Below are 115,343 nucleotides of genomic sequence, written 5' to 3' on the forward strand. Positions count from 1 at the left end.
ACGTCTCATCCAGCGAGAAGTCATTTATAAAGAACGGGGGATGAACATATGTCGTAATGTTTCTGCACTCAGCTTCAATCGGAGCGTCTTTCACCACTACATCAATACCGGTTGGACCCAATAACTGCTTCACCTTTTCCAGCCCGGTCCCGGTCCTGTTGGATGCTGCATATATCCTTTTCTTGACGGCTTTTGTAAAAGCGATGAATGAATTCTCTTTAAACTTTGTTGCAGCATAGTAGTTTGACAGACTGATGACTTCCACCTGCTGATGCCGAATGATGCTCTCCGCCGCCCGGTTTGCCCCCATTCCAGGTGACAGCAGCATGACCGTTTGCACCCGTGATCGCTTATGGATTTCAAGCGACTCGAGGATGTCACCATACGCGTCATCCGGTGTGCAAAGAATAATTGTAGAATACCGGTCAGGGACTTTCGTAAATCCATCGTAATAACGTGAGACGCTCACTTCTCCTGACATGGCTGGTCTGTCCTTCGCCTCTGCTTTCAGGACGCAATTCTCCTTCAGTTTCCTGAACCGGCTGCCGGGGCGGCTTGCGACCGACACGTCCCCCTTCCAGGCACGTCCTGCAAGTACCGCCGTCTGGACAGCTGCAGGACCGGCCCCGATAATTAATGTATGTTCCACTCTCTCACGCCCTTTCTTCTGTCCATTCATTTGTTCTGACCAATAAGAGCGTGTCGTAAATGGCATCACCCTCTTGCAGGCTTTGACTCCATCCGTTCAAACACGTCTCCTCAAGGGGGTAGTTGAATACGGATTTCAAACCGTTCCCGTAGCGGACGACCACTTTCGCCCCTTCTTCCACCTTTTCCTTCAGTTCTTCAATCACTTCGAGTTTGTTTTTGACGAGTGAAGCGATAAATACGTGTGTAATCCCATTCAAATCAGGATATTGATGAATTTCCCCGTGCAGGAAAGACAGCTGGGATTCAAGCCCTGTCAGCCTTGCCACTTCCTTCGACAACGTGATCGCCTCTTGATCGAAATCAAGGCAGATGACGCTTGCACCGGTTTCCTGCGCCATCGTGAGTGCGCTTGTCGGAAATGCCCCGGAGCCGATGAACAGCACCTTTGAGTCACTATGTATATGATATTGGCGGTACTCTTCCCTGACCGATTCTGAAAGGGAAGACAAATAACGTCCAAGACTCCGTTGCCCTGCAGAGAGAGACTGATATTTCTCCATGTCACACAACGCACTCACTGACGTTTCTCTCAACTTCTCAGACAGCTCCTTGATTTCATGCAGCGAGCCCCACTCTTTCCACCTCCCGTCATTTTCTTCACTTTTAATGAACCCACACAGCTCATCAAGTTTTTGCCTCAACAATTCGTAACACTCATCACATTCCCTTGAGTAATCTGCGAGCAGTGAAATCTCGAACTCAATGACCTGCAGCGCGCACAGAAGTTCATATTTCGTTTTCATCACGCTTCACCTCAATCTGTTGTAGTTCCCCTTCTAAGTAATAAAACGAAATCATTACGATTTTTAAAATATAAATTATGAATCGTTCTATCCTTTTCAGTTATGTATAGCCTCCAGCGTGTAACACTCACCTCCCTACCTTTGTCATTGTACAAGCCGGTTGTGAAGATAAATTGAAATTTTTAGGAAATAGATCTTTTTTCCTGAGGTCACCTCAATAAAACGAAATCATTACGATTTAAAAGATAAATAAAATCCTTTCCCTATTCTTGTTGAAGCATTAAGTCGTCCACCGCCCATAATCGTAATCGTTACGTTTTACAAAAGGCTAACGATATTAAACCACATATCCTCCCTGTTGACAACTCCGACCAAACTCCCATTTACAGTAATATGAGTGGCGGTTCAGGTAAAAAAAGCACGGCACCCGCTCTCATGGCAAGAACGGATACCGCACTGATAGATTCTATTTTCTATTATACGTACTGAACCCGGAAATATTTCTTCTTTCCGCGGCGGATGATCGTGAATTGTCCTTCGATCTTGTCGGCTTCACCCATTACATGCTGAAGATCAGTCACACGTTCTCCGTTGATGTAAATCGCACCGTTTCCTACGTCTTCACGGGCCTGACGCTTGGAAGGAGAAATCTTGGCGTTGACGAGAAGGTCGATCAAACCGATTTCTTCTCCTTTTGCCTGTTCAAATGAAGGGACATCCTTGAATCCTTCGAGGATCTCAGAAGCAGATAATGACTTGATGTCACCGCTGAACAGCGCCTGGGTGATGCGGATCGCCTGATCAAGGGCTTCTTCACCGTGGATCAGCTTCGTCATTTCTTCTGCGAGCGCTTTTTGCGCCTTGCGAAGATGAGGCTCGGTTTCAACAGACTGTGCAAGGGCGTCGATTTCTTCATGAGACAGGAACGTGAAGTATTTCAAGTATTTCACCACGTCCGCATCTGCAGCATTGATCCAGAACTGGTAGAACTCGTAAGGAGACGTTTTCTTCGGATCAAGCCACACCGCTCCGCTTTCCGTTTTACCGAATTTCGTCCCGTCTGCTTTCGTCACAAGCGGAATCGTGAATCCGAATGCCTTCGTTTCTTCTTCATGTGTACGTCTGATCAGTTCAAGACCAGTCGTGATATTGCCCCACTGATCGCTTCCCCCGATCTGAAGCTTACAGTTGTAGTTGTCATACAAGTGGTTGAAGTCAAGCGCCTGCAGGATCGTGTACGTGAACTCGGTGAAAGAGATCCCAGACTCAAGGCGGGATGAAATCGTATCTTTCGCGAGCATGTAGTTCACCCCGACATGCTTACCGTAATCACGCAGGAACGTGACGACGTCCATCGCGCCGATCCAGTCGTAGTTGTTCACCATGACCGCACCGTTGTCACCTTCGAAATCAAAGATGCTCTCAAGCTGATTCTTGATGGCTGCCACATTCCCCTGGATCGCTTCAATCGTCTGCAGTTTACGCTCTTCATTCTTCCCGCTCGGATCACCGATCAAGCCTGTTGCGCCCCCGACCAACACAAGAGGACGATGCCCTTGATTTTGGAAACGGCGGAGCGTCAGGAATGGAAGCAGATGACCGATGTGCATGCTGTCTGCCGTCGGATCGATCCCGCAGTAAATCGAAATGCTCTCTTTATTCAATACGTCCTTCAGTCCTTCAGCATCTGTTTGCTGATACGTGATTCCACGCCATTCCAAATCTTTTAGTAAATCCATCCTATTTTCCTCCTTTTTGGTAAAATGTGCAGCAATACCCTTTTTAGACAATAAAAAAGTCCCTGCATATATGCAGGGACGCTGTCGCGCGGTACCACCCAAATTAAGGAATACATCCTTCACTCATCGAAGATAACGGCTTCCACCGTTTGCTGCTACTTATAGGTTCACAGCAAAAGCTCCAGGATGTAATTCATCTGCCATTTGTGTCAGTTTCCAGCAACCACTGACTCTCTATGTAACAGGGAAGGCAGACTACTCGTTCCTCTCATTGCGATCACACATTTATGGTTGAAATCCACCTTTTCAGCGGACTTTCATTCTTATCACTATATAAGGTTTTTACCATATCCACACATAATAGTCAACTTCACTTGCTGTAAAACTTCCATATCATTTGACTTTTTACCACAGCCTTCCTGTAAATATGCTATAATGGGAATGTTCTGGGGGGAATGATATATGAAGGAAAAATGGAACTTATTACTCGAAAAATTAGACCCTGCAATCAGGTTCTTTTCAAATACCAGATTTCAGAAACGAGCAAGAATTACATACGGCGTATTTTGGAACCTGTCCCTGATCCTTGTTGTCACACTCATTTTAGGATTTGCGTTTGCAGGAGGCGTCGGAGCGGGTTATTTCGCTTCCCTCGTCAAGGAAGAACCGATCCGTCCTTATGACCAGATGAAAAAGGACATCTACAACTATGAAGAAACATCACGCCTTTACTTCTCCGACGATGTATATCTCGGAAAGCTCCGGACAGACCTCGAACGTGAAGAAGTGAAGCTCGAAGATATCTCAGAAGATCTGCGGAATGCGGTCATTGCAACGGAAGATGAATATTTCAAGGAACATAACGGAGTCGTGCCGAAAGCGATCATGCGTGCCGTCCTCCAGGAGTTCACGAATTCATCTACCCAATCGGGTGGAAGTACCCTCACCCAACAACTGATCAAGAACCAGATCCTGACGAATGAAGTATCGTTCGAACGGAAAGCAAAGGAAATCCTCCTTGCCCTTCGCCTGGAGCGATTCTTCGATAAAGACGAAATACTGGAAGCCTATCTGAACGTGGCGACACTTGGCCGTAATTCATCAGGTCAAAACATCGCCGGCGTCCAGTCAGCTGCCAAAGGGATCTTCGGCGTGGAAGCAAAGGATTTAACCCTGCCACAGGCTGCTTTCATCGCGGGACTTCCACAGGCACCGTTCTCGTACACACCATTCAAGAACAACGGTGAAGTCAAAGAAAATCTCGAAGCCGGGATGAGCCGTAAAAACACGGTCCTCTACCGGATGCACCGGGAAGGCTACATCACCCAAAAGCAATACGACGATGCCGTCGCCTATGACATCACGAAAGACTTCGTCGAACCAAAGCCATCACCACAGGAGCAGTATCCATGGCTGACTGCCGAGCTTGAAAGCCGTGCAGTCGATATCATGATGAACGTCCTTGCTGAAAAAGACGGCTACTCAAAAGAAGATCTTAAGAACAATGATGAGCTCGAAGACAAATACCGGACGCTTGCCGACCGGAACGTACGCCAAAGCGGCTACGAGATCCACTCGACCATCAATAAAAAGATTTATGATCAAATGCAGAAAACAAAAGACGCCTACGAAATGTACGGACCAACCAAGACGATCACTAAAACGGATCCAGAAACCGGAGAAGAAGTAGAAGTGGAGCAGCCGGTCCAGGTCGGCGCAATGATGATCGAAAATAAAACAGGACGCATCATCAGCTTCATCGGCGGCCGTGATTTCAAACTGGAGCAGATCAACCATGCCACCCAGTCACACAGATCGAACGGTTCGACGATGAAACCGCTGCTTGCGTACGCACCGGCACTCGAATACGGCTACATCTCACCGGGATCACCGATTCCTGATGTGGCGGTCAACATCAACGGCTGGACACCTGAGAACTATTCATTCCGGGAGCGGGGACTGTTCCCTGCAAGATATGCCCTTGCAGAATCACTTAACCTCCCTGCCGTCAGAACGTATGCGAACATTTACAACCGAAATCCTTTCAAGGAATTCCTGCTGAAGATGGGCTTTTCTTCCCTTTCCAGCAGATATGACAATAACCTGTCCCTCACACTCGGTGCCACAACGACCGGTGTGACAGTCGAAGAAAACGTCAATGCCTACACAACATTCGCCAACGGCGGTAAGTTCCTCGACGCCTATATGATCGACAAGATCGTCGACAAAGACGGCAATGTCGTGTATGAGCACAAAGTTGATCCTGTGGATGTATTCAGTCCGCAAACGGCCTATCTCGCAATCGATATGATGAGGGATACGCTGAACCATTCACTAGGAACAGGACGCTATGCAAAAACCTTCCTGAATTTCGGATCAGACTGGGCCGGAAAATCAGGGACGAGTCAGGACTACAAGGACCACTGGTTCGTCGCATCCAATCCGAGCATCACATTCGGTACATGGTTCGGATATGACACACCTTCTTCCTTGAACACAGCCGGCTCACGTGCACAGTACGGACATTACGGACTGCGGAACATCCGCTTATGGTCATACCTGCTGAATGACACAAGAGCGCTCGCACCGGAACTGATTGATCCGGATGCACGATTCCAGCAGCCTGAAGGGGTTGTCAGAAGATCCTTCTGTTCGATCTCAGGATTGCTTCCATCAGAAGCGTGCAGTCAGGCAGGACTCGTGAAGAGTGACCTGTTCAACGCCAAATACGTCCCGACCAAGACAGACGACAGCCTGCTCATGAGCCGTTACGTCATGGTCAACGGAAAGAAATATCTGGCACTTCCTAACACACCGGCAGAATTCTCACAGCCTGGCGTCATCCTAAACCCGGACTTTGTGAAAAACATCTTCGGTGCTGTACCTGGAAATCCAGACAAACTGATTCCAGAAGGCGATGAACGTTTCAAAAACGTCCTCATCGCAGAAAATAAAATTTCAGACGACGGTGCCGCACCGGGAACCGTCAAAGCAAGCGGAAATGGAAACAAGATCACGTGGACCCCGTCCGCAAGCGGTGACGTCGTCGGATACCGGGTCTACAAAAAATCAGGCGGCAAAGTCGGCAGCGTCAAATCAGGCGCAAGCTATGCCGTATCAGTCGGAAACGGTGAATACTATGTGGTTGCAGTCGATGTAGCCGGCAAAGAATCCGCCCATTCCAACACGGTACAGATCGGAAAGCCTGAACCGAAGCCAGCGCCTAAACCTGAAAAGCCGGATCCGAAACCACCTGGTGACAAACCGGCCGATCCTCCACCAAAACCGGACAAACCGGAGCCGCCACCACCGGCAGATGACGGAGGCGGAGATGGCGGAGGCGACGGCGGGACACAGCCGCCTGCCGAACCGGATCCACCTGCTGAACAGAACTGAATACTTTTATGAGACGAGGGAAAGCTTTGGCTTTCTCTCGTTTTTTTTGTGTGGCTGGTTGTCGGCTGGTCGGTGGGGGGAACCGGACATTTGGAATGTCAATGATGTCGCTTGAAGCCGGCAGCCCTCACGATTTTTCGACAAAGAGATCATATATCGGGAGAGCCTGCTCATATATCAGAAAAGCCGCTCATATATTTTGAATCGGGCTCATATATCTGGAAACCAGCTCATAAATCCCAAATCCGGCTCATATATCAGGACACGCCTTGCGTCCCGACGTATGAACCCTCCAAAAAACCAATTATAGTTTGATTTTTTAAAGGACTATACTTAAATTCACGAGATTCCAAGCATGAACTCTACTAATTCACACCCTTTTCGGACAAAATCGTTCAATTTACCGCTTTTCCCCATCAATCAATCTTCCACACGGACACTTCCAATCCTCCCCCTTCCCAAATCAATCAGCCATCCACCCGGCAGCCCCCCTTCTTCCCAACTCCCACAAAAAAAAGACCCCCGCAATCCGGAGGCCTTCATTCTATCAATCTTCCATTGTACTTAAATCACCTGTCGGCAGATCCAATTCCCATGCCTTCAATACGCGGCGCATGATTTTACCGCTGCGGGTTTTAGGCAGTTTGTCGCGGAATTCGATTTCCCTCGGGGCTGCGTGGGCAGCGAGCCCTTTTTTGACGAATTGGCGGATTTCTTCTTTTAATTCGTCCGTCACTTCGTATCCATCGCGGAGGGCGATGAATGCTTTGATGATTTCACCTCGGACAGGGTCAGGCTTTCCGATCACGCCTGCTTCTGCGACAGCAGGATGCTCGACCAGCTTGCTTTCGACTTCGAAAGGTCCTACCCGTTCTCCTGACGTCATGATGACATCATCGATGCGGCCCTGGAACCAGAAGTATCCGTCTTCATCCATATAGGCAGAATCCCCGGATACATACCAGTCACCCGGCATGAAGTAGGATTCATACTTTTGCGGGTTATTCCAGATCTGGTTCATCATCGAAGGCCAGCCTTTTTTGATGGCGAGGTTCCCCATCCGGTACGGCGGCACTTCATTCCCTTGGTCATCGACGATTGCGGCCTTCACGCCCGGGAATGGTTTCCCCATCGAGCCTGGCTTGATTTCCATGCTTGGGTAGTTACAGATCAGCTGTCCGCCGGTTTCCGTCATCCACCATGTGTCATGGATGCGGAGGTTGAATACCTTCATTCCCCAGCGGACGACTTCCGGATTAAGCGGCTCTCCGACACTCAGGATATGGCGGAGTGAGCTCAGGTCGAACTTCTTCACGACTTCGTCCCCTGCACCCATCAGCATCCTGAAGGCGGTCGGTGCGCTGTACCAGACGGTCACACCGTAGTCTTCGATCGTTTTGTACCAGTTTTCCGGCTTGAAGCGGCCGCCGACGATGACATTCGATGCACCGGTCAGCCACGGGCCGAAGATACCGTAGGAAGTCCCCGTCACCCAGCCCGGGTCGGCTGTGCACCAGTACACGTCTTCTTCCTGGAGGTCAAGCACCCATTTGGACGTTTGATAATGCTGGATCATCGCATTGTGGACGTGGAGCACCCCTTTAGGTTTGCCGGTCGATCCTGACGTATAGTGAAGGATCAGGCCGTCATTCCTGTCTACCCATTCCACTTGAAGCTTATCGCTTGCTTCTGCGAATTTAGCCATGAAGTCGACATGCACGTCGTCTTCCTCGATGTCTTCCCCTACAAGGAACACATGCTTCAGGTTCGGCAGTTCGCTGACCGGTACCCGCTTCAGCAGTTCAGGCGTCGTAATCAGCACCTTCGCTTCACTGTCTTCAAGACGGTCCCTTACCGCTCCTTCCATGAATGCTTCAAAGAGCGGGCCGACGATGGCGCCGAGCTTGATCGCACCCAATACGGAGAAATACAATTCCGGTGATCTTGGCATGAAGATGAAGACCCGGTCCCCTTTTTCAACATCCCCGAAACGCTTTAATACGTTCCCTGCTTTGTTGGACAATTTCTTCATATCCGCGTAAGTATATTTTTCATCACGGTCTGCATCCCGGTAATAAAGCGCGACTTTATTTTTCCTGAAAGAAGCCGCGTGGCGGTCGATGGCTTCGTGTGCCAGGTTGACACGCCCTGTTTCCGCCCATGAAAATTCTTTCTCCGCATCCTTCCAATCGAATGATGCATAGGTCTTTTCATAGCTTTCAAGATTGTAGCTTCCCTTTGTCACTGGTAACGCTTCCACTTTCATATACCGCATCCCCTTTATGTAAGAAATTACAATCTTATTATAGTATAAAAATAATATTTTCTCAATTTTTTAAAAAATCTGCCAGTGGCATTTACAGGTCTCACCCTCTGTTCAACGGGCCTCCACGCTTCCATAAATCTTTTCTAAACGTCTGAAAATTTTGTGAAAGCGCTCTATATATGCCAATTTCATGTATAATGGACATGAGGAATATCTTTAGGTGGTGTCCAGATGAAATTGAAAAAAACCTATAATGCAACAGAGTTAAAAACAGCAAAAGGCAACATCGTGATTGAAGGTCCGATTTCGGCTGAGGAGCTGTCCCGCCTCGATTTCCATGAGGACCTGGTCGCTTTCAGGCCCCCTCATCAGCAGCATAAGGCGCTGGTTGAGATCGCCGGTTTACCGGAAGGACGCATCCTGATCGCACGGGACAATCACACGATCGTCGGGTACGTTACATATTTATATCCTGACCCGCTCGAACGCTGGTCACAGGGAAAAATGGAAAACCTCATCGAGCTCGGTGCCATCGAGGTGATCCCGAAATTCCGCGGGGCGGCAGTCGGGAAGAATCTATTAAAAGTATCGATGATGGATGACAATATGGAAGATTTCATCGTCATCACGACCGAATATTATTGGCACTGGGATCTGAAAGGGACCGGACTCAACGTCTGGGAATACCGGAAAGTGATGGAGAAGATGATGAACGCCGGCGGTTTGGAATACTATGCAACCGACGACCCTGAAATCAGTTCACATCCAGCCAACTGCCTGATGGCAAGGATCGGCAAACGGGTGGACCCGGATTCCATTCAACGCTTCGATCAGCTTCGATTTATGAATCGCTTCATGTATTAAGGATTTCTGACAGTTTTCTAAAGGGGTGGAGAACGTGATTGTAGAAGAAATAATGAAAACGAAAATCGCTACACTGAAGGCTGACGACACGATTGAATCAGCCATTGGATTAATGCGGGAAAAAAAGATCAAGCACATCCCGATCGTCAATGATGAGATGGAAGTCGTCGGGATTGTGAGTGACCGTGATGTGAAGGACGGGACCCCTTCGATTTTCCATAAAGGTGCGGATCCGGTCGAACTTCAGAACCCTTTGAAGTTCATCATGAAGACAGAAGTCATCACCGGCCATCCACTGGATTTTGTCGAAGAGGTCGCAGCCCTTTTTTATGAACACCGCATCAGCTGCCTTCCGATTCTGAAGGAGAAGAAGCTCGTCGGAATCATTACCGAAACCGACCTCTTGTATACGCTCATCCAGCTGACAGGCGCCCATCAGCCCGGCTCCCAAATAGAAGTGAAGGTCCCCCACAAAGCAGGCATCCTCTATGAGGTGGCCGGGATCATCCGACGGAACAATTCGAATATCCAAAGCGTCCTCGTTTATCCGGATAAAAAAGATGAACAATATAAAATCCTCGTTTTCCGGGTGCGGACGATGAATCCGATGAACGTGATCAATGACTTGAAGAAAGAAGGATATGACGTGTTATGGCCAAACATGCCAGGAATCTCATCATGACCAGGGAAGCAGTCTTCATTTATTCAGATGCGCTTCTCGGATACCGCTTCTCTGATCAGCATCCCTTCAATCAGACCCGTCTGACGCTTACAATGGATTTGTTAAAAGAAATCAATGCCCTTCAGCCATCCGAGATCGTCCCTCCCCGGGTGGCGACCGATGAAGAGCTGTTTCTTAATCACGATCCCAATTATGTAAACGCTGTCAAACAGGCGAGTGTCGGCCAGCTCCCTCAAGACCGGGCAGAAGGATTCGGGATCGGGACCGAGGATACCCCCATGTTCAAGGGCATGCATGAAGCGAGTGCCTATCTTGTAGGCGGTGCCCTGACGGCAGTGGACTGGGTCATGACCGGAAAAGCCCGGCACGCCCTCCATCTTGGTGGCGGTCTTCATCACGGATTCAAAGGAAAGGCCTCTGGCTTTTGCATCTACAATGACAGCTCCGTCGCCATCCGCTATTTGCAGGAAAAGTACGGGGCACGGGTCCTGTACGTGGATACCGATGCCCATCATGGGGACGGGGTCCAGTGGTCCTTCTATGATGATCCGACCGTCTGCACGCTTTCGATCCATGAGACCGGCCGCTACCTCTTCCCAGGTACAGGCAATATCAATGAGCGGGGGCACGGAAAAGGATACGGCTATTCATTCAATATCCCCCTTGACGCCTTCACTGAGGATGAATCATGGCTCGAAGCGTATGAAACATCGTTCAGGGAAATCATTGAATTTTTCAAGCCCGATGTCATCCTGACCCAAAACGGCGCCGACGCCCATTATTATGATCCGCTCACCCATTTGTCTGCGACGATGAACATCTACCGGGAAATCCCCCGGATCGCACATGAGCTCGCCCATGAATACTGCGACGGGAAATGGATCGCGGTCGGGGGCGGCGGTTATGACATTTGGCGGGTCGTCCCCCGGGCCTGGAGCATGATCTGGCTTGAAATGGCCGGCAGGACCGACCTCGCCGATTCCTTTCCGGCAACGTGGACGGAGAAGTGGCAGAGCAAGGCAGGTGTCCCCCTGCCGACTGCATGGATGGATGAACCAGGCATCTACAAGCCGATTCCGAGGAAAGAGGAAATCACGGAAAAGAACAAGCAAACCGTAGAGAAGGCCCTGTATGCGATCCGGCAGCAGCTCAGGCAGAAGCCGTCGAGCTAAATCATAGAATGATAGACAAAAGCCCGCACTGTTCCCTGCGGGCTTTTCACTTACTATTGGGTTACAATTCCCTATCAATTCTTTTACATAGCTTTCTTATGGAGGAAAATGTGTTAAACTCCTCCATATTCTTCTAAGAAAAAGGATGTGTGAGGCAATGAAGAAATATTTGCCGGTGGTATTAACCATACCGCTTTTACTCGGGGCATGTGCCGCCCCTACTTCGACAAAAGAAACGCCACAGGAAGAGCCAAAGAAAGAATCGAAGCAGAAACCCCCTGAAAAGGAACAGCAGAACCCGTATCAACCGTTGGAAGCAGCTGAAGAAGCCGTGGCATTGGAGGATACACTTAAAGAAGAAGGTGAAGACGCACCTAAAAGGTCCGTCCCTCTCGGCGAGACGCTGAAAGACGGCATGGAAGACCCATCAGACGGACCGTTGAAGGACCACCGCCTCGTCACCTATTACGGGACGCCCGCGTCTGAACATATGGGGATCCTCGGACAGCTGGAACCTGAAGCATACATAACAAAACTGAAAGAACAAACACAGGTGTATTCGGACCTGGACCCTGACCGGCCGGCGGTCCCGACGATCGAACTGATCACCACGATGGCCCAGAACGAACCGGGTCCTGACGGTGATTATGTGCGGATGACATCCGAAGAGAATATCGAAACGTATGTTGAGCTTGCCAAGAAGCACGACGCCCTTGTTCTCCTCGACATCCAGCTCGGCAAGGATACCGTCATGGAGCAGGTGAAAATGGTAGAGAAATGGCTTAAACTCCCCCATGTCCACCTGGCGATCGATACGGAATTCCATGTGGCTGACGGGGAGAAACCAGGTGAAGATCTCGGCCAGGTTGACGGCAGAAAGATCCAGGAGGCCGTCAACTATCTGTCAGCGCTCACGGAAAAGAACAACCTGCCGGATAAACTCGTCCTCGTCCACCAATTCACCGGTCCCGTCCTTACCCATAAAGACGCGATACAGCCGACAGACAATGTCGAAGTCGCCATCAATTTTGACGGCTGGGGCGCAGCTGCCGACAAACTGGCACTCTACCGGAAATACATACGGGATGAACCGGGTCAGTACGGGGCTTTCAAGATTTTCTACGAGAAAGATCTCCCGGTCCTGACACCTGAAGAAGTGCTGAAAATGGACCCGAGTCCCGCGGTCATCAATTATCAATAGAATCGCAAAGCCGAACGGTCATCCAATGTGATCGTTCGGCTTTTTTATATAGCAATCTGTCTCCACTCCCTCCTTCCGACAATTTTTTGGTTTAATTTTCATTTTCATGTTTTCTTTTCCTATTTAATAGGGAAAACAAAATATGATGAATTTATTTTTTCTTTCCAGGTGGCTATGCCCGGCACACGGCACTTGATGCAGTCCTACATATTCCGGCATCCACTTATCGAAGTAAAGAGGGGGAGTTTTTCAAATGGAAGATAAGGTATCAGTCTATATCAACGGCACTCAATATGAGGCTCCGGCCGGGTTGAGTGTGCTTGAATTTCTTAACGCCCAGAAGGTCGAGATCCCACAGGTGTGTTATCAGGAAAGTCTCGGTCCCATCGAAACCTGCGATACGTGCATTGTATCCATTAACGGCGACCTGAAAAGGGCGTGCGGGACACCGCTTAAGGAAGCAATGGACATTCAAACGGAACTTTCCCACGTAAAAGACGCCCGCTTTAAAGCGATGGATAACATCCTAGAAAACCATGAATTGTATTGTACGGTCTGTGAGAAAAACAACGGAGACTGCACCCTTCATAATACGGTGGCGATGATGGGGCTTGAGCACCAGATCAAACCGTTCGAGGCGAAGCCCTATGAGAAAGATTTCTCTGGCCAGTTCTACCGGTATGACCCGGATCAATGCATCCTCTGCGGAAAATGCGTGGAGGCGTGCCAGGATATCCAGGTGAATGAAACGCTGTCCATCGACTGGGAGCGCAAGGAACCCCGGGTCATTTGGGATCAGGACGTGCCGATCGACCAGTCCTCCTGCGTCAGCTGCGGTCAGTGCGTGACGGTGTGCCCGTGCAACGCCCTCATGGAAAATGACATGCTCGGAAAAGCAGGATTTATGACAGGCTATAACACGAGCCTGCTCCGTTCGATGATTGACATTACAAAAAATGTAGAGACAGGCTACGGTCCTCTTTTCGCCGTGTCTGATTCTGAAGCCCAGATGCGGGAAGACCAAATCAAGAAAACCAAAACCGTCTGCACGTACTGCGGGGTCGGCTGCAGCTTCAATGTATGGACGAAAGGACGGGACATATTGAAGATGGCCCCGACCGAAGAAGCACCTGCCAACGGGATCGCATCCTGCGTGAAGGGGAAATTCGGCTATGGACATGTGAACAGCGAGAAGCGTCTCACCCGTCCCCTCATCCGTGAAGGAGATCATTTCAAAGAAGTCGAGTGGGAAGAAGCACTCAGTTATGTGGCGGCGAAATTCAAGGAAATCAAAGACAAGAACGGCCCTGACGCCCTTGGCTTCATTGCATCTTCCAAAGCGACGAACGAAGAAGCTTATCTTCTGCAGAAACTGGCAAGACAGGCGATCGGGACGAATAATGTAGATAACTGCTCCCGATATTGCCAGACACCGGCTACGGTAGGCTTATTCAGAACCGTCGGTTACGGAGGCGATGCCGGTTCGATGGAGGATATCGCACGGGCTGACCTGGTCATGCTGATCGGGACCAACACGGCCGATGCCCATCCTGTCCTTGCATCGAAAGTGAAACGTGCACACAAGCTGTTCGGCCAAAAATTGATTGTTGCCGATTTACGTGAACATGAAATGGCCCGGAGAGCAGATCTCTTTATCCATCCGAAGCCAGGGAGCGACCTTGTCTGGTTATCTGCCATCACCAAATACATCATCGACCAGGGATGGCATGACAAGGACTTCATCGCGAACCGGGTGAATGACTTCGATGCGTATTATGAAAGCCTCTCTCCTTTTACGATGACATATGCGGAAGAAAGAACAGGGATTTCACAAGAACATCTGAAAACCGTCGCAAAGCAGATCCATCAGGCCGGTTCAACAGCGATCTGCTGGGCAATGGGCGTTACACAGCATCAAATGGGGTCCGATACATCCACAGCTATCTCCAACCTGCTGCTCGTAACCGGAAACTACGGCAAACCAGGTGCCGGCGCCTATCCGCTGCGCGGCCATAACAATGTGCAGGGAGCAAGTGATTTTGGCAGCATGCCGAATGCATTACCAGGCTACCAAAGCGTGGAGGACCCTGAAGTCCGGAGTAAATTCGAACAGGCATGGGGAACGGATCTCCCGAAAGAGACCGGCATGGATAACCACGAAATGGTGGAGGAAATCCATGAAGGCAATCTGAAGGGCTTATACGTCACCGGAGAAGATATGGGCATCGTCGATTCCAACATCAACTATGTGACAGACGCCTTCGAAAAGCTTGAATTCTTTGTCGTCCAGGATCTCTTCCTGACAAAAACGGCAGAATATGCCGATGTGGTGCTCCCGGCAGTGCCAAGCGTGGAGAAAGAAGGAACGTTCACGAATACAGAGCGCCGCATCCAGCGCATCTATCAAGCACTCGATCCCCTCGGGGAGGCAAGACCCGACTGGCAGATCTATTCAGGCATTGCCGAAAAGCTCGGTTTCGACTGGGGCTATGATTCTCCTGAAGAAATCATGAAGGAAGCCGCTTCCCTCACACCACTGATCGCAGGCGTTTCCTACGATAAGCTCGATGGCTTCAACAGTCTTCAATGGCCGGTCCAGGAAGACGGAACCGATACCCCGCTGCTGTATACGGATGAATTCCATTTTGATGACGGAAAAGCAAGGCTCTTCCCGCTTCAATATGAATACAATTATCCGGCGGAAAAAGGGTTCGATTACCATGTGAACAACGGACGTGTCCTCGAGCACTTCCATGAAGGAAATATGACGGCCCATACGAGAGGGATTCAAAACAAAATCCCTGAACCGTTCTTTGAAGTATCAGAAACGATGGCGAAAGACCTTGAAATTGAAGAAGGCGCCCTCATCAAGCTTTCAAACCATAACGGTGAAAGCACCGGCAGGGTTCATGTGACGAAGGAAGTGTCAGGCAAGGAATTGTTTATCACCTTGAATAGTGACGGAAAGAATGCCGTCAACTATCTGACCAGCAACAATGTGGATAAAGACACGAACACGCCTGCCTACAAAGAGGTGCCAGCCAAAGTAGAGGTACTCGAGAAAAAAGGCCAATCACCGATTCCCCATAACAATCACCGCTGGGCCACACGCAATCCGCAAATGGGCCCAGAGGTAGAAAGAAAGTGGAAGCGGGACGATTACGTCTTCCCAGGAAACGAGGTTGATACGAATGGCTAAATCCATCGACAAAGTGATTCGCCTTGAAACACCGAAAGAAAAGATCAAGGAGCAGAACCTGAATGAACTGCTCGACGCGCTGTCTGAGAATAAAGATTCGATCTTGAAGGTCATCGGCATCATCAAGCATATGGATGACAATCGCAATCTCGATACACTGAGCGCAATGGTCAATCACCAGGAAGATATCCTGGCAAACTTCTCTAAGGAAGCAAATAAAAAGCAGAACGCTGCGATCCTGAACAATCTTGCCCGCATGTCTGAGCTGCTCGGCAGTCTCAATCTGGAGGGTATCGAAACACTGAGCGTCCGGAACACACGAAATCTGAATATCGGAAAAGAAACACCGCCGACGAAAAGGACCGGATTCTTCGGACTGCTCCGTGCCCTCAGGGACCCTGCTGTCCAACGCACAATCACGATCATCCTCTATATCATCAGGGGCATCGGAAAAAGCAGGGAAGAACATGATAAGAAATAAACCAAAAAACAGGCTGCCAACTACGGCAGCCTGTTTCTCTATATTCTATCGTTCTTACGAAGGTTCTTCATAATCAGGATCGGTGATGATCACTTCCACCCTCCTGTTTTTCTGGAGATTTGCGGCCGTATCATTCGGGGCAATGGGACGGGTGTCTCCATACCCGACGGCAATGAAACGCTTCGGATCGATTCTCTCGTTGCTGATCAAATAGCGGATGACGCTGCTCGCCCTCGCTGAGGAGAGCTCCCAGTTCGAAGGATATTGATAAGTAGAGATCGGACGATTATCGGTATGTCCCTCCACCTTCACAAAGTTCGGGATCCTCTCTAACAAATCCCCGACTTTATTCAGGAACGGATACGCATCCGGCAGGACGGTTGCTTCCCCAGAATCGAACAGTGCCTGTTCCTGAAGAACCAGGACGACACCCCGTTCCGTTCTTGTCGCCACAATCACATCATTCAATTGATTTTCCTTCAAATAGCTTTGAATATCCGCCAGCAGCTGACTTAGATCATGCTCTTTCCCTTTATCCCCGTCTTTTGCCACCTGAGCATCCGAAGGATTCTCATTTGGAATCACGGAAGGATAAAATTCAAGGATCTGCCGCTGCTGAAAGGAATCAGCGATTGTCCTGAACTTCACGATATCGATTTGAGACATCGAGAATAATAGAATAAAAAATACAAGAATGAGTGTGATCAAATCAGAAAACGTGACCATCCATTTCGGCGCACCTGGAGGCGGAGACGGTTGCTTTCGCCTACGCATCATCTAAAGCCGCCTCCTGCTCCCTCGCTGCATACATCTCCAGTTCCTCATTCGACAGGAATACCCGGAGCTTTTCTTCAAGGATCCTCGGATTTTGACCCGATTGCACCCCGATGACCCCTTCGATCACGATTTGCTTCATGAACACTTCTTTTTCAGTTTTCATAGAAAGTTTGGATGCCATCGGCAGGAATACGAGATTCGCAAGCAGCACCCCGTACAGTGTCGTTAACAACGCAATCGCCATATTCGGCCCCAATGAGGAAGGATCATTCAGATTCTTCAGCATGAGGACAAGTCCGATCAACGTGCCGATCATCCCCCAGGCAGGTGCATACTCCCCGGCTTTTTCCAATAAGCTCTTATTTTTACGGTGCCTCTCTTCCAAAGCGATGATTTCAGCATTCATGATATCAACGATCACGTCCTGCTCAATCCCGTCAACGGCCAGGAGGACCCCTTTGCGGATAAACGGATCCTCGACTGCCTCCACTTCAGCTTCGAGAGAAAGAAGACCTTCCCTTCTTGCCTTGTCAGCCAAAGTGACAAACGTCCGGATCAGCATCTGAAGATCATATTCATCATGACGAAACGATTCCCTCATCACTTTCCCGAGCTGCTTCAGTTCCCTGACCGAGAAACTGACCAGCATGGCGCCGAATAATCCGCCGATCACGACGAAAATCGACGGCAGATCGATAAACGAACGGAAGCCCGAGACGCCGGCATTCGTAATGATGGCGATGGATACGAACAAAAATCCCACTAAAACCCCGATTGGTGTAAGAACATCAAGCTTTTTCATACTGACTCTCCCTGCAAAGTTCTGTCTGTCTCTTTATCGTTTATATCGACAAACTACTTACTTTGTTGAGTTGCGGTGTTCCAGGCGGTGAGGAAGGACGACTGTCGATTCCTCGACCGTTTCTTTATTCATATATTTCGTCAGCAATCTCATAGCGACGGCGCCGATATCATATAAAGGCTGCACGACGGAAGTCAATTGAGGTCTGACCATCATGGCTAATCTTGTGTTATCAAAGCTGATGATTTCCACATCTTCAGGGATGGACACGCCTTGGTCCTGGGCGCCATGAACGACACCAAGGGCCGTTTCATCGTTCCCGACGAATACAGCTGTCGGCTTGTCCACAAGTTCAGAGAACTTCTGCCATGCTTCAAGTCCTGAATCATATGTGTAGTCGCCTTCAATGACAAGGTCATCGCTGTATTCAACACCTGCTTTCGCAAGTGCCTCTCGATATCCTTCAAGCTTGAATTTCATGTTGATCGTATCGTGGAAAGGACCGCTTACGAATCCGATGCGTTTATGCCCTTTCTCAAGCAGGTCGGATACCGCATCATATGCAGCCGCCTTGTAATCGATATTGACGGAAGGAATTTTATTCGTCTCTTCCACCGCACCTGCAAGTACGATCGGCACAGGTGAACGTTCAAACTCCTGAACGTGCTCTTCAGAAATGTGACCGCCAAGGAACAGGATCCCGTCCACCTGCTTACCAAGCATCGTGTTCAGAAGGTGAAGCTCTTTCTCGGCATTTTGATCCGAGTTGCTCAGGATGATATTGTATTTATACATCGTGGCGATATCCTCAATCCCACGGGCCAGCTCTGCATAGAAAATGTTCGAAATATCCGGGATGATGACCCCTACTGTCGTCGTCTTCTTGCTCGCAAGACCTCGAGCCACGGCGTTCGGACGGTAACCAAGTCGGTCAATGACCTCAAGTACCTTCTTTCTTGTTGCCGGTTTTACGTTCGGATTGCCATTCACGACACGGGAAACCGTCGCCATCGACACATTCGCTTCTCTCGCTACATCATATATTGTAATGTTCATTGCTTACACTCCTTTACTCTTCTACTCATTTACCTTATTTTACACCAAATAAACCTAAAGAAAAAAGCGATTACAATAGTTTGTTAAAAAATGCACATATTTATATCTCACTCAGTGTTTTTTCAATGTATATAGGTTATTTATCTGCAATTATGTAGATAATCATACGACAGTCTTTATATTCGTGCAATGACCTTGTCTTCATATCAGCAAAAAGATTATTATAGCACATTTCCCCCGGTGTGCAGGGGATTTTTTATCGCCGGCATATTTTCCGGTACGCCGGTGCATGATCATAAGGATCACCATAAAAAAAGCTGAACCCCGAAGGATTCAGCTTCTTTCTTCTATTATTTACACGTTGATCGTTCTGCCTTTTAATACTTCCTGGTAGAAATGATCGAATTGATTAAGATCCATCTGCTGTGCAGAGTCGGACAGTGCAACGGCCGGGTCCGGATGAACTTCTGCCATTACCCCGTCTGCGCCGATGGCAAGTGCCGCTTTAGCCGTTGGAAGCAGCAGATCCCTGCGTCCGGTAGAGTGGGTCACATCTACGAATACAGGCAGATGCGTTTCTTGTTTAAGGATCGGCACAGCTGAGATGTCCAGCGTGTTTCGTGTCGCTTTTTCGTACGTACGGATTCCACGCTCACACAGGATGATGTCGCCATTACCTTGTGAGATGATGTATTCTGCTGCGTTGATGAATTCATCAATCGTTGCGGCAAGGCCACGCTTCAGCAGGACAGGCTTTTTCACTGCGCCGGCTGCTTTCAGCAACTCGAAGTTCTGCATGTTACGGGCACCGATCTGGATAACATCGATGTATTCAAGTGCATGTTCGATGTCTGCCGGGTTGACGATTTCACTGACTACAGCCAAATCGTATTCATCTGCCACTTTCTTAAGTATCTTCAATCCTTCGATTCCAAGTCCTTGGAAGTCATAAGGTGACGTTCTCGGTTTGAACGCGCCGCCCCGGAGAAGCTTAAGCCCTTTCGCTTTCACGGCTTTTGCCACTTCCGCTACCTGCTCATATGACTCTACGGCACATGGACCGAAGATGAAGTGAGGATTTCCGTCCCCGATGGCATCTCCGTTAATGTTCACAATTGTATCTTCCGGTTTCTTTTTACGGGAGACAAGCAATGCTTTTCGATGATCGTCTTTTTGCAACTCGAGACCTGCTTTGAAGATTTCTTTGAAAATATGTTCAATGGTCGAATGTTCAAACGGACCGTCATTATGTTCTTTAATCAGATCGAGCATTCCTCTTTCTCGAACAGGATCATAGCGGTATACCCCTTGAGTTTCCTTGACACGCCCGATTTCCTGAACCAGCTTAGCACGTTCATTGATGGTGTCTAGTAGTTTTAAGTTCATTTCGTCTACTTGTTTACGTAATTGATCGAGCTCTTGATTACTCACGATACAGCACCCTTTCTTTTTTTCCTGTTCATACGTAAAAACTGTTATAGTTTTAAGAAAGTATGATACATTTTTGATATTGAAACTCATTATAATGGAACATATCTAAAATGTCACGAAAAATTTCTTTATTAATTAAACGCTTTTAAGCACTAAAGTATTTTTTATATTATGAGAATAGGCTAAAGTGGGTGTACATGAATTGAAAAATAATCAAAAAATCTTTGCACTGGACATCGGTACCCGGTCAGTCGTCGGCATCATTTTGGAAGAAATAGACGGAACATTCCAAGTTTCAGATATATTGATAGAAGAACATAAAAAGCGGGCGATGCTCGATGGCCAGATCCATGACGTACCTGCCGTATCCGAGGTGATCTCTTCCATCAAAGAGCAGTTGGAAAGAAGCCACGGCCCCCTTCGCAAAGTGTGCGTGGCAGCGGCAGGAAGGGCCCTTAAAACCGAAACGGCCCTTTCCACGGTCAATATAAAAGGAAAGCCCCTTCTGCAGAAGAATGATATCCTCCATTTAGAATTGAGCGCAGTCCAGCAGGCCCAGGCCCTAGCTGCTGAACAGGAAAGCGATGCGAAGAGCTATCACTATTATTGTGTCGGATATTCCGTCCTTTATTACCGCCTGGACGGGGAAGAAATCGGGAGCCTGATCGATCAGCAGGGGGATGAGGCGAGCGTCGAAATCATCGCCACCTTCCTCCCCCGTGTCGTCGTGGAATCCCTGATCGCCGCCCTGAACCGGTCCCATCTGGAAATGGAAGCACTGACGCTTGAACCGATTGCTGCCATCAATGTACTCATCCCCGAGTCCATGAGACGGCTCAACGTGGCACTCGTCGATATCGGCGCAGGTACGTCCGATATTGCGATCACGAACAGTGGTACGGTCACAGCCTACGGAATGGTACCGACCGCTGGGGATGAAATCACGGAAGCAATCAGCAACGAGCTGCTTCTGGATTTCCCCCTTGCGGAAAAAGCGAAACGGGAGCTGGGGAAAGACAGCGAGATTACCGTCACCGATATCCTTGGATTCGAGACGATCATGCTGTCAACAGAAGTCATTGAGAAAATCACGCCGGCGATCACAAAACTCTCAGGTGAAATTTCAAAAGAAATTCTCCGCTTGAACAACGGTAAGCCTCCACAGGCCGTCATGCTTGTCGGAGGGGGAAGCTTGACGCCTGAACTGCCTGGAGAGCTGGCGACAGCACTCCAGCTTCCAGCTAACCGGGTCGCTGTGAGGGGCGTCGAGGCAATTCAGAACATTAGCATCTCCGACGACGTGACAAAAGGACCGGAGCTTGTGACCCCGATCGGAATTGCGATTGCCGCCAAGCAGGCACCCGTTCAATACGTCACTGCCCACGTCAACGGGCAGCCGGTAAGGTTGTTCGAGGTCAAGGATCTGACCGTCGGCGACTGTATCCTGGCAGCCGGATTAAAGGTAAGCAAGTGGCACGGCATGCCGGGAAGCGGGATATTTGTTTCCGTCAATGGCCAGGACATCACCATCCCTGGGGGACACGGACAGCCGCCGATCGTCGAGAAAAACGGGGTGCCGAGTGATCTCGACGAAGTGATAAAAAATAACGACGTCATCACGGTGATAAAAGGCGTGGACGGTGCTTCCCCAATTGTCACAATCGGGGATTTAGTGGACGATTCCTCTGTCAAAACGATCGAGGTGGATGGCCATCCCCACCAGCTGACGCCGCTTGTTTACCGGAGCGACCGTCCTGCGTCAATAGATGATCCAATCCAGGACCGGGATGCGATCCGGATCAAACTCATCGACACATTAGAAGATGCATTAACACATGCCGGCTTCAGCTCTTGGATTGAAGATACAAAGCCTTTCCGCCTTTCCCTGAACGGCAAGGATACATTCTTTCCGGCATTCGCAGGTAAACTTCTCTTAAACGGAGTGGGAGCGAAACCTTCTTCGAAAATTCAACATGGGGACACTGTGTCATTCCAGAAACCCCATACGCCGAAACTAAGAGACATCCTGTCCAAAAAGCAGCTCGTCCCGAATACGAGCATCAGAATCACATATAATGGCCAGGAAGTCGAATTGACGAAGAACAGCAGCCGGATCCTGCGGAACGGAATCGCCCTTTCCATGGACGACAAAGTCTTTTCCGGTGATAGAATTGAAATGGCTGAACAGTACACGAGTCCCTTCATCTTTCAGGATCTGTTCACTGCCGTGGAAATCACCATGCCCACCCATTCAACAGGCAACTTCGAGCTGTTGAAAAACGGGAACCCGACAACATTCTATGAAGAAATCCAGGAAGGGGATGCCCTGGAAATCTTCTGGCCGCAGCCGGCACGTTGACATACTAAACTTAAAAAGCGAACGGTCCATCCATGGATGACCGTTCGCTTTTTTGGTTTTTATGATCCAACCTGCCCTGGAATGCTGCTGTCACGATTCACAGGGTGGATATGCTTTTCATCTGTTGACGTTGAGCTTGCCTGCGACCCGGCATCACTTGCCCCGCTGGTCACTTCCTCACCGGCTTCACGGACCTTGCCGCTGATGTCCTTTAATTCCTCTGCTGCTTCCTTCGTGGTGGCAATCATCTCAGAGGAATCTTCCTTCACCTGATTCACCTGCTCCATGACGTCCTCATTCACCTTTTCGTAAAGGCTCTGGGCATCGTTGATCGCTTCCTTTAACACGTTAGAGGCTGTCTTCATGCGATCCTGCAGGTCACTCGCCACACCCGACGGATCCTCCTTTACCTTCGCAACCATATCCATCGTAGAATCCTTCATTTCTGCCGTTTTCGACGTCACATTTGATCTGGTCGTCTTATCGAGCATGGCAAGTGCTCCGCCAACCACTGCCCCTACGACCATTCCTTTTAACAGCTTTCCATTCTTTCCTTCATTCATAGAATTCCTTGTTTGCGTTTCATATGCTACTGGCTGTGTCATTCAAATTTCCTCCTACAATTTTTATTCTTATAGAATAACTTCCCGGTAGAGAGGAAAATAAACATCGGGGAGTTAATTACCATTTATTTCAATATCATTTAAACCTTACTATTACCAAAAAAGAGGTAGTTGATTGCAGCGAGAATCAACTGTCCAGAATAAGTGATTTACATAAAATAATGAGTCTAGGAATTACTTTATCACTCATTCATTTTCTTGGATGCAGTAATGAATGGAATATATCCATCCTTTTACTTTGCATCTTTACTGATTGCTTTGACCGTTCCCAAAGAACCAAGTCACCGATCAAGTTCAAATGATAGTAAATAAAAAACAGCCATTCCTATGTTAAAACGACTGTACCTCTTATTCCGTCACAAGGAAAGTTCTTAATGCCTTTCAATGCTTATAACCTCATTGGATGGAGTAAGGTGTCCCTTCCCCCCTATTGAAAAGTCAGACCCTTGGCGTTCCATTTCAACATATTGAACTACTTTATTTCCCTCTAGGAAAACCAATAGGTATATATCATCTCTCATACTGATATTACTTGGGTCTTTAAAGTCAGTACCTAGTTCATCTTCTATGGCTTCTTGTGTACTATAAGGCGTGAAAAGGAATGCTTTATCCCAATCGAAAGTAGTCAATGTTTTTATACCTATCTCACTTTTATTTTTATCCTCTACCATAGAATAAATAGAATTCTCTAAGTCTTTATTATGCTTAACATTACTTGGGCTACATCCTACTAACAAAAACAAAAGAAGAATAAAAAATGCTACTTTCTTCAAGTTAATACTCCTTTCTCTAAAAAAATTTAATAACCTGTGGTTCAATAACCTGCCGTTAGCTGAGTAAGTCTCTTTTTATATAATACCAAATAGTTAAAATTAATCCTTGTTCTAATTAAGCTAACGATCTTTACGAAAAAATCCATAAAAAAAGAACCCTGCCGCAACAGAGTTCTTTCCTTCTTACAATTTTTGCAGAGCACCCTCGGTGATATTCCAATGAGAAGCATTCCAGCCAGGCTTGCCGTCGATGAATAAGAACGCCTGCGGAGATTCATGCTTGATGCCGTATTTTTCGGCAATATGATTCGATAGCTCCCTTGACTCCTGCACGGCCAGGTAAAAGCCTTCTTCCCCTTCATGCTTGTTCAGGAATGATTGATACTCATTGAATGCAGTGGAGCTGACAGGGCATGTCAGGCTGTGCTTCATCAAGAAGAATCGTGGATTGGTTTCAGACAGCTGTTCAAACTGCTGAACGGATTCGATTTTTTGCATGGTCATTCTACTTCCTTTCATTCGGTGAAATGTATAAGCTTGCGAAGAATCGCTGATTTTTTCCAATAAAAAAACGGTGAAGTCATCATATCACTTCACCGCCCTTGGAATCAATTATTATTGATTGTATGTTTTTTCAGTTTCATCAAAAGCTTTTTTCGTATCTTCAAGCTTTTGATTCAAGTCAGCTGTTTCCGCCACTGGCGATGCTTCTTCCTCTGAAACAGCCTGGAGCTCTTCATTCACTTCTTCAAGCTCAGAATTGTTGGAGCGGTATGTTTTAATCTTTCCTACCACATTGTTGGACTGCTCTTGCACCGTTTTCGACAACGCAGAAGATTTCTCCTTCGCAACCGCTGCAAGCTCATTCCCCTTCTCAACTGCCGTATCTTTCCACTGTCCCGTCTTCTCCTTGATCACGACAGCCTGCTCGTTGATATCATTGCGTAAATCCTTGCCTGATTTCGGAGCCAAAAGAAGCGCCGTCGCAGCCCCTACGATTCCACCGATCAATGTCCCGATAATGAAATCCTTTGAATTGATGTTGTTGCTGTCAGTCGCCTGGTTCTGATTTTGATTGTACTGTTGTGTCATGTTTAACATTCCCCTCTCTAATTGTTATAAGATCTTGCTCTTTTAACTAATTTTTCTCGAGATCGAACTTCTTTGGGTGTATGGTTTTGAACAGCTTCATCAGGTACATCAGGTTGTGTTGGCTGTTTTTCCTGTTTTTGTTTCCATTTGTCCTTCAACTCAATAAAGGCATTCCCCCACTGAACCACTTGTGAGATCTTCCCCTGGTTGCGCTCAAGCTCAGTCGAGATTGAAGTGCTCACCTTTTTCACCGAGTTGTTAAGGTTTTGAATGGAATGGCCCACATCTTTTACTGCATAAACAACGGTGTTCAGATCCTCAGACTTCTTCTGGATATCCTCGGCTAATAAGTTTGTTTTATGTAGTAATTCTGTAGATTCCTTCGTTACGCCCTGCAATTGGCTCTCAAGGCCCGTCAATGTTGTTGAAACGCTGTCTAACGTTGTGCCCAGGGACTTCAATGTTTTCATCACACTTAGTACTAGAATAAAAAATGCAACTGCTATCACAGCTACGCTTAGATAAAGAATGATTTCCATATGCCACACCTCCATGTTATAGGAACTCTTTACCCCACAGATAAACAAATAAACATTATAGTAGTATTTCTTCTTTTTAAAACCATATTCCTGCCTGTGAAACAAATTTTTTTATTGTATTATCATTTCTCATGTTGAATCTCTCATCCAACAATATTTTAGGGTACAATAAGATTGATTATATAAAAGGGGGAAATAGACATGAAAGATCCACGCATTGAAAAACTGGCTAAAAATTTAATTCAATATTCCGTACAATTGCAGCCGGGAGAAAAAGTATTGATTGAAAACTTCGGACTTCAGCGTGAGCTAGTGACATCACTCGTCAAGGAAGCGTATGCTGCAGGGGGGTACCCTTTCGTATCCATCAAAGACCACGCCGTTGACCGCGCACTGTTGATGGGAGCACAGGAAGAGCAGTATCACATGATGGCTGGCTTCGAAGCGAACGTCATGGACCAGATGGATGCCTACATCGGTTTGCGTGCAGGTGACAATATCAATGAACAATCCGATGTGCCGGATGAAAACATGAAAATCCACGGCAACACGATTGGCAAAAAAGTACATAGAGAAATCCGCGTACCAAAGAAAAAGTGGGTCGTGCTCCGCTACCCAACTTCATCCATGGCACAGCTTGCCAACATGAGCACAGAAGGCTTCGAAGACTTCTACTTCGACGTCTGCAACCTCGACTACAGCAAAATGGACAAAGCTATGGACAACCTGGTCGAACTCATGAACAACACCGATAAAGTCCGACTTGTCGGAGAAGGGACGGACCTTACATTCTCGATCAAGGACATCCCTGCGGTGAAATGTGCCGGCCGCCTGAACATCCCTGACGGAGAAGTATACAGCGCACCGGTCAAAGATTCGGTCAACGGCGTCATCTCATACAACACGCCCTCCCCTTACAACGGATTCACCTTTGAAAATGTCAAATTGACGTTCAAAGACGGAAAAATCGTTGAAGCGACAGCCAATGACACTGACCGCATCAACAAAATCTTCGACACCGACGAAGGAGCAAGATACATCGGCGAATTCGCCATCGGCGTGAACCCGTTCATCCAGCACCCGATGCAGGACATCCTGTTTGACGAAAAAATCGACGGCAGCTTCCACTTCACACCAGGTGAATGCTACGAAGAAGCCTACAACGGCAACCACTCCAACATCCACTGGGATATGGTGATGATTCAGCGTCCTGAATACGGCGGCGGGGAAATCTACTTCGATGATGTCCTCATCCGTAAAGACGGACGGTTCGTGGTCGAAGCACTAGAAGTGTTGAATCCGGAGAATTTGAAATAAGGAATGAAGTTGGTCACCGTCTCGGTTGAGGCGGTGGCTTTTTTTGGGGGGTGGGAGGTGGTTTGACTGTTGAATTTGGCAGGGATTTTGTCTGTTGAAATGGATGCTATTTTTGACTGTTGAATTTGGCAGGGATTTTGTCTGTTGAAATGGATGCTATTTTTGACTGTTGAATTTGGCAGAGAATTTACCTGTTGAAATGGATGCTTATTTTGACTGTTGAATCTAATCGTTTTTTTAACAGGCAAACCTCTTCTCTATTTTGACAGTCAACATATCCGCTTTATTCAACTGACAAATCCCCCACTACATTTCCCTGTCAAAATCCCCTCAAACTTTAACAGACAAATCCCCGGCAATTTTCTCCTGACAAAATCTCCCCAACATTCAACAGTCAAACACCCAAGAAGCAGCCCCCCAAAAAAACCAACAAAAAAACCGGCTCTCCCAAAAGAACCGGTTTCCAAATATTACTTCTCAGACACCCGCTCCGCCAGCGTATCCTCATACGCCTGCTGGAACTTCTGCACGTCTCCTGCTCCCATGAAGATGAGTACGGCGTCTTCATGATCGAGGAGGGCTGATGTGTCTTGTTCATCTATGATTTCGCATCCTTCGATCTTGCTTTGCAGATCCTGGATGGAAAGTTTTCCGTGGTTTTCCCTTGCTGATCCGAAGATTTCGCACAGGTACACTTTGTCGGCGAGACTCAGTGTTTCCGCAAATTCGGACAGGAATGTCTGTGTTCGCGTGAATGTGTGCGGCTGGAAGACAGCGATGATCTCTTTTTCAGGATATTTCTGTCTTGCCGAATCGACGGTTGCCCTGATTTCAGTCGGATGATGGGCGTAGTCGTCGATCAGGATCTGTGAGCCGGCCACTTTTTCAGAGAAGCGGCGCTTGACGCCCTTGAATGAGCTCAGACGCTCCTGGACGACTGCTGTATCCAGTTCTTCATAGTGACAGATGGCAATGACGGACAGGGCATTCATGATGTTGTGATCGCCGAATGTCGGGATTTTGAATGTGGCATAGAATTCATTGCGCACAAACACATCGAATGAAGTTCCGCTTGGATCACGTGATACGTTGCGGGCCTGGAAGTCATTTTCTTCGGCGAATCCGTAGAATACGACCGGTACCTGCGCCTGGATTTTCTGGAGCTGTTCGTCGTCTCCGCATGCGATGATGCCTTTTTTGACTTGCATCGCCATCTCCTGGAAGGCCGAGAAGACGTCATCCACATTGGCGAAGTAATCAGGATGGTCGAAGTCGATGTTCGTCATGATGGCATAGTCCGGAAAATATGAAAGGAAGTGGCGGCGATATTCGCACGCTTCGAATACAAAGTATTGGGCATCCTTTTCACCTTTTCCCGTTCCGTCACCGATGAGGAAGCTCGTCGGTTTGGCACCGCTGATGACGTGGGCGAGTAATCCTGTTGTCGATGTTTTCCCGTGTGCACCTGTAACGGCGACACTTGTGAACTTCTCCATGAAGTCCCCAAGGAATTTATGATATCTCGTGAGGGGCAGTCCCTGCTCGACAGCAGCCTGGATTTCTTCATGTGTATCAGGGAATGCATTTCCTGCGATCACATGCATATCCCCACTAATATTTTCTTTTTGGAAAGGAAGAATGTTAATATTTGATTCGTCCAGTGCCTTCTGTGTAAAGAAGTATTTCTCTACGTCAGATCCTTGGACTTCGTAGCCCATATCGTGGAGTATTTGGGCTAATGCACTCATGCCCGACCCCTTAATTCCTACGAAATGATATATAGTCATAATAGAACCTCCAACAATCGTCTATCTAAAAGCATTATATGAAATGTATATTAATTTGCCATTGGTCTTAAGCTTTCGATATCGAGAATAGAAAAAAGCGAACTTTCTTCAACTTGAAACATTATATCATTTTTTAAAATCCCTGACCATGCACAAGCTACGAAAGACTGTGGAGAATGAAATGGGGTGCTTCTTCTTTCAGAAACGTTCTCCATAATACTCCAGTTTCCTGATTCATTTGACCATATTGATTTTTCACATCTGTTAATACATACGTTGATTTCACGGGGAAAACGGGACCGAGGATCCATTGATGGGAGACGAGCGGGACTTTTCTCACGAAATAGGACTCGCCTTCGGTCATTTCCTTTTGTTTACAATCAAGGGTGGTTTTAACAAGCACTTCTTTGTCATGAAGGACATGCTGGCAGGTCAGGATCATCCCCTTTTCCGTCCGTTCTGTCCTTTTGATCATGACAGGTTCCCACGCTGCCGTCAGGGTGACGGCTCCGAGGAGCTTGGTTGATTCGTGAAGGGGGTAGCTTTGAAGAAATTGAAAGAATAACGTTTGTCCTTTGACCGTTTTATAATCAAAGAGAAACCATTCTTGAAACAATTTCTCGATTGCATCGCCCTTTACCTCCCCATTTTGAAGAAAACGCTTGGAAAAAATCATCTTGGCCCGGACTTTTTCCCGGATGTTCGTTTCCTTCAGGGCATACTGTGCCGCTCTTTCGTAGAGGTCTTGTATGTTCCCTTCTGCGATCCTTTGCTTCTTATGTTTGTATTGCTCTAGGTTTAACAGGCTTTCTGATTGTTGCATCTTCTCACCTATTCGAATTCTACTTTTTCCAGGCGGGGATTCGGCCGGAGCTTTCTTCCTGCCTTTGCTTCAGGGGAACCGTCGATGACGACATTGTCGCCGGTGAAGCCGACATGGATCTTTAAGAGGCTGCTTCCGACTCCATACATATCGACCGGCACTTCATTCTCCTCAAACTGCCGGATTCGGTCCTCATTGAAGCCGCCTGATACCACAATCTTCACGTGCCGGTACCCTTCCTGATCAAGGGCTTGCCTTAACGCTTTGATCAGCTGCATATTGACGCCCCGCGGATCGAATGTTCCGAGCACGTGCTGATTGCGGAGGAAATATTTGTCGATCATCATTCTGGATGTATCTACCCTTACCCCTTTTAATTCGGGACCAAACTCCCGGGCGACTTTCAATGAGTCTGTGATGACGTCATTGTTGTAATCGACGAGTGCAATGAGCTCATCTTCCGGGAATGTTTCCTGGTAGGCCTTCGTTGCCTCGACGATATCGCCGTTAAACAATTGGATGAGGGCATGTGGCATCGTGCCCATCCCCTTTTTTCCCCACCATTCGTTCATGGCGTGTGTCGCCTGGGCGGTGGATCCGCCGATGAAGGCTGCGTATCCGTCCCCGGCCTGCTGGGTGAAATGATCATCCCGGTCCCCCATGAAGACGACCGGTTTCTGTTCACCTGAAATCGAGGCTGCTTTCATGACATTGTATACGCTCGTCGCCACCGACGTCCTTCTTGCCAGGATCCCGTCGATGATGCCTTCGAGATAGCCAAAGTCCTCATACCTTCCCTTGATCGTCAGCACGGTTTCAAACGGGGCGATTTGATCCCCGTCCTTCAGTGAATGAATCTCAAGATCCTGCGGATTGTCGGCAAAGGTATGAAGTAAGGCAATCACTTCGTCGGTGCCACATATGACCGCATGGCTTTTTTGAAAGAACTGCATCGTCACCTCTGCACCGGGCTTATGCTTCTTCGCAATTTCCTTCGTTTTCAAAAAATAGACAGCCGAAAACCAGCCATCCTTGATTCTTTCGTCAAACTTGAATGTATGATTGGTCAACCTGTTGAGTTTCCCTTGAAGTTTCAACTCTATTTCTTTCATCATTAAAGCTCCTTGTAGCTTTTCCTACATAAAAAACAATAGGTATTCTGCTTATTCGCCCCGTAAGGACAGTCATAAACAGAATACCATGTATTAAATATTTGTACTAGTCTACGCCAGGGTTTCCAATTCACTTTCGGAAATCAGGACGTCCCGCGGTTTGCTGCCCCGTGACTCAGAAATGATGCCGTTACTCTCCATCATTTCCATCAGTCTCGCCGCCCGGTTGTAACCGATCCGGAACCGGCGCTGCAGGCTCGATGCCGATGCACCGCCCTGATCGACGACAAACTCACAGGCTTCGAGGAATAATTCATCCTCTTCTTCGGTCACTTGGGCTTTCTTGATCAATTCATCCTGTTGGAAAATATAATCCGGTTCCCTTTGTTCCCTGACATGATTGATGATCTCATCGATCTCATCGTCGGAAACGAACGTCCCCTGCAAACGGACTGGCTTCGATGAACCGTTCTCCAGGAACAGCATATCCCCTTTACCGAGCAGTCTTTCCGCTCCGCTGCCATCGATGATCGTCCTTGAATCGACGCTTGAAGATACCGAGAATGCGACCCTTGTCGGAACATTCGCCTTGATCAATCCAGTGATGACGTCGACTGATGGACGCTGAGTCGCAATGATCAGATGAATCCCGCAGGCACGTGCCTTCTGGGCGATCCGGCAAATCGCTTCCTCAACATCTGCAGGTGACATCATCATCAGATCAGCAAGCTCATCGATGACGATCACCAGGTATGGAAGCATATCGCTGTACTGCCCATTCCGTTTCGCCAGTTCATTGAATCGTTTAATATCCCTTACCCCGGTGTGGGCAAATAATTCATAGCGCCGTTCCATTTCCTCCACTGCCCATTTAAGCGCGGCGGTCGCTGCTTTCACATCGGTGATCACAGGACTGACGAGGTGAGGGATCCGGTTATACGGTGCGAGCTCAACCATCTTCGGATCAATAAGAAGTAGCTTCAATTCATCCGGAGAAGCTTTATAGAGCAGGCTGACAAGAATCGAGTTGATGCACACACTCTTACCTGAACCGGTCGCACCGGCGATAAGTCCGTGAGGCATCTTGCTCAGATCCGTCACGATCGGCTGACCGGAAATATCAAGACCAAGGGCTGCCGTCAACGGTGAGGACGTGTCCTGGAAAGCAGGACTCGCAATCACTTCACTGATGCAAACCGGTCTGCTCTCACGGTTCGGCACCTCAATCCCGATCGTATGCTTACCGGGGATCGGCGCCTCCATCCGGATATCCTTCGCAGCAAGGCTCAACTTGATATCATCTGATAGATTTGTAATCTTATTCACCTTCACCCCGGGCTCAGGTTGAACCTCAAACCGGGTAACGGACGGCCCCTGCGTCACATTCACCACTTTCGCACGGACGTTGAAATTATGAAGCGTCTCATTCAGCAATGCCCTCTGTGAATCCAGCCATTCCTCGCTCATTTCCTTCGACACCGGCGGCATCAAATAATCCACTTCCGGGAACACATAATTCCTCGTCCGCTTCGTCTCTGAACTCAACTCATCATAACTCTTCGCCGCCTCTTCCCCCTGCACGGGACCTTGAGAGGTCGGCTGCTCTTCAAATGACTGAACCGGCGGCTGTTCTTCTTCCACCTTTTCCGGAGATTTCTCCTGGATCGATGGTACAGCTTTCTCTTCAACCGCCTCCGCCTGCTTAGGACGGACAGGAGGCTTTGCAGCATTCATCTGCCGCTTATCCTGCTTCAGCATCAGCACATTGAAAGGAAGATGAGACCTTTTTCTTCTTGGTGGTTCTTCTTTCGGTGCTTCTCGTCCCTCATCATGAACCCCAGGGGATTCAGTAACGCTTGATTGTTCCTGATTCACGACTTGGGTTTCGTCAGTATGCGTTGACGCCATTTCGTTTGATTCTGGAGTTTGATCTGCTTCCATTCTCTCTGTTTCTTCAATAATTGAAGTTTCCTGCTCAGCCGTTGACATTTCGTTTACGGTCGATGTCTCTGCTTCTGCAACAGATGGGGTTTCATCCATTGTTTCAGCTTCTTCAGCGGGTTGAGTCTCTGTATCTATTAATTCTGCTTTTTCAGCGACGGGAGTTTCTTCTGTATCGAGTGAAACTGTATCTGCAGTTTCCTCTACGTTTGACCCGGCTTCTTCATCAACAAACGTTTCGACTGTGCTCATAGGCTGAGGTTCCTCTACCATTAACGCTTCGTCGTTGTTCGAAGAGTCTTCATCTCCGGAAGTTTCCTGTTCCTCCTCTGCCACCACTTCTTCAACAATGGCACTCACTGACTCCGATTCTTCAAAACTGTATGCTTCAACTGTCGGCGTTTCCTCTATCTCTTCTTCAGGAGCTTCTAGCCTGTCCTCCTGGGCATTGTCATCAATGGAAGATTCTTCGGAAACAGCTGACTCCGCATCTTCACTGTCTGGCATCTGGCCCGTGATCGGCATATCCACATTTTCTTCAACGGCCGACGCTTCCAGCTCCGCGTTTTCTAAAGGAGCGTTCACCGGTAAGTCTTCTTTTAATTCCGGCTCCTTCGGTGTCAGCACTGCTTCTTCAATTTCGGTGATCAGTGAAATCCGCTCGGATGGTCTCGGTGCACTTTCACGGTTTTCTGGTTGGTGCATTTGAGGCGCTTCTCTAATCTCCTCATCCTGAGTTTGGGCGTTTTCTTCTCCACTGCTGTTGGACGGGCGGACAGAAGCAGGATCGAAAGCTGATTTACTCTCCGTAAATGGGCGCTCTTCACTTGCCTGATTGTTGACTTCTTCATTATGTAAAAATTTCTTCAGCTCGTATTCGACGCTTTCATCTTTTTTGACCGGCCGGCTTCTGAATCCGTATATTGGAGACGGAATTTCGGTCGGGGTAAAAGGCCTGCTGTTTCCTTTTTCAACCTTGGACGATTTCTTCGGCTGAGGTGCAGGCGTTTGCTTCTCATTTTCCCATTTCCGATTGGCTGAGGGCCGGTTCCTGTTCTTCACTTCTTGCTCCTTGACCGGTTCTGCCGTCTCTTCCCTGCTCCGGTTTCGGTTATCCCTTGGACGCTCTCTTTTTTCATTGTCCGATATGATGGGAAAGCGGAAGTTTCCTTTCGGATATTGATAGGTCATCCTCGCTTCTACATCCCTGGAACGATCGGACCCTGCTATATTTTTACGCTCAGGCCGTTTCGTTTCGATCGACTGAACGTCCATTTCATCATCATGCATGTCAAATTGGTCATCATCATCTGATAATTTTCCAAATAATTTTTTTATCCAGCTCACAAACATCACTCTTTCTTTCATACTTACTATATATTCTATCAGCTACAACAAATATTTCGAGTCATTTCGATAGAATCAGAGAATTGTTAAAGACTTGTGTCGAAACATACATAGGCGTAAAGAGATTGTAACACGAAAAGTGCTGTTTCAAGCGTTTTTTGCAGGATTACAGGCTTTTCACTCAATTTTTCACTGCATTTCGTTAAAAATAAGGAAGAATAGCTGATTTCATTCATTCGATGGTCGTTTCAGAAGCCATCCCATGTACCGTCACAGGTTATATGAGCCGCTTTCACACATTTATGAGCTGCTTTTTTCATTTATGAGCCTCATTAAAAATTTATGGTCTGCTTTCGCCCATTTATGATCCGGTATCGTAACATATGATCCACCTGCAATCATTTATGATCTTTTTGTCGAAAAATCGACGACCTAATAGAATCCCGCTCCCCAAACAAAAAACCTGAGTCCACACTCCGGACCCAGGTACAGCGATTTATGCTTTGAATGGTTGACCTACTTCGTACGTGTCTTCAAGAACGAGGATCCCTTTTTCCTGAGGAGCATCCGGCAGCGCAAGTTCTTTGGCAGAGCAGATCATACCTGATGACGCGACTCCGCGGAGTTCTGCATCCTTGATGACCATCCCGCTTGGCATGACGGCGCCGACTTTTGCGACAACGACTTTTTGTCCTTTGTCTACATTCGGGGCACCGCAGACGATTTGCAATGTTTCTTCGCCTACGTCCACTGTGCAGATGTTCAGCTTGTCTGCATTCGGGTGTTTTTCTTTTTCTGAAACGAAGCCGACGACGAACTTCGGTGAGAAGTCTGCTTCCAATACTTCATCGAAGCCGTTTTTGCTGATTGCTTCATTGATCACCTTGAGCTTGTCATCGTTCATTTCGACAGGGCCCGCTTCGTTTAGTTCCATATAGGTTGACGCATTGAAAAGATTGTATCCGAGTGTTTTCCCATTTTCATCAAACAGGCGCACTGCATCTTCTTTTCGTTCGTGCAGCACTTCCCCTTCAAATCCTGGTGCAAGGGTCACAATCAGTGTATCTCCAATGCCTTCTAAGTTATAAAATACGTTCATTATTTCTTCTCCCTTTCCTTTTTGCGATTTTTTGCGAGAATGAAGACAGGTTCGAGTTCTCCTTCTTCGTATACGAAGGATAGTGCCGTGATCGGGACATTCCCTGTCGTAAAGAAGCTCATCGTTAATTGAGCAAGGACATCATAGCCCGTTTCATTGCGGATATCCCCGATGACCAGTACATCCTGATGGGGAACAGATACGGTCATTTCCCCCTGGATATCATTGCTCACCTGCTTGAGGAATGCCTCATTCAAAATGCGGCTTGCGTCATATCCGTCATTATTATTCAGGAAGTAGAAGATGTTTCCTGCCACTTCATCCTTTTTCATGTTTGTCGGCAGGCTTCTGACGTTGAATAACGCCGTCTCTTTCATCTGCTCGTGGGTCCAGCCTTCAGATTTCAGCATGTTTTCGTCGAGCAGACGATACGTCTTTCCTAAATCCAATGCATAATAAATCCGGGTTTCCGCTGTATGTTCGTCGGTGACGAGTGTAACCCCTTCATTTGATTCGGTTGCAAAAGAGGTGGAGCGGATGACCGGGAACACCTTTTTCTCTTTGTTCTCAAGGTCGGCTTTTGTCCCCATGACATTTAACGCCTCTTCCACATAATAAACCACTTCATCAATGATGGATTTGTTGTTTTCCTTCCATTTTGACACAATCGGCGGAAGTGCGACGGTGATGCCTTTATTCGTTTCCTTATTCTCAATCCTCAGTGAATCTTTGTCTCGATCATATGTAAACGTACGATTCGGTTTTTCTAATCGTTCCTGGAGTATGCCTTTCAGCTTTTTAATATCCAAATCTGATCCTCCTTTGACGGTACTATTATAATAGAAAGTACTGATACGTCCTTCCTTGATGTTGAATTATTCACTTATAACATTTTACATTAAAACTGTGAGAATACAAAAGGAAGCTCTTAAAAATTGGCTGTTTTCGTAAATGAATTTGCTTTTACAGGTATGAGATGGTTGTAGACCCTAACGTTCCCCCTTATACACTGCTAACATGACAAAAAAATCCGAACGCATTCGATTTTAGAATGATCGTTCGGATTTTCTTATTTCACACCCTCATTACGCCAATGAATTCATAAAGCGCTCGATTTCTTCTTTCGTCTTCCGGTCCTTGCTGACGAAGCGGCCTGTTTCGCGGCCATTTTCGTATGCCAGGAAGCTTGGGATTCCGAAGATGTCATGCTCGATGCAGACATCGATGAATTGATCACGATCTACATAAAGGAATGTGTAGTCTGGAAATTGACTTTCAACCTCTGGCAGGATCGGTTCGATGACCCGGCAATCGGGGCACCAGTCGGCGGAGAACATGAATACATGTTTGCCGTTTTCTTTCAGTTGTTGAAATTCTTCTATTGATTCAAGTTTACGCATATTATTTGCCTCCAGTTTCTATCGTCATCTGGCCGGGTTTGATCCAGCCCAGTTTCCGCATATATTCAGATAGTAACAGGCTGATGAATGCAGGTCCAACAATATGCAACAGAAGGATTTTCATCGTCACTTCCCAGCTGAATCCCATGGTTTTGAACGTCATGATTTGACCGACAAATCCACTTGTCCCCATGCCGGCACCTGCAGCATTGTTTTCCATCAGCCAGACGGTCGTCCCGATGGGGGCAAGGATCATGCCTGCCACGGTAGGCGGGATGAGGATGCGGGGGTTTCTGACTATATTCGGTACCTGCAGCATGGACGTCCCGATGCCTTGGGCGAATAATCCGCCGATTTTATTTTCCCGGTAGCTGATGACGGCGAACCCGACCATCTGGGCGGCGCAGCCAATTGTCGCGGCACCTGCAGCGACACCGCTCAAATCAAGCATGAGGGCAATAGCGGCACTGGAGATCGGCGCGGTCAGGGCAAGCCCCATGAGCGCGGCCACGAGGATCCCCATGATGATCGGCCGTTGTTCAGTCGCCCAGCTGATCCAGCTGCCGAACATCGTCATAAAATCTGCAATCCCAGGTCCGATGAAGTAGGCGGTCGTAAATCCTGCGAGAATCGTGACAAACGGCGTCACGATGATATCCACCTTGGTTGACTTGCTCACGAGCTTTCCAATTTCAGTTGACAGCACCGCGGCGACATACGCACCCGCCGGCCCACCAAGGCTTCCCCCGGCTGCACCGGTCACAACGGCAGCGAACAGGACAAGCGGAGGGGCGCCGAGGCCATAGGCAATGGCCGCACCGATCGCCGGCCCCATCAGGGTGATTGCAAGGCTGCCCATTTCAATGAAGAATTCACTGACCCCCGCAGGTAAAGGAAGCTGCTCCCCGACCGTTTTGATGATCAATCCGATGATCAATGAACTGAACAATCCCAGCGCCATATAACTTAATGCATCTATGAAATACGTCTTTGCTGATAACGTAATGCCTTTTCGCTGTAAATATTCTTTCATCCTTTTCTCTCCCTTACAGTAAACAGTTTACTTTTACTAGTGTAAAGACACATGTTGGATTTGTCTATGCTTTTTCTTTACCGGAGAAACTTTTCTATTAGTATCTTTTGTGCACAAGCTTCTATTCCCTTTTGGGGAACAGCACAAAAAAAGACCGATTCCCCTCATTCGGAGTACCGGTCTGTCTAATCCATTTACTTGTGCTTGACGGACGCTGCCATTTTCATCATCATTTCGGCGTGATCGGCAAGATCGCCTACTTCTGATTGAGTCGTTACCTTCGTTCCGCCCATCCCTACCATAAGTTCGTATTCTTCCGTATCAGGCAATTTCTTGATGACATAGTATCCTAAGCGGTCATCTTCCTTGAAAGTCCCGTGCTTCACAAGACTCTCTTTTTCATTCAGCGCCATTTTATATAGAAGTTCACTGTCCTTATCCTCTTGGGGATTTGTGAAAAGAATAAACGTATCAGAGCTTTTGGAAATAATGATATTATTGGGTGATTCCTTTTCGATCTTTGCCCCGAATGGGAGATAAAACTCGATGTTCCCTGCCTTTTCATCAGGCTTTTCGTTGGAGCTCAAGGCATTTTTCACCGCATCGGCCGTCTGGTCTTTCTCTTTATCTATGGTAGTATTGCACCCAGTTAAAATAAGCATAAGAATGAAGATAAAGAATGATACCTTGGTTTTCATCTTCTTGTTATCCTCCCTTCATGCCTAGGACCTACGCTTATGATACCCTCACAAAGACCCATTGACAACCCTTCCAAACATAATTTGTGCCTTTTCGTTGGGAATGTTGGTTATTTTTAACTGAGAAGGGGTAAATATGATAAGATGACTAAAAAAAGAAAAGGGTGGAGATACAATGGAATTCACAGTATATCTGGCTGGAGAAATACATAGCTCATGGCGAAATGAGTTAAAGGAGAAAGCAAAGGCGCTTCGCCTTCCCATCACGTTCGTGGGCCCGATGGAAAACCATGACCGCTCAGATTCGATCGGTGAAGAGATACTCGGCGAACAGCCCAATAAGATTTTCCGTGATGAAGCTGCTTCAAGCATCAACAACTTCAGGACGGAATTGCTGATGGCAAAGTCCGATGCCGTCATCGCCCTTTTCGGTGAAGAATACAAGCAGTGGAACACCGCCATGGATGCAAGCACCGCTTTATCCCTTCAAAAGCCGCTCATCCTCATTCGGCCGGAAAAGCTCCATCACCCATTAAAAGAGCTGTCCAATAAGGCAAACGTCACCGTGACATCGATCGATCAGGCACTTAAAACCTTGTCTTATGTATTTGAAACAGAGTAACAACGTTTAATGAATCCGAACGAACCCTCTTTCTATCATGGAGGGGAGACGTTCGGATTTTTTGTGTTATACATTTGTTAAGGCTCTTTTCGTATAGATTATTGCTTTTATTAGACGTTAATGGGAGCATCTTCGGTAATTTGAGACTGTGGAATAAAGAAATTCCCATAGAAAGAATTAAGGGTAATGTACTTGAATTACGTTGATCACTACCAATTTCAGGGGATTTTTGGTTTTTATCTTCGATGGTTGATTGGAGCGGAAGATGCTCGACTCCTGCGGGAACTGATGGACAGTCCGAAAAGCGGAGGCGGCTCGTTTAGCCCCGACAAGCATAAGATGAATGGGCTGTGAAGGCGGTCTTTGCCTTCATGGACCATTTAGCTTATGACCTCGAGGGGCTAGCCGCCGTAGCTAGACAGGTGAGACCCCGCAGGACAAAGTCCGAGGAGGCTCACCGCCATCCCCGCGGAACGCGAGCATCCCTCGTTGCAATCAACCGCATCTCGCTTGTTTAAATGCCACAATGTTGACGAAAACAGCTTTTTTAAAAAGGTCGGCAGAAATATGGTATGTAAGCGTTACCGACTATATACCCAAAGATTTTTATTATTTAAAAATAACTTAATATTAGCAATCTACAGATACTTTATGTTATTATTAACCATTTGCAAACTTTTTTTGACTTTATGAAAATATTAAAATATTATAGTAAAGGAATAAAGGAGGTAGTAACATGTCATCAATGAATAAACAGAAAATTGTGGATAGTGTCCCTCAAAAAGGTTTCTTTGGACATCCGAAGGGATTATTCACTTTATTCTTCACAGAGTTCTGGGAGCGTTTTTCCTACTATGGAATGCGTGCCATCCTCGTATTTTACATGTATTACGAGGTTTCTGAAGGCGGACTCGGCCTTGAGCAAAATACTGCTTTAGCAATCATGTCTATTTATGGTTCACTCGTATATATGTCGGGGGTAATTGGAGGCTGGTTGGCCGATCGGGTATTCGGTACTTCGAAAGCTGTCTTCTACGGTGGGATTTTCATCATGTTCGGTCACATCGCATTATCGTTCCCTGGGAGCTTATCACTGTTCTTCGTTTCCATGGTACTGATCGTAGTCGGAACCGGTTTATTGAAGCCGAATGTGTCTACAGTAGTAGGTGAAATGTACAGTGAAAAGGATACGCGCCGTGATGCTGCATTCAGTATCTTCTACATGGGTATCAACTTAGGTGCTTTCATCGCTCCATTGATCGTAGGTAGCTTGATGGAATCGAAAGGTTTCCACTGGGGCTTCGCAGTAGCCGCAATTGGGATGTTCTTAGGTCTAGTTGTGTTCATGGCGACGAAAAAGAAGAATCTTGGCCTTGCGGGTACATACGTGCCAAATCCGCTTACTCAAGCTGAGAAGAAAAAGTATGGCCTGATCGTCGGTGTGGTCGTCGTTGCCCTTGCAATTATCTTGGGAACAACGATTCCAGCGGGTCTGTTCACACTTGATCTTTTCATCAATTTAGTCGGGATCTTTGGTATCCTCGTTCCAACCATTTACTTTGCTGTCATGTATTACAGTCCTAAGACGACAGCAACGGAACGTTCAAGAGTCATTGCATACATTCCGTTATTTATTTCAGCAGTTATGTTCTGGTCGATTCAAGAACAGGGATCTACAATTCTTGCTGCCTATGCAGACAAGCGTACCCAGCTTGAATTCATGGGGATTTCGATTTCTCCTGCATGGTTCCAATCATTGAATCCGTTATTCATCATCCTGTTAGCACCGGTATTCGCCTGGATGTGGGTGAAGCTTGGTGACCGTCAACCGTCCATTCCGAAGAAATTCTCATTCGGTCTATTGTTTGCCGGGTTATCATTCTTAGTTATCTTGTTACCTGCCCAATTAGGCGGGGAAGGTTCATTAGTGAATCCTTTATGGCTTGTACTAAGCTATTTCATCGTTGTGCTTGGTGAGCTATGCTTGTCTCCAGTCGGACTTTCGGCTACAACGAAGCTTGCTCCGGATGCATTCTCTGCTCAAACGATGAGCCTTTGGTTCTTGGCTTCAGCAGGTGCTCAGGCGCTTAACGCACAGCTCGTACGCTTCTACTCACCGGAAACTGAAACGCTTTACTTCGGTTCGATCGGTGGTATGGCAATCGTCCTGGCGATTATCTTATTCTTGATTTCTCCAATCATCCAAAGAGCGATGAAAGGCGTAAAATAATTGAGGAAACCTCTCCCTTACTGATTAGGGAGAGGTTTTTTTCATAAAAAAAGACCCCGTCTGCACGGAGTCTTATTGAATATTACCAGAATAGATTACAGAAACAGTTTCTATGTTTTCTTTTGCATCTGCATCTTCTGCGGTTATCTTCCGCGCCCATTACGTTGTCGCCTCTTCTGCCGCGGCATCCTCTGCGATTGTCTTCGGCTCCAAGGACTTCATCACGGTTACGGCGGCATCTTCTGCGATTGTCTTCTGCACCTTGAACACGATGTCTTCTTCTGTCGCCAAAAAGGAGTCTATCCCAGTCACAGCAATGTTTGTGGTGGCGTCTGCCGCCCCGGTCGTTACAATAATTGCATCCCATAAATTCTTACCTCCTTCGAAAGAATTTACCAGATAAAATAAAGTCTGATATACTCCATCGTATGAAGGACTAGTAGGATTGGTATGGGCCAAGTACCCCCAGTTTATGACTTTTGAGCGCCGGTCCTGCATTGCCACTGACCGATCAGCAGCAGAACGACGTGCATGAACATCGCTTCCCTGGTGATGAGGTCATTGGTAAATACCCCGATGGCCCCTTCTTTCTTGCTGATGCCGGTCCTTTTGGTGTAGTCGTCCATCAAGGGACCGAGCTCGTACCCTTCTTGTATCTTTGCGCTTATTTCCTCCGGCAGTGGAATCCGTGCACCACCGGCGATGATTTCATTCCCATTTGAATCGACCAGCGCACCCCAGTTACAGAGGATCATACCGTCAGTGGAATCAGATACCCCTCCTTCAAGACCGATCCCTATCTCACTGCCTGTGCTTTCAAGGACGCCCCTCGCACGGTTCAGTGCCCCCTCGATCGTCTCTTCGTCTGACAGGGGTTGTTCACTCACATGGGACTCGGCTTGAAGCGCCTCGAATTCCGCCTGTTCATATAACTGTGAAAAGGCTTTTTGGATCGCTTGTACCTTTGCAGGATTTTGTGTTCCGATTGCTATTTTCATATGACATTGCCCTCTTTCTCTTTGGCGCTCTCTGCCCCATTTTTTATCATAAAAAAGCTGCCCCAATATATTGAGACAGCTAAGGTTCCTTTACGATCAGCCATTGGAGAGAATGGTATCGATCGTAGAGCGGTCACATTGCTTGACCAGCTTGACGATCAGTTCTTTGGCTGCCGCATAATCGTCCACATGAATCATGGATGCGTGTGTATGGATGTATCTTGAACAGATTCCGACTACGGCACTCGGCACTCCTTCATTGGACATATGCACCCTTCCTGCATCAGTGCCGCCCTGGGAGACGAAGTACTGATAAGGAATATCGTTTGTTTCAGCTGTATCGAGGATGAATTCCCTCATTCCACGATGCGTCACCATGGAGCGGTCAAGGATGCGGAGGAGTGCTCCTTTGCCAAGTTGACCAAATTCATTTTTATCACCTGACATATCATTTGCAGGACTCGCGTCAAGTGCGAAGAAGATATCAGGATTGATCATATTCGCTGCGGTCTGTGCCCCGCGCAGTCCGACCTCTTCCTGGACCGTAGCCCCTGAGTAGAGGGTGTTTGGAAGGGTGTGACCTTGTAATTCCTTTAACAATTCAATGGATAATCCACAGCCGTAGCGGTTATCCCATGCTTTGGCCAGGATTTTCTTTTCGTTTGCCATCGGCGTGAACGGACAGATCGGCACGATTTGCTGACCGGGCTTGATCCCGATTTCACGTGCATTTTCCTTATCATCTGCACCGATATCGATCAGCATGTTCTTCATATCCATCGGCTTTCTACGCTGCTCTTCTCCAAGCAAGTGCGGCGGTATGCTTCCGATCACACCGGTAACCGGACCATTGTCGGTGATGATCTGCACACGCTGCGCAAGAAGGACCTGGCTCCACCATCCTCCGAGGGTTTGGAAGCGGATCATTCCATTGTCGGTGATTGATGTGACCATGAAGCCCACTTCATCCATATGACCTGCGACCATGACCACGGGCTCCTTTTCGCTGCCGTTTCTGACACCGAACACACCTCCCAGGCGGTCCTGTACGATTTCATCCGAGTACTTTGAAAGCTCTTCCTTCATGTATGCACGCACCGCATGCTCATTCCCCGGTGCCCCCGGTAATTCTGTCAGTGTTTTAAACATATCAAGTGTATCTCGTTTCATATATCAACTGCCCCTTTTGTTTAATCTCTTCACTATGTATAGTTTCATTTTACAGAACTTTCTCACCTCTTACCACCGATTGAGATGAAAAGCAGTTCTCTTTTTGTCAATTTCTTTGTTAGAATGTACCTATGGCATACAAATTATCAATCGGCTCCGGGAAGGAATCAACATTCCCGGTCAGTACACGTAAAAAAACTCAAGGTCTGTGGAGGGAAAAAGGATGAATTGGAAATCTTTCGTAGTTGGAATCGGAATCGGCGCAGTTGGCGGATACTTACTCAAAGAAAGGCTCGACGATTCAAGCTTCATTTCTGCTGAAAAAGTTTTAAAAGACGTTAAGCTCTCATTTAAGAAAGAAGGCAATATCGACGGCTCCTGGATCGGTATGAAGCCTGAAGACTACCACAAGCACTCCGTTTCCACTAAAATCTACAAAGGCGGCGTCTCCAGACGTAAAAACGGAGAATTGGAGCAGTACGAATTTTTAGCTGATGCCTATACGGGCACAGTGATCGATGTGTATCCGATATCTTAAAAAAGAAACATAAAAAGGGATGAACCGCCACGCGCGGATCATCCCTTTGTTTTATTCCCTTTCCCTCAACACGCTGTCGACGACTTCTCCGTCACGGTTCCATTTGATGCCTCTATACTTCGCATCATGATAAAACAGGAACCAGGCTTCCTGATCGATCGCCTGCGTGATCCATTTTTCTTTCGCTCCGATCGATGTCATGGGATAGTCATCATACGCCAGGACCCAGAGGGGATTTTTGTGGGCATGGGTCGGCATCAGGTCTGCCATATGGATGAAATTCTCCCCGTTACATTCAAAATGGATGATCGAATGGCCATCGCTGTGGCCGCCGGTATGGACCATGGTGATACCAGGGAGCACTTCCTTTTCCCCTTCGAACGTTTCCACCTGAGACTGAATGCCTTCCCAGTTTTCTTTCCAGTATGTATTCCGTGATCGGACATTCGGATTTCTCATCTCATCCCATTCGATCCTGGAAGTATGGATGACGGCATTAGGGAACACGGATACAGCCTTTCCGTCTTCAAATTTCGTCAAGCCGCAAGCGTGATCGAAGTGCATATGCGTCATCAGGATCACGTCAATGTCATCCGTCGTCAAACCGAGTGCCGCAAGGGAGGCTTCAATATCAGACTCTTCCTTTACCCCATAATTGCGCTTTTGTTTGTCATTCAGCTTGCCCTTTCCCATTCCTGATTCAATCAGGACATTCTTCCCTTCCCATTTGAAAAAGAGGGGATCGGTGCGCAGTTCGATTTGATTCAGGTCATTGACTGCATATTTTTTTGACCAGAGGGGCTTTGGGACCACCCCGAACATGGCGCCGCCGTCCATATGGGTCACCCCGCCGTTCAGCCAGTGTATCGTTAGATCTCCAACCTTCAATGTTTCCATCTTTACTCCTCCTTTGTTCGTCCTCTTTTATTTTATCAGAATGTGCTGACAACTTATAGGAGGTTGCTTTCAGCCCTCAGATTTCATTTAGTTGACGCCAAGAAGTGCCCATCCTCCTGATGATAGGGTCAGCTGCAAAAAAAGTCCGAACGCTTTCGAATCTCTGTTAAGATCATCGAAAGCGTTCGGACTCGTTTGTAATGTAAAGAAGCAGTTAAATCAAGACTTTACAGAATCAATTCTGAAACTGTGCTTCAACACGATAAATTCTCTGGCCCTTGGCTGAGAATTTTTCTTCGTATTCCGTCATGATGTTGCCTTCGAAATCGCTGTTGTGCAGGTCAAGACTTAAGAAATTCAGGTGAAGTCCGTACCATGAGAAGCTTTTGAGCGAGTATTCGAACAGACCCTGGTTGTCTGTTTTAAAGTGGATTTCTCCGGATTTAATCAGGATTTGTTCATACATCGTCAAGAAATCCTTGTATGTCAGGCGGCGCTTCTCGTGACGGTTTTTCGGCCATGGATCAGAGAAGTTCAGGTAAACCCTGCTCACTTCACCACTTTCAAAGTACTCAGTCAGGTTTCGCGCGTCAACATTCAATAGCTTCACATTTGGAAGCGCTGCTTCGATCAGGCGATCCAGCGCGGTGACGATCACGCTTTCGTACAGCTCGATTCCGATATAATTAACATCCGGATTGGCTTTTGCCATTTCCGTGACGAATTGGCCTTTCCCAGTTCCGACCTCGATATGGACCGGATTGTCGTTCCCAAATACTTCATTCCATCGACCTTTTTTATCCTGGGGTTCTGCCACCACATATTGCGGGTGGTCACTGATTTTCTCAGAAGCCCAAGGTTTATGACGTAAACGCATGTAGACACCTCTTTTTTTATTATCGAAAAAAACATACCATGACTCTCCCCCGTGCGCAAGGGCTAATATAGGACAGACAGGCAATCGCGCCCCCGAAAATATTGGGCGAATAATTGAAAAAGGAATTCACACACTAGTAGTGAATTCCTTTTTCGAGTCTGATCATTTGAAAGGCTTGAGAAAGTACGATGATTAATGAAAGGGTGTATCGTATGCCTTTAAATTCACAGAATCAGATGCAGTTGTTATCAGATATTTTAAGCAATCATTCGACCGATTGCTGCGGTTCGGTTTCTGAATGCGAGCAGGTTGAGCGTTTGGTGAAGTCGTTGATGGTCAATGCTGATATTCATGAAAACGTGAAACCCGTTTTACAGGAAATTTATCAGTACAGCCATGACGGGATTTCTTCGTCAGACTTAGAGAACCATATTACGACGAACAAACAGAACCTGTCCCAATGGGTAACGGATATGAACAGTTACTCTTGATTCAGATGACTTTATGCAGGTACTGGATCCAGTGATTCATTTCATGGAAGCGGGCCTTGCCTTTGTGCCACTGAATCGAAAGGATCGTCTGTGCCACCACATACCATTTCATGCGCAGCTTCAAGTTATCGGTGAGTTCCACACCGTATTGAGTCAACCAGCTTTCCCACTCATCTTCCGGGATATACCAGTATAACAGCAAGCCAACATCAAATGCAGGATCCGCGATCATCGCTCCGTCCCAATCGATCAAATACAACTGGTTGTAATCAGAAAGCAGCCAGTTGTTATGATTTACATCACCGTGACAGACTACATATTCTTCCTGTTGAACCTCTAACAGTTCTTTTTGAAGGAAAGCCAGCGCCTCCCTGATGATCGGCAATGAAAGAAGATCGAATTCAAGGCCTGTTTCCACTTCCGTCAGCATGTGCTCCGGCTGGAACGGCTCTTTTCCCAGTCGCTCAAGCATTGTCGAGAGCGGCTTTGAGGAATGAATTTTGTTCAGGAGCCTTGCCACCCGTTCATCCTTCATTTCTTCCGGTTTTAATTCTCTCCCATTTAACCAGTGTTGCGCTGTTATGACATCCCCGTTTTCAAGTCTTTTTGTCCAAACGAGTTTGGGTACGATCCCTTCAGCTGACAGAACAGCCACAAAGGGGGAAGAATTGCGCTTGAGGAATAACCTCTGCTCCTGATACTGAGCAAAGAACGCTTCTCCGGTCGCACCGCCTGCGGGGACGATTTCCCAATCTTGGTCAAATAAGTGTTCCAATATATTCACCTTCTATTGGTCCTTTGTCATGTTTATATCTTCATATAGATGATTATTTTAAAATTGATTGAAATGACATTTTACGAAAAAAAGTTCTTATAAAATAAAAAAGACAGCTATTGGGCAATACAAATCAATAGCCATCTCTTTTGATTTTATCGTCATCTTGTTTATTCGTCAAGCACTGGAATGAACTGTCATCTCACAAACACATAGGAAGATACCGGTTCAAGGGTGATCACTGACTCCTTCAGCTCGTATAGCCCCCCGACGTCTGCAGCGTTTCCGTCTGATAAACAGATCCAGCCTCCCCCTTCCGGAAGGGCATATTCACAACCCTTTGCATCCGCATGAAAGACCATGAAGATGTCATTCCAGGGTCCGTATGGATGCACATTCCTGTAAGAGACGACAACGAGATTCTCAATCTCGTGGGAAACCGACACATGCTGCCTGATGAGTTCACTGCTGTGAAAACGGAAGGCACCGTGGCTTTTACGGATTTGAATCAGCGCTTTCACATACTGAACCACATCGTCATATCTTTCCCTTCTGAGCCAATCAAGCTGATTGATCTCGACCGGGGAATTATAGCTGTTCTCAACCCCTTTTTTCGTCCGGAAGAATTCCTGTCCGGCATGAAGGAAAGGGATGCCTTGTGACAGCAGGACCATGGTCGTCGCCAGTTTATGGCGCAGTCTCAGCGTTTCTTCATCTTCGTTCATGCACGCCTGCATTTTATCCCACAGCGTGTGATTATCATGTGATTCCACATAATTGACAGATTGGGTCGGATCCTTGAACAGTCCCCGCTCCCCTTCTTTCATTCCTACGCTCCCGGTCAGGACGAGTTCGACCTTTTGTTCGAGGTGGCCCTGGCCGAGGGCGAATCCCTTATCGTATAAATTGAATGTGCTTCCCTTGATCGTGTCCCTGAACCAATCATTAAATTGACCGATTCCCGGGAGCTGTTGGGCATTTCGCAAGTTTGCTTTGTGGTGGGGAGGCAGCGGTGTATTCAAATCCCAGCCCTCTCCTATGATGATCGCTCCGGGGAGGCGGGCGTCCACCTCTTTGCGGATCATGTTCATCGTCTCCACATCAAGGATGCCCATCAAATCAAAGCGGAAGCCGTCCACGCCGTATTCGGTCATCCAGTACAGAATCGAATCGACGATGAATTTCCTCGCCATCAGCCGCTCTGAGGCAAAATCGTTCCCTACCCCGGTCCCGTTTGAAGGGAGGCCGTTTTCATCATGGCGGAAATAATATCCCGGAACAAGCTTCTCAAAGGAGGATTCCTCCCTGATGTACACATGGTTATAAACGACGTCCATGATCACCCGGATGTTCTCTTCGTGCAGGCTTTCAATGACCGCCTTTAATTCCTTAATCCGCTCAGCCGGATTTTCAGGATTTAAGCTGTAGCTCCCTTCAGGTGCATTGAAGAACAGCGGGTTGTAACCCCAGTTATAGCTTGTGTCGGACGGGCTGTCGGTCACTCCGCCGAAATCATTCACAGGCAGTAACTCTACATGCGTCACCCCGAGTTCTTTTAAGTAATCAACCCCGGAGCTGTAACCATTCGGTGTCGAAGTCCCCCGTTCTGTGAAGGCACGGTATTTCCCTTTGAACGTCATCCCGCTCTCTTTCTGTGCTGAGAAATCACGGATATTCAATTCGTAGATGACCGCATCTGCCGGGGAATGAAGAGGGGGTAAAGGCTTGTTCTGCTGACCCGGATCCACGATGCACCCCCATTCACTGTCGACTGAGACAGACTTCGCATAGGGATCGACAACTTCCTCCCAAACCAGGTTGATGCAGGGAAGGATCGTATAGGAATATCCCGTGACATCGGTATTCACCTGACATGCCCAGACACCGTTTTCAGTCCGTTCATACGGGTACTGAATCTCTTCTCCGTCCGGGGACCGCAGCTTAAGGCGGACCTCTGTCGCAGTCGGTGCCCACACTTTGAAGATGGTGCGTCCCTCTTGGTATGTAACACCAAGGTCGTTTCCATCGTAGAAATAGCGCTGATCGAATTCTTCTGTACGGATGACGGCACCGATCTGCAGGTCTGTTGTTGTCTGGTGTTCATCTATGATTTCGTAGTGTTCCCCCAATATGACCTTCTCTCCCTGCAGCGTCGTGACATATTTCATCGCGTCATTCAGGGGCGTCTTTTCTTCGATGTGCAGGGCAATCATTTCATCCCCTTTGATCAGGGAGAAATGACTTGATTCTCCCCCATGGTAATCGTAGGGAAGGATCATGGTGATCGTCTGAAAGGTATCCAAGAATGCATCGTACTGCCTGCTTATGACTAACACTTCTGTCACCCACTTCTGTTTAACATTTTCCAACTCAATGGAAGAACATGCACATCCAGTTCCTTTCCTTTCTTCAAAGCCTCCACCGTTTCTCCATCTGCATGGATGGGTACATCCTGATCGGACCGGATCGTGATCCTCTCACCCGTTCCCGAATATACCTCCTTGAAAGCTGTATGTTTCCCTAAGAACACGGAGAGAAAGACAAGGAGTAATTTCCACCGTGACAGTCCATGGACAATGGTGAAGTCCAGCTCACCGTCGGCCGGGGAGGCAAGAGGGGCGATTTTCATCCCTCCGCCGAAATAAGGCTGATTCGAGATCGTCACGAACCATACTTTGTGAAACACTTGTGTCTTTCCGTCTATCGTGCCCGTCACTGTAAAGGGCCGAAAGGTGAGCGCTTCTTTACAGACGAGGATTGGATAAATCAACTGACCGAGTGACCATCTGTTGAGCCATTTCTTGAATGAAGAGAGATTGGCTTTCCGGGCAATTTCCGCATCGAATCCTATTCCTATATTATTCACAAAATGCCCATTTGCTCCGTCATTCAATGAGAAGGCACCCGAATCCAGGTTGACGGTTTCTTTTTCCATGAATCGTTGTTTTATTAAGGTATATGCTTCAGATTTTTTGTTAGGCCAATTATAGCCCCTTGCAAAATCATTGCCACTTCCTGATGGAATATACCCTATCACCACCTGATCAAAACCGATCGCACCCCTGATCAGAGAGTTCATCGTCCCGTCCCCGCCGACTCCGACGACCAGGATCTGCTCATCAGGTGAGCGGGCGACCAGGCGGGAAATAATCGTTTTCACGTCACTTGGATGTTCGGTGATAAACACTTCGTGGGGGATATCGATCTGCTTCCGGAACGCTTCCCAGGAAGACAATGAATGCTGATTCTTCGCTGATGGATTCACAATGAAGATCGTTCTCATGTCAGATTCTCATCTGATGCAGGTGCAGCATTCTCCCACTGAAGCCTTTTGAAGGAAGTGGTCTGACAGTACTCGAGCACCGCTTGAGCAGCCTTCAGCTGCACGCTTTTGATAGGGGATGTGCTGGAACGCTGCTTCTGGAACCACGCTGGATGCTGGCGCTTGTCAAGGAACTGAATCCCTGCAGGTGCCTGTGGATAGTCGATATAACCGTTTCTGCTGATGACAGCCTGATGGATCGGAAGCTCCACGCCTGCATGTCGCATAATCTGATGGATGATCCGCTCCATCCTTTTCAAACCGATGAGCGGGTTCAACACCTTCTTCTCCATGTCTCCCCACTTTTTCAGCCAGAATCTATCCCCTGAACCAAGATAAGCCGTCCCGTCTTCAAACTCCAGGAATGTCAGGCACCAAATCCCTGTCGGCGTGATCAGGATCGTCTCGAGTTCCACTGGCGCGTTTTTGATTTTCAGGATCGGGTTGTAGAGAACGAAGATATTATCCGGGAACCGCTGCAGTAAATAATGAAGCCGCTCGTCATAGTGGTAGCTGTTATCCACGTAGGATTTTTCCATAATCGTCGAACTTGCCCAACGCAATTGGAACTCATATACCATATCGAGAAAAGACAGCTTCAGTTCTTCCTCTGACTGGATGCCATGATTGGTGTCCATCTCGAATTCAATGTCTTCGTCATCAGGTTCTGCAGCCTGAACGTCTGCCTCCTCCTCTTCTTCTTTCTTTTTGAAAAAGGAGAAAAGCTTTTCTTTCATTGTGTTTCTCTCTTCCTCTGACTCTTCGACAGGAAGAGGTTCGGGGAGCTCCCCGGTTTCCCAATGTTGTTTCATTTTTTCCCACTGCTGCTTTTTTAATCGGACAAATTGGGAAGGATATCTATATAAATCGGTTTCATATCGTGAAACATAATCTTGAAGTTTAATCAGCTGTGCCATATGGATCGTTCCTTTCATGACGGTCAATTTGCTGTAACGGGAATGTATATAGCGCTTCGTATTTCGGAAGCCGGTCTAGGTGTGTTTGATATAAAACAATGCTTTGCGGCATAAATGAATGCGATGTTTCAGGAAGGAACGGCTCAAGCCATTCATGGGTGAAAGGCTTGAGCCCGGCCCATTTTCTTCCTACAGTGATATGTGGTGAAAATGGACGCTTGTCAAGCACATACCCCTCTTCCTCACAGGAGTCATACACCCGGTCCCTGAGATGCTGCAACTGCGCCGAGTCCTCTGCCCCCATCCAGAAGATTCTGGGCTGATCACTTTTCCCGAAGGTCCCGAAGCCGTTCAGTGTCAATCGGAAAGCGGGACGGTACACATCCCCCACCTTTTCGACGACCGGACCCAGATCCCCTGCACTTCCAAGGAAGGCGAGTGTGAGATGATAATCTTCGGGATGCACCCATTTCTTGAGGGCTCCTGCAGCCTGCAGCGGCTGCACCTGTTCATTTATCCAGCGTTTCGTTTCTTTCGGCAAAGAAAGCGCAAAGAAGTAGTGGGGGTTCGACATATCATCCGTCCTTTCGATTGTTATTACCATTTTAGCAAAATGTGTCATAAGAGAGAATCACAACCGTGAAATGCAATAAAATTGAAATACAAAGCTAATTTATTTGATAAGCTTTATCTGAATTAGTACAGTAGAAGTAGAAACATTTTCTGAAAGGAAGTTGACGATGAAAGTAGTACAAAATATAGCCGAACTGATCGGGGACACACCCCTTGTTAAATTGAACCGTCTGAATCCAGAAGGCGGAGCCGATGTATATGTGAAATTGGAATTCTACAATCCGAGTAAAAGCGTGAAGGACCGGGCTGCCTACCAGATGATCGTGGAAGCGGAAAAAGCCGGCCACCTGAAGGAAGGATCGACCATCATCGAGCCGACGAGCGGGAATACAGGAATCGGCCTTGCCATGAACGCAGCAGCGAGGGGCTATCGGTCCATCCTCGTGATGCCTGACACGATGACCCAGGAGCGCATCAATCTCCTTAAAGCCTATGGAGCGGAAGTCGTATTGACACCAGGGGATGAAAAAATGCCAGGTGCCATCGAAAAAGCGAAAGAATTGACGAAAGAAATCCCGAACAGCTTCATGCCGATGCAGTTCGAGAATGATGCCAATCCGAATGCACACCGAAAGACGACGGCACTTGAAATCGTGGAAGCGATGAAAGAAATCGGCAAACCGCTGTCAGCCTTTGTCGCGACGGCAGGAACCGGCGGGACGATCACCGGTACTGGCGAAGTGTTGCGGGAGCATTATCCGGACCTTTCCGTACACGTCGTCGAGCCGGCAGGATCCCCGGTCCTTTCTGGAGGGAAGCCAGGAAAGCATAAGCTTGTCGGCACAAGCCCAGGGTTTGTACCTGAGATCCTGAATACAGATGTGTACGATAAAATCCATAAAATCGAAGACGAACAGGCCTATGATATCGCCCGCAGAATGGCGAGCGAAGAAGGGATACTGGTCGGACCGTCTTCAGGTGCTGCCTGCTATGCAGCCATTGAAGTCGCCAAGACGCTGTCACCTGACGATGTGGTCGTCTGCATTGCATGCGATACAGGCGAAAGATACCTGTCGAGCGATCTGTTCCGATTCTGATCGATTTCTCCAAAGAAAAGAGGCTGTGCCATTGTCGGCACAGCCTCTTTTCTTATTTTACATTGTGATAGTGGGTGATGAATTGTTCGGGAGAAGATCTCACGACAAATGTCCAAACCCCTTCAATCGTATGGAGATACAAAAATGTATAGTAAGCGGACAATGCCCTGCTCGTCACATCCATCACGTCTTTGATGACGAATGTCCTTTTAGGCGTGACGATCCGGTCGCTGTATAAATAAAGATACTCCTCTGTCTCCACCGTGATCTGCCGGTTGTCTTCTATCCTTCGCTCAGTCTTCATAAATGGTTGTGAACAAATCAACATCTACTGCCTCCAACTGATTTAACGATTCTTCCTGTTCCTGAACAGGGATTGAAGCTTCTTCGTGACGGTACCCGGTTTCCCGTCACCGACCGCCTGCCCGCCGATCTTGACGACAGGCATCACTTCTGAAGTGGTACTTGCAATAAAGATTTCTTCGGCTCCTAACAATTCAGACACCGTAAACGCCTCTTCCCGGAATGGGATGTCATGTGCCTCACAAAGGTCTTTGATGACTCTCCTTGTAATGCCGTTTAGGATCAGATTCGTAGCAGGATGGGTAAAAATGCTGCCATCCCTGACGATGAACGCATTCGATGACGACCCTTCCGTCACCGTATCCCCCCGGTGGAGGATTGCTTCAAAATGACCTTCTGAAGCCGCTTCTTCCTTTGCAAGGAGATTCCCCAACAGATTCAGGCTCTTAATGTCACAACGCAGCCATCTGATATCTTCTGCAAGCTTCGCAGTGACACCCTGCTCCATCATAGCTGACGGGACAGGGAAGTCTTTCGTATAAGCAACGACACTTCCCGGCACTTTCCCTGAAGGGAAGTGATGCTGGCGGGGAGCAACCCCCCGTGTCACCTGGACATACACAATCCCGTCTTTCACCCCATTCGTCTCGATCAATCGAAGAAGAAGCGAAGTGAACTCCTCCTGGGTATATGGGATGACAAGCTTCATCTTTTCTCCACTTTCATACAGCCGATCCATATGTTCCTTCATGGTGAACGTGTTTCCGCCGTATACCCTGATCACTTCATAGATACCGTCCCCGAATTGGTAGCCACGGTCCTCAATATCGATTTTCGCATCGTCACGTTGTATCAGTTCCCCGTTGACAAAAACTGTGCTCATTCTCTTCTCCCCCTCATGCCTCTTATGCCTGACAAGCTAATTCGTAAATCGCCTGGGCATAAATTGCCGTTGCTTTTAATAGGTCCTCTATAAACATATACTCATCCTTCTGATGGGCAATGTCTTCACGTCCCGGGAACAGGGCACCGAAAGCCACACCTGATTCCAGGCTGCGGGCATACGTCCCTCCGCCGATGCTTAATAATTCACCACGTTCACCGGTTTGTTCCTCATACACCTTTTTCAGCGTTTGGACGAGTTCATCATCCTTTGACACATGGTGAGGCTTGCTGTCAGTGAAGTTCTCGATGGCATATCCATCGATGTTTTCGACGATGCTTTTTCCTTTTTCCATATCAAAAGTTACCGGATAGCGCATGTTCAAGCCAAGGCGTCCGCCTTCAGCTTCTGAATAGCGCAGTTTGCCGACATTGATCGTCAAGTCGCCGGTGATGTCATCGGTATAGCTGACGCCGAGTTCAATCCCCCTTGAATCTTTAAAGAAATGCTTGGCCGTGAAACTGAAGAACTCCTTCCCTTGGGAAGTCAGCGGCAGCTGTGTTAAGAAAGCAGCCAGGAACAGGCCGGCATTCTTCCCGTTGTCAGGCTCCATCCCATGTGAAGATACACCTTCCACTTCAAAAATCAGTTCTCCATTTTCGATATAATAGCTTCCCTTGATCTCTTCTTCCTTCATGAAAATCTCGAAATTCTGCACCCATTTCGTATGATCTTCATCGACGAAAAGAACAGCCTTTGCATAATCAGGCACCATATTGTAGCGTCGGCCCGACTCAAAGGAAAGAACCTTGATGCCGGCATCTGCGTCTTCTGCCGTCTTTTTCTGTACCAGATCATAATCAGCGATCCCTTTTTCCGCATGGATGATCGGGAAATCGGCATCCGGGGCAAAGCCGATCGTCGGCATTTCCTCTTTGCTGAAATAGTGATCCACACATCTCCAGTCGCTTTCTTCATCGGTCCCGATGATCATCCGGACACGCTTAGAAAAGTCAGGGTCAAGATCCTTCACGATTTTCATCGCATAATAAGCAGCCATCGTCGGTCCCTTGTCATCGATCGCCCCACGTGCGTAAATCTTCCCGTCCTTCACTTCACCGCCATACGGATCAACACTCCAACCGTCTCCTTCAGGAACAACATCCACGTGACAAAGGATCCCGAGGAGATCCTTTCCTTCTCCAAACTCAAGATGACCTGCAAGATGGTCCACATTTTTAGGAGTAAAGCCGTCTTTTCCACCTAATGTCAAAAGATAATCAAGCGCTTCTTTCACGCCTTTGCCGAGTGGTGCATCATCGGTGGCATTTTCTTCATCCAGCACGCTTTTGATCTGAAGGAACTTCTGTAAGTCCTTTATCAAATCATCTTTCCGCTTCTCCACTTCGTTCATCCAATTTATACTCATTCGGTTACACCTGCTTCATATGTATTTATTTCACTTATCATTTTATACTGTTTGCCGGTGAAATCCAAACGGAAGAAGCCTGCTGCCCGACAGCCCTCAACCTCAGGAAAAATAAAAAATACATATTTTTAGCATTTTCTTCATATTATAGGAATATAGACACGGATTTACCAACGTTAATTGTTTGTAAATTTGGACAATATTCTAGAATTTTTGTCGGATTAGCGTTACAATATACTTGTCTGACATCTAGAGGATAAACTTTTATGAAGAAAAGGGGTTGTCTAAAGCGCATAGTACATATGGTAGCACGTGAGGTGCACAAACGACGATGTAGTCTTTTGCCTTTGGAAAAATGATGAGGGAGTGGTTTTTTGAAACCTTCAACCAATCGTATGCTAACTAGAATCAAAGCTGTATACATGTACATCAACAAGAAAGGTACTGTAACAACCCAAGATCTTGTAGACGAATTTGGCATTACTCCTCGCACCATACAAAGAGATCTCAACGTGTTAGCGTATAACGACCTCGTAGAAAGCCCAAGCCGTGGTCAATGGACAACGACAGAAAAGAAAGTAAAGATGACATCATAAATGAGAAAAGAGCTCAGTACACCCGCAGCTGAAATAGGGATCTGCTTTTTCGGCTGGTTGGCTGATCCGTCTGCGGAGACTGCTCTGACAAATACAAAGACGAAGGCACCCAATCGGGTGCCTTCGTCTTATTCATTATTCAGGCTTAAATTCCTTCAACAGCGTGACTTCCTCTTCCGTCAATTCCCGGTACTCGCCGAGTGCAAGGTCTTCATCAAGCGCAAGCGGTCCCATCGTCATGCGTTTCAGATAGGTGACACGCTTCCCTACACTTTCGAACATCCTTTTCACCTGATGGAATTTACCCTCGGTGATCGTCAATTCGATTTCTGACGTCAAACCGGATTTTAAAATGGTCAGCTCCCCTGGTTTCGTTTCGTAACCGTCGTCGAGTGTCACCCCGTTCTTGAAGGCTTTCACGTCCGCTTTCGTCACCATTCCGTCAATCACCGCAAAATACGTCTTCGGCACATGCCGTTTCGGTGAAAGCAGCTGATGGGATAACTGACCGTCGTTCGTGATCAGCAGGAATCCTTCTGTATCTTTATCAAGTCTCCCGACCGGGAAAGGGTTGAAAATTTGATCTTCCAATTGAAGTAAATCTATCACCGTTTCCTCCCGGCCATCCTCGGTTGCCGAGATGACCCCTGGCGGCTTATTCATCAGGAGGTAGACGTATTCCCGGTACTCGACCGTTTCACCGTAAAGCATGACCGTATCTTTTTCAGTATCAATGTGGATCTTTCCGTCCTTGACGACGTCTCCATTCACCTGAAGACCGCCGTCCTTTAATAATTTCTTCACTTCTTTTCTGCTGCCGTATCCCATATTGGCAAGCATTTTGTCGATTCTCATATATTAAACCTCCATTATTTATTTTGCAGTTTTTAAAGATTCACTATGACCGCTCTATCAACTATTTCTTATTTAAAACGACAGACTCGAGTGATAGAGCAAGTGCACAGTAAAAAGTAACCCCTTGGAAAAGAAAAAGGGATGATCGGCATCCATCATCCCTTTTTTCATTTATCCGATCCGCAGTTTGCTCCGTATCTTCGTCACCCGGTCCCCGAACAATCTGTCGGCCAGTTTGCTCCGAAGGCTGAGGTAGAAATACACGAGCGCCCCCACTCCGCCGCAGATGGCGACAAGCAGGATGGCCTGGAAACCTGATTCCGGATTGAGGAAGTTGACGAGCACGGCGTACAGCGCCAACACAATGACCGCCATCACCCCGTTCAGGGCGCCGATGAACATCGTCCTCCTGAGGATCAAACCGAATTTGTAATTCGCATATTTCTTGATAACGTACAGGTTAATCAGGATTGCGACTGTATAGCCGATCGTTGTCGCAAGCACCGCCCCTTGAGTTTCTAGGAGGCGGATGAGCGGAATGTTCAGGACAAGCTTGAGAAGCAAGCCGACGAGCAGGCTGAAAATCGTGAACTTCTGCTCATCAATTCCTTGAAGGATCGCTGCGGTGACCGCGAATAGCGCGAAAAGGATCGCAACAGGAGCATATGAACGCAAGATGGACGTTCCAAGCATGTCGCTGTGATAAAACAACGTATACATCGGTTCAGCCAGCAGGGCAAGTCCCAACGCAGCCGGCACAGTCAGAAACAACAGGATCTGAAATGTTTGATCGATATTCCGGCGCATCGTTTTCCGGTCACCGCTCGTATATGATGTCGTGATCAGCGGAATCAGCGTCATGGAAAACGCTGTCGCCAATGACACGGGAATAATTACGAGTTTATGGGTGTAAAAATTCAATACGGCAAAGGCGTGATCCGATATTCTCGCGTTCCCGATATCATCCATCGCTGTATTGAAAGTGATTTGATCGACGAGCTGAAACAAAGGATTCGCAAGTCCCACGAAAATGAACGGAATCGAATAGGCGATGATTTCTTTGTACATCGATTTCAGCGATACTTCTTCATTTCCCCGGTCCTCTTCCAGCAGTTCATCGAGATGGGGCTTCCGTTTATACCAATACCAGATCAGCGCCCCGAGACTTGCAAGTCCGCCGACAAACGCTGCAAATGTCGCGACAGAGATAGCTGTCGTGACCGTACCGTCCAAAATGTTCAGTACCACATAAATTCCGCCGAGCAGGAAGACGATGCGGACGATCTGTTCAATCACCTGAGAAACCGCCGTCGGTCCCATAGACTGATGACCCTGGAAGAATCCCCGGATCAAACTCATGAACGGAATGATGATAAGCGCGAAGCTGACGGCCCTGATGACGGTCGTTACCTGGGCAACGGAAATGACCTGCTCATCACTTTTGATTGTCATTTCGGCAAAAATCGGTGCGAAGGCATACATAATGAGGAATGACACAACCCCTGTCAGCGTCATCAGCAAGAGGCCCGATTTAAACAATCTCCTGCCGACCGCATATTCCCCTATGGCATTATATTTTGATACAAATTTCGAAACAGCCAGCGGCACACCCGCAGTGGCCACAGTCAAAAAGATGGTATAGGGTACATATCCATATTGATAAAGAGACGCCCCTTCTTCATGACCTTTAAGCAAATCATCAAACGGTATAACATAAAAAAGACCTAAAAACTTCGAAATAAAGGTCCCTAACGTTAAAATAAACGTTCCTCTTATTAATTTAGACGACATAGTATCCCTCTCTATCTATCCCGCTTCCCTTTTAGACAAACAAGATAGTAACATGCTTAAAAATTTACACACTATCAGTAGTGTACTACTGTACGATTCGAATGACAATTTTTTTCGAATTGTTGTTTTTAATTCCCAACGCATTTAAAATAAGGAGAAACTTCTATTGAACAAGCGAAGTAGCAAAACTAAAAGTTGGTGGAAAAATGGTAAAGAAATATGATGTCATAGTCATAGGCGGAGGACCGTCAGGCTTGATGGCAAGTATCGCAGCCGGAGAGCAGGGCGCAAAGGTCCTTCTTGTAGATAAAGGAACAAAACTTGGCAGAAAGCTCGCCATTTCAGGAGGCGGACGCTGCAACGTGACGAACCGGCTTCCGGTTGAAGAAATCATTAAGCACATCCCTGGGAACGGACGGTTTTTATACAGTGCGTTTTCAGAGTTCAATAACGAAGATATCATCGCTTTCTTCGAGAACCTCGGCATCCGCTTGAAAGAGGAAGATCACGGACGGATGTTCCCTGTTTCAAACAGGGCGATGGATGTCGTGGAAGCACTGCTGAACCGGATGAAGGAATTGAACGTGGACACACGCCTCTCCACAACCGTGGAAGAAGTATTGTACGAAAATGGCCAAACGGCCGGCATCCTCCTGAAAGACGGAGGAACCATCGCCGCGGACGCAGTCGTGATCGCGGTTGGCGGTAAATCTGTCCCCCACACAGGATCAACGGGAGACGGATACCCATGGGCGACAAAAGCCGGGCATACGATCACCAATCTATTCCCGACCGAGGTTCCCCTCACATCGGACGAGCACTTCATCAAGAAAAAAGAGCTCCAGGGTCTCTCATTGCGGAGCATTGATCTCAGCGTTCTGAATCCGAAAGGGAAAAAGATCATCACCCACAAGATGGATATGATTTTCACCCACCTTGGCATTTCAGGTCCTGCAGTGCTTCGCTGCAGCCAATACGTCGTAAAGGCCATGAAGAAATGGAACCTGACCCACGTGGACATGCAGATCGACGCCATGCCAGAGCACAATGAAGAACAACTTTTCCAATCGCTTCACAAACAGGTGAAAGAAGACGGAAAGAAAGCAGCGAAGAATCTGTTCAAAGGACTGGTGCCAGAAAGATACCTGTTATTCCTGCTGGACCGGGCCGACATCGATCAGGATGAAAAAGGAGATCACATCTCCTCTGAAAAAATCCGTCATTTCACTAAGCTTCTAAAACAATTCACGTTCAAAGTGAACGGCACGTTATCGATCGATAAAGCATTCGTGACCGGAGGCGGCGTGTCGGTCAAAGAAATCGAGCCGAAAACGATGGCATCCAAGAAAATGAACGGCCTCTTCTTCTGCGGAGAAGTGCTCGACATCCACGGATACACCGGCGGATACAACATCACATCCGCCCTCGTCACCGGCCGCCTTGCCGGCTTCAATGCCGCTCAAGTGTAAACAAAAAAGGTTGATCCTCATCCCATGAGCGATCAACCTTTTTTATTTCCGATACACGACCATCGCAGAAAAACAATAGATCTGATCCTCCACTTCCTCCGATATGGCCGCAACATGATATTTAATATCCACGATTTTTTTATCATCAAGCTTACTGAGAAAATGGTTCATATCTTTCTCCAAATCTTTCTCATGCTCGTAGTCAAACACCTTTACCTGGATCATGGGGAGACCTCCTTGAATGGTTTTGATACTAGTATTGTCAGAATATTCGTTTTTGAAACAGTGGGAATCGTGGTTTTTTTTGGGGGGGTGGTGATGTGTTGGGGTTCGTTGATGTTTTGGGATTCGCCGATAAATGTTGGATTTCGCCGTTAAAATTGAGAGATCGCCGTTATATTGAATATTTCGCCGATAAAGTCACCTCACGATCAAAATCAGTAGCTCCCTCTCCAGTCACACAGGCGCTTTCATCTGAAAAGATCATTTTACATAAAAAAACACACCCCTTTTTCACCAAAAGAAGTGTGTTTCACAAACTCATTCAACATTATTTCTTTGCAGCTGTTTCACCGGACCAGTTCATCATGCCGCCTTCCATGTTCACCACTTTATAGCCTTGATCCTGCATATAGTGGGCAACGTTTCCGCTGCGGTTACCTGAACGGCAGATAAAGATATATTCTTTCTCTTTATCAAATTGATCCAATGACTCAGGGATTTCACCCATCTTGATATGCTTCGCGCCCGGGATCATGCCCTCTTCTACTTCTTCATCTTCACGAACATCCACCAACAGCAGGTCTTCTCCCTGCTTCAACTTCTGCTCCAACTCATCCGTTGTAATTGTCTTAATATCCATCATCATCTTCCTTTCCACATTCATTCACCATGATTATACCAAAGCCCGTCCCCAGAACAAAAAATTCAGACCAAAAAAGGACAAGAAGAGGGACGGACCTCAACGAAATCCTGTTCTAAAGCGATTTCCGCTTCAAAACAGGCCGTTTTGGAGGTCCGTCCCCAATCATCAGTTTGCGACGATGTTAACTAGTTTGCCTGGTACAGCGATGACTTTGCGGATGGTTTTGCCTTCGATTTGTGTTTTGATTTCTTCGTTTTCCATCGCTGTTTTTTCCAGGTCTTCTTTGTTCATGTCCCGTGGGATCATGACTTTGGCTTTTACTTTACCGTTCACTTGAAGGACGATTTCGACTTCGTTGTCGACTAGCTTCGATTCATCGAATGTCGGCCATGCTTCGTAGGAGATCGTTCCTTCGTGACCAAGCTTGCTCCAAAGTTCCTCTGTCATATGAGGCGCGATCGGAGACAGTAGCTTGATGAAGCCTTCTACATATTCTTTCGGAAGGGTGTCAGCTTTGTATGCATCATTGATGAATACCATCAGCTGTGAAATCCCTGTATTGAAACGAAGTCCTTCGTAGTCTTCAGTCACTTTTTTGACGGTTTGGTTATACGTTTTGTCAAGGGCGCTGTTCGGTACATCCTTCACTTTAGAAGACAGTGATCCGTCCTCTTCCACAAGGAGGCGCCATACACGGTCAAGGAAGCGGCGCGCTCCGTCAAGGCCGTTCGTGCTCCATGCGATGGACGCTTCAAGTGGCCCCATGAACATTTCGTATAAACGAAGGGTGTCTGCACCGTGTGATTCCACGACTTCATCCGGATTGACGACGTTCCCTTTTGATTTACTCATTTTTTCATTGTTTTCACCGAGGATCATCCCTTGGTTGAACAGCTTCTGGAACGGCTCCTTCGTCGGTACTACGCCGATATCGTAAAGGAACTTATGCCAGAAACGTGCGTACAGCAAGTGAAGGACGGCGTGCTCGGCTCCACCGATATACGTATCGACCGGAAGCCAGTCGTCCATTTTCTTCGCATCGGCAAGGGCTTCTTCGTTATGTGGATCAATATAACGAAGATAGTACCAGCAGCTTCCCGCCCATTGCGGCATCGTATTGGTTTCACGACGGCCTTTTTTGCCTGTTTCAGGATCTTCGACGTTCACCCATTCACTGATGTTCGCCAGTGGTGATTCCCCTGTACCGGACGGTTTGATTTCCGTCGTCTTCGGAAGGACAAGTGGAAGCTCACTTTCAGGAACGGTCGATGTCGTACCATCTTCCCAGTGAATGACTGGAATCGGCTCACCCCAGTATCGTTGACGGCTGAATAACCAGTCACGCAGGCGGTATGTCACTTTCTTCGTACCGATGTTTTTCTCTTCTAACCAGGAGATGGCTTTTTCAATCGCTTCTTCCTTCCCTAACCCGTCAAGGAAGCCGGAGTTCACATGATCACCGTCACCTGTGTATGCTTCCTTCTCGATGTCGCCGCCAGCTACGACTTCAACGATTGGAAGATCGAATTCTTTTGCGAACTCATAGTCTCTTTCGTCATGGGCAGGAACGGCCATGATCGCTCCGGAACCGTAGCTCATCAGAACGTAATCAGCGATCCAGATTGGCATTTTCTCTCCATTTGCAGGATTGATTGCATATGCGCCCGTGAATACACCGGTTTTTTCTTTCGCAAGATCTGTACGCTCAAGGTCGCTCTTAGACTTGATTTTGTCGATGTACTCATCCACTTTCGTGCGCTGTTCGTCTGTTGTGATGTCTGCGACAAACGGATGCTCAGGGGCAAGTACCGCGTACGTCGCACCGAAGATTGTATCAGGGCGAGTCGTGAACACGTCGAATGATTTGTCATGTCCGTCGATGGCAAATTTCACTTCTGCCCCTTCAGAACGGCCAATCCAGTTACGCTGCATATCTTTGATGCTTTCAGGCCAGTCGACATCTTCCAGATCTTCTACAAGACGATCTGCATATGCCGTGATCTTCAGCATCCACTGCTTCATCGGACGTCGCTCTACCGGATGTCCGCCGCGCTCACTTTTTCCGTCGATGACTTCTTCGTTCGCAAGTACCGTACCAAGTGCCGGACACCAGTTCACGGCAACTTCGTCCACATAAGCCAAGCCTTTTTTATAAAGCTGGATGAAGATCCACTGTGTCCATTTGTAGTAGCCCGGATCTGTCGTATTCACTTCACGGTCCCAATCATAAGAGAAACCAAGTGATTTAATTTGACGGCGGAACGTATTGATATTTTTCTCTGTGAATTCTGCCGGATCATTCCCTGTATCAAGGGCATATTGCTCTGCAGGCAATCCGAATGCATCCCATCCCATCGGGTGAAGGACATTGTATCCCTGCATACGCTTCATGCGGGAAAGGATGTCTGTTGCCGTAAACCCTTCCGGATGTCCTACGTGCAGACCTGCACCTGATGGATACGGGAACATATCCAGTGCATAGAAATTGGATTTTCCTTCGTCTTCCGTCGCTTTGAACGTTTTGTTTTCTTCCCAATATTGCTGCCATTTCGTCTCAACACTTTTATGATTAAAACTCATATTGAGATCCTCCTTTGATAGTTGAAAGGCCTGGACCTTTCTTTTTGAAAAAAATAAAAAAACTCTCATCCCAAATAAATATTTGGGACGAGAGTTTGTATAGACATTCTCCCGCGGTACCACCCACATTAGTGTACACGCACTCAGCTTCATTCATCCTTAACGCGGAAAACGGCAAGTCTTACTGATTGTTTCACACTTGCAACTCAGCAGGCGAGTTCATGATGTTCCTGGTTGACTTTCACCATCCGTCAACTCTCTAAGGCAGAAAACCGTCATTACTACTCCTGATCAACGTTTCAATATAGATAAACATTATATGTATTCACTATTTTAGTGAAATTTATTCAGAAGCGCAAGCCCATTGTTGTTTTTTTGTGAAACAGGGAGGATGGTGTTGTAGAATAAGACTGTTTTTGTAAACTTTGTACTTTTAAACAAGCGAGATGCGGTTGATTGCAGCGAGAATCAACTGTTCAAGATAAATTGTTACACAATTACAATAAAACCAATTGTTCTCCATGAATACAATGACCACAGCAAAACTACTACTTTGTACCTTTTCTAAATACTCTGTCCCCATCAGCAAAAATTTCTTCAAACCATAGTTTTGACAGACCGATTAGGGTGCACCTTATAGTCTGATAATAACAACAATCTTTACGAAAAGTGCCAGTAAAAAAAAGCAGCCCCCTAAAGAGGCTGCCTCATTCCAAATCTTCTATTGAACCGTGTAACCGCCGTCTAACACGACGGCCTGGCCGGTGATGCCCCTTGCCTGGTCGCTGCAGAGGAACATGGTGTAGTCGGCAATTTCTTTCACGTCCAGCAGCCTTTTTTGCGGGACGAGTGGGTAAATGACTTCTTCGATCACCCGCTCAAGGGGGATATTGCGTGTAGCCGCAAGGTCCCCGAGCTGATTCCGGACAAGCGGGGTGTCGACGTATCCTGGACAGACCGCATTTACCGTGATGCCGTGGGCCGCCGTTTCCAACGCGGCCACTTTCGTCAGTCCGATAACGCCGTGTTTGGCAGAATTATAGGCGGCTTTTCCAGAGAATCCGACAAGGCCGTTAATGGATGCCATATTGATGATCCTTCCCGTTCCCTGCTTCTTCATATGAGGAAGCGCATGTTTGATTGCGACAAACGGCGCTGTAAGCATGACCTTCAGCAGAAGCTCGAATCTTTCAGTCGGAAATTCTTCGATATGGGACACATGCTGCAATCCAGCGTTATTGATGAGGACATCAAGCCTTCCGAAATGTTCTACCGTTTTGTCCAGCGCCTCCTTCAGTTCCTCTTCAGAGGTCACGTCGCACTGCATTCCTATTGCTTCATATCCTTGGGCTTTCAGACTGTCTGCAGCTTTCTCCGCTCCTTCAGCCTGAAGGTCTGTGAGGACGACTCTCGCACCGGAGGCCGCAAATTCCTTTCCGATTTCAAAGCCGATTCCTTGAGCGGCACCTGTGATGAATATTACTTTATCTTTAACCATGAGAACTCCTTTCTTAAATCCCTACTCCAAATGAGAATAATAAAATGGCAAGTGCCAATCCAAGCAGCGGCACGATGACCGTCAAGGCCCCTACAGCGCCGTATGCCTCTCCATGTGTTTCATTACAGATCGATCTGATCGTTGTAACGACATAGCCGTTATGCGGCAGGGAATCCAGCGCACCTGAAGAAATCGCGACAACCCGGTGAAGGGCTTCCGGATTGACGCCCATGTCCACATAGTGGGGTGCAAGAATCGGAAGTGCAATCGCCTGACCGCCCGATGCTGAACCGGTCATACCGGCAATCACACTGACCGCGATTGCTCCGCCGATGAGCGGGGATCCAGGTATATTCGTCATCACCTCGACCGCTGTAGCGAAAGCCGGCACCGCTTTTGCCACCCCTCCGAAACCGACGACGGCCGCCGTGTTCCCGATTGCGATGAGTGCACCGATCGTTCCTTCAGAAACTGCTGACCAGAATCCTTTGAAGTATGCGCGATTCAGCACATACGCAGAAATCACCCCGCCGAGGAGGGCAATGATCAGAGCAGATTGCTTTAATGAATCATGGAAGGAGAACGCCAGAACAAGCACAACCAATAGGGGGATCAATCCCATGAACGGGTTTGGCAGCGCCCTTCCTTCATCAATGACCGGATCCTCTTCCCTCGCCGAGAACCGCTCGCCCTTGTTGACCGCTTTCGTGATCATACGCTTTAACCACCAGTAACCGAATACAGCCATGAAGACGGCCACAATCAAGCTGACCTCCCAACCTGCATAGGGCGTTGTCCCCAAGTGTTCAATCGGGATCCAGTTCTGGATTTCCGGTGAACCGGCCGACGTCATCGTGAAAGTGACCGAACCGAAAGCCAGGGCAGCCGGTATGAAACGTCTCGGCAGATCAGCCTGCTTGAACAAGCTGACAGCCATCGGGTAAACCGAGAAGGCCACAACGAACAAGCTCACCCCACCATACGTCAACACAGCACACGCAAGGACGATGGCAAATACGGCATATTTCATCCCGAGCTTCTCTACGACAAAGCGGGATACACTATCCGCAGCCCCGCTGTCTTCCATCACTTTCCCGAATACAGCACCGAGTAAGAACATCAAATACCAGGCTGCGACAAAGCTTGTGAAACCGGACATATAGTTCGTGACAAGATCCGCTTCCCCTTCCCCCGCCAGCTGCGGGAACAGAGGCATTCCGCTCAGGACCGCGACGAATAAAGCAGATATCGGCCCCACCACGAGGATATTCATCCCCCTCATTGTTAAAAAGATCAATAATAACAGTCCGCCAATCAAACCAATCATACTTAACATGATATTTCCCCCTTTACGTTCAAAAAGTCTTTTTGTAATCGGTTACATTTTTAAACTCTGTACTCCTTTCAAAAAATAGCTCACTCTTATTCATGCAACAATTGTGCCAACTTTCAGATTAATGAACAAACAAGAGAGCGTTGTCACCGAATTCCAGATTTCCGGACTCACAGCTTCAATCAGACACAATATCGCCATTCATTCAGCCAACATAAAAAAGTCCGGAAATTTGGACTACATTCCAGATTTCCGGACTTCTATTTCTTCAAAGAAGTTCATATTTGTGCAATTTTTCATACATACTTGATTTGCTTATGCCCAAGCTCTCCGCCATCTTCCGCTTATCCTGCTGATACGTTTGCAGGCTTTGCTTCAATACGGACCTTTCCGTGTCTTCAATGATTTCTTTCAATGTCTTCGACCCCACGTCAAACCTATTTTCTGTTTTCATATAGGATGGGAGCGATGAAAGGGATACTTCATTGCCGTTGGAAAGATAAATGGAAGCGTTGATGACATTTTCAAGTTCCCTGAGATTACCTGGCCAGCTGTAGGAAAGAAAAGTTTCCATCACCTCTCTTGTAAAGCCATGGATTCTCTTTCCGGAAGTTTTGGTGAATTTCCCCAGGAAGAAAGCGGCCAGTTTCTCGATATCGTCCTTCCGCTCACGGAGAGGCGGGATATGAAAAGGGACGACGTTGATCCGGTAATAGAGATCGCTTCGAAACCTCTTTTCTTCCATCATCTTCTCCAGCGGACGGTTGGTCGCGGCCACAATCCGCACATCTACATGCAGGACCTTAGTCGACCCGACGGCCTCTATCTCCCCGTCCTGCAACACCCTTAGAAGCTTCGCCTGCATGTTCAGGGGCATATCCCCAATTTCATCGAGAAACAACGTCCCTTTATGAGCAAGCTGGAATTTCCCTTTCTTTCCGCCCTTCTTCGCTCCTGTGAATGCGCCCTCCTCATACCCGAATAATTCTGATTCGAGCAGTTGTTCCGGGATCGCAGCACAATTCACTTTTATGAAAGGCTGTCCGCTTCTTTCACTCAGCTGGTGAATGCTGTGGGCAAAAAGCTCTTTTCCCGTCCCGCTTTCCCCTCTGATCAAAACCGATATATCGCTCGGGGCGATCATTTGGGCTTTATCCTTCAATTCAATCATCCCTGGGGATTCACCGATGATGTCATTCAATGAATATTTCACCCCGGTGTTGATGTCTTGTATGTAGCTTTGAATTTTTGACATCATATTTTTCACATGTGTACTCATCTGCATCCATTCACTCGTGTCCCTGAAGATGACCGACCCGAATGCCCCGATCACGGTGCCATCCACCACAATCGGGATGCGGTTGGCGATCATATAGTTCCCTTTAATGTACTGAAGATCGGCCACTTCTTCTTTTCCAGTACGGGCGACAAGGTGCATCCTTGTATTTTCGATCACATTCGTCACATGAGTGCCTATCGCCTTCTCTCTTTCGACCTCGAGGAATTTGCAGTAATTATCATTGATATAGATGATATCTCCTTCGCTGTCCACAACCACCAGCCATTCGAAAGCGTTCTCAAGAATGATTTCAATCATTTCGACCGATACCTTTTTCAGTAAGCTGCTCATTTCCATCCGCCCCCTTCATCTCAAAAAGGAATACCTCATCCTATAGTAGCACATACACTTCCGACAAAAACGGATCTCTTCTGCCATTTTTTTCAATTACTGATGAAGAATGAGTTTATTTAGCGGAGGAAAGGGGAATCTTCTTAACAATGAATGGAGGAATGAAAGGATGAAAATCGCAGAGCTGAAAATTTTTTATTTCGAAGACGATGGAATCATCCCTAATAACCCTGATCTGCCCGTGCTAATTTACCGAAATGCCCTTGATCCTTCTCCTGACGCCGAAAAGATATTCAACCGAAATCATTGGCTCAACAGTTGGACAAATGGAATATATGATTACCACCATTATCATAGCAATGCCCATGAAGTACTGGGCGTCATAAGAGGACAGGCAACGGTCCTCCTCGGTGGTGAAATGGGGGAAGAAGTAACCATCGAACAAGGGGATGTGATCATCCTTCCGGCAGGCACAGGCCATAAATGTTTGTCTGCAAGCGGGGACTTCACAGTGGCAGGCGCCTATCCGGACGGCGTCGAGTCCAATCTTAAAAAAGGGGCTTTGCGGGAACGGCCGAGCGTGTTGATCGACATTAAAAACGTTCCACTCCCTCACCTTGACCCTGTGTTTGGAAACACCGGACCGTTGATAAAATATTGGCTCAAAAAATGATGGTCCAACGTTCCTTCTGATTTTTGATGAAAATAGTCTTGCGTTCTCATAGACCCTGTGCTATTCTAATATAGCGATGAGCTGAATTGTGTAAGTCGAGGATCACGTCCTTGTGACAACAAACGATGTGGCGTTTGCTGATCTCTCGCCTCAATTTTTTGCAAGTGGGCTTCCGTAGGAAACGGGAGCCCTTTTTATATGGTAAAAAACAAACCCCCGGTGGAATCCGGGGGTTTTTCGTTATCTTCAATGATGCAGGGAAGCAGATACGTGCCCCTTCTTTTTTAAAGGCCGGTCGTATTGGCTGCTGATCCATAAGGAAACAGCGAAGAAGGCAATCAGTGTCATAAACAGGATTTGCATGCTGAAGGCATCGACGAGCACCCCGCCGATAAACGGTCCGATCATCCTGCCTCCTGTTGCCGTACTGTTGACGATCCCCTGATAAAAACCTTCTCTCCCCTTTGGTGCAAGGGAGCTTGCAATCGTCGGGACCGCCGGCCAGATGAGCATTTCGCCTATCGTCAGGATGACCATGGCAAGGGCAAAGCCCTGGAATGCATCAGCCACCGATGCAACGCCGAATGATATCATGAAAATCAACGTACCGATCATAATTTGCAGCTTTAAATTGTGTTCGAACTTCTTGATTACTTTTGATAGAAGCGGTTGAGCAAGCACGATCAAGGCACCGTTGATCGTCCATAATAAACTGTATTGCTTCAGGGTGATATTGATTTCCTGCGTGTACGTCGCAATGGTCGACTGCCATTGCACATAACCGACCCAGCACAGTAAATACGCTGCACAAATGAAGAGCAGTGCCTTCAGCTTCGCTTTGTCCCTGATTACTTTGGATTCATTCAAGACAGAGGTGTGACCGTGAACGGAGATGCCCCTGTATCCGAAAAAGGCGATGAAGAAAAAGACGATATACATACTAAGATTGGCAATAAATATATAATGAAATGAAAAGGAAGCGATGAATCCCCCAAGGGCAGCGCCTACTGCCACACCGATATTCTGTGCGACATAGACAGAATTGAAGGCTTTCCGACCGCCTTCCGGCCAAACCGAACCTGCCATGGCGTACATGGATGGAAAAACGATCCCGGAACCAAATCCGACAATCGTCAAGAAGATGACGTAATAAGGCCACCCCTGCCACACATTCATGCCGATCAAGGCCATCAGGGTGATAGTGATGCCCGTTAAAATCGAACGATATCCCCCGACTTTATCAAAAAGGGTACCCCCGATCAGATTACCGATGACACTTGCCCCGGCATTCAGCATCAGGACAAATCCTGCGACAGAAAGAGATTTCCCTAAATTTTCATGAAGGTAAATCGTATTCAGCGGCCATAAAAAAGAAGCCCCTGTCACATTGACCATCATCCCAATCACAAGCAGCCACAATGATTTTGGCATAACCATGCCCCCTCCCCATTTATTTCGAGTCCCAAAAGAATTTTACTCCTTTTGAAAGAAGGGAGCAACCATTATTTATTACCCATATCCATCAAAAATCCAGGGGTCCCGTGAAGGCCCCCTGGATCAATCGGCAATTATTTTCCGTTATGATGATCTGACCTGACCGGTTGCCCCTGTTTCTCATAACGCTGTTTCGCTTCCTTCACAGGATTCCGTTCGGCACCGAATTCCGTATCCAGCTTCCGGAAATCACTGCGGGTCTTTTGTTCAGGGTTGTTTTGATTCGATCTTGTCGTCAATGTAATTTACCTCCTACTACATTCGGGTCATGATCCAGCAGTATCATGTCATTTTGCAGTGACTGAAGCTGAAGCCTCATCCGGTGCAATTGGTCCCGCTGCTGGGCATTTGCGCTGTTGGCAAGGTGTGCCACGTCATTGACCGCCGCCTCAAGTTGCTGCAGTGCCTGGGTATACTCGGCATCATGATAGTGCTCCTGCTGTGATCCTGACTTATATTGTTCCTGGGCGTAACGAATGGCATCTTCACACTTTTGCATGCATTCATCAATCGAATTCCTTGTTGCCATTTCGACTACCTCCTTGACTGTACATATTGAAGAGTCAGGGGACATCCTTCCTCTCCTACATCTTAGTTTGGGCTCTATCCGTGCATTCAGAAGTGGTAATCTTCGCCTATTTCTCTCCACAGGATACATTTGTACCCTTGTTCGTGATAAAATCTTTTTTGAACGTATCCAATACATACGCTTTAACACATTGAAAGCAGGAGGTGTTTGTCATCGGCACAAACCCATTTCCATATGCCACAGATTCCAAGCGATATCATACGTGGAACTATCATTTACGGAACCATTTTGGACATAAAGTATTTAAGGTTGCCCTGGACGGAGGCTTCGACTGCCCGAACAGGGACGGCACCGTCGCACACGGCGGCTGCACTTTCTGCAGTGCGGCAGGGTCAGGGGACTTTGCAGGAAGCAGGGTTGATCCCTTGGAGAAACAGTTCAATGACATCAAAGACAGAATGCACAATAAGTGGAAAGACGGAAAATATATGGCTTATTTCCAGGCGTTCACCAATACCCATGCACCGGTTGCAGAACTCAGGGAAAAGTACGAATCGGTCCTGAAGCAAGACGGGGTGGTAGGGATTTCAATCGCCACACGGCCAGACTGCCTGCCCGACGACGTGGTTGAGTATCTGGCTGAACTGAATGAACGGACCTATTTATGGGTCGAGCTCGGCCTTCAGACCGTTCACGAAAAAACGGCAGACCTGATCAACCGGGCCCATGATTATGAGTGTTACAAGGAAGGCGTCGCCAAATTGCGCAAGCACGGGATACGCGTCTGCTCCCATATCATTAACGGACTTCCACAGGAAGACGAAGACATGATGATGGAAACCGCACGTGAAGTGGCAAAACTCGACGTACAGGGAATCAAGATTCACCTCCTTCACCTCCTGAAAGGAACACCGATGGTCAAGCAATATGAAAAAGGACTCCTCGATTTCATGGATTTCGACGCCTACGTCCGATTGGTCTGCGACCAGCTTGAAATCATCCCTCCCGACATGATCGTCCACCGCATCACCGGGGACGGACCTATCGACCTCATGATCGGACCGATGTGGAGTGTGAACAAGTGGAGCGTGTTGAATGCGATCGACGACGAACTCAAACGCCGGGACAGCTGGCAGGGAAAATATTATAAAGTGGATGTGAAAGCATGAAATTAGATCGAATCTTACCTTTTGCACGACTGCTCCTGGAACGGGCGGTCAAACCCGGTGACATCACCATCGATGCCACCCTCGGAAACGGACATGACACATTGTTCCTTGCACGATTGGTAGGGGAAAATGGCCGTGTATACGGCTTTGATATACAGGAAGATGCCATTGAACATACGAAGGAGCAGCTGATCACCCATGAGCTGGCCGATCGGGTGACGCTCTTTCACCAGGGCCATGAAACGGTCATGAATGTCATCCCTCCTGTCCATCACGGGAAAGTGACCGGCGCGATTTTCAATCTCGGTTACTTGCCTGGAGGCGACAAGGAAATCGTCACCCGTCCGAAAACGACGATCCTCGCCCTGAATCAAATTTTGGAAATGATGGCACCAGAAGGGATCCTCGTCCTGGTCATCTACCACGGACACCCAGAGGGGGCAGTCGAGCGGGACTACCTCCTCCGCTATGTCGAAAAACTGGACCAGAACTACGTTCACGTCCTCCGCTACCAATTCATGAACCAGCTCAACAACCCACCATTCATCGTGGCGTTGGAGAAAAGATAAACAATAGGGACGGACCTCATGCGTGAGGTCCGTCCCTATTTCTATAACAGTTCCTTCGCGATCAGCTCGAAGGATTTTAATTTATCTTGGAAGTCGTAGGTGATGCTGACGAGCATGATTTCATCGGTTTGGTAGTGCTCACTGAGACGGAGCAGCTCTTCTTTCACCTTCTTAGGGTTGCCCACCACCATACGCTTGCGGTTTTCCCGCACCCTCATTTCTTCGAATGGGGAGTATTGGTATGCGGCTGCTTTTTCAGGGCTCGGCGTTCCGTTTGAGCGCATGCCCTGCTCGATCATCAGAATCGCCAGGTCGATGCTCGATGCCACTCTTTCCGCTTCTTCATCGGTTTCTGCGCAAACGGCGAACACCGCCACGATGTTTTTCGGTTCCTTTGCATATTCAGAAGGAACAAAGTTATTTCTGTACATCTCTGTATATTGAGGGCCGCCCTCACCGTTAATGAACTGGGCAAACGTATACGGAAGCCCCTTTTGGGCCGCGAGCATCGCGCTTGACGGACTGGACCCGAGCATCCACACTTCAGGCATCCCGCTGATCCTTGGAGCGGCGGTCAATCCTTGATACGGATGGGTATCAGGCAGGGAGTCGGTCAAATAGCCGAGAAGATCGTCGATTTGTTCCGGATATCTGTTCACGTCCCGTGGTTTTCCATCATGGAGGGCCATCGTCGCCATCGGCATGCCCCCTGGTGCCCTTCCAAGCCCTAAATCGATCCGATCCGGATTCAACGCTTCAAGCAGCCGGAAGTTTTCCGCTACTTTGTAAGAAGAATAGTGGGGGAGCATCACGCCTCCTGAACCGACACGGATCCTTGAGGTATGCTGGGCCAGGTGGGCGATCAATACTTCAGGTGAAGAACCTGCAAGTCCTGTGGAGTCATGGTGCTCGGATACCCAGAACCGTTCGAATCCTAATTTCTCTGTATGCTTTGCCAATTGAACTGTATGTTGTAAAGCCTCTTGGGGGCTCATTCCTTCTGAAATCGGTGACTGATCTAATACACTTAACTTGATAGTCAAAATGGACATCTCCTTTGATTGATGTGACTATTATTATCAATTTCCTGGAATACAATGTCCAATTTCGTGCTTAAGGGATCGGGACTTATACCAGACCGTGTTGTACCACCGCTGGATTTTTTCGTGACAGGCACCGCTTTCAGGTGGTTTTGCCCGTCAAACAAATGCTCGATCTTGCCTGTTGTCATGTTCGTCTCATCTATACACAAAAAAACCGAACGCATTCGATTTTCAATAAAGAATTTCGAATGATCGTTCGGTTTTTCCTATTCGTTTGAAGGCTCGGGTTTCAATCTTCTACTATTACCTTCTGCTGATTTCAATTCTTCCGACTGAACGGTCTTTACTTTGACCTGTCACTTTGATTTTCAGGCCATATTTAGGAACGTTACGACCGGCGTCTGGCATCTTCTCATTCAGGTAGCTTCTCTTATCGTAGAATTCAGGGTTTCTGCGGGTATCCCTGTCAACAAGCGTCAGACCCAATAACTCGCGGTAATCTAGGAACATTTTCTTAGAGTTATCAAGACTGAATGCTGCATCATGGATTTGATAGCGTGTTGAAGCCATCGTATTGTCGCTCCACTTCAGCTCATGCTGATCGGCATCCACGACTCCGAGGAATCCTTCACCAGGATGGGCTCCCGTCCAGTTATCCCCGTATTTTTCATCTGCATACCAGATGATCAGACCCGGATCATAGGTCATCAGGCTGTCTCCACGGCGGATGTTGGCCAATCCTTCATCCACTCCCTGATGGTTTCTCCATTCCAACAGGTAGTAGTGCTTGGAAGTATTGATTCCATCATTTTTAGTGAAGCCTTCGAGCGTCAGTTTCGGTTCACCTTCTGCACCATCCGTGAACACTGCTGCACCGTCTGCCGTGACGGTGATCTCGTCTACATAAAGACCCGGATTAACAGCAGCCCCGTCTGTCCAATAATTGATTTTCACTTGAACATTATTACCAGCGTACGCACTTAAATCAAACGACGCATCCACCCATCCATCCGATTTACCGGTAATTCCGTGACCAGGATTTTGATCGTATGGGTTGGAATCTGTTGTCAGGTTCCCTTGGATACTTGTCCAATGTTCACCGTCTTCGCTCACTTGAACAGAACCATAATCCCAGTCCAGTTCAATGTCGTACCATGCTTTGAATGTCAGTTCTGCAGTATCGACAGCAGTCAAATCTACGTTCATGACTGCTGAATTGTCCAGATCATTTCCGCTTCCACTGAAGTACTCATATTTGCCGCTAAACGGTGTGTTCACCTGCGTTTCTTTATCAGGAAGATTGATCTTCAGGGCATCCGCATTTGTCCCTTTCGTGTTTGCTTGATCGAGATAAACGTCAATACCTCTTCTATTAATATCCTCTAGATTAACTTCCGCATAATCCAGCCAATTCCCGCCATGCGCAGCCTGCAGGAATTCCTTAGACCATGCACTGAAACCGGTCGGCTCCGTGCCAGGCACTTTACCTGCCCAGCTTCCACTTGCCATGATCGACCAATAGGCGACTGCTTCTCCTTGGCCTGTATACTGTGTATCATATTCATCAGGCAACCCTAAATCATGACCGTATTCATGGGAGAACACGCCGGCTGCACCGTCAGCAGGCTGGACTGTATAATCGTAAGCAGCCATTTGACCGCCCCAATACGGTACGTCGGTTTCTGTACCCTCAACAGGGAAGACGCCACCAAGATTCCAACGGTGTGACCAGATTGCATCTTCACCGAGATTACCTCCCCCGGCTTCTTCCCCAACTGCTGAATGCACGACCATTAAGTGGTCGACCAGGCCATCCGGTTCACGGGTATTTCCGTCCCCGTCAAGATCATAGCGGTCTTCCTGATCATAATCAGACAAGTCTACATCAGGGTCATTTGCCGCTGCCTCAAGGGCTTCTTTAATAAGACCGCGTGCGTCCATATCATTGTCCCCTCTTGCAGGATCATTTCCTCCGTATGCTGCTGCAGGTTTGGAAGCCTCATACCAGCCGGCTACCTCTCCTTCGACAGAATATGCACCGTTTGTCTGCTGCTCATAAAATTGTTTCATCGAAATGAGGTTTTCACCGTTTGGACCGGTATATCCGTTCTCTCCGAATACCATGTCCTGATAATGCTCTTTCGTATAATCCTTGTAGTACATATCCGACTCTTCCTCAGTAATGGAATTATGAGGATAATCCGGGAACTCCATGAGCAATACGAGGACTTTATCGGTTCTTACTTCTCCGTTGTACTCCTCTTCCTCAACAGGATCTAGGTTCCTTCTCTTTCCTTTGAACTTATGACCCCTCTTATGTTTTTGGATATCTTTTCTGATTTTCTCTTTTTCTTCCTTTAGTTCGCCGTCATCTTCCAGCTCTTTCAAGCCTTCTGATTTCTCCTTCAAAAACTTTTGTACTGCTTTTTCAGCTTGTCCTGCGGAAGCATTTTTGGATAACTTACCACTCTTCTGTAACATTTCGATCAGCTTTTCTTCATTCGCGATCGCTAAGTCGAAAGGACCCTCTCCATGTGAATGAGTATTTTTCACCGTCGGCTTCGCTAACACATTTTCCGGTACTGTGGTCGAAGCCGCTGCAGGTACGGTGAACGCTCCCACGCTCAAAGCGGCTGCCATCGCCATCGATAACACTTTGCGAGATTTCAAACCTATTCCCCCTTAAATATGTACTAATTTTCAACATTAGTTACAATATACTCCGGTATTCAGAAAAGTAAATATATTCAGATATCAATTGAATATAAAGACTTACAAATTTCTCTGAAATTAGATATTTAGGAGGGTTTTTCGATGAATTCCGACTGGGTCTTTCATCACTAACTTCCTGATTTCGTGGTTGAAAAATGTATAAAAATGGTACTTACTCTGTTTATAAATGCTACAAAAAGAGGGACGGACCTCGAAAATTATTTCGAAGGTCCGTCCCTCTTTTGTACGTTTATTTAGGATGTTTTTTTGCGGTTTCTCCATTTTCGGTATATTTTCCCGTTCAGGAAGAAGAATCTGGTGATCCAGCCGGCTTCTCCGATGAATTGTTTGGAGAAGGATTGTACTTTGGGCTGGGTGGTGGCTTTATTGTCGGACAGGTAGACGCCTATGAGCCCTTTGTTGATGAGGCGGTGAAAGTGGGCATGGGGAAGCTGATGGGTATGCTCGTCCGCTTTATGAAGAAAATGAAGGAGCCGTTCTTTCAGGTGCTCATCATTTTCATAGTAAAAGCAGAAGTTCAAATCCCCTTCCTCATGATCCTCATCCTGATCGATGAAATAATCAAGCAGGATATGAAGTCCTTGAATATACGGGAAATAGCCCTGTTTGATCTTCTCCGTATACGAAGGCTGAAAGTCGTTCCTTGATGCATAAGACACTAAGCAGAAGATGCCGAGTGTGGAACCTGAACAGGCGGAGAACTCGTACCAGTCCATGTCGGGAAGGTTCTTCCGGTGGGTTTCAAACCAGCTTTTCAGCCTTCCCACCCTTTCTTCTTTGATCACATGCTTATGTATCTGCAAGTCGCAGTAGTATTCGCATAGCTGAAGCAGGTCGGGCCGTATGCTGTCGTAGTGCTCCAATGATCCCAGGACGGATTGACAGGTGAGCACCAGGTCTTTCAGGTAACCTCCGTCATCCTGGTCTGTCCTTAATGCATAGTAATTGACCGGCACAGCGCCTACTGTCAGGGCGTCTTTCATCGATTGATGAAGGAGGGCGAAATCATCCGGATCGAGTGATACACTGCGATCGCATAAATTATCAAGATAATCACTGATTGTCTGATAAGCGACGATGAAACGGATCGTGTCTGCTTTTTTACCGAGTGAAAGCAGAGAAAGGATCGACCCTCCTTCACAATGGAACGTCTTATGCTCGATACTCGCAAGTGCCTGATGTCTCAGCTCTTCATTCGGAATGGCTTCCGCTTTTTGCTTCCAGGCATCTAGCTCCCTGTGCACAATCGGAAAAACCGTACGGTATATCTTTGTCATCAAGGAAAAGGGATCATTCGGAATCGCCAATACGTCCACCTCTTTTACAAAATATAACCCAGCGCCTTCAGCCGGCTTTCTATGAATGTTTTAGAGTACTCAAAGATTTCTTCTCTTTCCGGTTCATTATAAATTTCATGATAGCATTTTGGCCATTCTTTGTAATGCATTTCGGATAAAGAAAGTTCATTGAACCATTTCTTCACCGCTTTTTTATCAACGATCTTATCATCCCCGGCCTGTAGGACAAGAAGGGGTACGTCGGGCATTTTTTCAAGGTTCATAAACGCCAGTTTTATCGCTTGGGAGAGTTCCCTGTACCAGCGGACTGACACCTTGGTGATGTAGAGCGAATCATTGCTGTCGATTTCACGTACGTCAGCGTTTCTTGTCGCCATATCAATCGTAAGTCCCGATGGAAATTTCACCATGGGTGCGATTTTATTAAGTCCGTGGGACAAAAGCTCAATTGGTTTGCTCGGTTTCGTGACAAGTCCGAGACACGGGGAAGACAGGACAACACCTGCCAGGTTCACATGGGATTCCTGCAGCATCCTGACGGCGATGAGCCCCCCCATGCTGTGACCGATCATAAACACTGGCAGATCGAATTGATAGGCTGCCTGCACCCAGTCCTTCACTTCTATAATATAGTCATCAAAGGCATCGATATGTCCCCTCTGACTGCGGGATGTCATCCCCTGACCGGGAAGATCCCCCATGATGACGTGAAATCCTGCTGAACGCCACATTTCAATGAGCCAGCCGTACCGGCCATGATGTTCCATTGCTCCATGAATGATGACGATGACTGCCTTTGCCTCTTGATCTGATTCCCATTTCCACATGGCAAATCCTCCTTTGTAGTTCTCTATATGATTGAATTCTGCTACCATTATTATAATAAATAATATTGAAAGGGGTAGTGAAAAATGCTTTATCCATACTATGATAAAAAACCGGTCATCGCTGAGTCTGCCTATATCGCCGATCACGTGACCATTACCGGTGATGTGGAAATCGGTGAAGAGTCCAGTATTTGGTTCAACACTGTGATCAGGGGGGATGTCGCTCCGACTAAAATCGGCAATAAGGTGAATATCCAGGATAACTCGGTCCTTCATCAGAGCCCAAACAACCCTCTCATCCTTGAAGATCAAGTGACGGTTGGCCATGGCGTGATCCTACATAGCTGCAAGATCCGGAAAAAGGCTTTGATCGGTATGGGATCGATCATTCTCGATAACGCCGAAATCGGTGAAGGAGCTTTCATCGGGGCCGGAAGCCTTGTCCCTCAAGGGAAAGTCATCCCGCCCAACACGCTCGCCTTCGGTCGCCCGGCCAAAGTCGTAAGGGAGCTGAATGAGCATGATATAAGTGAAATGACGCGCATTTCACGGGAGTATGCGGAAAAAGGGCAATATTATAAGAACATCGAACCGATTTAACTTCCTATACTTGGGATACCCTTTCCTTCATGGAATTACTCATGGAATATTTACAAAGAAGAAGGTTCCTTTTTTCATCCCAACATCAAAAAGACCAACACCAGAAAAGTGTTGGTCTTTTTTGTCTTCTCTATTCGCCTAACGCTGCTGCTTTTAACGCTTCAGCTTTGTTTGTACGCTCCCAAGGAAGATCGATGTCGTTACGGCCAAAGTGTCCGTAAGCAGCTGTCTGCTTGTAGATCGGACGACGAAGGTCTAACATTCTGATGATTCCTGCAGGACGAAGGTCAAAGTTGTTGCTGACAACGTCGATCAGGACGTCTTCAGATACTTTTCCTGTTCCAAACGTATCAACTGAAATCGATACTGGTTTAGCAACACCGATTGCATACGCAAGTTGAACTTCACATTTGTCGGCAAGTCCCGCTGCTACGATGTTCTTTGCAACATAACGTGCTGCATACGCTGCTGAACGGTCAACTTTCGTAGCATCCTTACCGGAGAATGCACCGCCACCGTGACGGGCATATCCGCCGTAAGTGTCAACGATGATCTTACGGCCAGTCAATCCTGCATCACCTTGTGGTCCACCGATAACGAAGCGGCCAGTCGGGTTGATGAAGTATTTTGTATTTTCGTCGATCAATTCGCCAGGTACAACCGGATCGATAACATATTCTTTCAGGTTACGCTGAATTTGCTCAAGCGTCACTTCCGGGTGATGCTGAGTAGAGATAACGATCGTGTCGATGCGGACCGGTTTATCGTTTTCATCATATTCAACTGTTACTTGTGTTTTTCCATCTGGACGAAGGTAAGGAAGGATTTCTTCTTTACGCACTTCTGTCAGACGACGGGAAATTTTGTGTGCAAGGGAAATCGGAAGAGGCATAAGCTCTTTCGTTTCGTTACAAGCGAATCCAAACATCAATCCTTGGTCACCTGCACCGATTGCATCGATTTCTTCTTCAGACATTTGACCTTCACGTGCTTCAAGTGCCTGGTCAACACCTTGAGCGATATCTGCAGATTGCTCATCGATTGATGTCAGCACTGCACATGTTTCAGCATCAAAGCCATATTTCGCACGTGTATAGCCGATTTCACGGATTGTTTCACGAACGATTTTTGGAATATCGACATACGTGTTAGTAGTGATTTCACCAGCAACAAGCACAAGACCCGTTGTAACGGATGTTTCACATGCCACACGGGCATTCGGATCATTTGTAAGAATTGCATCAAGAATTGAATCAGAAATTTGGTCACAAATTTTATCTGGATGTCCTTCGGTTACGGACTCAGATGTAAACAGACGACGTTTAGTTGACATCAAGGTTCCTCCTTAAGCGTAGTTGTCAGATATCCATCCGACAAAACATTAAACAGATACGGTACTCATTCCCTAAGTAGTATGAAGTAAACACGTTTTTTTTATAAAAAAATCGTGGTTTATGTGCGTTTGGTCCACTATAAACAGAAAAAAACCTTCCCCATTCAGCATCAGAGGAAAGGTTTCAGATCATAGCCGCGCCTTTTCTCTCTTATCGTTCAAGGTTCTTTAACCTTGCCTCAGTTTAGCACCTTCGCTTAATCAGATCTGTTTCAAACAGAAAAGATCCATTTACTATTTAGCAGGTTGCTGGGTTTCATAGGGTCTGCTCCCTCCACCAGCTCAGGATAAGAGTATCCGTTCAAGGAACAATGATAACGGTTAGGACAAAGGGTGTCAACTTTTTTTCCGCTGACAGGTTTAACCAAGCTTCAGCCTATTTTGCATCGCTTCAAATACGAGTGAAACACCCTATTTCCACCTTGAGGCTAAACATTCGGACGAACTCTACATATATATAAGAAGAAACCCCGTTTGCCCGTATGAAAAATGTGACAAATTGGAAACACCATATAAAATTACTCAAATAGTATAGACTAATGATCCAATTGTGTTATACTATTTTTGTGAAGAAAGCGAGATCATTAAATTTATATAAAGGAAGGGTTCGAATGAATTCAGTGAGCATGTCTAATGAATTAATGGAATTACTTAACGGTCAAAATATTCAGGAACAATTATCTGTTTCTCAACTAGTTGAAAAAGTCCTTCAGCGAAATGAAGGCGTTTTAACATCATCAGGGGCAGTCAGAGCAGAAACTGGTAAATACACAGGACGCTCTCCTAAGGATAAATTCATTGTAGAAGAACCATCCACCAAGGATAAGATTGAGTGGGGTTCAGTCAATCAACCGATCTCCCCGGAATCCTTCGATAAATTATATACGAAAGTCATTGAATACTTAAAGGAAAAAGAAGAAGTCTTCTCTTTCAAAGGGTTTGCAGGAGCAGATCCGAAACATAGATTACCAATCCAGGTGATCAACGAACTCGCCTGGCATAACCTTTTTGCCCACCAACTCTTCATCCGCCCGACTGAAGACGAGCTGAAGGATCACCTCTCTGAATTCACTGTCGTGTCGGCACCGAATTTCAAAGCAGATCCTGCTGTGGACGGTACACATTCGGAAACTTTCATCATTGTATCATTTGAAAGAAGAATCGTGTTGATCGGTGGAACGGAATATGCTGGAGAGATGAAGAAATCGATCTTCTCTGTCATGAACTATGTGCTTCCTGAATCCGACATCCTTTCCATGCACTGCTCATCGAACGTTGGCCGCGAAGGTGATGTGGCTCTGTTCTTCGGCCTGTCAGGCACAGGAAAAACGACCCTTTCTGCTGATTCAAACCGCCGTTTAATCGGGGACGATGAACACGGCTGGTCACCGAATGGCGTCTTCAACATTGAAGGCGGTTGCTACGCAAAATGCATCGGGCTCACCCGTGAAAAAGAGCCGCAGATCTTTGATGCGATCCGTTTCGGTTCGGTGCTTGAAAACGTCGTGCTTGACGACCATTCACGCATAGCTGATTACGAAGATAATTCCCTGACTGAAAACACACGTGCTGCGTACCCCCTTCAAGCGATGGAAAATATCGTGGAACCAAGTATCGCAGGACACCCTAATACAATCGTCTTCCTGACTGCGGATGCTTTCGGCGTACTGCCTCCGATCAGCAAGCTGACGAAAGAACAGGCGATGTACCACTTCCTGAGCGGATATACATCAAAGCTGGCAGGTACGGAACGTGGCATCACTTCGCCGCAAGCAACGTTCTCGACATGCTTCGGATCTCCATTCCTGCCGCTTCCGGCAACGCGCTATGCAGAGATGCTCGGCAAAAAGATCGATGAGCATAATGCCCAGGTCTTCCTTGTGAACACAGGATGGACCGGCGGTGAGTACGGAGTCGGTAACCGTATGAAATTACCATACACCCGTGCCATGATCCAAGCTGCCCTTGAAGGAGAATTGACAAATGTAGAAACGGTGAAAGATGACATCTTCGGCTTAAATATCCCTGTCCACGTCCCTGGGGTTCCTGATGAAGTCCTTCAACCGAAGAAAACATGGTCAAATGAAACCGCCTATGAAACAAAAGCGAGAGAACTTGCTCACAAATTCAACGAGAATTTTAAAAAATTCTCCAACGTCCCTTCAGACATCCAGCAACAAGGCGGACCATCCGTAAAATAATGAACAAACTGAAAGGTCCGTCCCTCATTCACGAGGGACGGACCTTCTTCATGTACCGCTACAAACCTTTCTTTCGGCCGGTGATGCGGTTAAATAAAAATACGACAACGGCGATGATCAGTAAGATATGGATGATAGCTCCGCCGATTTTGAATATTAATCCAAGTAACCATAGAACCAGTAAAATACCAATGATGGTCCAAAGCATGTCTTTTCCTCCTTACAACTGTTATTGCTCCTAAGATTCCCTATTTTGCTGATTTTAAAACTTGGCTGTGATTGGTTTTAAGAAAAAGGCTGTTTTTGCAAAGATGGTTGCTATTATTAGACGTTAATGTGAGCATTTTCGGAAATCTGAGACTTTGGAGTAATAAAATTGCCATAACGATGAATCAAGAGTAGTGTACCTGAATGACGTTTATCACTACTATTCAGATGATGAATAAGCAGTTTATTTATCCAATGAATTTTTTGTTTTTATCTTCGATGGTTGATCCTCGCTGCAGATGCGACTTCCTCAATCTCCTACTAAAATACTTCTTTACTAAATATTACTAATTTTGTTATAATATTGATTAAAATTCACAGGGGGAATAAAGATGATCAGACAGCTGACAGAGAAGGATCATGAGCTATGCCAACGTCTCATTCATCAGCAGCCGGCGGAGAATTTGTTCATCATCGGTGACATCGAGGCATTCGGTTATGAGCAGGACTTCCAAAAAATCTGGGGAGACTTCGACGACGAAGAAAATTTGAGGGGCGTACTGCTTAAGTACCGGGAAAATTTCATCCCTTTCGCTGTTGGGGAATTCGATGCGGAAGGCTTCGCTTCCATCATTAACGGAACCGAAGACTATGGCATCATGTCTGGACTAAAACGGGTTGTATCAGAGGTGGAACCGTTCTTGACACGGTCGATAAAATCAAAGCGGCATATGCACTATGCCAAATGTGACAGTACTTCGATGATGTCCCATTCTCCACTGCCTCATGTGAAGGAAGCGGACCTCACGGATATTCCCAGGCTCGTGGCACTCCTCAATAGCATCCCTGAATTCAGCGGCGGCGATTTCACCGTTGAAAAAAGAAAGCACAGCATGGAAGCCGGCGTGTCCAGAAGCTATTATGTGGAGAAAGACGGAATGTTTGTATCTTCTGCTTCCACTACTGCTGAAAACAGCCTGTCTGCCATGATCGTCGCCGTGTGCACCCATCCCGAATACAAGAAACAGGGCTATGCGACTGACTGTATGACGAAGCTTTGCCGTGACGTGTTAGAAGAAGGAAAAGAGCTCTGTTTGTTTTATGATAATCCTGAAGCAGGGAAGATCTATAAGCGGATCGGCTTTAAGGATATCGGTTATTGGTCCCTATATAAATTTCATCAATAGAAAAAAGTTGACCCTACTCAGGGCCAACTTTTTTCTTTATACGGCCACTTTGCGGGCTGGAATCAATTTGGCCTGCACGAGGCGCTTTCTTACGGTGATCCCGATCCAGCTTGCAAGGAACGCTTTGATTAGGCCGACGACGATAAACGGATACACGCCTGCAGCCATCGCCTGTGCCCAGCTAAGATCAGCCACATATTTCAGCTGGATTGCACCAAGGATGAGCGTGATGACCATTCCGGCAGTATTGGCAAGCATCGCCATCGGAATCGTGAATCTCGTTTTCTCTAAAATCAAACCGGTGACATATGCCGCTGCAATAAAGCCGAAAATATATCCTCCGGTCGGACCGACAAGGACGTGGGCCCCTCCGCTGAATCCAGCAAATACAGGAACACCGACGGCCCCCAGTGCCGCGTAACCCATTAAAGAGAACGCACCATACCTGCTTCCGAGGATGGTTGCCGTTAAACCTACCGCCAACGTTTGACCGCTGATCGGCACGAGCGGCAGCGGTATTTCTATTTGTGCAAAAATCCCTGTAATTGCCGCAAAAATCGCACAGTGGAGAATCACCCTTAATTTCTCACCATTCATGTTCATACCCCTCTCTATATGTAAACTTTCTATAATTATAAGTTAACATAATTACCAGGTTTTGGGGTAGTTATTTTTAGGGGATCGGGTGATTTTTTGATAGGCTGTATTCGTTGTTTCCACGTTGCGCGGGAACAGAGGCATTCCGTGCCAAGAGTCTTGAATGAGTCTCAACCTGATTTCTTCTTCCCCAGACTCCATGGCAGAGTGCACCATTTTAAAAAATGGATGTTTTCGTAAACATTGTGGCTTTTAGACAAGCGAGGTGCGGTTGATTTCCGCTACAGATGCTCTCTTTCCGCGGGGATGGCGGTGAGCCTCCTCGGACTGCGTCCTGCGGGGTCTCACCTGTCCATCAGTTCCCGCAGGAGTCGAGCATCTGCAGCGAGAATCAACCATCGAAGATAAAAACCATTATTCCCTAGTCTCAAATTACCTCAGACGCTCACACTAACCCCTATTAATAACAACAATTTATACGATAACACCCTAAAAAAATTAACATCTTCCCGTACAAGCCTGAATATCCTTTGAATATGTGAAGAATGAGCTAAGGAGGATGAACATGAAGCGGCTGTTGGTCTTATTGTTGTGCATATCGGTTTTAAGCGCCTGCGGGGAGAAAAAGCCTGCATCGTATGAGTTATGCGGTTACGGGGATATGATGGTGGTGGGGGATAAGGAATATGTAAAGGTTTCTGTAGAAAAGAAGCTGACCCTTGATGAGAAAATCGGCGCCATCAAAGAAAAGATTGAAACGAAGTATCATCCGGTCAATGATTTCACGACAAATACGCTGCCGGAAGGGACCCCGATTTATTCTGTAAAGGATCATAAACAATATTTGATTGCCCAAACGAAGGATAACCGCTATCTCCTGTATGAAGAAATTCATTAAAAGGGCTGGGACAATCGTTCTTTAACTAAAGTAAAATCCGAATGGTGCTTCGAAACTCTTTTCTGAGAATCGAATCCATTCGGATTTTTTTATGTCTTAGCCTATGCCATTTTGTGGAGGAGAACTCGGTCCTGTCTCTTGGTCTTTTTTAATTCGTCGAATTCAGTGAAATCAACCGATACAGGATCGTCGTTTGTTCATCCTTCCATTCCATCTTTTCAATCCTGCCGTAGCCGCTCGGATCACTGTGCTTCGTCTTTCTCACGTCGATCGGCACATGCATTGGATAAAGGCGGTATCCGTCCTTTTGCAGGGAGAAAAGGTTTTCTTCCTTCCTCACTTCTCTTCCTTTTGTCACAATCATCGTATTTAATTCTAAGCCCATGCCCATATCGTCAGCCATCCTTTTGTTCTCATTGTTTTTTCATCCATGCCGATAGCATGGAGACAATCTCTTGATTTTTCCGCGGGGGAAAGTAATGTGTGAAATCTTTGAAGATGTGGGAGTAAACCGGTTTTCCCAACTCTTTCAGCCTTTTTTCTAATCTATATGCATGCTCGACGGAAACGTTCAGATCTTTTTCGCCGTGAATGATCAGGACGGGTGCCTCCAATGCTTCCAGTCCGTACAGGGGCGTCCGCCATTCATAGCGTTCCGGTACTTTATTTGGACTCCCGCCGATCACCCGTTTCATCATCCTGCGGAGGTCCTTTCGCTCCTCATAGGTGAGGAACATGTCCGATACGCCTCCCCACGTCACGATTGATGCCGCTTCCCTGCATGCCATGCCTGTCAGGAGGGCCATCACTCCCCCTCTGGAAAAGCCGAACACATGAATCCTTTCCTGCTTCACACGGGGATGCTCTTTCAACAGTTCAAACCCGGCGATCGCGTCTTCCCGGTCCTCTCCAGCGAAATCTTCATTTCCTTCTCCCCCAAGATTCCCCCTGTAAAATGGTGCAAACACAATGAATCCGTGTGAAGCGAATTGTGCGATACGGGCGGGTCTTACCATCCCCACACCTTTAATGCCGCCCCTTAAGTAGAGGAAGCCGTCGTGAACCTCTCCATCCACCGGTTCAGCCAGCAGCCCCTTTACCTTGAGACCTGATGAGATATAGGTGATGTCATAAAGCGCCACATGGGGGTTCGGGGACGGGAACAAGGTTTTTGAAACAATCCTTCCGTTCTTCATATTCTCTTCCTTTCAAATCGTGCACTGGGTATTCACACATTTTTTCATCTTCACATACACTACTTTAGCAAATCTTTCTGGGCCCATTCGTTAAGAACATCCTACCCTAACGAATGACTGTTTAACAAGGAAGAAGATGCACTCATCCCTTATGGTCGTCTTTTACACACCCATTATTTAAAGGAGGAATTTCACATGAAGCAATGGCTTCAACGAAGCTTGGGGGCATGTCTGATTCTCATGCTGACAATCGGCTTGACTGCCTGCGGAGGAAAGGAAGAAGCGATCAAGAAAGTCCGTGTGGCGGAGGTGACCCGTTCGATTTTCTATGCACCAGAGTATGTGGCGATTGAAAAGGGATTTTTCAAGGAAGAAGGCCTCGATATTGAATTGACGACCACATGGGGCGGGGATAAAACGATGACCACATTGTTATCCGGCGGGGCAGACGTTGCACTGGTCGGTTCTGAAACCTCAATCTATGTCTATGCCCAAGGGACCGATGATCCTGTGATCAACTTCGCCCAATTGACGCAAACCGACGGGACATTCCTCGTCTCCAGGGAAAAAGCAGAGGATTTTGAATGGGATCAATTGAAGGGATCGACCTTCCTCGGTCAGCGCAAAGGCGGTATGCCTCAAATGGTTGGGGAATTCGTGTTGAAAAATCAAGGCATCGATCCACACAGCGATCTTACCCTGATCCAGAATATTGAATTTGCGAATATTGCGAGTGCCTTTGCATCTGGCACAGGTGACTACGTCCAATTATTCGAACCGACAGCATCCATCTTCGAGCAGGAAGGAAAAGGCCACATTGTCGCTTCCTTTGGAACAGAGTCAGGTCATGTACCGTATACCACCTTCATGGCGAAAGACAGCTATATGAAAGAAAACAAGGAAACCGTCGAGAAGTTCACAAAAGCGCTTTATAAGGCACAAAAATGGGTCGCCGATCACTCAGCAGCAGAAATCGCCAAAGTCATCGAACCCTATTTCGAAGACACGGAGCTCCAATTGATTGAAACGGTTGTCGACCGCTATAAATCACAAGGCTCCTTTGCCACCGATCCGATCCTTGACGAAGAAGAGTGGGCAAATCTGCAGGACATCATGGATGAAGCAGGCGAGCTGCCTCAACCGGTAGAGCACGAAACGCTGGTGAACACCTCGATTGCTGAAAAAGCGGCTGATTAAAGACCTGTAGGGGCTGACTTCTGTGGTCAGCCCCTCTCTTTCAAATAAAGAAAATGGAGGCTTGAATACAGTGAACTTCCTATCGATCAAATCCGTCCACCACACCTACTTTTCACCCAAAACGGCCAACCATGCCCTTTCAGATATTTCTTTAGACATACATGAAGGGGAATTCGTCTCCTTCATCGGACCAAGCGGCTGCGGAAAAACGACGCTCCTTTCGATCGTATCCGGACTCATCCAGCCGACAGAAGGAACTGTCACTTTACACGATCGGCCGGTCGCTGAGATGAAACAGAAATTGGGCTACATGCTCCAGCAGGATTATCTGTTTCCCTGGAAGACAATCGAGGAAAATATCTTTCTCGGTTTGAACATTACGGGAAGGCTGACGGAAGAAAAGAAGGTTGAAGCAAGGGAACTTCTTGCGGAAATGGGGCTTGAAGGCGTAGAGTCATCGTATCCCAGGGAACTATCAGGAGGCATGCGTCAAAGGATCGCCCTGATCCGCACGCTCATCACAGAACCGCAACTGCTCCTCCTCGATGAGCCGTTCTCCGCCCTTGATTACCAAACGAAACTGAAGCTTGAGGACCTGGTGTTCCTTACTTTGAAATCCTTTGGCAAAACAGCGATCCTTGTCACCCATGATATCGGGGAAGCGATTGCGATGAGTGACCGCATCATCTTATTCGCTTCGAAACCGGGAAGGGTCCATACGATATTCGACGTCCCTCCTGCGCTGAAAGAATTGATGCCGTTCGAAGTCCGGAACCATGAAGCCTATCCGGCGTTTTTCCAGAGGATATGGAAGGAGCTTGAACAACTTGAATCAAGAAAGAATTAAACAAAAACACCTTTTATACATTCAATCGCTCAAGAAAGAGCAGCGCCTGGTCTGGTTCTATCAAGCGCTTATCTTTCTTTCATTCTTCACCCTGTGGGAAATCGCCAGCAGAAACAGCTGGGTGGACCCGCTCATCTTCAGCTCCCCGTCAAAAATCTGGAAGCTGTTTACCGTGAAGGCTGCAGATGGGACCCTGCTCGCAAATCTGTCGGTGACCCTCGGGGAAACCGTCGTCGGATTCATACTCGGTACGCTGCTCGGCACCCTGCTCGCCGCTTTATTGTGGTGGTCCCCGTTTTTGTCAAAAGTATTGGACCCTTATCTGGTGATCCTGAACGCCATGCCAAAGGTCGCCCTCGGGCCGATCTTGATTGTCGGCCTGGGACCTGGCTTTACGTCCATCATTGCCATGGGTACGGTCATTTCCATCATCATCACTACGATTGTCGTCTATACATCGTTCCGTGAAGTGGACCCGAATTATTTAAAAGTGATGCAGACTTTCGGGGCGACCCGGGGGCAGATGTTCAAAGAAGTCATCCTCCCCGCCTCCTTTCCGACCATCATTTCCACTTTGAAAGTGAATGTAGGCTTATCCTGGGTCGGGGTCATCGTGGGGGAATTCCTCGTCTCTGCAAAAGGACTCGGCTATATGATTATCTATGGCTTCCAAGTCTTCAACTTCACCCTCGTGCTCCTATCACTCCTTGTGATTGCCGTATTCGCCACGATTATGTATAAGCTTGTAGAGCAGCTTGAAAAGAAATGGATCAAGTCATGATCCCGAGATCTGCCACTCTTTTTATGGAGCGTTCAACCACTTGATCTTTCATGATGAAACTGAAGGCAGGGTCGTCCACAATCTCTGAAAAACTCCCCTTCCAGAGGACGGCTCCGTCTGTTTCCATATAATCGTCCTTCTCGACCAGCTCCGTCACTGTCGCAAAGAAAATCGTCTTTACAAAAGGCTCTTCGCCGTACACTTTATATTCTCCGATAAATTGTGGAGCATGAATCACGCCACCTGTTTCTTCAAATGTTTCCCGTATCGCGGCGTCTTCGGTTGTTTCGCCTTTTTCCCTCTTCCCGCCAGGAAATTCAAGTCCCCGTTTCTTATGCCTGGTCAACAACCATTCCCCGTTGTAGCGGCAAAGTACCAGCACATGGTACGATTCCTGTTGGAAAGCCCCCTGTTCAAATGCCATTTTCACTTTCTTTCCATTCTCATCCATAAATTGATGCATCATGCTTCACCTCTGTTTCTAAACACTTTCCTTCATCTAACCATAAATAAAAAGCATTGGTCCACAGATTTCTCTTATGAACCAATGCTTTTCACCATCATTCCGGATCCCGGTCCGGTGAAGAACCAAGGATGCCGATGCTTTCAATGAACTTCCGCGCTTCTTCATCACCCAACCGGTGGATCATTTCATACACATGATGCAGATTCTCGTCATACGCATCATTTTCCCGATCGAAATGATATTGAATATAAGGGACATGGGAACGGTAGAAATTCTGCCAATCGACTGAGTGATTGGAATCGAACACTTCCCGAAGCTCTGTAATTTCTTGATCTGTTGCGGAAATCTTGAAGTTCCATGGTGAATCCGTCGAGCTTCTAGAAATTTCACCGCTGGCTACTTCAATATAATAATCATGTCGTTCTTCGTTCATCTTCCCACTCCTTCACTCGTTTATCTTCAATTTTCCTCAATGGCAGATATTCTATTCACTCCGATTTTTTTTCAATACTTCAACCGCTTTTATTAAAAAGCCGGGAACAGGGACTCCCGCTCTCCCGACATTTTCAATGATTGAAATCATTTCATTGCATAAATAAAAAATGATCGTCGCATTACGAATAAAGTGCTGATTTGTTAGTATAGTATCAATAAGGTGGGCAACCGTCACGAGAGAAAATACCATCACCTTCCGCCCGATGCCCTTCAACCCGGATTTGCTTGACAGCTTGCCTTCGATCCCGCTTGCAATCAAGCCTGTAAAATAGTCCAGTACAGCAGCAATCAACAGGAAGGTAATCAACATATCCCATTCTCCGAATAAGTTTAGAATAACGGCACTAACACCAGCCCCAACAAATAGTATACTTTTCTCCAAATAAAGCATCTCCTCTTCTCAACGGATGGTTTCACCTGTATCAGCTCCGAAGTCGTCGACAAGCGTCTGAATGGTTAAAAAGTCCGATATAGGGTAAAGACAAATAAGAGTTGTCCTAGCATAATATGTTGCGTAATTCAGAAACGTTCATGTTAAAATGGAATGAAAGGGAGGTGAAGCGCATGAAGTTGATCGAAGAGATTTATGAAATGTACCGAGGAAGGATCAAAGGTACCGACGAAGACTTAGACCTCATTGCCCTTACAATCTTAGAAGATACCTCAAGGAAAGAGTTATTGGAGCTCATCCAGGAAATGGACACAGAAGAATTACAATACTTCTTCCGCTTATACATATTTGAAACACTGAAAGAAAAATGGTCTGACAATGAAGACCGGGTATTGCTTGAGAAAAAGAGCCTTCATTAATCCCCTAAAAAAACGTTGTTCCGATATCGGAACAACGTTTTTTTCAACCCTTTACATCCACCATCACGCCTTTTGTCGGATGAGGCGCAGGTTGACTTGCCTGCATCTCCCTCATCATCACCGTCACCTGTGCCGTTTGCGTGGCCATCTGGCTTTTCAACAGATTCATGCCTAGCGTGCGCTGAAGCTCTGCCACCTGCTTCCCCATCATGGAAGAGATCTCCATGGAAGCTCCCTCCTCGTCTCCTCTTTCAAGGTTGGTACATACTATGTCTATTCAGCATACCAAAGATGAAAGGGGAATCATAGACCTGAAATTGTCATGAAATCCCATGAAACTTGGTTGTTTCTGTGATAAAATAATGAAAAAAGGGGGTTGTATGATGTCAGTCACATTAGTCCTGATCATTGCTGTCGTTATATGCATTCTGGTCATCTTCGTAAGCGCCCTTACGACATCGAAAGCCTATACATCCGTTAAACATACAGTCGATCCGATTGAAAATAATCCTCACCTTGAAAAGATGAAGAAAGAGGAAGATAAAGAGAAATAATGTGGATCACAATAAAAAAATCCGAACCCATTCACCTTTTGAATGGGTTCGGATTTTATTTACTTTGGGAACTTAGGCAAATACTTGCTTCAAGTCTTCGTTGCTTTGGCTGAGCCAGAATTTCATTAACTTTTTGGCTCCTTCCAAATCATGAAGCTTTGCCTGGCCGCACTGCTTTTCGTTTGCAGCAGGGATTTCTTCGATCTCGACTGCTTCTTTCATCGTCGCATTCAGAAGGTCGATGATTTCCTCCACTTTCGGCTCGCCGCTCACGACTAAATAATAACCGGTCTGGCATCCCATCGGAGAAATATCGATAATATCGAAATGAGCATATGGCTCAGCATATTTACGGATCGTAAAGGCAAGTAAATGCTCGAGTGTATGAATCGCATCAGGCTTCATCGCTTGCTTGTTTGGTTGGCAGAAACGGATGTCAAACTTGTTCACAAGTCCGTCTGTACCTACTTTATGCACGCCGCAATGTCTGACGAACGGTGCTTTCACTGCATTATGATCTAGTTCAAAGCTTTCTACTGAAGGCATTACAATCACTCCCATTTAGTTTCTTTCTTTAGTATAACGTAAATTCATAGTTATTTCATCAACTTAATACGAATTAAGAAAAATACCTATATTTTCCTGTTACCATTTGACACAAGCCCCAACATATCAAACACTGAAAAATTTTGATATAGTAGAAGAAAACCACTCAGGAGTCGGATCATGAAACAAATTCTATTATTACTATTCAAGCTATATCAACGGGTGATCTCCCCCCTCAAACCGCCCACCTGCAGGTTTTACCCGACCTGTTCCCACTACGGCGTGGAAGCAGTCAGCCGTTTCGGCGCACTCCGTGGCGGCTGGCTGACGATCAAGCGGATTGTGAAATGCCATCCTTTTCACCCGGGCGGGATCGATCACGTCCCCGAAGATTGGCCAAGGAAGGACTGACTCTGCACAGGAGCCGGTCTTTTTTTATTTTCTTTCAAAAATCTCTCCATATATCTTGCTTATTACCCCTAACGGTAGTAAAATAACCTTTGTGCTAAATCGTAATCATTACAGTTAACGATCGTAAATGTTAAAATCAATAAAATATTAAAGGAGGATTCCTCTTGAACTATATGCGCCTCGGTCTGCTCTTATTATTGACCTTACTATTATCTGCCTGCGGAGCTGCTTCCCCGGAGAAAGATGAACAATCAAAAGATACATTACAGGTATACACCACTGTCTATCCATTGGAAGATTTCACGAAGAAAATTGGTGGAGATTATGTGGATGTTGAAAGCATCTATCCTCCAGGTGCCGATGAGCACACGTTCGAACCATCCCAGAAAGATATGATCATGATGGCCGATGGAGATGTGTTCTTTTACGTAGGCTTGGGGCTTGAAGGCTTTGTGGAAGGATCAAAATCAATCCTTGAAAACGAGGACGTCACCGTTGTGCCGACGAGCGATGGAATCGATATTCATCCTTCCGAAGAAAGTGCTGAAGAAGACCATGAAGATGAAGATCACGGCGATGAGCATCATCATGACGTCGATCCCCACCTCTGGCTGGATCCTCTTTACGCAAAAGAGATGGCGATCAACATCGCAGACACCCTTTCAAAAGAAATGCCTGAACATAAAGATGAATTCCAAGCGAACCTAGAGACGCTCGAAAAAGAACTTGATGCCCTGGACGCTGAATTCAGTAAGATGGCAGACAATGCACCAAAGAAAACATTCTTCGTCTCCCACTCAGCCTACAGCTATTGGGAAGCGCGGTATGGACTTCATCAGGAAGCCATTGCCGGCTTGAACACGGCAGACGAACCTTCCCAGCAGGAGCTGAAAAAAATCATCGAAAAAGGGAAAGAGGACAATATCCAGTACATCCTGTTCGAACAAAACGTCTCATCACGCCTGACGGAAGTCGTCCAAAATGAACTCGGTGCAAAAGCACTCACCCTTCACAACCTTTCTGTCCTGACAGAAGAAGACCGTGACAATGGAGAAGATTACGTTTCATTGATGAAACGGAACATCGATACATTAAAAACTGCATTGCAATAGGGGATTATGATAAGAGCAGCCATGACGGCTGCTCTTTTTTGCGTTTTCGGGGTTATGGCCCGGCGGTTGGACGGGGTGATGGAGCTTTTTGAGGGGTTTTATTTTCAAAAATGGGGTGGGTATTTTCAAAAACGGGGAGGTTCTTTTCAAAAATGAAGATTTATTTTCAAAAATGAAGATTTATTTTCAAAAGCGGCTGATTTATTTTCAAAACGCCTTGAAGAGGCTTGACGATTGGGGGTGATTGCTCTGAATAGCGTCCCGTGTGAAAGGATATTATCGACTTCTGCCTGGATATTATCGACTTCTCTACACATATTATCGACTTTACGATTATATCATCGACTTCCCCCCATATATTATCGACTCCCTCTCCTCGTCATTTACTATCCATCCCGCACATTCCCCGCCACAAAACCATGCATAATATTTTCCATTAAGTGGACAATAAGGAAATGTTAAAGCTTAGTAAGGGAGATATGTATGTATGGAAGATCTGTTAATTGCCCGATCCATGTTTGGGATCACGATGGGGTTTCACATCATTTTTGCCACACTTGGGGTGGGCATTCCACTGATGATATTAGTTGCAGAGATCATGTTCCAGCGGACGAATGACCTGGATTATTCTGTGATGGCGAAGAGGTGGACCAAGGCTTTCGCGGTCCTGTTGGGAGTCGGGATCCCGACAGGGACGATTGCCGGTGTCCAGCTTTCATTGTTATGGCCGGGGTTCATGGAGGTCATCGGCCGTGTGATGGCACTGCCGTTTCAAATCGAAATTTATGCGTTCTTCGTGGAAGCGTTGTTTATGTCGATTTACGTTTATGCCGCGAACCGCATCGCTCCGTGGATGCGGATTGTGAGTCTGATCCTCGTTGCAATCGGCGGACTTGCTTCAGCTGTCCTGATTACGAATGTCCATGCGTTCGAAGGGACGCCTGCCGGTTTTGAAATTATCAACGGTGAGATTACCAATGTTGATCCGTGGAAGGCTTTCTTCAATCCAAGCTTTTTCGTCACTGCCGGGCATGTGGCTTTATCCGCTTATGTTGCAGGCTCTTTCACGATTGCGACCGTGTCCGCTTTTAAAATGCTTCGATCATCGTTCGGGTCAAGGGTCTATCACTTTCACCGGAAATCGCTCATGATCTGTTTATTGGTCGGCGGGGTGTTCGCCTTCTTCACGGCGATCAACGGCCATGAATCTGCCCAGATGCTCCATGAGTACCAACCAGAGAAGCTCGCCGCAGCAGAAGGTCTGTTTGAAACCCAGGACCATGCCCCTCTATCAATCGGAGGCTTTACCGATCCGATTGAACAAGAGGTGAAATGGGGAATCGAAATCCCCTGGGCACTCAGCTTCCTTGCAGGCAACAGCTTCGATACTGAAGTCGTCGGATTGAATGACTTTCCGGAAGAATACTGGCCGCCGCTGTTTGTTCATACATTATTCAACGGGATGGTGGGCATCGGATCGCTTCTCATCCTCCTTTCACTCATCGCCTATGTGTGGAACAAATTACTGAAAAAAGACCGGTTCCCAACCTGGTTGATGTGGGCATTTGTCGGAGGTGGTCCCCTGTCGATCTTGGCGATAGAATTCGGATGGATCTTCGCCTGCACCGGACGGCAGCCGTGGACGATTTACCGGATCCTCAGCACCGAGGACTCGGTCACCACTTCAGGCAATCTGGCAACGCTATTCGGACTGTTCGTCTCGGTTTATGCGATACTCGCAGTCTCGGTTGTCCTCGTGCTCCTATATTATTTCAAACGGAATCCGCCTGAAAAAGATATCAGCAAGGCAGAACAAAAAGGGAAAGATATTCCCCTTTCCACATAGAAAAGAATCGGAGGTGAAGATATGACTCAAGCTTTGATTGCGATCACAATCTTATGGGGTTTCGTGTTTATTTATGCGGTCATGGCAACGATGGATTTCGGCGCAGGCTTCTGGTCGATGGTCTATATCAACCATGACAAAACGAAAGCTACCAATATTGCCAACCGCTATCTCTCCCCGACATGGGAAGTGACCAATACATTCATCGTCGCCCTAGTCGTAGCCGTATACAGCATGTTTCCAGGCGCGGCATATTCTTTGGGTACTGTCCTGCTCGTCCCTGGCAGTCTGATTTTACTGCTTCTCGCCCTGCGGAGTGCGTTCCTTGTATTCTCCCATGTGGCAGATGATTACCGGAAGCCGCTGACTTACGTGACGGGAATCACCGGTCTTTTGATCCCGGGCCTGCTCATCAGCGTCCTTCCCATTTCACATGGTCCTTACATTGACTTTGAAAACGGGCAAACCCTTCTTCTTGGAAAATTGTTTTCGAGTCCCCATGAATATGCATTCTTTGGCTTCGCGGTTGCAAGTACATTGTTCCTGTCGTCCCTGCTGCTCGCCGATTATTCCAAGGCGTCAAAGGAGTTTGAATCCTTTAAAGTATACCGGCGTGATGCGATGATCACCGGCCCGATTTCCGTTGTCATGGCGTTTCTCATCATGTTCACGATGAAAAACGAGGCGCCTTGGATATACGAGCGGATGATGGAAGAACAAGCACTATTATGGGTTTCACTGCTCGGTTTCCTTGCAGCAGGTGCGGCATTGTTTCTGCCGACGAATAAAGAAGGCATGAAAGGGATGCCCCGGGTGGCGGTCATCGCTGTCACCTTTCAATATGTTCTCGCAAGCTATGTATACGGAAAAGCCCACCTGCCCTATATCATATACCCTGAAGTCACGATACAATCTGGGTTCACTGATCCCAATTCATTCAAGGCCGTTTTCATCACCTATATCGTCGGGTTCATCATCCTCTTCCCGGGCTTTGTCTACTTTTGGAGTTTATTTATGAACGACAAACGATATTTAAGGCAGAAAAGTTAGCTCCGGACTCACCGGAGCTTTTTTCAATCCTTCTCAAAAGCCAAATAGTTGATTCTCCACATCTGGCATCTTACACTTGAATTAACATACCCAATGAAAGGATGAATGCTCATGGCACAATCAATTTCAGGAAAAACGGCTTATATTACAGGAGGTGCCCGTGGGATCGGCCGGGCCACCGCACTCGAACTTGCCCGTGAAGGCGTTCACGTCGGCTTGATCGCCCGTACAGAAAGCACACTTGAAAAAGTCGCAGAAGAAGCAAAATCCCTTGGCGTCAATGCCAGTGTTGCCGTTGCGGATATTTCCAGCATGGAACAAGTCGATCAGGCCATCGTCAAACTGAACAACGAACTCGGTCCAGCCGACATCCTCATCAATAATGCTGGGATCGGGACGTACGGATCGTTTCTCGACATTGATCCCGAGGACTGGAAACGGACCTTTGAAGTCAACGTGTTCGGCACCTACTATGTGACCCGCGCCGTCCTTCCCCAGCTGATTGAAAAGAACCGGGGAGATATCATCAACATCTCATCAAGCAGCGGACTGAAAGGCACAGCCAAAAGCACGGCATACAGCGGCTCGAAGTTTGCCGTTCAAGGCATGACAGAAGCACTCATGCAGGAAGTGCGGCAGCACAACATACGGGTGATGACCCTGAACCCGAGCCTCGTTGCAACAGACCTCACCTTTGGGGATAAGCTGGACGAAGCGGATAAAGAGAAATACATGCAGCCGGAAGATTTGGCAGAGCATATCGTCTCACAGCTGAAATTACATCCACGCATATTCATCAAACAGTCCCTTCAGTGGGCGACGAATCCTTTTTAATATGAAAAAAGCTCAGAGTCAGCTCTGAGCTTTTTTCATATTAACCTAAACTTCATCTGTGTTGATCTATAAGAATCGGATTACCATCAGGATCTTCAATCGTGAAGCTTGCAGGACCTTCGCTGGACTCATCTGCTTCAGACACTATTTTTATTCCTTGTTCTTTCAGTTGCTTTTGAAGGATTCGAATATCTGTAAAAGAATCGAGATTTTCGGCATTTTGATTCCAACCAGGATTAAATGTCAGAAGGTTCTTTTCGAACATTCCTTCAAAAAGACCAATGACAGTACTTTCATTTTTCATGATCAGCCATTTTTGGGACAGGTCGCCACCTAGTGTTTCAAATCCAAGTTTTTCATAAAATTCTTTCGACTTATTGATATTTTTCACAGTTAAACTTATAGAAAATGCACCTAGTTTCATATTTCCTCCTTATTTAAACAGAATTATATGGGTATATATATCTTTTAAGTATAGTACTGAAGTTATCGAAATACAATATTATCCATTATTCAATCAGCGTCTCTTCCATTAATTTTCTCTATATTTATCTTTTAAAATATCCGTACCTACTCCACCAACTATCATTAAAATTAACGGTCCAAAATTCCAAACAAACGAATTTCCAATCAGAGTGAACTCTAAAGCAGTAAATTTAGTTATAAGAAAAAAGACTATCTTAATCAACAAGAAAGCAATACCTATTAAAAATAAAAATTCAAACATTAATTTTAGTTTTGGATGTGTCAATTGCTTACTATCTTTGATTACTTTCTCCTTCAATTCCATATCACTCCTTAACAACTCATCGATTGTCACATCAAAGAGATCACTTACGTTAATGATGGTTTCAATACCAGGATAATTCTGACCAGTCTCCCACTTTGAAACCGACTGACGACTGACATAAAGTTTTTCAGCTAATTCTTCTTGGGACCAGCCCCTGACCTTTCTCTCACTCTTTAATTTTTCTCCAAAAATCATTTCATCAATCACCTCTTATTCACCTATTATTTATTATCACTATTAATAAAGTAAAGATACCCCTGGTTGCACGTGGACTGCAACCAGGGGTTGCCTTTTAACAATTCGGGAACGATCACTGAACAAATAAGCAGGTCCTGTCCTAGGAACCTGCTTATTTGTTCGATGACTATTCTCGGTAGAGGGGCATTATTGGTTAAAATTTTCCCTCACTATTGTCACTTCACTCAACCGTTTCTTATTCAACTCGACACCTATTCCAGGATCATCTAAACGTTTGGCCACACCATCCCTAACAACAATCGGAAAAGAGATAATGTCCTCTTCCCAGTACTTCGAAGAGGACGAAATATCCCCGGGAATCGAGAATCCTTCAAGAGTGGCAAGAGCCAGATTATGAGCCCGGGACACCCCAAATTCAATCATGCCCCCGCACCATACGCGGATGGAGTTCTCCCGGCACAACCTGTATATGTCCAATCCGTTCGTATAGCCGCCGACTCTTCCAAGCTTGATGTTGACTACTCCGCAGCTTCCGAGGAGGATCGCACTTTTCATGTCATGAGGGGTCACGATGCTTTCATCCAAACAAATCGGGGTTGACATCTCCCTTTGCAAAAGGGAATGCTCGACCAGATCGTCGATGCCAAGGGGCTGTTCAATCATCTCCAGATTGTATTCGTCCAATGTCTGGAGACGGGAAGTGTCTTCAAGCGTATAGGCTGAGTTGGCATCTGCCATAAGTGAGAGTGTCGGAAAATGTGCCCGCATCCCTTTTACAATTTCTATATCTGAGCCAGGTGAGATTTTCAGCTTGATCCGCTCATATCCTTCTTCCACCAGCTCTTCAGCCTGGGTGATCATTTCCTTAAGGGAACCGGCTCCGACAACTGCCCCTGCCAGAATGTCTGTCCGCGTACCACCTATCAGCTTCCAGAGGGGAACGTGCTGCTGCCTGGCATATAAGTCCCACAGTGCCATTTCGAGTGCAGCCTTCGCCATCGCATTTCCGCGGACGGCTTCAAAACGCTTCCCGATTTCTTCGGGGTGAAGAAATGGTTTGCTGTACAACAGGGGAATCAGCACATCCTTCAGCATATGATAGGACGTTTTGACCGTCTCCTCCGTGTACCAGGGGGTGGAAAAGGCGACGCCTTCACCGAGTCCGGTCATTCCTTCGGCGTCCCGCACCTCGACGATGATCCCTTCCCGTTCCGAAACGGTTTGCAGGTGAGTGACAAACGGCTTCTTTAGAGGCATGGACATGACATGGAGCGTGATTGATTTAATTCGCATCTTCATACATTCCTTTTTCCCACTGCTCTTTGAGGACTCTCCTCAACAGTTTATTGGATGCATTGCGTGGAAGCTCCTCTACAAAAACGATGACTTTCGGCCGTTTATACGAGGCGAGCTTCCCCTTGCTGTATTCCATCACCTGATCCTTCGTCAACGACCCTTTCTTCACGATGAAGGCACAGGGAATGGCTCCCCATTCTTCACTCGGAATACCGACAACACCCGCTTCTTCAATTCCGGGGCAGCCTGTTAACACACTTTCAATTTCAGCCGGATACACATTTTCCCCACCTGAAATAATGAGGTCTGACCGTCTGTCCAGGACAAATAGAAAGCCTTCTTCATCTACATAGCCGATATCACCGGTGTGGAACCAGCCATTCTCGAAGCTCCTCCGATTGGCTTCTTCCCTCGTGTAATAACCAGATGTGACATTCGGGCCTTTCACGAGGATTTCACCTTCTTGATTTGCTTCCGTTCCGCCTTCAGACTTTATCTTCAGCTCAGATGGGAAAAGCGGCTTCCCTGCAGAACCGAGCTTAGAGATACTGTATTCAGGGGAGAGCGTCACGATTTGGGAGGCCGTCTCTGTCATGCCATACGTCTGGAAGACCGGCACTCCTTTTTCCTTACACTTCTGCAGAAGGGGCAGAGGTGCCGGACCTCCTCCGAGCAGCATGCAGCGGAAATCCGGATGATACGTTCTGTCCCCAAGGTCCATCAGGAGGCGCTGAAGCATCGTGCTAACAACAGAGATGATCGTCACCTTACCCGATTCAAGCTCCCTGTTGATCCCTTCTGCATCAAAGCTTTCAAACAGGCGGACATTCATGCCATAGATGACGCTCCTCATCAGGATGGAATAACCGCTGATATGAAAGAGGGGCACCGAACAGAGCCATGCATCATTTTCACTTATCCCGAGATTCAAAGAAGAGCCGATGGCACTCCACCAGTGGTTCCCGTATGATTGAAGGACGCCCTTTGGTGCCCCGGTCGTACCTGATGTGTACATGACCGAGCATGCTTGGTCTAACTGAAAATGATCCTTCACCTCAAAGCTTGCAGGCGGTGTCTGAAACAACCGAGAGAAGGAGACTCCATCCACATCCCCGATGATGTTGCCTTCAAATTCATCATCATATATGACAGTCGACAAGCCCATGTCTTTTATTTGAAAAGAAATTTCCTCTGTGCTGAGCTTGTTGTTCAATAAGACGGTCGTTAATCCGAGTTGTTGAAGGGCATGGATAACCAGTACCGACTTCAGTTTATTTTTGATCATCAGACCGATGAATGGATGTTCCGCAGATTGGGTGATCGCATGGATCCGTTCAGCGGCAGAAATTGTTTTTTCCCAGAGGTCACGGAATGTATAGTCCACATCAGCGGTGCTGACGGCGATCCGGTCCGGGGTTAAAAATGCTCTTTGTTTTAGCCAGTTCGGCAATTGCTGTGTCGTCATCCTGTCATTCTCCATTCCTCTCTTGTATATGTACACTTCTGTGCATGGCCGTTCATTTAAAAAAGCCCGATGAATCCTTTCAGATCCATCAGGCAGCTTTCAATCATGGGAAACGAGGGAATTGTCCGAAGTCCGGTTTACGCTTTTCTTTGAATGCGTCACGGCCTTCTTTCGCTTCATCCGTTGTGTAATAAAGTAATGTCGCGTCACCTGCAAGCTGTTGCAGACCCGCTAATCCATCTGTATCCGCGTTGAAAGAAGCTTTCAGAAAGCGGAGGGCAGTCGGGCTGTTTTGCAGCATTTCTGTTGCCCATTGCACTGTTTCTGCTTCAAGCTGCTCATAAGGGACCACTGTGTTGACAAGGCCCATCTCAAGCGCTTCCTGTGCGTTGTACTGACGGCACAGGTACCAGATTTCTTTCGCTTTCTTGTGACCGATGATGCGGGCAAGATATCCTGCACCGTATCCTGCGTCAAAGCTTCCGACCTTAGGACCTGTTTGTCCGAAGATCGCATTGTCAGCAGCGATTGTCAGGTCACATACAACATGAAGGACATGTCCGCCGCCGATTGCGTATCCTGCCACCATCGCGATGACCGGCTTAGGGATCACGCGGATTAAACGCTGCAGATCCAGTACATTCAAACGTGGAATTTCGTCTTCTCCAACATATCCGCCGTGTCCGCGTACCCGCTGGTCTCCACCTGAACAGAATGCTTTCTCGCCTGCACCTGTTAAGACGATGACGCCAACCTTGGAGTCGTCACGTGCATAAGCAAATGCGTCAATCAATTCCATGACAGTCTTAGGACGGAACGCATTGCGCACTTCCGGACGATTGATCGTGATTTTCGCAATCCCGTTGTATGTTTCATACAAAATATCTTCGTAGTTTCTTTCTGAAACCCATTCAAAAGCCATTGTATCTTCCTCCTTTATGTAGTAGACAGTAGATCCTCTATTATTGTACCAAACTTTCGCGGTTCTTCCACATGAATTGCATGCCCTGTGTTGGAAAATGTCACAATTTGAAATGCCGGATTACGTTTTTTCATTTCCTCTGCAATGTCCAGGAACTTTGGATCCAGCTCCCCGACAAGCAAATGAACAGGGATTTTCAGTTCAGCAAGCCTGTTCCATAACGAATCCTGCGCTCCTGTCCCCATTCCCCTCAGACTGTTGGACAGTCCGACGGCAGACTGGTTCAGGCGCTGCTTCCGGATTTCTTCCCGCTCTGCTTGCTGTAATTTTTTCTGGGTGGCAAATAAGGGGATCTCCTCCCAATAGTCGACGAAGGCTTGTATGCCTTCACGTTCGATCCTGTCTGCTAAGGCGTGATCCTTCCTTTTCCTCTCCACTCTTTCCTCTTCGGATTTCAAACCGGGAGAGGCACTTTCAAGAATCAGCGTCTCCACTTTATCCTGATGCATCAGTGCGAAATGAAGAGCTGTGCGGCCTCCCATCGAATAACCGATCAGGGTTGCACTTTCCACATGCAGGCTTGTCAAAATTGCATGGAGATCATCTGTCACCCGTTCCATCCCATATCTGCCGAAGTCCTCCGGTGAACTGGTCCTACCGTGGCCTGGCAAATCAATGGAGATGCACTGGTGAGTGGAAGAAAGCTTATCAGTGATCTTTGTCCACGTTGACGTATCACCGGTAAACCCATGAAGGAAAACGAGGGGCTTGCCCTGCCCCTTTATTTCTATGAAATAGGACACATCATTGATATGAAGAATCAAATTGATCACCATTTTCTCTCGTCGTCATTTCCCGGGAAACAAAATTCCACAATTTCCGATGATTTGCTACATTTATTTCTCTATTTGTCATGACTTCAATGATGTTGATCCCACGTCTCTGATCGGCTTCCTCAAGTGCCGGCAGGAATTCTTCCTCAGCCGTGACTTGGATAAACCCGGCCCCATACAGTTTTGCAGCATGGGCAAATTCCAGATCCATCGGTGTCCCGAACAGGTCTTCGAAATGATCCGGTTCTTTTGCTTGCGGAAGATAGGAGAATATTCCCCCACCATTATTATTCATCACAATGATCGTCATATTCAGTTGATATTTCCTCGCGGTAAGCAGTCCGTTCAAATCATGGAAAAAAGCCAGATCCCCAATTAGAAGGTACATAGGATCATGTTTCACACTCATTCCGAGAGCCGTGGAGACGACGCCGTCAATTCCGTTGGCACCCCGATTGGCGTAAATGGACTGTGAAAGGTCATTTGTAAAGAAAAACGTATCAACGTCCCGGATCGGCATGCTGTTACTGACAAACAGTGCCGCCTTTTCAGGGAGATGCTGAAGGAGCTGATGAACCGCCTGTCCTTCATCCCATTCCCGATGGCCTTGAAGCAGCAGTTCCTTCGTTCCAATATTTACGTCTTTCCATTTTCTCATCCAACTTCCTTCTCTTGAAGGAAGTCCCATGAAACTTTCACAAAACAGTCTTTCACTGCAGTGAATATAATCGGTCCCTCTTGCGGTCGGGTCCTGCCAGTCCTCTCCCTTGCTTACAATCCATGTGGGGATGTCATCACAGTCTTTCAAAAATAACATCAGGGCCTTCGACACCGGCATCGCACCAAAACGGATGACTGCATCTGGACGAAGCGCTTCCTTCAGCTCATCTATCCTTAGAAACGTATCATAAGCATCCATCACGTGTTCTTTGTCGTGCTCCCCGCTTCTTAAGAAACTGAGGGGATCAGCGACAATCGGCATTCCGTACCGTTTGGCAAATTCGGCAATCGATGAAACGGCATCCTGATTAATCCCCGGACCACAAATGATCAGTCCCCGCTCACATCCCGACAGCTTCTGTTGCAGTTCCTCGACTAATTCGGGCGACAGGTGCACGTCCCCATGATGGACCTTCTTCCCATGTACATCACTGAACTCAACCTTGTTTAAATCTGGAATGAGCGGTTCCCGGAACGGAAAGTTAAAATGGACCGGTCCCTGAGGATGCACTTTTGATATGGACACTCCCCGGGCGGCAGATGACCTTGCATACCGGAGCATGGAAGGAGTCATTTCCGGCAACGCCATATCGGTGGACCACTTGACATGCTTCCCGTACAAGTCAATTTGATCGATTGCTTGCGGCGCTCCCACCTCCCTCAATTCATGAGGGCGGTCTGCTGTCAGGACAATCAGCGGTATCCGTGAATAGCGGGCTTCGATGATCGCCGGGTAGTAATTGGCCCCGGCGGTTCCTGAACTGCATAGAAGGGCGACCGGTTTGTTTTGTGCCTTGGCCATTCCAAGTGCAAAAAATGCTGCCGAACGCTCATCTACATTGATATATGTCTTCACTTTTGGATGATGGGCGAATAATAACGCCAAAGGAGTAGAACGAGAGCCAGGGCTGATGACTACTTCGTCTACTCCATTTCCAACCATTTCTTCAATGAAAGCTGCTAAATAATGGGTTAATCTCTCTTGATGTTCCTCATTCATACACGTTTCCCCCTAATGCACGGAGCATCGGCCGAAATTTCATCTGTGTTTCTTTGAATTCACTTTCAGGCTGTGAATCCGCTACGATCCCACATCCTGCGTAAAGATAAGCTTTATCGTTTTGAAGGAGGCCGGAGCGGAGTGCAACGGCATATTCCCCATTCCCGTAAGCGTCGATCCATCCTACAGGACCTGCGTATAAGCCCCGGTCCATTTTCTCTTCTTCCCTGATTACCTGCATCGCTTTATCCCTCGGCACCCCGCCTAAAGCTGGGGTCGGATGCAGCTGTTCGATCAGGTTCAGAAGCGATGTATGACGGGAAGCCTGTCCGATGACCGGCGTATATAAATGTTGTATATCTTTCAGTTTCATCAATTGAGGTGATTCCGGAATCGATAGTTCGTCACAGAACGGAGAAAGGGCCGCTTTGATGCTTTCGACCACCAGCTGATGCTCATAACGGTTCTTCTCATCGTGCATGATTTCTTCTCCAAGCGCTTCATCGCTTTCCAACGTCTCTCCCCGGGCAATTGAACCGGCTAAACAAGTAGAAAGGATTTCTTCTCCCGTCTTCTTAACAAGCCGTTCTGGCGTTGCCCCGATGAAGCAGCTGGCATCTCTTTCAAAACTGAACACAAAGCTGTCGGGCTGCTGCTTCCATAAGTTGTCCAATACGAAATCGGATGGAATGTCCCGGTCAAAGGATATCTCACATTTCCGGGCAAGGACTACTTTATCCATCTCACCCTTCTTTAACCGATCCACCACATTCTGGACTGAATTCATCCATTCCCCCGGCCTGATATCCTTATTTGCCACCCATTTTGGGCGTCGGGGCGTGTCTGGATTCATCGCCATTTTTAACAGTTCATCTTTCTTTTTGAGCCGTTCATGGAATACACCTTCATCTTCATCCGGGTGACAAATATGATTAATCGTGATGTAAGTGGCCTTCCCGGGCTTTGTCAGCATGAATACAGGTAATTGAAACGTTCCGTCTGAGAACGGCTCCCATTCGCTTCCACTCTCCGTCAGCGGATCGAAGCTGAAGCCGCCAAACAGTACGGGACCGGTGCCGGCACACTCCTCTTCCGTCACAATGAGCGACTCACCGATAAAGCGCTTCCACTCATTCTCGACTGTGAAAAATCGTTCTTTGCTCCCTGACTTCAGGATATGAGCGGTTCCAAGCCCCACGAGCGCAATCGTATGGTCACGGTCCTTCCATAAGAAACGCTCTCCATGAAAAGAACTTCCTCCATAATAGAAAGAAAGAGGATCCACTGCATCGACTTCCTCCACTATACTGAGAAGAACGGGGCGATCTATTTGTTTAGCCTTCATTTTGGCTGTATCATATGCTTTTTCAATATTGGTTTTGTGAATGGTAACCAATTGAATTCCCCCAAACAAAATCACGTACAAACGTCAAACTTATTTTAAGATACACCTGTCTTTATGGTGTGTCAACGAAGTATAAGACTTGTTTACACTATTTATCCTTATTATATATAATAAACCCTTTTTCCCCTTTTGAGAAACCAAAAGCGTTGTAAAAGTCCTCATTTACTGGAAAATAGCACCTTCACCGATTTGTAAAAAATGATTGACAGTCCCCTGCCCTTTACCTACACTTTAATCTGTAAAGGAATTGTAATGTTTTCTGAAAATTCCTTATTGTGTAAGGGAGAGAGAGAGATGGAACAACAAGCATCCAACGTGTTGGAATCAGATAAAGGCTGGAAGATCTGGTGGCAGCTGACGAGGCCACACACACTGACCGCGGCATTTGTGCCTGTTTTACTCGGTACTGTACTCGCGCTTCAATTTACAAAAGTGAACGTACTGCTTTTTGCGGCCATGTTGATTGCATGCCTGCTCATTCAGGCAGCCACCAATATGTTCAATGAATACTATGACTTTAAACGGGGGTTGGATACAGAGCATTCTGTCGGAATCGGTGGAGCCATCGTCCGCAATGGTGTCAAACCGTCGACGGTCATCAATCTGGCTTTCGCCCTCTACGGCGTTGCCTTGCTGCTAGGGATCTATATATGCCTCAACAGCACATGGCTGCTGGCACTCATAGGTATAGTGTGCATGGCGGCAGGGTACTTTTATACTGGGGGACCGATGCCAATTGCCTACACGCCTTTTGGCGAACTTGTAGCCGGGTTCTTTATGGGCGTCGTGATCATCCTCATATCTTTTTACATCCAGACCGGCTATATCAATGCAGACAGCGTATTGATCTCAATTCCGGTATCGATCCTGGTTGGCGCGATCCTGCTTGCCAATAATATCCGGGACCTGGATGGAGACAAAGAAAACGGACGCAAGACGATTGCCATCCTTGTAGGAAAAAAGGGCGCGATCATCCTGTTGGGGGCCATGTTCTTCGTTTCTTACGCCTGGATCATCGGTCTGGTCGTTTCGGGGATTTCTTCCCCCTGGGTATTCGTGACATTCTTAAGCATCCCTAAGGCAGTCAAGGCCACGAAGGGATTCATCGGCAAATCACAGCCGCTTGAAATGATGCCTGCCATGAAGGCAACTGCCCAAACGAATACAATCTTTGGATTCCTCTTATCCATCGGATTATTACTTGCATACTTGTTCTAATCATATTGAGTCGACCTTCAAAGCGGTCGGCTCTTTTTTTATGTTTTAACACGGGCACTTTCGGATAAAGTATGGTTAGTACACTATTTAAGCGAACATAATGAAGGATGTGAAGAAATTGCTAAAAGACAGCCAAATACAAACATTGAAACAGGAATTGGTTCAACAGCAAAAGCAGCTACAGGAGCATTTACATCAGGATTTAGATAACCTTCACCATACAAATGAACGTGATAACTCAGGTGAACTTTCCCTATATGATAATCATCCGGCCGATATGGGCACTGAATTATATGAACGGGAGAAAGATTTCGCCATCGATGACCATGCAAAACTGGAATTAAATAAGATCCAACATGCACTCGAGGCAATCAGTGAAGGAAGCTACGGCACGTGCAAAGAATGCGGCGGCGACATTCCCTATGAAAGGCTCGAAGCGATCCCGACGACCCTTTACTGCAAGGATCATACACCTGAACAATCGATCATCGAAGACCGGCCGGTGGAGGAAGATGTACTGCAGCCCCCTGTCGACAATGAATTCAGGCACGAAACAGACGGAAACGTCCGGGATGACCAGGACAGCTTCCAGGAAGTTGGCAGGTTCGGGACGTCAGAAACCCCATCTGACTTTGAGGGGGATTATGAAGATTACTCGGAAATGTATCAGGATGATGATGCATCAGAGGGATTCACAGAGGACTACGAATCATTCGTCGGAACCGATATGGAAGGCACGAACCGAAAGACCTTCCCTTCGAAGACACATGAAGAATACGAAGATATGCTCGACGACAACGATCTGGAATCCCCTCTTGGCGATATTCCGTATAAAGATGGGGACAGCTATGTATCGGATAAGAAGAAATAATAAAAACGCTGGGGTGCATCCCCCAGCGTTTTTCATTACTTGATCAAACTTCCCTCGGCAATTCCCCAAATGCCCTTCGCATACTCCTCAATCGTCCTGTCACTGGAGAAATAGCCCGAGTTGGCGATGTTCTGCAGGCACATACGGGACCAGTGCTCCTTATTCTCATACGCCTTCCCGGCCTGTTCATGAACCCTCACATACGAATCGAAATCCCTCAGTACAAAGAATTGATCATTCTCAGTCAATAACGAATCGTAAATGGCTTCAAAATGATCCCCTGCATCCGGCAGCGTATCATCGATCAGCTGATTCAGCACCTTTTTGATGCGGGCATCATAGTGGAAATACTCCATGGCATAATAGCCGCCATGATGCTGATATTTCATCACTTCTTCAGCAGTCAGTCCGAAAATGAATATATTTTCTTTCCCAACCTGTTCTAAGATTTCAATATTGGCACCGTCCAGCGTGCCGATTGTCAATGCTCCGTTCATCATGAACTTCATGTTCCCTGTCCCTGACGCCTCTTTGCTCGCCGTCGAAATCTGTTCAGACAAATCGGCTGCCGGTATGATTTCTTCGGCTAACGAGACCCGGTAATTTTCCAGGAACACGACTTTGATGCGGTCCTTTACGAGTGGATGATCATTCACTAGATCCGCGACTGAATGGATCAGTTTAATGATTTTCTTCGCGTAATAATAACCCGGGGATGCCTTTGCCCCGAAAATGAACGTCCGGGGATGAAAGTCAAATGATGGGTCTTCCACACATCGATTGAAAAGATGGAGGATGTGCAGTACATTCATGAGCTGACGCTTATATGCATGCAGCCGCTTCACCTGGATATCAAAGATCGATGTCGGATCAACTACGATCCCATTGCTTTCAAGGATCCGGTTAGAGAGCTTTCGTTTATTCTCCTGCTTCACTTCATATAATTCCTTCAGGAAACTGGAATCATGGTGATACTCTTTCAGCTTCGCAAGCTTTGCAGGGTCCTTGATCCACCCGTCCCCAATGGAGGATGTAATCAGATTCGAAAGCGATTGGTTGCTGTTGAGCAGCCATCTCCTGTGGGTGATTCCGTTCGTCTTGCTATTAAATTTATTAGGATAAAATTGATAAAATAAGTTCATTTCCCTTTGTTTTAAAATTTCCGTGTGAATTTTAGCAACGCCGTTCACACTGAAGCTTCCGACTATGGCAAGATGGGCCATTTTCACCTCGTCATGGGAGATGATCGCCATCTCTTCGATTCGATGCCATTCCCCCGGATATTCTTCCCACAGCTCCTTGCAGAACCGCTCATTGATTTCATTCACGATCATGTGGATGCGGGGCAGGAGGGGCTGAAATAAGCGAACCGGCCACCTTTCAAGCGCTTCCGACAGCGTTGTATGATTCGTATAGGCGAAAGTTTTCGTCGTGATTTCCCATGCCTCTTCCCACTCAAATGCATATTCGTCAAGCAGGACCCTCATCAATTCCGGGATGGCAAGGACCGGATGTGTATCATTGATGTGAATGGAGATATTTTCATGCAGGTCTTTCAGCTCCCCATTACGGTACAAGTAGGAATCCAGAATGGAGCGGATGCTTGCCGCTACAAGGAAATACTGCTGTTTCAAGCGCAAGATCTTCCCTTCATCATGGGTATCATCGGGATAGAGGAATTCGGTGATTGCCTCCGTATCACGCTTATACTTCATCATGTCTTTCCCTGCTTTATAAGCAGCAGGCTCGGCACTCCATAAACGAAGGGTATTGACCGTCGACGTTTCATGGCCCACGACCGGCATATCATACGGCACAGCCGCTACGATTTCTGCATCCACATGCCGGAATTTCAACACACCATTTTCGGTAAAGGACTCCACCTTCCCCCAGAATGGCACTTCGACGGTCAGATCCGATTTCCGGACTTCCCATACATGACCATGACGGAGCCACTGCTCTGGAAGCTCCATCTGAAACCCATTCACAATCTTTTGTTCAAACAATCCGTGCTTATAACGGATGCCGTACCCGTGTCCAGGCAGATTAAGAGATGCGAGAGAATCAAGGAAGCAGGCAGCCAACCGTCCCAGTCCACCGTTTCCTAATCCTGCATCATGCTCTACTTCTTCCATGTCGGCAAGATCGATTCCAAGGTCTTTCAATCCTTTATCTACAACATCGTAGATCCCTAAATTCATCAGGTTTTGACGAAGCAGGCGTCCCAATAGAAACTCGATCGATAAGTAGTAGACCTGCTTTTGTTTATTGAAACGGTATTGTTCATTCGTATGGATCCAGTTCATCGAAATGTATTCCCGGATCAGGTGACCCAGCGTGAAATACTGATCCTGACTGCTGGACTCGGGGAACGTCTTACCGTACATCATTTCAAGCTTTTTCAGGAACATCTCCTTGAATTCAATCGGATCAGAAAACATGGCTTTCACTCCTCAATACCAAGTCAGCATATAATTGATTATATTTGAAAGCTGATTGAGCCCAACTATAATCCTTATTCATGGCGGTCCGTACAATATGATTCCATGTTTCCGGGTCATTGTGATAGATCGACAGGGCTCTTCGATAGGTGAAAAGCATGTCGTGGGCATTGAAGTTCTTGAAAGAGAAACCATTCCCGGTTTTCGTCTCTTCATTATAAGACTCCACCGTGTCGTTCAGTCCACCTGTCTCCCTGACCAGAGGAAGTGCACCATAACGCATCGCAATGAGCTGCCCCAATCCGCACGGCTCAAATTTGGAAGGCATGAGGAATAAGTCACTGGCGGAATAAATCTCCTTTGCGAGGTCTTCATTAAAGCCGATCTGCACCCTCACTTTTTCTGGATATGTCCACTCCATCTCCCTGAAGAATTGTTCGAACTCCCAATCCCCTGTTCCAAGAAGGACAAACTGAACATTCTCCTGAAGTATTTCATGAAAGACTCCCCTTACTAATTCCAATCCTTTCTGGCTTGTTAACCTTGAAATGATTGATACAAGGGGGATTCCTTCATTCTCCTCAAGCCCCAGCCTTTTTTGCAGGTGACACTTCGCCTGCTTCTTCCCATTGAGATTTCCGCTGAAGTAAGGGAATTGTCCATCATCAGGATTATACATTTCATCATCGATCCCATTCAGGATACCGGTCAATTGATGATAACGCTGACCAAGGATATCATGAAGCTTTTCCCCGTAATAAGGGGTCAGGATTTCCTCCTTGTATGTAGGGCTTACCGTGGTGACGAAATCAGAGGAAATCAGTGCCCCCTTCATAAAGTTCATGTTTCCGTAAAATTCCAGGTATTCATGATGAAAATATTTATCATGAATGCCTAAAAGGTCTGTCATGACCTGTTTAGGATAGATCCCCTGGAACTGGAGATTATGAATGGTGAATATGCTCCGGATGAACGAATACCCTGGTCTCTCCTGATACTCTGTACGGAGCAGGAAAGGGATCATCCCTGTATGCCAGTCATGGCAGTGGATCACATCCGGATAGAAATCAAGGACGGCGATCCCTTCCAATACCGCTCTTGTAAAAAAGGCAAAACGCTCTCCATCATCAAAATAACCGTATAAACGGTCCCGTTTGAAATAATATTCATTGTCCACAAAGTAATACGTGACGCCATGTTCACTGTATTCTTCGATTCCACAATACTGGCTGCGCCAGCCGACCGAGACGAAGAACTCTTTCTTCTTCTTCATCTTTGAGCGGTATTCTTGGGAGATCCCGCCGTACTTTGGCAGGATCACCCTGACATCCGTCCCGAGACTCCTTAATTCCTTTGGCAAAGCCCCGGCTACATCCGCCAAGCCGCCGGATTTAACGAAAGGGACACACTCAGATACTACAAATAAAACCTTCACGAATTCATCAGCGCTCCTTGAATCATCCCTTTACGAATGACGATTGGATTGTTTGGATCTCCGATAAGCTTTACACCATCTTCCACTTTCACGTCTTTATCCAAGATCACATTCTCTAGTACACAGTTATCTCCAATTTGACTCTTTTGCATAATGATGCTGTTGAAAATCGCTGTATTTTTGCCGACTTTCACGGCACGGAACACTGTGGAATTGCGCACTTCCCCTTCAATGAAGCATCCATTGGCAATAATGCTGTTCTTGACGCTTGCTGCAGAAGTATACCGAGTCGGCGGCTCATCCTTCACTTTCGTATAAACCGGGGAATCTTTCTTGAACAGCTCTTTCCAATAAGATAAATTCAGGAGCTTCATACTGGCTTCATAGTACTCTTCAATACAATCAATCGTCTGGACGAATCCGTCATGCTCATAACCACAAACCTTTAGCCCGTTATCCATGTCATTCACAACATCTTGCATGCACGTATAGCGGGACTCCCTGCGCTCCTTGATCAAATCAATCAGCGTGGAGGTCTTGACCAAATACATTTCCATCGATTTACCTTTATGTCGCATTTCAGTGATATCACATCCGATTCGCACATGTCGCTCAAGCACCGGCTGAAAATCGATATTCGCCAATGTATAACAGTTGCTGATCAATGCGTACTCCTGGGTGCTCCGGTTGAAGTAGTCGAGATGATGGGCGAAATGATTGAATGACCCCACACCCTCTTCATTTGCTTCAAGTCCAGGTGCCGGGAAGAAAAACAGCCCATCACGCTTCCGGTTCAGATCCCAGTTCTTCCCCGAGCCGAGATGGTCCATAAGGGAACGATACTGAAACTTCGGAAAAATGGCCACCGAACCGATATCAGAATTCACCATATTCGACAGAACAAAGTCGATCAAACGGTATCTCCCTGCAATCGGCAAAGCCGCTAATGAACGATGTAATAATAGATCTTCCAACGACTCGTAATAACTCGTAGCATCAATAACACCAAGCATTGTATTTTTCAAGATATTTCCTCCTCTTATGTTGTGATAATGATATTCGCCTCAGACTTTTTCTTGTTCCAACAATGTTTCTATGAATGATTCAGTCACAAGAATGATTTCATCAGATCCCTCTTCCGGCATGATGCACAGCCCGCTTGGAACTTTCACATTGGATGGTACTATGGCTTGCTCGATATATGCGTTTTCTCCGATGACAGCGTCAGGCATGATCACGGAACGAACGACATGTGCTCCCTTTTTCACCGTCGTCCCCTGGAACAGGACAGATTTACGGATGGTCCCTTCGATCGTACATCCTTCATTGACAAGCGATCCCTCGACCAATGCATCTTCTGCGATATATTGAGGAGGCTCATTCGGATTCACTGAATACACCCTCCAGTCATGATCGAACAGATTCAGCTCGTTTTCCTCATCAATCAAATCCATATTCGCGTCCCATAAGCTCTTCACTGTGCCGACATCCTTCCAGTAACCCTGGAACGGGTAAGCCATCAGCTTCTTCTTCTCATCAAGCAAGAGCGGGATGACATCCTTTCCAAAGTCATGGCTTGAGTCAGGGTTCCGTTCATCCATCTCCAAGTAATCTTTAAGCACCGAATAGTTAAAGATGTAAATGCCCATTGACGCCAGATTACTTTTTGGAAAAGCAGGTTTTTCTTCGAATTCCGTGACCCTCATATCATCATTCGTGTTCATCAGGCCGAAACGGCTCGCTTCATCCCAGCCCACTTCAATGACAGAAATCGAGACGTCTGCTTTTTTCTCGATATGATAATCAAGCATTTTGCTGTAGTCCATCTTGTAAATATGGTCACCGGACAGAATCAATACGTACTCAGGATCATACTGCTCAAGGTAATTCATATTTTGATAGATGGCACTTGCCGTCCCCGTATACCAGCGCATTTCGGATGATTCAGCATAAGGCGGCAGCACCGTCACCCCGCCGTGTTTCCGGTCAAGATCCCACGCGCTTCCGATCCCGATATAAGAATTTAATACGAGTGGCTGGTACTGGGTGAGGACACCAACTGTATCAATCCCTGAATTTGTACAATTGCTCAGGGTGAAATCAATAATCCTGTACTTTCCTCCGAATGGTACAGCCGGCTTCGCCAGGCTTTTGGTCAAAGAACTCAATCGACTCCCTTTTCCACCTGCTAATAACATGGCCACGCATCTACCTTTTGCCATCTTTCCTTCTCCCCTTCCAATCGTTTGGTTTTAAATAAACGGCTGCATATGGTGGAATCGTCATTTCCACATAGCCTTCCCTTCCGTGGTATCCCTCTTTATGCACAGTGAGCGGCAGCGGATTCACCTGATGGGAACCGCCAAATCGCTCATCATCACTGTTCCAGATTTCCTCGTACTCCGCTGCGTTGTTCACCCCTACTTTATACTGGTGATACACGTTCGGACTGAAATTGCAGATGATCACCAGATGATCCCCTTCTTCGCCCCCATAACGGATGAAAGAAAAAATCTGCTGTGCTGCATTATTGACATCCACCCACTCAAATCCCTCAGAGCGATGGTCCATTTGGAATAACGGTGCAGCACCATTATATAAATGCAGAAGTTCTTTGAAATATGAATTGAATTTATGATGAAATTCGTAATCCATCAAATGCCAATCCAGTTCTTCCAGGTCCTTCCACTCAGAGAAAGGTGCCAACTCGCTCCCCATGAACAAAAGCTTCTTCCCTGGATGGGCGAACATATAACTCAGCAGCAGACGATATTGTGCGAATTTCTGCCAATAATCACCCGGCATCTTATTTAACAACGACTTCTTCCCATGTACCACTTCATCATGGGAGAAAGGAAGGACATAATTCTCTGAATAGGCATACAACAGCGAAAAGGTAATCAGCGAATGTACATGCCTTCTTTCAGAGGGTTCGGTTTCCATATATTTAAGGACGTCATTCATCCATCCCATGTTCCACTTAT

General features: G+C 47.0%; 107 protein-coding genes, 1 pseudogene, 1 riboswitch and 2 other annotated features (2 of these 111 only partly in view). Of the genes and pseudogenes, 35 read left to right on the forward strand and 73 right to left on the reverse strand.

All coding sequences use genetic code 11. The annotated features are described in order from the left end of the window. From KH172YL63_RS17145 to tyrS, 3 genes are all read right to left on the reverse strand, one after another. On the reverse strand, positions 1 to 649 hold the 5' portion of the coding sequence (locus KH172YL63_RS17145) for an opine metallophore biosynthesis dehydrogenase (protein WP_173107247.1). 566 nt of this gene lie to the left of the window's left edge; 649 of the gene's 1,215 nt are visible here — the first part of the coding sequence; it begins with the start codon at positions 647 to 649; its stop codon lies beyond the left edge, outside the window. Positions 650 to 653: 4 nt separating this feature from the next. Further along, positions 654 to 1,454 (reverse strand): nicotianamine synthase family protein, encoded by an 801-nt coding sequence (locus KH172YL63_RS17150; RefSeq protein ID WP_173107248.1) that lies wholly within the window; start codon positions 1,452 to 1,454, stop codon positions 654 to 656. A 476-nt stretch (positions 1,455 to 1,930) separates the two neighbouring features. Beyond that, a complete protein-coding gene (gene tyrS, locus KH172YL63_RS17155; protein ID WP_173107249.1) occupies positions 1,931 to 3,193 on the reverse strand; it encodes a tyrosine--tRNA ligase in 1,263 nt (420 codons plus the stop codon). Between the two features lie 71 nt (positions 3,194 to 3,264). After that, positions 3,265 to 3,474, reverse strand: a binding site (T-box leader). 181 nt (positions 3,475 to 3,655) lie between these two features. On the opposite strand from tyrS, the gene KH172YL63_RS17160 reads away from it, so the two are divergent. Further along, positions 3,656 to 6,589, forward strand: a complete 2,934-nt coding sequence (locus KH172YL63_RS17160) for a transglycosylase domain-containing protein (RefSeq protein WP_173107250.1) — start codon at positions 3,656 to 3,658, stop codon at positions 6,587 to 6,589. A gap of 547 nt (positions 6,590 to 7,136) precedes the next feature. Here the strand turns inward: KH172YL63_RS17160 and acsA are convergent. Further along, on the reverse strand, positions 7,137 to 8,855 hold the full coding sequence (gene acsA / locus KH172YL63_RS17165; protein ID WP_173107251.1) for an acetate--CoA ligase: 1,719 nt from the start codon (positions 8,853 to 8,855) through the stop codon (positions 7,137 to 7,139). Between the two features lie 231 nt (positions 8,856 to 9,086). On the opposite strand from acsA, the gene KH172YL63_RS17170 reads away from it, so the two are divergent. The 6 genes from KH172YL63_RS17170 (at position 9,087) to KH172YL63_RS17195 (ending at position 16,454) form a co-directional block, all read left to right on the forward strand. Next, a complete protein-coding gene (locus tag KH172YL63_RS17170; protein ID WP_173107252.1) occupies positions 9,087 to 9,719 on the forward strand; it encodes a GNAT family N-acetyltransferase in 633 nt (210 codons plus the stop codon). Between the two features lie 34 nt (positions 9,720 to 9,753). Further along, positions 9,754 to 10,401 carry an acetoin utilization AcuB family protein gene (locus KH172YL63_RS17175; protein ID WP_173107253.1) on the forward strand — a complete coding sequence of 216 codons (648 nt, stop codon included), beginning with the start codon at positions 9,754 to 9,756 and terminating at the stop codon, positions 10,399 to 10,401. Beyond that, entirely contained in the window at positions 10,398 to 11,573 is a 1,176-nt protein-coding gene (locus KH172YL63_RS17180; RefSeq protein WP_173108259.1) for an acetoin utilization protein AcuC, read from the forward strand. The genes KH172YL63_RS17175 and KH172YL63_RS17180 overlap by 4 nt, the downstream gene beginning before the upstream one ends. Before the next feature lie 157 nt (positions 11,574 to 11,730). After that, on the forward strand, positions 11,731 to 12,774 hold the full coding sequence (locus KH172YL63_RS17185) for a hypothetical protein (protein ID WP_173107254.1): 1,044 nt from the start codon (positions 11,731 to 11,733) through the stop codon (positions 12,772 to 12,774). A 253-nt stretch (positions 12,775 to 13,027) separates the two neighbouring features. Further along, positions 13,028 to 15,973 carry a formate dehydrogenase subunit alpha gene (fdhF, locus tag KH172YL63_RS17190; RefSeq protein ID WP_173107255.1) on the forward strand — a complete coding sequence of 982 codons (2,946 nt, stop codon included), beginning with the start codon at positions 13,028 to 13,030 and terminating at the stop codon, positions 15,971 to 15,973. Continuing rightward, positions 15,966 to 16,454: a helical membrane plugin domain-containing protein gene (locus KH172YL63_RS17195; RefSeq protein WP_173107256.1), complete on the forward strand. Its 489-nt coding sequence runs from the start codon at positions 15,966 to 15,968 to the stop codon at positions 16,452 to 16,454. The genes fdhF and KH172YL63_RS17195 overlap by 8 nt, the downstream gene beginning before the upstream one ends. 54 nt (positions 16,455 to 16,508) lie before the next feature. Here the strand turns inward: KH172YL63_RS17195 and motS are convergent, their stop codons facing one another. From motS to KH172YL63_RS17215, 4 genes are all read right to left on the reverse strand, one after another. Then, positions 16,509 to 17,231 (reverse strand): flagellar motor protein MotS, encoded by a 723-nt coding sequence (gene motS, locus KH172YL63_RS17200; RefSeq protein WP_173107257.1) that lies wholly within the window; start codon positions 17,229 to 17,231, stop codon positions 16,509 to 16,511. Continuing rightward, positions 17,221 to 18,033: a flagellar motor protein MotP gene (gene motP, locus KH172YL63_RS17205; RefSeq protein WP_173107258.1), complete on the reverse strand. Its 813-nt coding sequence runs from the start codon at positions 18,031 to 18,033 to the stop codon at positions 17,221 to 17,223. The genes motS and motP overlap by 11 nt, the downstream gene beginning before the upstream one ends. Positions 18,034 to 18,090: 57 nt before the next feature. Further along, positions 18,091 to 19,089, reverse strand: a complete 999-nt coding sequence (ccpA, locus tag KH172YL63_RS17210; protein ID WP_173107259.1) for a catabolite control protein A — start codon at positions 19,087 to 19,089, stop codon at positions 18,091 to 18,093. A gap of 354 nt (positions 19,090 to 19,443) precedes the next feature. Further along, complete coding sequence (locus tag KH172YL63_RS17215) at positions 19,444 to 20,520, reverse strand: bifunctional 3-deoxy-7-phosphoheptulonate synthase/chorismate mutase (protein WP_173107260.1); 1,077 nt, start codon at positions 20,518 to 20,520, stop codon at positions 19,444 to 19,446. A gap of 202 nt (positions 20,521 to 20,722) precedes the next feature. Between KH172YL63_RS17215 and KH172YL63_RS17220 the strand changes: the two genes are divergently transcribed. Continuing rightward, entirely contained in the window at positions 20,723 to 22,879 is a 2,157-nt protein-coding gene (locus KH172YL63_RS17220; RefSeq protein ID WP_173107261.1) for a cell division protein FtsA, read from the forward strand. Positions 22,880 to 22,938: 59 nt separating this feature from the next. Here KH172YL63_RS17220 and KH172YL63_RS17225 read toward each other — a convergent pair whose 3' ends face one another. From KH172YL63_RS17225 to KH172YL63_RS17245, 5 genes are all read right to left on the reverse strand, one after another. Beyond that, positions 22,939 to 23,484 carry a YtxH domain-containing protein gene (locus KH172YL63_RS17225; RefSeq protein ID WP_173107262.1) on the reverse strand — a complete coding sequence of 182 codons (546 nt, stop codon included), beginning with the start codon at positions 23,482 to 23,484 and terminating at the stop codon, positions 22,939 to 22,941. A 389-nt stretch (positions 23,485 to 23,873) separates the two neighbouring features. After that, positions 23,874 to 24,275 carry a hypothetical protein gene (locus KH172YL63_RS17230; RefSeq protein ID WP_173107263.1) on the reverse strand — a complete coding sequence of 134 codons (402 nt, stop codon included), beginning with the start codon at positions 24,273 to 24,275 and terminating at the stop codon, positions 23,874 to 23,876. 183 nt (positions 24,276 to 24,458) lie between these two features. Next, a complete protein-coding gene (ytxJ, locus tag KH172YL63_RS17235) occupies positions 24,459 to 24,773 on the reverse strand; it encodes a bacillithiol system redox-active protein YtxJ (RefSeq protein ID WP_173107264.1) in 315 nt (104 codons plus the stop codon). Positions 24,774 to 24,890: 117 nt separating this feature from the next. Next, complete coding sequence (locus KH172YL63_RS17240) at positions 24,891 to 25,367, reverse strand: YtxH domain-containing protein (RefSeq protein ID WP_173107265.1); 477 nt, start codon at positions 25,365 to 25,367, stop codon at positions 24,891 to 24,893. 17 nt (positions 25,368 to 25,384) lie between these two features. After that, entirely contained in the window at positions 25,385 to 25,906 is a 522-nt protein-coding gene (locus KH172YL63_RS17245; protein WP_173107266.1) for a DUF948 domain-containing protein, read from the reverse strand. Positions 25,907 to 26,107: 201 nt separating this feature from the next. On the opposite strand from KH172YL63_RS17245, the gene KH172YL63_RS17250 reads away from it, so the two are divergent. Then, positions 26,108 to 27,223, forward strand: coding sequence for an aminopeptidase (locus tag KH172YL63_RS17250; protein WP_173107267.1), 1,116 nt, complete (start codon positions 26,108 to 26,110; stop codon positions 27,221 to 27,223). 470 nt (positions 27,224 to 27,693) lie between these two features. Here the strand turns inward: KH172YL63_RS17250 and murC are convergent, their stop codons facing one another. From murC to KH172YL63_RS17295, 9 genes are all read right to left on the reverse strand, one after another. Next, on the reverse strand, positions 27,694 to 29,010 hold the full coding sequence (gene murC, locus KH172YL63_RS17255; protein ID WP_173107268.1) for a UDP-N-acetylmuramate--L-alanine ligase: 1,317 nt from the start codon (positions 29,008 to 29,010) through the stop codon (positions 27,694 to 27,696). A 157-nt stretch (positions 29,011 to 29,167) separates the two neighbouring features. Next, complete coding sequence (locus KH172YL63_RS17260; RefSeq protein WP_173107269.1) at positions 29,168 to 29,833, reverse strand: hypothetical protein; 666 nt, start codon at positions 29,831 to 29,833, stop codon at positions 29,168 to 29,170. An 8-nt stretch (positions 29,834 to 29,841) separates the two neighbouring features. Then, entirely contained in the window at positions 29,842 to 30,945 is a 1,104-nt protein-coding gene (locus KH172YL63_RS17265; RefSeq protein WP_173107270.1) for a nicotinate phosphoribosyltransferase, read from the reverse strand. A 111-nt stretch (positions 30,946 to 31,056) separates the two neighbouring features. Then, positions 31,057 to 34,233: a DNA translocase FtsK gene (locus KH172YL63_RS17270; RefSeq protein WP_442858739.1), complete on the reverse strand. Its 3,177-nt coding sequence runs from the start codon at positions 34,231 to 34,233 to the stop codon at positions 31,057 to 31,059. 496 nt (positions 34,234 to 34,729) lie between these two features. After that, complete coding sequence (gene ytpR / locus KH172YL63_RS17275; RefSeq protein ID WP_173107271.1) at positions 34,730 to 35,332, reverse strand: YtpR family tRNA-binding protein; 603 nt, start codon at positions 35,330 to 35,332, stop codon at positions 34,730 to 34,732. Continuing rightward, the gene (locus KH172YL63_RS17280; RefSeq protein ID WP_173107272.1) at positions 35,332 to 36,141 is read right to left on the reverse strand and encodes a DUF1444 domain-containing protein; all 810 of its coding nucleotides are present in this window, start codon (positions 36,139 to 36,141) and stop codon (positions 35,332 to 35,334) included. The genes ytpR and KH172YL63_RS17280 overlap by 1 nt, the downstream gene beginning before the upstream one ends. A 276-nt stretch (positions 36,142 to 36,417) precedes the next feature. Next, positions 36,418 to 36,732 (reverse strand): thioredoxin family protein, encoded by a 315-nt coding sequence (locus tag KH172YL63_RS17285; protein ID WP_173107273.1) that lies wholly within the window; start codon positions 36,730 to 36,732, stop codon positions 36,418 to 36,420. A 1-nt stretch (position 36,733) separates the two neighbouring features. Then, positions 36,734 to 37,765, reverse strand: a complete 1,032-nt coding sequence (locus KH172YL63_RS17290; protein ID WP_173107274.1) for a PTS sugar transporter subunit IIC — start codon at positions 37,763 to 37,765, stop codon at positions 36,734 to 36,736. A 194-nt stretch (positions 37,766 to 37,959) separates the two neighbouring features. Further along, entirely contained in the window at positions 37,960 to 38,463 is a 504-nt protein-coding gene (locus KH172YL63_RS17295; protein ID WP_173107275.1) for a hypothetical protein, read from the reverse strand. Between the two features lie 175 nt (positions 38,464 to 38,638). Here KH172YL63_RS17295 and KH172YL63_RS17300 point away from each other — a divergent pair, with 175 nt between their 5' ends. Then, positions 38,639 to 39,085, forward strand: coding sequence for a YtoQ family protein (locus tag KH172YL63_RS17300; RefSeq protein ID WP_173107276.1), 447 nt, complete (start codon positions 38,639 to 38,641; stop codon positions 39,083 to 39,085). 736 nt (positions 39,086 to 39,821) lie between these two features. After that, positions 39,822 to 41,315: a peptide MFS transporter gene (locus tag KH172YL63_RS17305; protein WP_173107277.1), complete on the forward strand. Its 1,494-nt coding sequence runs from the start codon at positions 39,822 to 39,824 to the stop codon at positions 41,313 to 41,315. 159 nt (positions 41,316 to 41,474) lie between these two features. Here KH172YL63_RS17305 and KH172YL63_RS21775 read toward each other — a convergent pair whose 3' ends face one another. The 3 genes from KH172YL63_RS21775 to KH172YL63_RS17315 form a co-directional block, all read right to left on the reverse strand. Next, positions 41,475 to 41,606 (reverse strand): hypothetical protein, encoded by a 132-nt coding sequence (locus KH172YL63_RS21775; protein WP_269475171.1) that lies wholly within the window; start codon positions 41,604 to 41,606, stop codon positions 41,475 to 41,477. A gap of 179 nt (positions 41,607 to 41,785) precedes the next feature. Then, positions 41,786 to 42,313, reverse strand: a complete 528-nt coding sequence (locus KH172YL63_RS17310; RefSeq protein ID WP_173107278.1) for a DUF84 family protein — start codon at positions 42,311 to 42,313, stop codon at positions 41,786 to 41,788. A gap of 96 nt (positions 42,314 to 42,409) precedes the next feature. Then, the gene (locus tag KH172YL63_RS17315) at positions 42,410 to 43,483 is read right to left on the reverse strand and encodes a M42 family metallopeptidase (RefSeq protein ID WP_173107279.1); all 1,074 of its coding nucleotides are present in this window, start codon (positions 43,481 to 43,483) and stop codon (positions 42,410 to 42,412) included. A 223-nt stretch (positions 43,484 to 43,706) separates the two neighbouring features. On the opposite strand from KH172YL63_RS17315, the gene KH172YL63_RS17320 reads away from it, so the two are divergent. Next, positions 43,707 to 44,021: a PepSY domain-containing protein gene (locus tag KH172YL63_RS17320; protein ID WP_173107280.1), complete on the forward strand. Its 315-nt coding sequence runs from the start codon at positions 43,707 to 43,709 to the stop codon at positions 44,019 to 44,021. A 51-nt stretch (positions 44,022 to 44,072) separates the two neighbouring features. Here KH172YL63_RS17320 and KH172YL63_RS17325 read toward each other — a convergent pair whose 3' ends face one another. Both KH172YL63_RS17325 and trmB read right to left on the reverse strand, forming a co-directional pair. Then, the gene (locus tag KH172YL63_RS17325) at positions 44,073 to 44,918 is read right to left on the reverse strand and encodes a YtnP family quorum-quenching lactonase (protein WP_173107281.1); all 846 of its coding nucleotides are present in this window, start codon (positions 44,916 to 44,918) and stop codon (positions 44,073 to 44,075) included. A gap of 235 nt (positions 44,919 to 45,153) precedes the next feature. Then, the gene (gene trmB, locus KH172YL63_RS17330; RefSeq protein ID WP_173107282.1) at positions 45,154 to 45,795 is read right to left on the reverse strand and encodes a tRNA (guanosine(46)-N7)-methyltransferase TrmB; all 642 of its coding nucleotides are present in this window, start codon (positions 45,793 to 45,795) and stop codon (positions 45,154 to 45,156) included. A 212-nt stretch (positions 45,796 to 46,007) separates the two neighbouring features. Between trmB and KH172YL63_RS17335 the strand changes: the two genes are divergently transcribed. Further along, positions 46,008 to 46,286 carry a YtzH-like family protein gene (locus tag KH172YL63_RS17335; protein ID WP_173107283.1) on the forward strand — a complete coding sequence of 93 codons (279 nt, stop codon included), beginning with the start codon at positions 46,008 to 46,010 and terminating at the stop codon, positions 46,284 to 46,286. A 1-nt stretch (position 46,287) separates the two neighbouring features. Here KH172YL63_RS17335 and KH172YL63_RS17340 read toward each other — a convergent pair whose 3' ends face one another. The 5 genes from KH172YL63_RS17340 to thpR all read right to left on the reverse strand — a co-directional run bounded on the left by KH172YL63_RS17340 (position 46,288) and on the right by thpR (position 51,874). After that, positions 46,288 to 47,061 (reverse strand): phosphotransferase family protein, encoded by a 774-nt coding sequence (locus tag KH172YL63_RS17340; RefSeq protein WP_173107284.1) that lies wholly within the window; start codon positions 47,059 to 47,061, stop codon positions 46,288 to 46,290. A gap of 197 nt (positions 47,062 to 47,258) precedes the next feature. After that, on the reverse strand, positions 47,259 to 49,397 hold the full coding sequence (pulA, locus tag KH172YL63_RS17345; RefSeq protein WP_173107285.1) for a type I pullulanase: 2,139 nt from the start codon (positions 49,395 to 49,397) through the stop codon (positions 47,259 to 47,261). 5 nt (positions 49,398 to 49,402) lie between these two features. Continuing rightward, complete coding sequence (locus tag KH172YL63_RS17350) at positions 49,403 to 50,344, reverse strand: diacylglycerol/lipid kinase family protein (protein ID WP_173107286.1); 942 nt, start codon at positions 50,342 to 50,344, stop codon at positions 49,403 to 49,405. Then, on the reverse strand, positions 50,341 to 51,195 hold the full coding sequence (locus KH172YL63_RS17355) for a nuclease-related domain-containing protein (RefSeq protein WP_232066053.1): 855 nt from the start codon (positions 51,193 to 51,195) through the stop codon (positions 50,341 to 50,343). The genes KH172YL63_RS17350 and KH172YL63_RS17355 overlap by 4 nt, the downstream gene beginning before the upstream one ends. 88 nt (positions 51,196 to 51,283) lie before the next feature. Then, positions 51,284 to 51,874, reverse strand: coding sequence for an RNA 2',3'-cyclic phosphodiesterase (thpR, locus tag KH172YL63_RS17360; protein WP_173107288.1), 591 nt, complete (start codon positions 51,872 to 51,874; stop codon positions 51,284 to 51,286). 166 nt (positions 51,875 to 52,040) lie between these two features. Here thpR and cysK point away from each other — a divergent pair, with 166 nt between their 5' ends. Next, positions 52,041 to 52,970 (forward strand): cysteine synthase A, encoded by a 930-nt coding sequence (cysK, locus tag KH172YL63_RS17365; RefSeq protein WP_173107289.1) that lies wholly within the window; start codon positions 52,041 to 52,043, stop codon positions 52,968 to 52,970. A 52-nt stretch (positions 52,971 to 53,022) separates the two neighbouring features. Here cysK and KH172YL63_RS17370 read toward each other — a convergent pair whose 3' ends face one another. From KH172YL63_RS17370 to pepV, 3 genes are read right to left on the reverse strand one after another with little or no spacing between them, the layout of a single operon-like run. Further along, positions 53,023 to 53,298 carry a hypothetical protein gene (locus KH172YL63_RS17370; protein WP_173107290.1) on the reverse strand — a complete coding sequence of 92 codons (276 nt, stop codon included), beginning with the start codon at positions 53,296 to 53,298 and terminating at the stop codon, positions 53,023 to 53,025. A gap of 18 nt (positions 53,299 to 53,316) precedes the next feature. Beyond that, positions 53,317 to 54,156: a D-amino-acid transaminase gene (gene dat, locus KH172YL63_RS17375; RefSeq protein ID WP_173107291.1), complete on the reverse strand. Its 840-nt coding sequence runs from the start codon at positions 54,154 to 54,156 to the stop codon at positions 53,317 to 53,319. 22 nt (positions 54,157 to 54,178) lie between these two features. Beyond that, complete coding sequence (gene pepV, locus KH172YL63_RS17380) at positions 54,179 to 55,585, reverse strand: dipeptidase PepV (RefSeq protein ID WP_173107292.1); 1,407 nt, start codon at positions 55,583 to 55,585, stop codon at positions 54,179 to 54,181. A gap of 374 nt (positions 55,586 to 55,959) precedes the next feature. Between pepV and KH172YL63_RS17385 the strand changes: the two genes are divergently transcribed. Next, positions 55,960 to 56,181: a DeoR family transcriptional regulator gene (locus tag KH172YL63_RS17385; protein WP_173107293.1), complete on the forward strand. Its 222-nt coding sequence runs from the start codon at positions 55,960 to 55,962 to the stop codon at positions 56,179 to 56,181. A 135-nt stretch (positions 56,182 to 56,316) separates the two neighbouring features. On the opposite strand, the gene KH172YL63_RS17390 is transcribed toward KH172YL63_RS17385, so the two are convergent. Both KH172YL63_RS17390 and KH172YL63_RS17395 read right to left on the reverse strand, forming a co-directional pair. Next, complete coding sequence (locus KH172YL63_RS17390) at positions 56,317 to 57,036, reverse strand: pseudouridine synthase (protein WP_173107294.1); 720 nt, start codon at positions 57,034 to 57,036, stop codon at positions 56,317 to 56,319. A gap of 171 nt (positions 57,037 to 57,207) precedes the next feature. Then, complete coding sequence (locus KH172YL63_RS17395) at positions 57,208 to 58,827, reverse strand: putative polysaccharide biosynthesis protein (protein ID WP_173107295.1); 1,620 nt, start codon at positions 58,825 to 58,827, stop codon at positions 57,208 to 57,210. A 206-nt stretch (positions 58,828 to 59,033) separates the two neighbouring features. On the opposite strand from KH172YL63_RS17395, the gene KH172YL63_RS17400 reads away from it, so the two are divergent. Further along, the gene (locus KH172YL63_RS17400; protein WP_173107296.1) at positions 59,034 to 60,296 is read left to right on the forward strand and encodes a BaiN/RdsA family NAD(P)/FAD-dependent oxidoreductase; all 1,263 of its coding nucleotides are present in this window, start codon (positions 59,034 to 59,036) and stop codon (positions 60,294 to 60,296) included. 42 nt (positions 60,297 to 60,338) lie between these two features. On the opposite strand, the gene KH172YL63_RS17405 is transcribed toward KH172YL63_RS17400, so the two are convergent. The 6 genes from KH172YL63_RS17405 to KH172YL63_RS17430 all read right to left on the reverse strand — a co-directional run bounded on the left by KH172YL63_RS17405 (position 60,339) and on the right by KH172YL63_RS17430 (position 68,202). Beyond that, positions 60,339 to 60,521: a sporulation protein Cse60 gene (locus tag KH172YL63_RS17405; protein WP_173107297.1), complete on the reverse strand. Its 183-nt coding sequence runs from the start codon at positions 60,519 to 60,521 to the stop codon at positions 60,339 to 60,341. A gap of 325 nt (positions 60,522 to 60,846) precedes the next feature. After that, positions 60,847 to 61,161, reverse strand: a complete 315-nt coding sequence (locus KH172YL63_RS17410; protein WP_173108263.1) for a rhodanese-like domain-containing protein — start codon at positions 61,159 to 61,161, stop codon at positions 60,847 to 60,849. A gap of 165 nt (positions 61,162 to 61,326) precedes the next feature. Continuing rightward, on the reverse strand, positions 61,327 to 63,741 hold the full coding sequence (gene leuS / locus KH172YL63_RS17415) for a leucine--tRNA ligase (protein WP_173107298.1): 2,415 nt from the start codon (positions 63,739 to 63,741) through the stop codon (positions 61,327 to 61,329). An 80-nt stretch (positions 63,742 to 63,821) separates the two neighbouring features. After that, positions 63,822 to 64,045 (reverse strand) — a binding site (T-box leader). Between the two features lie 417 nt (positions 64,046 to 64,462). Further along, the gene (locus KH172YL63_RS17420; protein WP_173107299.1) at positions 64,463 to 65,239 is read right to left on the reverse strand and encodes a 3-hydroxybutyrate dehydrogenase; all 777 of its coding nucleotides are present in this window, start codon (positions 65,237 to 65,239) and stop codon (positions 64,463 to 64,465) included. A 13-nt stretch (positions 65,240 to 65,252) separates the two neighbouring features. Then, a complete protein-coding gene (locus KH172YL63_RS17425; RefSeq protein WP_173107300.1) occupies positions 65,253 to 66,575 on the reverse strand; it encodes a GntP family permease in 1,323 nt (440 codons plus the stop codon). A 265-nt stretch (positions 66,576 to 66,840) separates the two neighbouring features. Further along, entirely contained in the window at positions 66,841 to 68,202 is a 1,362-nt protein-coding gene (locus KH172YL63_RS17430) for a sigma-54 interaction domain-containing protein (RefSeq protein WP_173107301.1), read from the reverse strand. A gap of 169 nt (positions 68,203 to 68,371) precedes the next feature. Between KH172YL63_RS17430 and KH172YL63_RS17435 the strand changes: the two genes are divergently transcribed. Beyond that, positions 68,372 to 68,875: a cupin domain-containing protein gene (locus KH172YL63_RS17435; RefSeq protein WP_173107302.1), complete on the forward strand. Its 504-nt coding sequence runs from the start codon at positions 68,372 to 68,374 to the stop codon at positions 68,873 to 68,875. Between the two features lie 246 nt (positions 68,876 to 69,121). Here the strand turns inward: KH172YL63_RS17435 and KH172YL63_RS17440 are convergent, their stop codons facing one another. The 3 genes from KH172YL63_RS17440 to KH172YL63_RS17450 all read right to left on the reverse strand — a co-directional run bounded on the left by KH172YL63_RS17440 (position 69,122) and on the right by KH172YL63_RS17450 (position 70,898). Continuing rightward, on the reverse strand, positions 69,122 to 70,306 hold the full coding sequence (locus KH172YL63_RS17440; protein WP_173107303.1) for an MDR family MFS transporter: 1,185 nt from the start codon (positions 70,304 to 70,306) through the stop codon (positions 69,122 to 69,124). Between the two features lie 137 nt (positions 70,307 to 70,443). After that, positions 70,444 to 70,608: a glycogen biosynthesis protein GlgD gene (locus KH172YL63_RS17445; RefSeq protein WP_173107304.1), complete on the reverse strand. Its 165-nt coding sequence runs from the start codon at positions 70,606 to 70,608 to the stop codon at positions 70,444 to 70,446. Then, positions 70,605 to 70,898: a YtzC family protein gene (locus KH172YL63_RS17450; protein ID WP_173107305.1), complete on the reverse strand. Its 294-nt coding sequence runs from the start codon at positions 70,896 to 70,898 to the stop codon at positions 70,605 to 70,607. Before KH172YL63_RS17450 ends, KH172YL63_RS17445 begins: the two co-directional genes overlap by 4 nt. A 212-nt stretch (positions 70,899 to 71,110) precedes the next feature. On the opposite strand from KH172YL63_RS17450, the gene KH172YL63_RS17455 reads away from it, so the two are divergent. Together KH172YL63_RS17455 and KH172YL63_RS17460 are read left to right on the forward strand one after the other, a co-directional pair. Beyond that, on the forward strand, positions 71,111 to 72,067 hold the full coding sequence (locus KH172YL63_RS17455; RefSeq protein ID WP_442858789.1) for a tRNA modification radical SAM protein MnmL/YtqA: 957 nt from the start codon (positions 71,111 to 71,113) through the stop codon (positions 72,065 to 72,067). After that, the gene (locus KH172YL63_RS17460; RefSeq protein WP_173107307.1) at positions 72,064 to 72,636 is read left to right on the forward strand and encodes a tRNA 5-(aminomethyl)-2-thiouridylate-methyltransferase MnmM; all 573 of its coding nucleotides are present in this window, start codon (positions 72,064 to 72,066) and stop codon (positions 72,634 to 72,636) included. Before KH172YL63_RS17455 ends, KH172YL63_RS17460 begins: the two co-directional genes overlap by 4 nt. Positions 72,637 to 72,677: 41 nt before the next feature. Here the strand turns inward: KH172YL63_RS17460 and KH172YL63_RS17465 are convergent, their stop codons facing one another. The 4 genes from KH172YL63_RS17465 to KH172YL63_RS17480 form a co-directional block, all read right to left on the reverse strand. After that, entirely contained in the window at positions 72,678 to 73,679 is a 1,002-nt protein-coding gene (locus KH172YL63_RS17465; protein WP_173107308.1) for an LLM class flavin-dependent oxidoreductase, read from the reverse strand. A gap of 303 nt (positions 73,680 to 73,982) precedes the next feature. Beyond that, positions 73,983 to 76,349 (reverse strand): immune inhibitor A domain-containing protein, encoded by a 2,367-nt coding sequence (locus tag KH172YL63_RS17470; protein ID WP_442858740.1) that lies wholly within the window; start codon positions 76,347 to 76,349, stop codon positions 73,983 to 73,985. 296 nt (positions 76,350 to 76,645) lie between these two features. Then, a complete protein-coding gene (locus KH172YL63_RS17475; RefSeq protein ID WP_173107309.1) occupies positions 76,646 to 77,719 on the reverse strand; it encodes a tetraprenyl-beta-curcumene synthase family protein in 1,074 nt (357 codons plus the stop codon). A gap of 14 nt (positions 77,720 to 77,733) precedes the next feature. After that, positions 77,734 to 78,537, reverse strand: coding sequence for an alpha/beta fold hydrolase (locus KH172YL63_RS17480; RefSeq protein ID WP_173107310.1), 804 nt, complete (start codon positions 78,535 to 78,537; stop codon positions 77,734 to 77,736). An 84-nt stretch (positions 78,538 to 78,621) separates the two neighbouring features. Between KH172YL63_RS17480 and KH172YL63_RS17485 the strand changes: the two genes are divergently transcribed. Further along, positions 78,622 to 79,137 (forward strand): gamma carbonic anhydrase, encoded by a 516-nt coding sequence (locus KH172YL63_RS17485; protein WP_173107311.1) that lies wholly within the window; start codon positions 78,622 to 78,624, stop codon positions 79,135 to 79,137. Between the two features lie 130 nt (positions 79,138 to 79,267). Here KH172YL63_RS17485 and metK read toward each other — a convergent pair whose 3' ends face one another. Beyond that, positions 79,268 to 80,470 carry a methionine adenosyltransferase gene (metK, locus tag KH172YL63_RS17490; protein WP_173107312.1) on the reverse strand — a complete coding sequence of 401 codons (1,203 nt, stop codon included), beginning with the start codon at positions 80,468 to 80,470 and terminating at the stop codon, positions 79,268 to 79,270. Between the two features lie 208 nt (positions 80,471 to 80,678). Continuing rightward, positions 80,679 to 80,824: riboswitch (SAM riboswitch) on the reverse strand. A 317-nt stretch (positions 80,825 to 81,141) separates the two neighbouring features. On the opposite strand from metK, the gene pckA reads away from it, so the two are divergent. Then, complete coding sequence (pckA, locus tag KH172YL63_RS17495; RefSeq protein ID WP_173107313.1) at positions 81,142 to 82,731, forward strand: phosphoenolpyruvate carboxykinase (ATP); 1,590 nt, start codon at positions 81,142 to 81,144, stop codon at positions 82,729 to 82,731. Positions 82,732 to 82,789: 58 nt separating this feature from the next. On the opposite strand, the gene KH172YL63_RS17500 is transcribed toward pckA, so the two are convergent. Next, complete coding sequence (locus KH172YL63_RS17500) at positions 82,790 to 82,939, reverse strand: lmo0937 family membrane protein (RefSeq protein ID WP_173107314.1); 150 nt, start codon at positions 82,937 to 82,939, stop codon at positions 82,790 to 82,792. Positions 82,940 to 83,330: 391 nt separating this feature from the next. Here KH172YL63_RS17500 and KH172YL63_RS17505 point away from each other — a divergent pair, with 391 nt between their 5' ends. Then, positions 83,331 to 84,125 carry a GNAT family N-acetyltransferase gene (locus KH172YL63_RS17505; RefSeq protein WP_173107315.1) on the forward strand — a complete coding sequence of 265 codons (795 nt, stop codon included), beginning with the start codon at positions 83,331 to 83,333 and terminating at the stop codon, positions 84,123 to 84,125. A gap of 36 nt (positions 84,126 to 84,161) precedes the next feature. Here KH172YL63_RS17505 and KH172YL63_RS17510 read toward each other — a convergent pair whose 3' ends face one another. Continuing rightward, the gene (locus KH172YL63_RS17510; protein ID WP_442858741.1) at positions 84,162 to 84,728 is read right to left on the reverse strand and encodes a biotin transporter BioY; all 567 of its coding nucleotides are present in this window, start codon (positions 84,726 to 84,728) and stop codon (positions 84,162 to 84,164) included. A gap of 559 nt (positions 84,729 to 85,287) precedes the next feature. On the opposite strand from KH172YL63_RS17510, the gene KH172YL63_RS17515 reads away from it, so the two are divergent. Beyond that, on the forward strand, positions 85,288 to 85,620 hold the full coding sequence (locus KH172YL63_RS17515) for a hypothetical protein (RefSeq protein ID WP_173107317.1): 333 nt from the start codon (positions 85,288 to 85,290) through the stop codon (positions 85,618 to 85,620). Between the two features lie 148 nt (positions 85,621 to 85,768). Here the strand turns inward: KH172YL63_RS17515 and KH172YL63_RS17520 are convergent, their stop codons facing one another. Both KH172YL63_RS17520 and KH172YL63_RS17525 read right to left on the reverse strand, forming a co-directional pair. Beyond that, positions 85,769 to 86,011: a DUF2584 domain-containing protein gene (locus KH172YL63_RS17520; protein ID WP_173108266.1), complete on the reverse strand. Its 243-nt coding sequence runs from the start codon at positions 86,009 to 86,011 to the stop codon at positions 85,769 to 85,771. A gap of 22 nt (positions 86,012 to 86,033) precedes the next feature. Next, a complete protein-coding gene (locus tag KH172YL63_RS17525) occupies positions 86,034 to 86,816 on the reverse strand; it encodes an alpha/beta hydrolase family protein (protein WP_173107318.1) in 783 nt (260 codons plus the stop codon). 195 nt (positions 86,817 to 87,011) lie between these two features. Between KH172YL63_RS17525 and KH172YL63_RS17530 the strand changes: the two genes are divergently transcribed. The 3 genes from KH172YL63_RS17530 (at position 87,012) to KH172YL63_RS17540 (ending at position 89,641) form a co-directional block, all read left to right on the forward strand. Continuing rightward, positions 87,012 to 88,013: an ABC transporter substrate-binding protein gene (locus KH172YL63_RS17530; RefSeq protein WP_173107319.1), complete on the forward strand. Its 1,002-nt coding sequence runs from the start codon at positions 87,012 to 87,014 to the stop codon at positions 88,011 to 88,013. A 70-nt stretch (positions 88,014 to 88,083) separates the two neighbouring features. Beyond that, complete coding sequence (locus tag KH172YL63_RS17535) at positions 88,084 to 88,860, forward strand: ABC transporter ATP-binding protein (RefSeq protein ID WP_173107320.1); 777 nt, start codon at positions 88,084 to 88,086, stop codon at positions 88,858 to 88,860. Beyond that, complete coding sequence (locus KH172YL63_RS17540) at positions 88,841 to 89,641, forward strand: ABC transporter permease (protein WP_232066054.1); 801 nt, start codon at positions 88,841 to 88,843, stop codon at positions 89,639 to 89,641. Before KH172YL63_RS17535 ends, KH172YL63_RS17540 begins: the two co-directional genes overlap by 20 nt. Here the strand turns inward: KH172YL63_RS17540 and ytkD are convergent. From ytkD to KH172YL63_RS17555, 3 genes are all read right to left on the reverse strand, one after another. After that, positions 89,631 to 90,104 (reverse strand): RNA deprotection pyrophosphohydrolase, encoded by a 474-nt coding sequence (ytkD, locus tag KH172YL63_RS17545; protein WP_173107322.1) that lies wholly within the window; start codon positions 90,102 to 90,104, stop codon positions 89,631 to 89,633. The two genes, KH172YL63_RS17540 and ytkD, sit on opposite strands and share 11 nt — an antisense overlap. 97 nt (positions 90,105 to 90,201) lie before the next feature. Then, entirely contained in the window at positions 90,202 to 90,540 is a 339-nt protein-coding gene (locus KH172YL63_RS17550) for a hydrolase (RefSeq protein ID WP_173107323.1), read from the reverse strand. 51 nt (positions 90,541 to 90,591) lie between these two features. Continuing rightward, the gene (locus tag KH172YL63_RS17555) at positions 90,592 to 90,993 is read right to left on the reverse strand and encodes a phage holin family protein (RefSeq protein WP_173107324.1); all 402 of its coding nucleotides are present in this window, start codon (positions 90,991 to 90,993) and stop codon (positions 90,592 to 90,594) included. Between the two features lie 173 nt (positions 90,994 to 91,166). Between KH172YL63_RS17555 and KH172YL63_RS17560 the strand changes: the two genes are divergently transcribed. After that, the gene (locus KH172YL63_RS17560) at positions 91,167 to 91,412 is read left to right on the forward strand and encodes a DUF6154 family protein (RefSeq protein ID WP_173107325.1); all 246 of its coding nucleotides are present in this window, start codon (positions 91,167 to 91,169) and stop codon (positions 91,410 to 91,412) included. 43 nt (positions 91,413 to 91,455) lie between these two features. On the opposite strand, the gene KH172YL63_RS17565 is transcribed toward KH172YL63_RS17560, so the two are convergent. Next, the gene (locus KH172YL63_RS17565) at positions 91,456 to 91,638 is read right to left on the reverse strand and encodes a hypothetical protein (RefSeq protein WP_173107326.1); all 183 of its coding nucleotides are present in this window, start codon (positions 91,636 to 91,638) and stop codon (positions 91,456 to 91,458) included. 157 nt (positions 91,639 to 91,795) lie between these two features. On the opposite strand from KH172YL63_RS17565, the gene ytzI reads away from it, so the two are divergent. Then, positions 91,796 to 91,966: a YtzI protein gene (gene ytzI / locus KH172YL63_RS17570; RefSeq protein ID WP_173107327.1), complete on the forward strand. Its 171-nt coding sequence runs from the start codon at positions 91,796 to 91,798 to the stop codon at positions 91,964 to 91,966. Positions 91,967 to 92,038: 72 nt separating this feature from the next. On the opposite strand, the gene KH172YL63_RS17575 is transcribed toward ytzI, so the two are convergent. Beyond that, the gene (locus KH172YL63_RS17575; protein WP_173107328.1) at positions 92,039 to 92,512 is read right to left on the reverse strand and encodes an S-ribosylhomocysteine lyase; all 474 of its coding nucleotides are present in this window, start codon (positions 92,510 to 92,512) and stop codon (positions 92,039 to 92,041) included. A 180-nt stretch (positions 92,513 to 92,692) separates the two neighbouring features. On the opposite strand from KH172YL63_RS17575, the gene yidD reads away from it, so the two are divergent. The 5 genes from yidD to KH172YL63_RS17600 all read left to right on the forward strand — a co-directional run bounded on the left by yidD (position 92,693) and on the right by KH172YL63_RS17600 (position 97,765). Continuing rightward, positions 92,693 to 92,923, forward strand: coding sequence for a membrane protein insertion efficiency factor YidD (yidD, locus tag KH172YL63_RS17580; protein WP_232066056.1), 231 nt, complete (start codon positions 92,693 to 92,695; stop codon positions 92,921 to 92,923). 173 nt (positions 92,924 to 93,096) lie between these two features. Next, entirely contained in the window at positions 93,097 to 94,035 is a 939-nt protein-coding gene (locus KH172YL63_RS17585) for a metal ABC transporter substrate-binding protein (RefSeq protein ID WP_173108270.1), read from the forward strand. A gap of 487 nt (positions 94,036 to 94,522) precedes the next feature. Beyond that, a complete protein-coding gene (locus KH172YL63_RS17590; RefSeq protein ID WP_173107329.1) occupies positions 94,523 to 95,881 on the forward strand; it encodes a cytochrome ubiquinol oxidase subunit I in 1,359 nt (452 codons plus the stop codon). Positions 95,882 to 95,902: 21 nt separating this feature from the next. Next, a complete protein-coding gene (locus tag KH172YL63_RS17595; RefSeq protein ID WP_173107330.1) occupies positions 95,903 to 96,931 on the forward strand; it encodes a cytochrome d ubiquinol oxidase subunit II in 1,029 nt (342 codons plus the stop codon). Positions 96,932 to 97,042: 111 nt separating this feature from the next. Beyond that, on the forward strand, positions 97,043 to 97,765 hold the full coding sequence (locus KH172YL63_RS17600; protein WP_173107331.1) for a 3-ketoacyl-ACP reductase: 723 nt from the start codon (positions 97,043 to 97,045) through the stop codon (positions 97,763 to 97,765). Positions 97,766 to 97,817: 52 nt separating this feature from the next. Here KH172YL63_RS17600 and KH172YL63_RS17605 read toward each other — a convergent pair whose 3' ends face one another. The 8 genes from KH172YL63_RS17605 to KH172YL63_RS17640 form a co-directional block, all read right to left on the reverse strand. Beyond that, a complete protein-coding gene (locus KH172YL63_RS17605) occupies positions 97,818 to 98,189 on the reverse strand; it encodes a VOC family protein (protein ID WP_173107332.1) in 372 nt (123 codons plus the stop codon). Positions 98,190 to 98,297: 108 nt separating this feature from the next. Next, positions 98,298 to 98,750: a helix-turn-helix domain-containing protein gene (locus KH172YL63_RS17610; RefSeq protein ID WP_173108272.1), complete on the reverse strand. Its 453-nt coding sequence runs from the start codon at positions 98,748 to 98,750 to the stop codon at positions 98,298 to 98,300. Between the two features lie 189 nt (positions 98,751 to 98,939). Then, entirely contained in the window at positions 98,940 to 100,046 is a 1,107-nt protein-coding gene (menC, locus tag KH172YL63_RS17615; RefSeq protein ID WP_173107333.1) for an o-succinylbenzoate synthase, read from the reverse strand. Next, positions 100,036 to 101,514: an o-succinylbenzoate--CoA ligase gene (locus KH172YL63_RS17620; protein WP_173107334.1), complete on the reverse strand. Its 1,479-nt coding sequence runs from the start codon at positions 101,512 to 101,514 to the stop codon at positions 100,036 to 100,038. The genes menC and KH172YL63_RS17620 overlap by 11 nt, the downstream gene beginning before the upstream one ends. 103 nt (positions 101,515 to 101,617) lie before the next feature. Then, positions 101,618 to 102,436 (reverse strand): 1,4-dihydroxy-2-naphthoyl-CoA synthase, encoded by an 819-nt coding sequence (gene menB, locus KH172YL63_RS17625; RefSeq protein ID WP_173107335.1) that lies wholly within the window; start codon positions 102,434 to 102,436, stop codon positions 101,618 to 101,620. Between the two features lie 14 nt (positions 102,437 to 102,450). Further along, positions 102,451 to 103,269 carry a 2-succinyl-6-hydroxy-2,4-cyclohexadiene-1-carboxylate synthase gene (menH, locus tag KH172YL63_RS17630; RefSeq protein ID WP_332066878.1) on the reverse strand — a complete coding sequence of 273 codons (819 nt, stop codon included), beginning with the start codon at positions 103,267 to 103,269 and terminating at the stop codon, positions 102,451 to 102,453. Continuing rightward, positions 103,241 to 104,989, reverse strand: a complete 1,749-nt coding sequence (gene menD, locus KH172YL63_RS17635) for a 2-succinyl-5-enolpyruvyl-6-hydroxy-3-cyclohexene-1-carboxylic-acid synthase (RefSeq protein WP_173107337.1) — start codon at positions 104,987 to 104,989, stop codon at positions 103,241 to 103,243. The genes menH and menD overlap by 29 nt, the downstream gene beginning before the upstream one ends. Then, on the reverse strand, positions 104,982 to 106,385 hold the full coding sequence (locus KH172YL63_RS17640; protein WP_232066057.1) for an isochorismate synthase: 1,404 nt from the start codon (positions 106,383 to 106,385) through the stop codon (positions 104,982 to 104,984). The genes menD and KH172YL63_RS17640 overlap by 8 nt, the downstream gene beginning before the upstream one ends. Positions 106,386 to 106,688: 303 nt before the next feature. Here KH172YL63_RS17640 and KH172YL63_RS17645 point away from each other — a divergent pair, with 303 nt between their 5' ends. After that, entirely contained in the window at positions 106,689 to 107,612 is a 924-nt protein-coding gene (locus KH172YL63_RS17645; protein ID WP_173107338.1) for a 1,4-dihydroxy-2-naphthoate polyprenyltransferase, read from the forward strand. 109 nt (positions 107,613 to 107,721) lie between these two features. Next, the gene (locus KH172YL63_RS17650) at positions 107,722 to 108,483 is read left to right on the forward strand and encodes a TraR/DksA C4-type zinc finger protein (RefSeq protein WP_332066879.1); all 762 of its coding nucleotides are present in this window, start codon (positions 107,722 to 107,724) and stop codon (positions 108,481 to 108,483) included. 35 nt (positions 108,484 to 108,518) lie between these two features. On the opposite strand, the gene KH172YL63_RS17655 is transcribed toward KH172YL63_RS17650, so the two are convergent. The 5 genes and pseudogenes from KH172YL63_RS17655 to glgB form a co-directional block, all read right to left on the reverse strand. Then, on the reverse strand, positions 108,519 to 110,924 hold the full coding sequence (locus KH172YL63_RS17655; RefSeq protein ID WP_173107340.1) for a glycogen/starch/alpha-glucan phosphorylase: 2,406 nt from the start codon (positions 110,922 to 110,924) through the stop codon (positions 108,519 to 108,521). Next, a complete protein-coding gene (gene glgA / locus KH172YL63_RS17660; RefSeq protein ID WP_173107341.1) occupies positions 110,914 to 112,359 on the reverse strand; it encodes a glycogen synthase GlgA in 1,446 nt (481 codons plus the stop codon). Before glgA ends, KH172YL63_RS17655 begins: the two co-directional genes overlap by 11 nt. Next, positions 112,356 to 113,384 (reverse strand): GlgC family sugar phosphate nucleotidyltransferase, encoded by a 1,029-nt coding sequence (locus KH172YL63_RS17665; RefSeq protein ID WP_173107342.1) that lies wholly within the window; start codon positions 113,382 to 113,384, stop codon positions 112,356 to 112,358. The genes glgA and KH172YL63_RS17665 overlap by 4 nt, the downstream gene beginning before the upstream one ends. A gap of 39 nt (positions 113,385 to 113,423) precedes the next feature. Next, complete coding sequence (locus tag KH172YL63_RS17670; protein ID WP_173107343.1) at positions 113,424 to 114,581, reverse strand: glucose-1-phosphate adenylyltransferase; 1,158 nt, start codon at positions 114,579 to 114,581, stop codon at positions 113,424 to 113,426. Next, positions 114,571 to 115,343 (reverse strand): annotated as a pseudogene (gene glgB / locus KH172YL63_RS17675) (1,4-alpha-glucan branching enzyme); its annotated part runs 1,114 nt beyond the window's last position; the annotation flags it as partial. The gene KH172YL63_RS17670 and the pseudogene glgB, both read right to left, overlap by 11 nt.

It is taken from the genome of Bacillus sp. KH172YL63, assembly GCF_011398925.1.
GTDB lineage: Bacteria > Bacillota > Bacilli > Bacillales > Bacillaceae_B > Rossellomorea.

Excerpts from the sequence above, each read along its gene's own strand:
- KH172YL63_RS17150 (WP_173107248.1), bottom strand. The coding sequence starts at position 1,454 with ATGAAAACGAAATATGAACTTCTGTGCGCGCTGCAGGTCATTGAGTTC.
- tyrS (WP_173107249.1), bottom strand. The coding sequence starts at position 3,193 with ATGGATTTACTAAAAGATTTGGAATGGCGTGGAATCACGTATCAGCAA.
- KH172YL63_RS17160 (WP_173107250.1), top strand. The coding sequence starts at position 3,656 with ATGAAGGAAAAATGGAACTTATTACTCGAAAAATTAGACCCTGCAATC.
- acsA (WP_173107251.1), bottom strand. The coding sequence starts at position 8,855 with ATGAAAGTGGAAGCGTTACCAGTGACAAAGGGAAGCTACAATCTTGAA.
- KH172YL63_RS17170 (WP_173107252.1), top strand. The coding sequence starts at position 9,087 with ATGAAATTGAAAAAAACCTATAATGCAACAGAGTTAAAAACAGCAAAA.
- KH172YL63_RS17180 (WP_173108259.1), top strand. The coding sequence starts at position 10,398 with ATGACCAGGGAAGCAGTCTTCATTTATTCAGATGCGCTTCTCGGATAC.
- KH172YL63_RS17185 (WP_173107254.1), top strand. The coding sequence starts at position 11,731 with ATGAAGAAATATTTGCCGGTGGTATTAACCATACCGCTTTTACTCGGG.
- fdhF (WP_173107255.1), top strand. The coding sequence starts at position 13,028 with ATGGAAGATAAGGTATCAGTCTATATCAACGGCACTCAATATGAGGCT.
- KH172YL63_RS17195 (WP_173107256.1), top strand. The coding sequence starts at position 15,966 with ATGGCTAAATCCATCGACAAAGTGATTCGCCTTGAAACACCGAAAGAA.
- motS (WP_173107257.1), bottom strand. The coding sequence starts at position 17,231 with ATGATGCGTAGGCGAAAGCAACCGTCTCCGCCTCCAGGTGCGCCGAAA.
- motP (WP_173107258.1), bottom strand. The coding sequence starts at position 18,033 with ATGAAAAAGCTTGATGTTCTTACACCAATCGGGGTTTTAGTGGGATTT.
- ccpA (WP_173107259.1), bottom strand. The coding sequence starts at position 19,089 with ATGAACATTACAATATATGATGTAGCGAGAGAAGCGAATGTGTCGATG.
- KH172YL63_RS17225 (WP_173107262.1), bottom strand. The coding sequence starts at position 23,484 with ATGACACAGCCAGTAGCATATGAAACGCAAACAAGGAATTCTATGAAT.
- ytxJ (WP_173107264.1), bottom strand. The coding sequence starts at position 24,773 with ATGCAAAAAATCGAATCCGTTCAGCAGTTTGAACAGCTGTCTGAAACC.
- KH172YL63_RS17240 (WP_173107265.1), bottom strand. The coding sequence starts at position 25,367 with ATGACACAACAGTACAATCAAAATCAGAACCAGGCGACTGACAGCAAC.
- KH172YL63_RS17245 (WP_173107266.1), bottom strand. The coding sequence starts at position 25,906 with ATGGAAATCATTCTTTATCTAAGCGTAGCTGTGATAGCAGTTGCATTT.
- KH172YL63_RS17250 (WP_173107267.1), top strand. The coding sequence starts at position 26,108 with ATGAAAGATCCACGCATTGAAAAACTGGCTAAAAATTTAATTCAATAT.
- murC (WP_173107268.1), bottom strand. The coding sequence starts at position 29,010 with ATGACTATATATCATTTCGTAGGAATTAAGGGGTCGGGCATGAGTGCA.
- KH172YL63_RS17260 (WP_173107269.1), bottom strand. The coding sequence starts at position 29,833 with ATGCAACAATCAGAAAGCCTGTTAAACCTAGAGCAATACAAACATAAG.
- KH172YL63_RS17265 (WP_173107270.1), bottom strand. The coding sequence starts at position 30,945 with ATGAAAGAAATAGAGTTGAAACTTCAAGGGAAACTCAACAGGTTGACC.
- ytpR (WP_173107271.1), bottom strand. The coding sequence starts at position 35,332 with ATGAACGTATTTTATAACTTAGAAGGCATTGGAGATACACTGATTGTG.
- KH172YL63_RS17285 (WP_173107273.1), bottom strand. The coding sequence starts at position 36,732 with ATGCGTAAACTTGAATCAATAGAAGAATTTCAACAACTGAAAGAAAAC.
- KH172YL63_RS17290 (WP_173107274.1), bottom strand. The coding sequence starts at position 37,765 with ATGAAAGAATATTTACAGCGAAAAGGCATTACGTTATCAGCAAAGACG.
- KH172YL63_RS17295 (WP_173107275.1), bottom strand. The coding sequence starts at position 38,463 with ATGAAAACCAAGGTATCATTCTTTATCTTCATTCTTATGCTTATTTTA.
- KH172YL63_RS17300 (WP_173107276.1), top strand. The coding sequence starts at position 38,639 with ATGGAATTCACAGTATATCTGGCTGGAGAAATACATAGCTCATGGCGA.
- KH172YL63_RS17305 (WP_173107277.1), top strand. The coding sequence starts at position 39,822 with ATGTCATCAATGAATAAACAGAAAATTGTGGATAGTGTCCCTCAAAAA.
- KH172YL63_RS17310 (WP_173107278.1), bottom strand. The coding sequence starts at position 42,313 with ATGAAAATAGCAATCGGAACACAAAATCCTGCAAAGGTACAAGCGATC.
- KH172YL63_RS17315 (WP_173107279.1), bottom strand. The coding sequence starts at position 43,483 with ATGAAACGAGATACACTTGATATGTTTAAAACACTGACAGAATTACCG.
- KH172YL63_RS17320 (WP_173107280.1), top strand. The coding sequence starts at position 43,707 with ATGAATTGGAAATCTTTCGTAGTTGGAATCGGAATCGGCGCAGTTGGC.
- KH172YL63_RS17325 (WP_173107281.1), bottom strand. The coding sequence starts at position 44,918 with ATGGAAACATTGAAGGTTGGAGATCTAACGATACACTGGCTGAACGGC.
- trmB (WP_173107282.1), bottom strand. The coding sequence starts at position 45,795 with ATGCGTTTACGTCATAAACCTTGGGCTTCTGAGAAAATCAGTGACCAC.
- KH172YL63_RS17335 (WP_173107283.1), top strand. The coding sequence starts at position 46,008 with ATGCCTTTAAATTCACAGAATCAGATGCAGTTGTTATCAGATATTTTA.
- KH172YL63_RS17350 (WP_173107286.1), bottom strand. The coding sequence starts at position 50,344 with ATGAGAACGATCTTCATTGTGAATCCATCAGCGAAGAATCAGCATTCA.
- KH172YL63_RS17355 (WP_232066053.1), bottom strand. The coding sequence starts at position 51,195 with ATGAAACAACATTGGGAAACCGGGGAGCTCCCCGAACCTCTTCCTGTC.
- thpR (WP_173107288.1), bottom strand. The coding sequence starts at position 51,874 with ATGTCGAACCCCCACTACTTCTTTGCGCTTTCTTTGCCGAAAGAAACG.
- cysK (WP_173107289.1), top strand. The coding sequence starts at position 52,041 with ATGAAAGTAGTACAAAATATAGCCGAACTGATCGGGGACACACCCCTT.
- KH172YL63_RS17370 (WP_173107290.1), bottom strand. The coding sequence starts at position 53,298 with ATGTTGATTTGTTCACAACCATTTATGAAGACTGAGCGAAGGATAGAA.
- dat (WP_173107291.1), bottom strand. The coding sequence starts at position 54,156 with ATGAGCACAGTTTTTGTCAACGGGGAACTGATACAACGTGACGATGCG.
- pepV (WP_173107292.1), bottom strand. The coding sequence starts at position 55,585 with ATGAGTATAAATTGGATGAACGAAGTGGAGAAGCGGAAAGATGATTTG.
- KH172YL63_RS17390 (WP_173107294.1), bottom strand. The coding sequence starts at position 57,036 with ATGAGAATCGACAAAATGCTTGCCAATATGGGATACGGCAGCAGAAAA.
- KH172YL63_RS17395 (WP_173107295.1), bottom strand. The coding sequence starts at position 58,827 with ATGTCGTCTAAATTAATAAGAGGAACGTTTATTTTAACGTTAGGGACC.
- KH172YL63_RS17400 (WP_173107296.1), top strand. The coding sequence starts at position 59,034 with ATGGTAAAGAAATATGATGTCATAGTCATAGGCGGAGGACCGTCAGGC.
- KH172YL63_RS17405 (WP_173107297.1), bottom strand. The coding sequence starts at position 60,521 with ATGATCCAGGTAAAGGTGTTTGACTACGAGCATGAGAAAGATTTGGAG.
- KH172YL63_RS17410 (WP_173108263.1), bottom strand. The coding sequence starts at position 61,161 with ATGATGGATATTAAGACAATTACAACGGATGAGTTGGAGCAGAAGTTG.
- leuS (WP_173107298.1), bottom strand. The coding sequence starts at position 63,741 with ATGAGTTTTAATCATAAAAGTGTTGAGACGAAATGGCAGCAATATTGG.
- KH172YL63_RS17420 (WP_173107299.1), bottom strand. The coding sequence starts at position 65,239 with ATGGTTAAAGATAAAGTAATATTCATCACAGGTGCCGCTCAAGGAATC.
- KH172YL63_RS17425 (WP_173107300.1), bottom strand. The coding sequence starts at position 66,575 with ATGTTAAGTATGATTGGTTTGATTGGCGGACTGTTATTATTGATCTTT.
- KH172YL63_RS17430 (WP_173107301.1), bottom strand. The coding sequence starts at position 68,202 with ATGAGCAGCTTACTGAAAAAGGTATCGGTCGAAATGATTGAAATCATT.
- KH172YL63_RS17435 (WP_173107302.1), top strand. The coding sequence starts at position 68,372 with ATGAAAATCGCAGAGCTGAAAATTTTTTATTTCGAAGACGATGGAATC.
- KH172YL63_RS17440 (WP_173107303.1), bottom strand. The coding sequence starts at position 70,306 with ATGCCAAAATCATTGTGGCTGCTTGTGATTGGGATGATGGTCAATGTG.
- KH172YL63_RS17450 (WP_173107305.1), bottom strand. The coding sequence starts at position 70,898 with ATGGCAACAAGGAATTCGATTGATGAATGCATGCAAAAGTGTGAAGAT.
- KH172YL63_RS17460 (WP_173107307.1), top strand. The coding sequence starts at position 72,064 with ATGAAATTAGATCGAATCTTACCTTTTGCACGACTGCTCCTGGAACGG.
- KH172YL63_RS17480 (WP_173107310.1), bottom strand. The coding sequence starts at position 78,537 with ATGTGGAAATGGGAATCAGATCAAGAGGCAAAGGCAGTCATCGTCATC.
- KH172YL63_RS17485 (WP_173107311.1), top strand. The coding sequence starts at position 78,622 with ATGCTTTATCCATACTATGATAAAAAACCGGTCATCGCTGAGTCTGCC.
- metK (WP_173107312.1), bottom strand. The coding sequence starts at position 80,470 with ATGTCAACTAAACGTCGTCTGTTTACATCTGAGTCCGTAACCGAAGGA.
- pckA (WP_173107313.1), top strand. The coding sequence starts at position 81,142 with ATGAATTCAGTGAGCATGTCTAATGAATTAATGGAATTACTTAACGGT.
- KH172YL63_RS17500 (WP_173107314.1), bottom strand. The coding sequence starts at position 82,939 with ATGCTTTGGACCATCATTGGTATTTTACTGGTTCTATGGTTACTTGGA.
- KH172YL63_RS17505 (WP_173107315.1), top strand. The coding sequence starts at position 83,331 with ATGATCAGACAGCTGACAGAGAAGGATCATGAGCTATGCCAACGTCTC.
- KH172YL63_RS17510 (WP_442858741.1), bottom strand. The coding sequence starts at position 84,728 with ATGAACATGAATGGTGAGAAATTAAGGGTGATTCTCCACTGTGCGATT.
- KH172YL63_RS17515 (WP_173107317.1), top strand. The coding sequence starts at position 85,288 with ATGAAGCGGCTGTTGGTCTTATTGTTGTGCATATCGGTTTTAAGCGCC.
- KH172YL63_RS17520 (WP_173108266.1), bottom strand. The coding sequence starts at position 86,011 with ATGGGCATGGGCTTAGAATTAAATACGATGATTGTGACAAAAGGAAGA.
- KH172YL63_RS17525 (WP_173107318.1), bottom strand. The coding sequence starts at position 86,816 with ATGAAGAACGGAAGGATTGTTTCAAAAACCTTGTTCCCGTCCCCGAAC.
- KH172YL63_RS17530 (WP_173107319.1), top strand. The coding sequence starts at position 87,012 with ATGAAGCAATGGCTTCAACGAAGCTTGGGGGCATGTCTGATTCTCATG.
- ytkD (WP_173107322.1), bottom strand. The coding sequence starts at position 90,104 with ATGCATCAATTTATGGATGAGAATGGAAAGAAAGTGAAAATGGCATTT.
- KH172YL63_RS17550 (WP_173107323.1), bottom strand. The coding sequence starts at position 90,540 with ATGAACGAAGAACGACATGATTATTATATTGAAGTAGCCAGCGGTGAA.
- KH172YL63_RS17555 (WP_173107324.1), bottom strand. The coding sequence starts at position 90,993 with ATGCTTTATTTGGAGAAAAGTATACTATTTGTTGGGGCTGGTGTTAGT.
- KH172YL63_RS17560 (WP_173107325.1), top strand. The coding sequence starts at position 91,167 with ATGAAGTTGATCGAAGAGATTTATGAAATGTACCGAGGAAGGATCAAA.
- KH172YL63_RS17565 (WP_173107326.1), bottom strand. The coding sequence starts at position 91,638 with ATGGAGATCTCTTCCATGATGGGGAAGCAGGTGGCAGAGCTTCAGCGC.
- ytzI (WP_173107327.1), top strand. The coding sequence starts at position 91,796 with ATGTCAGTCACATTAGTCCTGATCATTGCTGTCGTTATATGCATTCTG.
- KH172YL63_RS17575 (WP_173107328.1), bottom strand. The coding sequence starts at position 92,512 with ATGCCTTCAGTAGAAAGCTTTGAACTAGATCATAATGCAGTGAAAGCA.
- yidD (WP_232066056.1), top strand. The coding sequence starts at position 92,693 with ATGAAACAAATTCTATTATTACTATTCAAGCTATATCAACGGGTGATC.
- KH172YL63_RS17585 (WP_173108270.1), top strand. The coding sequence starts at position 93,097 with ATGCGCCTCGGTCTGCTCTTATTATTGACCTTACTATTATCTGCCTGC.
- KH172YL63_RS17590 (WP_173107329.1), top strand. The coding sequence starts at position 94,523 with ATGGAAGATCTGTTAATTGCCCGATCCATGTTTGGGATCACGATGGGG.
- KH172YL63_RS17595 (WP_173107330.1), top strand. The coding sequence starts at position 95,903 with ATGACTCAAGCTTTGATTGCGATCACAATCTTATGGGGTTTCGTGTTT.
- KH172YL63_RS17600 (WP_173107331.1), top strand. The coding sequence starts at position 97,043 with ATGGCACAATCAATTTCAGGAAAAACGGCTTATATTACAGGAGGTGCC.
- KH172YL63_RS17605 (WP_173107332.1), bottom strand. The coding sequence starts at position 98,189 with ATGAAACTAGGTGCATTTTCTATAAGTTTAACTGTGAAAAATATCAAT.
- KH172YL63_RS17610 (WP_173108272.1), bottom strand. The coding sequence starts at position 98,750 with ATGATTTTTGGAGAAAAATTAAAGAGTGAGAGAAAGGTCAGGGGCTGG.
- menC (WP_173107333.1), bottom strand. The coding sequence starts at position 100,046 with ATGCGAATTAAATCAATCACGCTCCATGTCATGTCCATGCCTCTAAAG.
- KH172YL63_RS17620 (WP_173107334.1), bottom strand. The coding sequence starts at position 101,514 with ATGACGACACAGCAATTGCCGAACTGGCTAAAACAAAGAGCATTTTTA.
- menB (WP_173107335.1), bottom strand. The coding sequence starts at position 102,436 with ATGGCTTTTGAATGGGTTTCAGAAAGAAACTACGAAGATATTTTGTAT.
- menD (WP_173107337.1), bottom strand. The coding sequence starts at position 104,989 with ATGAATGAGGAACATCAAGAGAGATTAACCCATTATTTAGCAGCTTTC.
- KH172YL63_RS17645 (WP_173107338.1), top strand. The coding sequence starts at position 106,689 with ATGGAACAACAAGCATCCAACGTGTTGGAATCAGATAAAGGCTGGAAG.
- KH172YL63_RS17655 (WP_173107340.1), bottom strand. The coding sequence starts at position 110,924 with ATGTTTTCTGATCCGATTGAATTCAAGGAGATGTTCCTGAAAAAGCTT.
- KH172YL63_RS17670 (WP_173107343.1), bottom strand. The coding sequence starts at position 114,581 with ATGGCAAAAGGTAGATGCGTGGCCATGTTATTAGCAGGTGGAAAAGGG.